The sequence below is a fragment of the Methylobacillus caricis genome, assembly GCF_020532705.1.
Lineage (GTDB): Bacteria > Pseudomonadota > Gammaproteobacteria > Burkholderiales > Methylophilaceae > Methylobacillus > Methylobacillus caricis.
Genome location: NZ_JAJAVD010000001.1, coordinates 1 through 113907, shown reverse-complemented (window position 1 = coordinate 113907; position 113907 = coordinate 1). Strand labels below are relative to the sequence as shown.

124 protein-coding genes are annotated in these 113907 nt (G+C 51.9%); 52 read left to right on the top strand and 72 right to left on the bottom strand.

Annotated features, from left to right (window positions below):
• The first annotated feature begins 60 nt into the window (after positions 1 to 60).
• Positions 61 to 1041, top strand: a complete 981-nt coding sequence (locus tag LG200_RS00615) for an AraC-like ligand-binding domain-containing protein (RefSeq protein WP_226755670.1) — start codon at positions 61 to 63, stop codon at positions 1039 to 1041.
• Positions 1042 to 1047: 6 nt separating this feature from the next.
• Here LG200_RS00615 and LG200_RS00610 read toward each other — a convergent pair whose 3' ends face one another.
• Entirely contained in the window at positions 1048 to 1284 is a 237-nt protein-coding gene (locus LG200_RS00610; RefSeq protein WP_226755669.1) for a DUF2798 domain-containing protein, read from the bottom strand.
• 49 nt (positions 1285 to 1333) lie between these two features.
• The gene (locus LG200_RS00605) at positions 1334 to 2077 is read right to left on the bottom strand and encodes an SDR family oxidoreductase (protein WP_226755668.1); all 744 of its coding nucleotides are present in this window, start codon (positions 2075 to 2077) and stop codon (positions 1334 to 1336) included.
• A 132-nt stretch (positions 2078 to 2209) separates the two neighbouring features.
• On the opposite strand from LG200_RS00605, the gene LG200_RS00600 reads away from it, so the two are divergent.
• Positions 2210 to 2830, top strand: coding sequence for a TetR/AcrR family transcriptional regulator (locus LG200_RS00600; protein WP_226755667.1), 621 nt, complete (start codon positions 2210 to 2212; stop codon positions 2828 to 2830).
• 33 nt (positions 2831 to 2863) lie between these two features.
• Here LG200_RS00600 and LG200_RS00595 read toward each other — a convergent pair whose 3' ends face one another.
• Entirely contained in the window at positions 2864 to 4783 is a 1920-nt protein-coding gene (locus tag LG200_RS00595; RefSeq protein WP_226757264.1) for a peptidase U32 family protein, read from the bottom strand.
• A 175-nt stretch (positions 4784 to 4958) separates the two neighbouring features.
• On the opposite strand from LG200_RS00595, the gene LG200_RS00590 reads away from it, so the two are divergent.
• A complete protein-coding gene (locus LG200_RS00590) occupies positions 4959 to 5165 on the top strand; it encodes a hypothetical protein (RefSeq protein ID WP_226755666.1) in 207 nt (68 codons plus the stop codon).
• An 11-nt stretch (positions 5166 to 5176) separates the two neighbouring features.
• On the opposite strand, the gene LG200_RS00585 is transcribed toward LG200_RS00590, so the two are convergent.
• From LG200_RS00585 to LG200_RS00560, 6 genes are all read right to left on the bottom strand, one after another.
• Entirely contained in the window at positions 5177 to 6397 is a 1221-nt protein-coding gene (locus LG200_RS00585; protein ID WP_226755665.1) for a hypothetical protein, read from the bottom strand.
• Positions 6398 to 6635: 238 nt separating this feature from the next.
• The gene (locus LG200_RS00580; protein WP_226755664.1) at positions 6636 to 7430 is read right to left on the bottom strand and encodes a transglutaminase family protein; all 795 of its coding nucleotides are present in this window, start codon (positions 7428 to 7430) and stop codon (positions 6636 to 6638) included.
• A 29-nt stretch (positions 7431 to 7459) separates the two neighbouring features.
• Positions 7460 to 8410: an alpha-E domain-containing protein gene (locus tag LG200_RS00575; RefSeq protein ID WP_226755663.1), complete on the bottom strand. Its 951-nt coding sequence runs from the start codon at positions 8408 to 8410 to the stop codon at positions 7460 to 7462.
• 4 nt (positions 8411 to 8414) lie between these two features.
• Positions 8415 to 9836 carry a circularly permuted type 2 ATP-grasp protein gene (locus LG200_RS00570; protein ID WP_226755662.1) on the bottom strand — a complete coding sequence of 474 codons (1422 nt, stop codon included), beginning with the start codon at positions 9834 to 9836 and terminating at the stop codon, positions 8415 to 8417.
• 143 nt (positions 9837 to 9979) lie between these two features.
• A complete protein-coding gene (locus LG200_RS00565) occupies positions 9980 to 11659 on the bottom strand; it encodes an ABC1 kinase family protein (protein ID WP_226755661.1) in 1680 nt (559 codons plus the stop codon).
• A 29-nt stretch (positions 11660 to 11688) separates the two neighbouring features.
• A complete protein-coding gene (locus LG200_RS00560) occupies positions 11689 to 12024 on the bottom strand; it encodes a hypothetical protein (protein ID WP_226755660.1) in 336 nt (111 codons plus the stop codon).
• Between the two features lie 134 nt (positions 12025 to 12158).
• Here LG200_RS00560 and LG200_RS00555 point away from each other — a divergent pair, with 134 nt between their 5' ends.
• Positions 12159 to 12704 carry a C40 family peptidase gene (locus LG200_RS00555; RefSeq protein ID WP_226755659.1) on the top strand — a complete coding sequence of 182 codons (546 nt, stop codon included), beginning with the start codon at positions 12159 to 12161 and terminating at the stop codon, positions 12702 to 12704.
• 49 nt (positions 12705 to 12753) lie between these two features.
• On the opposite strand, the gene LG200_RS00550 is transcribed toward LG200_RS00555, so the two are convergent.
• From LG200_RS00550 to LG200_RS00530, 5 genes are all read right to left on the bottom strand, one after another.
• Positions 12754 to 13656 (bottom strand): ZIP family metal transporter, encoded by a 903-nt coding sequence (locus tag LG200_RS00550; protein ID WP_226755658.1) that lies wholly within the window; start codon positions 13654 to 13656, stop codon positions 12754 to 12756.
• A gap of 27 nt (positions 13657 to 13683) precedes the next feature.
• Entirely contained in the window at positions 13684 to 14295 is a 612-nt protein-coding gene (locus LG200_RS00545; protein ID WP_226755657.1) for a superoxide dismutase, read from the bottom strand.
• A 104-nt stretch (positions 14296 to 14399) separates the two neighbouring features.
• Entirely contained in the window at positions 14400 to 14846 is a 447-nt protein-coding gene (locus LG200_RS00540) for a hypothetical protein (protein WP_226755656.1), read from the bottom strand.
• 184 nt (positions 14847 to 15030) lie between these two features.
• Complete coding sequence (locus LG200_RS00535) at positions 15031 to 15816, bottom strand: EAL domain-containing protein (RefSeq protein ID WP_226755655.1); 786 nt, start codon at positions 15814 to 15816, stop codon at positions 15031 to 15033.
• 102 nt (positions 15817 to 15918) lie between these two features.
• On the bottom strand, positions 15919 to 16206 hold the full coding sequence (locus tag LG200_RS00530; protein ID WP_226755654.1) for a SelT/SelW/SelH family protein: 288 nt from the start codon (positions 16204 to 16206) through the stop codon (positions 15919 to 15921).
• A gap of 195 nt (positions 16207 to 16401) precedes the next feature.
• Between LG200_RS00530 and LG200_RS00525 the strand changes: the two genes are divergently transcribed.
• The 4 genes from LG200_RS00525 (at position 16402) to LG200_RS00510 (ending at position 21135) form a co-directional block, all read left to right on the top strand.
• A complete protein-coding gene (locus LG200_RS00525; protein ID WP_226755653.1) occupies positions 16402 to 17829 on the top strand; it encodes a S41 family peptidase in 1428 nt (475 codons plus the stop codon).
• A 74-nt stretch (positions 17830 to 17903) separates the two neighbouring features.
• The gene (gene coq7, locus LG200_RS00520; RefSeq protein WP_226755652.1) at positions 17904 to 18506 is read left to right on the top strand and encodes a 2-polyprenyl-3-methyl-6-methoxy-1,4-benzoquinone monooxygenase; all 603 of its coding nucleotides are present in this window, start codon (positions 17904 to 17906) and stop codon (positions 18504 to 18506) included.
• Entirely contained in the window at positions 18503 to 18814 is a 312-nt protein-coding gene (locus LG200_RS00515; RefSeq protein WP_226755651.1) for a DUF2322 family protein, read from the top strand. The genes coq7 and LG200_RS00515 overlap by 4 nt, the downstream gene beginning before the upstream one ends.
• A 209-nt stretch (positions 18815 to 19023) precedes the next feature.
• Positions 19024 to 21135, top strand: coding sequence for a TonB-dependent siderophore receptor (locus tag LG200_RS00510; protein WP_226755650.1), 2112 nt, complete (start codon positions 19024 to 19026; stop codon positions 21133 to 21135).
• Between the two features lie 53 nt (positions 21136 to 21188).
• Here the strand turns inward: LG200_RS00510 and LG200_RS00505 are convergent, their stop codons facing one another.
• From LG200_RS00505 to pdxR, 8 genes are all read right to left on the bottom strand, one after another.
• Positions 21189 to 21566 carry a VOC family protein gene (locus tag LG200_RS00505; protein WP_226757263.1) on the bottom strand — a complete coding sequence of 126 codons (378 nt, stop codon included), beginning with the start codon at positions 21564 to 21566 and terminating at the stop codon, positions 21189 to 21191.
• Between the two features lie 14 nt (positions 21567 to 21580).
• On the bottom strand, positions 21581 to 22003 hold the full coding sequence (locus LG200_RS00500) for an OsmC family protein (RefSeq protein ID WP_226755649.1): 423 nt from the start codon (positions 22001 to 22003) through the stop codon (positions 21581 to 21583).
• A gap of 85 nt (positions 22004 to 22088) precedes the next feature.
• Positions 22089 to 22547: an FKBP-type peptidyl-prolyl cis-trans isomerase gene (locus LG200_RS00495; RefSeq protein ID WP_226755648.1), complete on the bottom strand. Its 459-nt coding sequence runs from the start codon at positions 22545 to 22547 to the stop codon at positions 22089 to 22091.
• A 110-nt stretch (positions 22548 to 22657) separates the two neighbouring features.
• On the bottom strand, positions 22658 to 24070 hold the full coding sequence (gene dacB / locus LG200_RS00490) for a D-alanyl-D-alanine carboxypeptidase/D-alanyl-D-alanine endopeptidase (RefSeq protein ID WP_226755647.1): 1413 nt from the start codon (positions 24068 to 24070) through the stop codon (positions 22658 to 22660).
• Entirely contained in the window at positions 24067 to 25380 is a 1314-nt protein-coding gene (gene bioA / locus LG200_RS00485) for an adenosylmethionine--8-amino-7-oxononanoate transaminase (protein WP_226755646.1), read from the bottom strand. The genes dacB and bioA overlap by 4 nt, the downstream gene beginning before the upstream one ends.
• Positions 25380 to 25925 (bottom strand): hypothetical protein, encoded by a 546-nt coding sequence (locus LG200_RS00480; RefSeq protein ID WP_226755645.1) that lies wholly within the window; start codon positions 25923 to 25925, stop codon positions 25380 to 25382. Before LG200_RS00480 ends, bioA begins: the two co-directional genes overlap by 1 nt.
• 250 nt (positions 25926 to 26175) lie before the next feature.
• A complete protein-coding gene (locus tag LG200_RS00475) occupies positions 26176 to 26964 on the bottom strand; it encodes an SDR family NAD(P)-dependent oxidoreductase (protein WP_226755644.1) in 789 nt (262 codons plus the stop codon).
• Positions 26965 to 27136: 172 nt separating this feature from the next.
• A complete protein-coding gene (gene pdxR / locus LG200_RS00470) occupies positions 27137 to 28609 on the bottom strand; it encodes a MocR-like pyridoxine biosynthesis transcription factor PdxR (protein WP_226755643.1) in 1473 nt (490 codons plus the stop codon).
• A 114-nt stretch (positions 28610 to 28723) separates the two neighbouring features.
• On the opposite strand from pdxR, the gene LG200_RS00465 reads away from it, so the two are divergent.
• The 5 genes from LG200_RS00465 to LG200_RS00445 all read left to right on the top strand — a co-directional run bounded on the left by LG200_RS00465 (position 28724) and on the right by LG200_RS00445 (position 32940).
• A complete protein-coding gene (locus tag LG200_RS00465; protein ID WP_226755642.1) occupies positions 28724 to 29164 on the top strand; it encodes a carboxymuconolactone decarboxylase family protein in 441 nt (146 codons plus the stop codon).
• Between the two features lie 10 nt (positions 29165 to 29174).
• Positions 29175 to 29618 carry a GNAT family N-acetyltransferase gene (locus tag LG200_RS00460; RefSeq protein WP_226755641.1) on the top strand — a complete coding sequence of 148 codons (444 nt, stop codon included), beginning with the start codon at positions 29175 to 29177 and terminating at the stop codon, positions 29616 to 29618.
• A complete protein-coding gene (locus tag LG200_RS00455) occupies positions 29619 to 30221 on the top strand; it encodes an FMN-dependent NADH-azoreductase (RefSeq protein ID WP_226755640.1) in 603 nt (200 codons plus the stop codon).
• 514 nt (positions 30222 to 30735) lie between these two features.
• Entirely contained in the window at positions 30736 to 31626 is an 891-nt protein-coding gene (locus LG200_RS00450; RefSeq protein WP_226755639.1) for a LysR family transcriptional regulator, read from the top strand.
• Between the two features lie 831 nt (positions 31627 to 32457).
• Complete coding sequence (locus LG200_RS00445; RefSeq protein ID WP_226755638.1) at positions 32458 to 32940, top strand: cupin domain-containing protein; 483 nt, start codon at positions 32458 to 32460, stop codon at positions 32938 to 32940.
• 84 nt (positions 32941 to 33024) lie between these two features.
• On the opposite strand, the gene LG200_RS00440 is transcribed toward LG200_RS00445, so the two are convergent.
• A complete protein-coding gene (locus LG200_RS00440; protein WP_226755637.1) occupies positions 33025 to 33639 on the bottom strand; it encodes a hypothetical protein in 615 nt (204 codons plus the stop codon).
• A gap of 320 nt (positions 33640 to 33959) precedes the next feature.
• Here LG200_RS00440 and LG200_RS00435 point away from each other — a divergent pair, with 320 nt between their 5' ends.
• Positions 33960 to 34724, top strand: a complete 765-nt coding sequence (locus tag LG200_RS00435; protein WP_226755636.1) for an SDR family NAD(P)-dependent oxidoreductase — start codon at positions 33960 to 33962, stop codon at positions 34722 to 34724.
• Positions 34725 to 34881: 157 nt separating this feature from the next.
• Here the strand turns inward: LG200_RS00435 and LG200_RS00430 are convergent, their stop codons facing one another.
• On the bottom strand, positions 34882 to 35355 hold the full coding sequence (locus LG200_RS00430) for a hypothetical protein (RefSeq protein ID WP_226755635.1): 474 nt from the start codon (positions 35353 to 35355) through the stop codon (positions 34882 to 34884).
• On the opposite strand from LG200_RS00430, the gene LG200_RS00425 reads away from it, so the two are divergent.
• Both LG200_RS00425 and LG200_RS00420 read left to right on the top strand, forming a co-directional pair.
• Positions 35354 to 36781: an SDR family oxidoreductase gene (locus tag LG200_RS00425; RefSeq protein ID WP_226755634.1), complete on the top strand. Its 1428-nt coding sequence runs from the start codon at positions 35354 to 35356 to the stop codon at positions 36779 to 36781. The two genes, LG200_RS00430 and LG200_RS00425, sit on opposite strands and share 2 nt — an antisense overlap.
• A complete protein-coding gene (locus tag LG200_RS00420) occupies positions 36762 to 37226 on the top strand; it encodes a DUF2269 family protein (RefSeq protein ID WP_226755633.1) in 465 nt (154 codons plus the stop codon). Before LG200_RS00425 ends, LG200_RS00420 begins: the two co-directional genes overlap by 20 nt.
• Before the next feature lie 116 nt (positions 37227 to 37342).
• Here the strand turns inward: LG200_RS00420 and LG200_RS00415 are convergent, their stop codons facing one another.
• The 6 genes from LG200_RS00415 to LG200_RS00395 all read right to left on the bottom strand — a co-directional run bounded on the left by LG200_RS00415 (position 37343) and on the right by LG200_RS00395 (position 42002).
• Positions 37343 to 37813: a DUF2231 domain-containing protein gene (locus tag LG200_RS00415; protein ID WP_226755632.1), complete on the bottom strand. Its 471-nt coding sequence runs from the start codon at positions 37811 to 37813 to the stop codon at positions 37343 to 37345.
• Positions 37814 to 38245: 432 nt separating this feature from the next.
• Positions 38246 to 38578 carry an outer membrane protein assembly factor BamB family protein gene (locus LG200_RS14100; RefSeq protein ID WP_319004521.1) on the bottom strand — a complete coding sequence of 111 codons (333 nt, stop codon included), beginning with the start codon at positions 38576 to 38578 and terminating at the stop codon, positions 38246 to 38248.
• A complete protein-coding gene (locus LG200_RS00410; RefSeq protein WP_319004520.1) occupies positions 38571 to 40004 on the bottom strand; it encodes a pyrroloquinoline quinone-dependent dehydrogenase in 1434 nt (477 codons plus the stop codon). Before LG200_RS00410 ends, LG200_RS14100 begins: the two co-directional genes overlap by 8 nt.
• 14 nt (positions 40005 to 40018) lie before the next feature.
• Entirely contained in the window at positions 40019 to 40561 is a 543-nt protein-coding gene (locus LG200_RS00405; RefSeq protein WP_226755631.1) for a TetR/AcrR family transcriptional regulator, read from the bottom strand.
• A 13-nt stretch (positions 40562 to 40574) separates the two neighbouring features.
• Entirely contained in the window at positions 40575 to 41366 is a 792-nt protein-coding gene (locus LG200_RS00400) for a hypothetical protein (RefSeq protein ID WP_226755630.1), read from the bottom strand.
• 111 nt (positions 41367 to 41477) lie between these two features.
• Positions 41478 to 42002 carry a DUF2380 domain-containing protein gene (locus tag LG200_RS00395; RefSeq protein ID WP_226755629.1) on the bottom strand — a complete coding sequence of 175 codons (525 nt, stop codon included), beginning with the start codon at positions 42000 to 42002 and terminating at the stop codon, positions 41478 to 41480.
• 426 nt (positions 42003 to 42428) lie between these two features.
• On the opposite strand from LG200_RS00395, the gene groES reads away from it, so the two are divergent.
• From groES to uvrD, 3 genes are all read left to right on the top strand, one after another.
• Positions 42429 to 42719 carry a co-chaperone GroES gene (groES, locus tag LG200_RS00390; RefSeq protein ID WP_226755628.1) on the top strand — a complete coding sequence of 97 codons (291 nt, stop codon included), beginning with the start codon at positions 42429 to 42431 and terminating at the stop codon, positions 42717 to 42719.
• Between the two features lie 43 nt (positions 42720 to 42762).
• A complete protein-coding gene (gene groL, locus LG200_RS00385; RefSeq protein WP_226755627.1) occupies positions 42763 to 44400 on the top strand; it encodes a chaperonin GroEL in 1638 nt (545 codons plus the stop codon).
• A gap of 551 nt (positions 44401 to 44951) precedes the next feature.
• Positions 44952 to 47141: a DNA helicase II gene (uvrD, locus tag LG200_RS00380; RefSeq protein ID WP_226755626.1), complete on the top strand. Its 2190-nt coding sequence runs from the start codon at positions 44952 to 44954 to the stop codon at positions 47139 to 47141.
• Here the strand turns inward: uvrD and LG200_RS00375 are convergent.
• The 4 genes from LG200_RS00375 to LG200_RS00360 all read right to left on the bottom strand — a co-directional run bounded on the left by LG200_RS00375 (position 47136) and on the right by LG200_RS00360 (position 50192).
• Positions 47136 to 47927 (bottom strand): BPSS1780 family membrane protein, encoded by a 792-nt coding sequence (locus LG200_RS00375; RefSeq protein ID WP_226755625.1) that lies wholly within the window; start codon positions 47925 to 47927, stop codon positions 47136 to 47138. The genes uvrD and LG200_RS00375 overlap by 6 nt on opposite strands.
• A 35-nt stretch (positions 47928 to 47962) precedes the next feature.
• The gene (gene thrB / locus LG200_RS00370; protein WP_226755624.1) at positions 47963 to 48913 is read right to left on the bottom strand and encodes a homoserine kinase; all 951 of its coding nucleotides are present in this window, start codon (positions 48911 to 48913) and stop codon (positions 47963 to 47965) included.
• Positions 48914 to 48990: 77 nt separating this feature from the next.
• A complete protein-coding gene (locus LG200_RS00365) occupies positions 48991 to 49413 on the bottom strand; it encodes a DUF2782 domain-containing protein (protein WP_319004518.1) in 423 nt (140 codons plus the stop codon).
• Positions 49414 to 49460: 47 nt separating this feature from the next.
• Positions 49461 to 50192 (bottom strand): LOG family protein, encoded by a 732-nt coding sequence (locus LG200_RS00360; protein ID WP_226755623.1) that lies wholly within the window; start codon positions 50190 to 50192, stop codon positions 49461 to 49463.
• A gap of 18 nt (positions 50193 to 50210) precedes the next feature.
• Between LG200_RS00360 and polA the strand changes: the two genes are divergently transcribed.
• Positions 50211 to 52967: a DNA polymerase I gene (gene polA / locus LG200_RS00355; RefSeq protein ID WP_226755622.1), complete on the top strand. Its 2757-nt coding sequence runs from the start codon at positions 50211 to 50213 to the stop codon at positions 52965 to 52967.
• A gap of 25 nt (positions 52968 to 52992) precedes the next feature.
• On the opposite strand, the gene LG200_RS00350 is transcribed toward polA, so the two are convergent.
• Positions 52993 to 53205, bottom strand: coding sequence for a (2Fe-2S)-binding protein (locus LG200_RS00350; protein ID WP_226755621.1), 213 nt, complete (start codon positions 53203 to 53205; stop codon positions 52993 to 52995).
• A gap of 146 nt (positions 53206 to 53351) precedes the next feature.
• Here LG200_RS00350 and LG200_RS00345 point away from each other — a divergent pair, with 146 nt between their 5' ends.
• The 10 genes from LG200_RS00345 to LG200_RS00300 all read left to right on the top strand — a co-directional run bounded on the left by LG200_RS00345 (position 53352) and on the right by LG200_RS00300 (position 62979).
• On the top strand, positions 53352 to 54116 hold the full coding sequence (locus tag LG200_RS00345; RefSeq protein ID WP_226755620.1) for a competence/damage-inducible protein A: 765 nt from the start codon (positions 53352 to 53354) through the stop codon (positions 54114 to 54116).
• A 2-nt stretch (positions 54117 to 54118) separates the two neighbouring features.
• Positions 54119 to 54388: a YkgJ family cysteine cluster protein gene (locus LG200_RS00340; RefSeq protein WP_226755619.1), complete on the top strand. Its 270-nt coding sequence runs from the start codon at positions 54119 to 54121 to the stop codon at positions 54386 to 54388.
• 124 nt (positions 54389 to 54512) lie between these two features.
• Complete coding sequence (locus LG200_RS00335; RefSeq protein ID WP_226755618.1) at positions 54513 to 55271, top strand: DUF72 domain-containing protein; 759 nt, start codon at positions 54513 to 54515, stop codon at positions 55269 to 55271.
• Positions 55272 to 55649: 378 nt separating this feature from the next.
• Positions 55650 to 56684: a tRNA dihydrouridine synthase DusB gene (gene dusB, locus LG200_RS00330; protein ID WP_226755617.1), complete on the top strand. Its 1035-nt coding sequence runs from the start codon at positions 55650 to 55652 to the stop codon at positions 56682 to 56684.
• Entirely contained in the window at positions 56684 to 56917 is a 234-nt protein-coding gene (locus tag LG200_RS00325) for a Fis family transcriptional regulator (RefSeq protein ID WP_226755616.1), read from the top strand. Before dusB ends, LG200_RS00325 begins: the two co-directional genes overlap by 1 nt.
• A 22-nt stretch (positions 56918 to 56939) precedes the next feature.
• Positions 56940 to 58526: a bifunctional phosphoribosylaminoimidazolecarboxamide formyltransferase/IMP cyclohydrolase gene (purH, locus tag LG200_RS00320; RefSeq protein ID WP_226755615.1), complete on the top strand. Its 1587-nt coding sequence runs from the start codon at positions 56940 to 56942 to the stop codon at positions 58524 to 58526.
• Between the two features lie 196 nt (positions 58527 to 58722).
• Positions 58723 to 59991 carry a phosphoribosylamine--glycine ligase gene (gene purD, locus LG200_RS00315; protein ID WP_226755614.1) on the top strand — a complete coding sequence of 423 codons (1269 nt, stop codon included), beginning with the start codon at positions 58723 to 58725 and terminating at the stop codon, positions 59989 to 59991.
• Positions 59992 to 60001: 10 nt separating this feature from the next.
• Entirely contained in the window at positions 60002 to 60547 is a 546-nt protein-coding gene (locus LG200_RS00310; protein WP_226755613.1) for an L-threonylcarbamoyladenylate synthase, read from the top strand.
• A 30-nt stretch (positions 60548 to 60577) separates the two neighbouring features.
• The gene (gene hemF, locus LG200_RS00305) at positions 60578 to 61492 is read left to right on the top strand and encodes an oxygen-dependent coproporphyrinogen oxidase (RefSeq protein WP_226755612.1); all 915 of its coding nucleotides are present in this window, start codon (positions 60578 to 60580) and stop codon (positions 61490 to 61492) included.
• A gap of 83 nt (positions 61493 to 61575) precedes the next feature.
• Positions 61576 to 62979: an APC family permease gene (locus LG200_RS00300; RefSeq protein ID WP_226755611.1), complete on the top strand. Its 1404-nt coding sequence runs from the start codon at positions 61576 to 61578 to the stop codon at positions 62977 to 62979.
• 635 nt (positions 62980 to 63614) lie between these two features.
• Here the strand turns inward: LG200_RS00300 and LG200_RS00295 are convergent.
• The 3 genes from LG200_RS00295 to ilvD form a co-directional block, all read right to left on the bottom strand.
• Positions 63615 to 63941, bottom strand: a complete 327-nt coding sequence (locus tag LG200_RS00295) for a c-type cytochrome (protein ID WP_226755610.1) — start codon at positions 63939 to 63941, stop codon at positions 63615 to 63617.
• A gap of 151 nt (positions 63942 to 64092) precedes the next feature.
• Entirely contained in the window at positions 64093 to 65004 is a 912-nt protein-coding gene (locus LG200_RS00290) for a D-hexose-6-phosphate mutarotase (protein WP_226755609.1), read from the bottom strand.
• A 35-nt stretch (positions 65005 to 65039) separates the two neighbouring features.
• Complete coding sequence (gene ilvD / locus LG200_RS00285) at positions 65040 to 66890, bottom strand: dihydroxy-acid dehydratase (protein WP_226755608.1); 1851 nt, start codon at positions 66888 to 66890, stop codon at positions 65040 to 65042.
• 60 nt (positions 66891 to 66950) lie between these two features.
• Here ilvD and lgt point away from each other — a divergent pair, with 60 nt between their 5' ends.
• The 4 genes from lgt to LG200_RS00265 all read left to right on the top strand — a co-directional run bounded on the left by lgt (position 66951) and on the right by LG200_RS00265 (position 72099).
• Complete coding sequence (lgt, locus tag LG200_RS00280; RefSeq protein WP_226755607.1) at positions 66951 to 67745, top strand: prolipoprotein diacylglyceryl transferase; 795 nt, start codon at positions 66951 to 66953, stop codon at positions 67743 to 67745.
• 213 nt (positions 67746 to 67958) lie between these two features.
• Positions 67959 to 70283, top strand: a complete 2325-nt coding sequence (locus LG200_RS00275) for an FdhF/YdeP family oxidoreductase (RefSeq protein ID WP_226755606.1) — start codon at positions 67959 to 67961, stop codon at positions 70281 to 70283.
• On the top strand, positions 70273 to 70578 hold the full coding sequence (locus LG200_RS00270) for a hypothetical protein (protein WP_226755605.1): 306 nt from the start codon (positions 70273 to 70275) through the stop codon (positions 70576 to 70578). The genes LG200_RS00275 and LG200_RS00270 overlap by 11 nt, the downstream gene beginning before the upstream one ends.
• A gap of 84 nt (positions 70579 to 70662) precedes the next feature.
• Positions 70663 to 72099, top strand: coding sequence for an aminotransferase-like domain-containing protein (locus LG200_RS00265; RefSeq protein ID WP_226755604.1), 1437 nt, complete (start codon positions 70663 to 70665; stop codon positions 72097 to 72099).
• 48 nt (positions 72100 to 72147) lie between these two features.
• Here LG200_RS00265 and LG200_RS00260 read toward each other — a convergent pair whose 3' ends face one another.
• Both LG200_RS00260 and LG200_RS00255 read right to left on the bottom strand, forming a co-directional pair.
• On the bottom strand, positions 72148 to 72339 hold the full coding sequence (locus LG200_RS00260) for a YbdD/YjiX family protein (protein WP_226755603.1): 192 nt from the start codon (positions 72337 to 72339) through the stop codon (positions 72148 to 72150).
• Positions 72339 to 74408: a carbon starvation CstA family protein gene (locus tag LG200_RS00255; RefSeq protein ID WP_226755602.1), complete on the bottom strand. Its 2070-nt coding sequence runs from the start codon at positions 74406 to 74408 to the stop codon at positions 72339 to 72341. Before LG200_RS00255 ends, LG200_RS00260 begins: the two co-directional genes overlap by 1 nt.
• Before the next feature lie 164 nt (positions 74409 to 74572).
• Here LG200_RS00255 and LG200_RS00250 point away from each other — a divergent pair, with 164 nt between their 5' ends.
• The 14 genes from LG200_RS00250 to LG200_RS00185 all read left to right on the top strand — a co-directional run bounded on the left by LG200_RS00250 (position 74573) and on the right by LG200_RS00185 (position 94274).
• Positions 74573 to 74881, top strand: coding sequence for a hypothetical protein (locus LG200_RS00250; protein ID WP_226755601.1), 309 nt, complete (start codon positions 74573 to 74575; stop codon positions 74879 to 74881).
• A gap of 80 nt (positions 74882 to 74961) precedes the next feature.
• On the top strand, positions 74962 to 76815 hold the full coding sequence (locus tag LG200_RS00245) for an ABC transporter transmembrane domain-containing protein (RefSeq protein WP_226757261.1): 1854 nt from the start codon (positions 74962 to 74964) through the stop codon (positions 76813 to 76815).
• A 161-nt stretch (positions 76816 to 76976) separates the two neighbouring features.
• Positions 76977 to 77540 (top strand): ANTAR domain-containing response regulator, encoded by a 564-nt coding sequence (locus tag LG200_RS00240; protein WP_319004517.1) that lies wholly within the window; start codon positions 76977 to 76979, stop codon positions 77538 to 77540.
• A gap of 168 nt (positions 77541 to 77708) precedes the next feature.
• Positions 77709 to 79001, top strand: a complete 1293-nt coding sequence (locus LG200_RS00235; RefSeq protein ID WP_226755599.1) for a CmpA/NrtA family ABC transporter substrate-binding protein — start codon at positions 77709 to 77711, stop codon at positions 78999 to 79001.
• Between the two features lie 76 nt (positions 79002 to 79077).
• Complete coding sequence (ntrB, locus tag LG200_RS00230; protein WP_226755598.1) at positions 79078 to 79968, top strand: nitrate ABC transporter permease; 891 nt, start codon at positions 79078 to 79080, stop codon at positions 79966 to 79968.
• A 9-nt stretch (positions 79969 to 79977) separates the two neighbouring features.
• Complete coding sequence (locus tag LG200_RS00225; RefSeq protein WP_226755597.1) at positions 79978 to 80784, top strand: ABC transporter ATP-binding protein; 807 nt, start codon at positions 79978 to 79980, stop codon at positions 80782 to 80784.
• Positions 80785 to 80877: 93 nt separating this feature from the next.
• Positions 80878 to 82296 carry an alginate export family protein gene (locus tag LG200_RS00220; RefSeq protein WP_226755596.1) on the top strand — a complete coding sequence of 473 codons (1419 nt, stop codon included), beginning with the start codon at positions 80878 to 80880 and terminating at the stop codon, positions 82294 to 82296.
• A gap of 77 nt (positions 82297 to 82373) precedes the next feature.
• Positions 82374 to 83126 (top strand): uroporphyrinogen-III C-methyltransferase, encoded by a 753-nt coding sequence (gene cobA / locus LG200_RS00215; RefSeq protein ID WP_226755595.1) that lies wholly within the window; start codon positions 82374 to 82376, stop codon positions 83124 to 83126.
• Between the two features lie 166 nt (positions 83127 to 83292).
• Entirely contained in the window at positions 83293 to 84504 is a 1212-nt protein-coding gene (locus LG200_RS00210) for a nitrate/nitrite transporter (protein ID WP_226755594.1), read from the top strand.
• An 8-nt stretch (positions 84505 to 84512) separates the two neighbouring features.
• A complete protein-coding gene (locus LG200_RS00205; protein WP_226755593.1) occupies positions 84513 to 86207 on the top strand; it encodes a bifunctional protein-serine/threonine kinase/phosphatase in 1695 nt (564 codons plus the stop codon).
• A 487-nt stretch (positions 86208 to 86694) separates the two neighbouring features.
• Entirely contained in the window at positions 86695 to 89259 is a 2565-nt protein-coding gene (gene nirB, locus LG200_RS00200; RefSeq protein ID WP_226755592.1) for a nitrite reductase large subunit NirB, read from the top strand.
• 16 nt (positions 89260 to 89275) lie between these two features.
• The gene (nirD, locus tag LG200_RS00195) at positions 89276 to 89677 is read left to right on the top strand and encodes a nitrite reductase small subunit NirD (protein ID WP_226755591.1); all 402 of its coding nucleotides are present in this window, start codon (positions 89276 to 89278) and stop codon (positions 89675 to 89677) included.
• A 19-nt stretch (positions 89678 to 89696) separates the two neighbouring features.
• Positions 89697 to 93872 carry a sulfite reductase subunit alpha gene (locus tag LG200_RS00190; RefSeq protein ID WP_226755590.1) on the top strand — a complete coding sequence of 1392 codons (4176 nt, stop codon included), beginning with the start codon at positions 89697 to 89699 and terminating at the stop codon, positions 93870 to 93872.
• Positions 93873 to 93986: 114 nt separating this feature from the next.
• Positions 93987 to 94274, top strand: coding sequence for a hypothetical protein (locus LG200_RS00185; protein ID WP_226755589.1), 288 nt, complete (start codon positions 93987 to 93989; stop codon positions 94272 to 94274).
• A 49-nt stretch (positions 94275 to 94323) separates the two neighbouring features.
• Here the strand turns inward: LG200_RS00185 and radC are convergent, their stop codons facing one another.
• Positions 94324 to 94998 (bottom strand): RadC family protein, encoded by a 675-nt coding sequence (radC, locus tag LG200_RS00180; protein ID WP_226755588.1) that lies wholly within the window; start codon positions 94996 to 94998, stop codon positions 94324 to 94326.
• 71 nt (positions 94999 to 95069) lie between these two features.
• Between radC and coaBC the strand changes: the two genes are divergently transcribed.
• The 4 genes from coaBC to rpmG all read left to right on the top strand — a co-directional run bounded on the left by coaBC (position 95070) and on the right by rpmG (position 97216).
• Positions 95070 to 96278, top strand: coding sequence for a bifunctional phosphopantothenoylcysteine decarboxylase/phosphopantothenate--cysteine ligase CoaBC (gene coaBC / locus LG200_RS00175; RefSeq protein WP_226755587.1), 1209 nt, complete (start codon positions 95070 to 95072; stop codon positions 96276 to 96278).
• A complete protein-coding gene (dut, locus tag LG200_RS00170; RefSeq protein ID WP_226755586.1) occupies positions 96275 to 96727 on the top strand; it encodes a dUTP diphosphatase in 453 nt (150 codons plus the stop codon). The genes coaBC and dut overlap by 4 nt, the downstream gene beginning before the upstream one ends.
• An 86-nt stretch (positions 96728 to 96813) precedes the next feature.
• Complete coding sequence (rpmB, locus tag LG200_RS00165; RefSeq protein WP_226755585.1) at positions 96814 to 97050, top strand: 50S ribosomal protein L28; 237 nt, start codon at positions 96814 to 96816, stop codon at positions 97048 to 97050.
• A gap of 10 nt (positions 97051 to 97060) precedes the next feature.
• Positions 97061 to 97216, top strand: a complete 156-nt coding sequence (gene rpmG, locus LG200_RS00160; protein WP_067267382.1) for a 50S ribosomal protein L33 — start codon at positions 97061 to 97063, stop codon at positions 97214 to 97216.
• A gap of 101 nt (positions 97217 to 97317) precedes the next feature.
• Here the strand turns inward: rpmG and LG200_RS00155 are convergent, their stop codons facing one another.
• The 31 genes from LG200_RS00155 to LG200_RS00005 all read right to left on the bottom strand — a co-directional run.
• Positions 97318 to 98637, bottom strand: a complete 1320-nt coding sequence (locus LG200_RS00155) for a mechanosensitive ion channel family protein (protein ID WP_226755584.1) — start codon at positions 98635 to 98637, stop codon at positions 97318 to 97320.
• Positions 98634 to 100073, bottom strand: a complete 1440-nt coding sequence (gene mgtE, locus LG200_RS00150; RefSeq protein ID WP_226755583.1) for a magnesium transporter — start codon at positions 100071 to 100073, stop codon at positions 98634 to 98636. The genes LG200_RS00155 and mgtE overlap by 4 nt, the downstream gene beginning before the upstream one ends.
• A 322-nt stretch (positions 100074 to 100395) precedes the next feature.
• Entirely contained in the window at positions 100396 to 100791 is a 396-nt protein-coding gene (rplQ, locus tag LG200_RS00145) for a 50S ribosomal protein L17 (RefSeq protein ID WP_226755582.1), read from the bottom strand.
• Positions 100792 to 100801: 10 nt separating this feature from the next.
• Positions 100802 to 101788: a DNA-directed RNA polymerase subunit alpha gene (locus LG200_RS00140; RefSeq protein ID WP_226755581.1), complete on the bottom strand. Its 987-nt coding sequence runs from the start codon at positions 101786 to 101788 to the stop codon at positions 100802 to 100804.
• An 84-nt stretch (positions 101789 to 101872) separates the two neighbouring features.
• Entirely contained in the window at positions 101873 to 102262 is a 390-nt protein-coding gene (rpsK, locus tag LG200_RS00135) for a 30S ribosomal protein S11 (protein ID WP_011478671.1), read from the bottom strand.
• Between the two features lie 13 nt (positions 102263 to 102275).
• Complete coding sequence (rpsM, locus tag LG200_RS00130) at positions 102276 to 102638, bottom strand: 30S ribosomal protein S13 (RefSeq protein ID WP_226755580.1); 363 nt, start codon at positions 102636 to 102638, stop codon at positions 102276 to 102278.
• Between the two features lie 132 nt (positions 102639 to 102770).
• Positions 102771 to 102884 (bottom strand): 50S ribosomal protein L36, encoded by a 114-nt coding sequence (gene rpmJ / locus LG200_RS00125; protein ID WP_081620790.1) that lies wholly within the window; start codon positions 102882 to 102884, stop codon positions 102771 to 102773.
• A 22-nt stretch (positions 102885 to 102906) separates the two neighbouring features.
• Positions 102907 to 103125, bottom strand: a complete 219-nt coding sequence (gene infA / locus LG200_RS00120) for a translation initiation factor IF-1 (protein ID WP_011478668.1) — start codon at positions 103123 to 103125, stop codon at positions 102907 to 102909.
• Between the two features lie 8 nt (positions 103126 to 103133).
• Positions 103134 to 104420, bottom strand: coding sequence for a preprotein translocase subunit SecY (gene secY, locus LG200_RS00115; RefSeq protein ID WP_264193822.1), 1287 nt, complete (start codon positions 104418 to 104420; stop codon positions 103134 to 103136).
• 43 nt (positions 104421 to 104463) lie between these two features.
• Positions 104464 to 104898 carry a 50S ribosomal protein L15 gene (gene rplO / locus LG200_RS00110; RefSeq protein WP_226755578.1) on the bottom strand — a complete coding sequence of 145 codons (435 nt, stop codon included), beginning with the start codon at positions 104896 to 104898 and terminating at the stop codon, positions 104464 to 104466.
• Positions 104898 to 105095: a 50S ribosomal protein L30 gene (gene rpmD, locus LG200_RS00105; RefSeq protein ID WP_226757260.1), complete on the bottom strand. Its 198-nt coding sequence runs from the start codon at positions 105093 to 105095 to the stop codon at positions 104898 to 104900. The genes rplO and rpmD overlap by 1 nt, the downstream gene beginning before the upstream one ends.
• Before the next feature lie 2 nt (positions 105096 to 105097).
• On the bottom strand, positions 105098 to 105607 hold the full coding sequence (rpsE, locus tag LG200_RS00100) for a 30S ribosomal protein S5 (protein WP_089375849.1): 510 nt from the start codon (positions 105605 to 105607) through the stop codon (positions 105098 to 105100).
• A 15-nt stretch (positions 105608 to 105622) separates the two neighbouring features.
• On the bottom strand, positions 105623 to 105976 hold the full coding sequence (gene rplR / locus LG200_RS00095; RefSeq protein ID WP_226755577.1) for a 50S ribosomal protein L18: 354 nt from the start codon (positions 105974 to 105976) through the stop codon (positions 105623 to 105625).
• A gap of 9 nt (positions 105977 to 105985) precedes the next feature.
• On the bottom strand, positions 105986 to 106519 hold the full coding sequence (gene rplF / locus LG200_RS00090) for a 50S ribosomal protein L6 (protein ID WP_226755576.1): 534 nt from the start codon (positions 106517 to 106519) through the stop codon (positions 105986 to 105988).
• Positions 106520 to 106529: 10 nt separating this feature from the next.
• Entirely contained in the window at positions 106530 to 106925 is a 396-nt protein-coding gene (gene rpsH / locus LG200_RS00085) for a 30S ribosomal protein S8 (RefSeq protein WP_226755575.1), read from the bottom strand.
• 14 nt (positions 106926 to 106939) lie between these two features.
• The gene (rpsN, locus tag LG200_RS00080; protein ID WP_226755574.1) at positions 106940 to 107245 is read right to left on the bottom strand and encodes a 30S ribosomal protein S14; all 306 of its coding nucleotides are present in this window, start codon (positions 107243 to 107245) and stop codon (positions 106940 to 106942) included.
• A 2-nt stretch (positions 107246 to 107247) separates the two neighbouring features.
• A complete protein-coding gene (rplE, locus tag LG200_RS00075; protein ID WP_226755573.1) occupies positions 107248 to 107787 on the bottom strand; it encodes a 50S ribosomal protein L5 in 540 nt (179 codons plus the stop codon).
• A gap of 9 nt (positions 107788 to 107796) precedes the next feature.
• On the bottom strand, positions 107797 to 108114 hold the full coding sequence (gene rplX / locus LG200_RS00070) for a 50S ribosomal protein L24 (RefSeq protein WP_226755572.1): 318 nt from the start codon (positions 108112 to 108114) through the stop codon (positions 107797 to 107799).
• 11 nt (positions 108115 to 108125) lie between these two features.
• Positions 108126 to 108494: a 50S ribosomal protein L14 gene (rplN, locus tag LG200_RS00065; RefSeq protein ID WP_226755571.1), complete on the bottom strand. Its 369-nt coding sequence runs from the start codon at positions 108492 to 108494 to the stop codon at positions 108126 to 108128.
• Between the two features lie 162 nt (positions 108495 to 108656).
• Positions 108657 to 108929, bottom strand: coding sequence for a 30S ribosomal protein S17 (rpsQ, locus tag LG200_RS00060; RefSeq protein ID WP_226755570.1), 273 nt, complete (start codon positions 108927 to 108929; stop codon positions 108657 to 108659).
• An 11-nt stretch (positions 108930 to 108940) separates the two neighbouring features.
• The gene (gene rpmC / locus LG200_RS00055) at positions 108941 to 109150 is read right to left on the bottom strand and encodes a 50S ribosomal protein L29 (RefSeq protein ID WP_226755569.1); all 210 of its coding nucleotides are present in this window, start codon (positions 109148 to 109150) and stop codon (positions 108941 to 108943) included.
• Between the two features lie 2 nt (positions 109151 to 109152).
• Positions 109153 to 109569, bottom strand: coding sequence for a 50S ribosomal protein L16 (rplP, locus tag LG200_RS00050; protein ID WP_226755568.1), 417 nt, complete (start codon positions 109567 to 109569; stop codon positions 109153 to 109155).
• Positions 109553 to 110263: a 30S ribosomal protein S3 gene (gene rpsC / locus LG200_RS00045; RefSeq protein ID WP_226755567.1), complete on the bottom strand. Its 711-nt coding sequence runs from the start codon at positions 110261 to 110263 to the stop codon at positions 109553 to 109555. Before rpsC ends, rplP begins: the two co-directional genes overlap by 17 nt.
• A gap of 10 nt (positions 110264 to 110273) precedes the next feature.
• Positions 110274 to 110603, bottom strand: a complete 330-nt coding sequence (gene rplV / locus LG200_RS00040) for a 50S ribosomal protein L22 (protein ID WP_226755566.1) — start codon at positions 110601 to 110603, stop codon at positions 110274 to 110276.
• A 10-nt stretch (positions 110604 to 110613) separates the two neighbouring features.
• On the bottom strand, positions 110614 to 110889 hold the full coding sequence (rpsS, locus tag LG200_RS00035) for a 30S ribosomal protein S19 (RefSeq protein ID WP_226755565.1): 276 nt from the start codon (positions 110887 to 110889) through the stop codon (positions 110614 to 110616).
• A 5-nt stretch (positions 110890 to 110894) separates the two neighbouring features.
• Positions 110895 to 111728 carry a 50S ribosomal protein L2 gene (gene rplB / locus LG200_RS00030; RefSeq protein ID WP_226755564.1) on the bottom strand — a complete coding sequence of 278 codons (834 nt, stop codon included), beginning with the start codon at positions 111726 to 111728 and terminating at the stop codon, positions 110895 to 110897.
• Between the two features lie 8 nt (positions 111729 to 111736).
• Positions 111737 to 112045, bottom strand: coding sequence for a 50S ribosomal protein L23 (gene rplW, locus LG200_RS00025; protein ID WP_226755563.1), 309 nt, complete (start codon positions 112043 to 112045; stop codon positions 111737 to 111739).
• Complete coding sequence (gene rplD / locus LG200_RS00020) at positions 112042 to 112668, bottom strand: 50S ribosomal protein L4 (protein ID WP_226755562.1); 627 nt, start codon at positions 112666 to 112668, stop codon at positions 112042 to 112044. The genes rplW and rplD overlap by 4 nt, the downstream gene beginning before the upstream one ends.
• The gene (rplC, locus tag LG200_RS00015) at positions 112668 to 113312 is read right to left on the bottom strand and encodes a 50S ribosomal protein L3 (RefSeq protein WP_226755561.1); all 645 of its coding nucleotides are present in this window, start codon (positions 113310 to 113312) and stop codon (positions 112668 to 112670) included. The genes rplD and rplC overlap by 1 nt, the downstream gene beginning before the upstream one ends.
• Positions 113313 to 113409: 97 nt before the next feature.
• The gene (gene rpsJ / locus LG200_RS00010) at positions 113410 to 113718 is read right to left on the bottom strand and encodes a 30S ribosomal protein S10 (protein ID WP_011478646.1); all 309 of its coding nucleotides are present in this window, start codon (positions 113716 to 113718) and stop codon (positions 113410 to 113412) included.
• A gap of 79 nt (positions 113719 to 113797) precedes the next feature.
• Positions 113798 to 113907 (bottom strand): EF-Tu C-terminal domain-related protein (locus LG200_RS00005; RefSeq protein ID WP_449812121.1); only part of this gene is annotated, 110 nt, incomplete at its 5' end.

Here is a 113907-nt window from a genome sequence, read left to right as displayed (position 1 = left end):
ACCTTGTCTCGCACTTTCAATAATATTCAATCCATATCATCCACCCTGTCGGGAACGCGTATGGATACAGCGACAAGAGGCCGCGCTATTGACCACGGCCTGCACCTCTCTACCGAGCGTTACGCTCCGGGCCAGCGCCATGAATGGCTGCGCAACGTCATTGGCAAGGAGTACGCACACGTCACGATTAGCGTGCCAAAGACAACACCCCTGTTTAACGAAATGAATATCTACCCATGGCAGGACATGAGGCTTTCCAGCATCAAATCCAATAGCATTACTATCCATCGAAAACCTGGCGAATGTCATAGCGTTAGCCAGGATGCCTACTTTGCGGTCATTCTGCTCTCAGGCAAGTACCTGCTGGAACAGAACGGGCGAGAAGTCTTCCTAAAGCCCGGTGAAATGACGCTTTATGACGCCACCCGCCCGCACCGCATCTATTGTCCCGAGCCTTTTTCCAAGCTGATCGTGTCCATTCCGCGCGCGCAATTACGCCATCGCCTGGCAGGAGTGGAACACTGCACTGCACGACAGATCAGCAATCAGCACGGGGCCTGTGCCATTACCTCCGACTTTATCCAGTCTGCCGCCAGGCACGTCAACGAATTGAGCATGGAAGCATTTGCAGGCATGGCAAGCCAGGCCCTGGACCTGTTGGCATTGTCGATTGCAGAAGTGCGTCCGGGAAATTACAGCCTGTCACGCAGCCGTTCACTTTCACTTTATAGAGTGAAGGAATTGATAAACGGGCTCTTAGCAGACGCCACGCTGGATACCAGCGCAATCGCCAATGCCAGCGGGTTGAGCCCACGTTATATCAACAGCCTGTTCGAGGATGAAAATACATCTCTCATGCGCCATGTCTGGCAACGCCGCCTGGAAAAATGCAAACAGGATATGCTGAACCCTGCCCAGCGCGGGCACAGCATTTCCGAAATTGCCCTGCGCTGGGGATTCAATGACCTCGCTCATTTTAGCCGTGCCTTCAAGAAACAGTTTGGCCTTGCGCCACGTGAATATCGGCAATCAGGCAATTGACAAGCCTCAATCGTTTTCCACGACCAGGTTGAGCAATTTATTCACCATGGGTGCAATCAATAAAATCGCTACAAACACTACAGGCCATGCAATCGAAAAGGCTTTGGCCCATTGTTCAAGGAAGACACGGGAAGGTACATGCCGACTGAATAAAATAATGCAAGAAACGATCATTGAAGTGCTGGCGGACATCACCAGGGCAAACATGATTTTTCTGTATTTTCTTGAAAGTTTCCGCGCCATGTTCAGTGCCACATTTTTTTGAAATCAAGGGAGTGATGAACCAATCGCCTTACCAGGGCAAGGCATCATTCTCGTGGAAGAAACCACCACTCTCCCCATCTTGATTCAGCGTTGCCAGGCGTACGCTGGTTTTGCTGCTGTCTTCAACCTCCATGGGCGCATGCTCACCCCCGAGCTGGGTTTTGACCCAGCCAGGATGGGCTGCGTTGATCTTGATATTGGTATTCTTCAACTCGTGTGCCAGATGCACGGTATAGGCATTGAGCGCGGTTTTTGAGGCATTGTAGGCAAAACCCTTGGCCGGCTCTATAGGAGAATCCGCCATGCTGTGAAGTGTCAGTGACGCAAGAATACTTGAAAGATTGACGATGCGCCCAGCAGAAGCCAGCTTGATCAATGGCAGCAATTTCTGCGTCAACTCAATCACGGCAAAGAGATTTATTTCAAAGGTTTCATGCAATACCGTGCTACTGACCGTGCTGCTATTGTTTACTCCAATCAGATTTTCTTTAAGCACGCCGGCATTGTTGACCAGAATATCGAGTTTGCCGAAATGCTGTTTGATATATTCTGCAACCAGCCCTGCCGTCTCCGGCTTAGCCGCATCATAATGAACGACTGCCGCATCAATGCCCAACCCCTGCAACTTGTTGGCAGCCTCCTGGCCGCTCTCTATATCCCTCACCCCAAGAATCACTGTAATTCCCTGCAAGCCAAGATCCTTGGCTGTTTCATATCCTATGCCGCGATTTGCGCCAGTGATTAATGCGACTTTTCCATTAGCTGCTGCCATGATGATTTCCTTTTATTTAATTAATATACCAAACGGTAAATTAATATTAATTCCCATCCTATTTTCCTGTCAACATATTTTTTACCAAGTGGTATAATAATATCCAAATATTAGAAACGAGCCATGAATATCATGAGTGAAATCAAGAGGGGCCGGGGCCGCCCAAGCAAGTTTGATCCGGAAACATCACTGCAAATCGCCATGCACCTGTTCTGGTCACATGGCTATGAAGGCACTTCCATGGCAGAGCTCACAGAAGCCATGAACATCAATAAACCCAGCCTTTACGGTGCTTTCGGCAGCAAGGAGAATCTGTTTCGCAAAGCGATCGAGCAATATATGGCAGGGCCGATCGCCTTTGTCGGTGAGGCCCTTTCTGAGAAAACTGCTTATGAGGTCGTAGAAAAACTGCTATTGAATACCGCCACTTTCCTGACCGATCCAGCCAATCCAAAAGGCTGCATGGTGCTCATGGGAACATTGAGCTGCGGCAAGGAAGCAGAAGCCATCAAGCAGGAAATGATTACGCGCAGGCAAGCATATGAGATGGCATTGAAACAGCGGTTTATCCTGGCGCAGGCACAAGGCGACCTGCCAAAGGACGCAGCCCCAGAGACGCTTGCCAAATATGTGGTCACCATCCACCAGGGCATGACTGTGCAAGCAGTGAATGGCGCCAGCCATGCAGAACTGGAAGCGTTGGCCAAATTGGTGTTACAGAACTGGCCTGCCCCTGGTAATCAGGCTAAATAATGATATAGGCGGCGGAGCTGGATAATGTCCACTCTACTGCGGGCGCCTGGCAAAAAATTGCACGGGTTGCGGCGGTGCCATTTGCAGCACGTTCTTGCGCACCTTGCCCATCACATGCATCTCGCAACGCTTGCAGTCAAACTTGAGGCTGATCCTGTCTTTGCCGCTGACCAAAGTCATGGATTCTGCGGTAATGGTGCCCTGCACGCCGATCACGCCCTTGGCTTCCTTCGGACACATGGCAAAGCTGTAGCGCAGGCAGTGCTTGGTGATCATGACCGGCACTTCGCCCAGCTCTTCATTGGCTTCATACGCAGCCGCAACGGCCTGGACGCCATGTTTTTCATAAAAAGCACGTGCCTGTTTGTTATAGACATTGGATAAATAACTCAAGGTATCCTGCGGATACTGTGCAGGCGGCTTCACAGGCGTACCCGGTTGAGGACGCTGGTACCCAAGCAGGCGCGTCGCTTCCAGTTGTTCCATGGCATCACGGCGCAACTGGTTGACGATGGAGGCAGGGATGAACCATGGCTGGCTCAGCTGCAAGCTGATATTTGCAGCAGAAAAGTCCGTATTGCCGAGCTTGCCCAGGTTTTCATGCAGGCTGGCTTCTGCCTTTTCCTGGTTTTGCGCTGGCTGCTTTTCCGTTTCGCATTGCGCATGTGCCATAAAACCATCTTCATCGGATACCGTAAGGGCGAAGCCTTCATGGGTTTCCTGCAACACCAGCTCCACTGAAATCTTTCGTACAGCGGAATCCTTTTCCAGCAAGCGCATGAAAGCATGGTCGCGGTTGCGGTAAACCTTCATGTTGCGGCGCATGTCCGGCGGCATTTCATTGGGATATAGACGGTTAGCCTGCACGGTGTTGATGCGCATGCCTACCAGCTCCTTGTGCACATCAAAGAAGCAGACGCCGTCGCCGTTATGCAGCTCCAGCGATGTCTCAACTTCAAAATAATCCTTGCCCACCTTGGTCACCCGGCCAATTTCCTCGCCTGAGAATTTTGGCGTATCAAATGCACCAACATCTTCACCCCTGCCATGCACGAAGTATTCAGTGGTACTGCGGTTAAAGGTTTTTTCCGGTTGCGGCGTAAAGCTGAAAATGGGACGGCCGGAAGAAGCTCGCCGGTACCCCGGGGTGTCCTCAAGAATTTCATCCAGGAGCTGGCGATAGTGGGCAGTTGCATTCTTGACGTAAGCCAGGTCCTTGTAGCGACCCTCGATCTTGAACGCACTGACCCCGGCATCCACCAGCGCGCGAAGGTTGGCGCTCTGGTCATTATCCTTCATGGACAGGAGATGTTTATCCTTGGCCAGGATACGGCCCTGGCTGTCTTCCAGCGTGTAGGGCAGGCGGCATTCCTGCGAACACTCACCGCGGTTGGCACTGCGTCCGGTGTGCGCATGGCTGATATAGCACTGGCCGCTGAAGGCGACACAAAGCGCGCCGTGGATAAAGAACTCCAGGTTGCAACTGGTCGCGTCCGCCACTTTCCTGATGGTGTTGAGGTCCATCTCGCGCGCCAGGACGATCTGGGTAAAACCTACCTGGTCGAGAAACACGGCTTTTTCCACAGTACGGATATCGGTCTGGGTGCTGGCATGCAGCTGTATGGGTGGAATATCCATTTGCAGCAGGCCCATGTCCTGCACGATCAAGGCGTCTACCCCCGCATCATAAAGTCGCCAGGCCATGGCGCACGCGCCTTCAAGCTCGTTGTCATGAAAAATGGTGTTGAAGGCGACGAAGACTTCCGCATGAAAGCGATGAGCATGCTGCACCAGCCTGGCAATATCTTCCAGGGAGTTTTCTGCCTTGGCGCGTGCGCCAAATGCCGGGCCGCCGATATAAACGGCATCGGCTCCATGGTTGATTGCGGCAATGCCGTAATCAGCATTCCTGGCTGGAGCAAGCAATTCAAGATGGCGACGGCTCTGGGTCATATCACTAAATGACGGCGGCATCAAAAGCCGTCATTCCATTCAAAAACAAAAGGATGCGCAATATACCACAATCATGCAAGGGGTAGATGCAGGATTCAGGGCCTATCAACCAGTTTGCCAACAAGGGCGGCAGCTTGCGGTATCATGCCAAAATAACATTCAAGGGAGCCTCCCAATGCGCGCCACCGCCATCCGCAACATCTGCTTCGCCATCTGTATCCTGTGCATCCTTGGCAGCCTGCTGCTCGGGATCGCCATGATCTGGGACTGGGTCAAGGATTCTGACTTCATCCACAAGAGCTTCATGACACTGGGCGCCTTGTTTCTGGCCTCGCTGCTTACCCTTTCAGTTGCCAAGAAGCTGGGCGTGAAAGACGAATAAATTGCAAAAGCTCAAGAGGCTGCCAGCCTGACACCCTCTTCGCGCCCTGCAGCCTCGGTCAGCATGGCGACGTTATCTCTGGTGAAGAATCCCTGGAAATCGCCAAAACGCTGCACATATTCAATAATCAGCGAGGAATGCTCCGACGCATTGGAGAATATCTGTTTCAAGCCTTCTTCGCGCGAACCTATTACGTCCAGCAGAAAACCCTGGCCCTGCGCTGCAATCGCATTGACGACAAACTCAATGTTTTCAAACCCCTCACGCTCTCCATCCCGCACGGCTATCGCCAGGTGGTGCAAGCGCGGACCGTAATTGCGCACAAATGTCTCTGTAGGGGATGGCAATTGCTCCAGGTGATTGACGAAATAAGGTGTGTTGTTGGCAGTGAACACCTTGGCCGGGCTCTTGGATTCTGCCAGGCCGTGCGCGCTCTTGGTGACGTTGGTTGAGGAGTTCTGGTTGAAGATATTGTAAGCGCCCCAGAAGTAATAGCTGGACCAGGACAGGTATTCAAGGATCGCCACTTCGCGGTTCTGGCTGTATACCCGGGTGGCAAGGTGGTCTATGGGCAAAAGCAAATCGCCGATGCGCAGCTTGTCCTGCATATTCTTGGCAGCTTCATACGCCAGCTGCACTTCAGAATCTATACGGCTGACGCCCAATGCGTAAACGCGCATTTCATCCGCGGCACGTTCCAGGTAAGCCACGATATTGTGAGTGTAAGGTGAAGGCTTGCTCACTGCCAGGTTACCGGGCAGCTCCAACTTGCGGATTTCATCCTGGGAGAAAAAGCGGAACTCCCGCTCCTGTTGCAGCTTGACCACGTCATGCAGGTCATCCACCCGGATGATTTCCCCCATGTAGCGACTGTTGGGCTTCTTGGCACCTACAGGATAAATCTCGTTGAGACTGCGGAAAATACCACGCAGGTTGGGATCCTTGACTTCGCGTACCAAAATATCAGGCGATTCGAGGCCTATCCTCAATATATGCGTCCAGTGTGATTCACTCTCCAGCGTCACCAGATAATGGTAAGCCGTCATCAAACAGAGCTCGGCAATGTATTTCACCGAATGGCCTGGATCTACCGTAATCATCAATGCATCAATTTCATGCACCATGCTCGTCAGACCCAAAGAATCGCGTTCTTCCAGCAGCTTGACCAGGTATTCTTCAAAAAATGGGGAGTTTTCCTTATCCCCATGGCGTGGAAACTGCAATGAGTTCATGTTTTCTCCTGAAATAATGGCTTCACTTCTTGTTACCCACAGGCTGGAATGACAAGAAGTGGGAGTAACACACGGGATGGCCATTCTGAACTGGGCTCAGCAGCTCCAACATCACCAGAGACTTAAACCAACACAGAGCTAAGCAGAAAACGTGGCTGCCAAGGCATATCCACGCAGACAGTACACATCATTACGGCAAGCGGATGCAACGCCGCCAGCTGCGTTTTCTGCTTTGCGATCACTGTTGGGATTGCATTTGGTTGACGTGCACCCCTACCGTCATCGTCTCCAATCCCCCACCCACCCGCATCCCGCTGACCGGGCAAGCGTCGCGATAATCCAGGCCGGTAGCCAGCCGCACATGGACGCCATTGGTACGGCAACGGTTGGACACATCGAAACTGGCCCAGCCTGTGTCTTTGATCCAGACGTCTGCCCAGGCATGGCTTTCCATCAAGCTGCCATCATTGGTAAACAGGTAGCCGCTGACATAACGTGCGGGCATGCCCAGGTAACGGCAGCAAGCAATAAAAATATGCGCATGGTCCTGGCAAACCCCGTTGCCGGTCTTGAATGCATCAATCGCGGTGGTATCCACCGCGGTGGCGCCCTTGTTGTAGGGCACACGGTCAACAATCGCATGCATCATTTTATCCAGCATCAGCTCATCCAGGCTGGTGCTGCCAAATTGCTGTGCAAACTTGCGCAGGCTTGCATCAGTTTCTGTCAGACCGGTTGTGCGCAGATAAATTTCACGCGGCAATGCATCAAAGGCTGGCGGAATATCCAGCCCCGTTTCCACTTCGCCAATCGCCAGGATATTGATTTCCTCATGCGGCGTATCGAGCACCAGGATATGCGCGGTATTGCCATAGGTATCATCATGTCGCTGCAAATGACCATTGACCCTGATCTCCCACCGCCGCACACGCTGGCCGAAGCCATCCTGTGGCGTCAAACGCAATTGCTGGATGGTGTAGTTGACGATATCCGTGTAGAGATAATGGGTTCTATGGTGAATATTGAGCTGCATGATAAGGCTCCGTTTCTTGTGCCATGAGGCTATGCACCGATAGGCGCATTAAGGAAAGTGCGCTGGATCTCAGCGCCCAGGTTGTTGTTGGACTCGATGAAGTCCGACAGGAATTCGTGCAGGCCGTCCTGAAATATGTCATTCATGCGGCCATAGCGCAGGCGTGCATGCAGCTCTCCAGCCAATCGCCGGCATTCGCTGCTGTGCCGGCCGTCAAGCTGGTCCAGAATGGGGGTGATCTCGGAAAAGCAGGCATGCAATGAGCGCGGCATATCCTCACGCAATACCAGCAGCTCAGCCACGCGCCATGGCTCTATGGCATCGTTGAACACTTTTTGGTAAGCCTGGAAAGCCGAGACTGATCGTAGTACAGCACTCCACTCATAGTAGTCCACTGCACCGCCCACCTCTTCATCATCCGGTAACAATAAATGATATTTCACATCAAGCAGGCGTGCCGTATTGTCAGCACGCTCGATAAAGGTCCCAAGGCGCAGGAACCGGAAGGCATCGTCCCGCAGCATGGTGCCAAAACTGACCCCACGAAACAGGTGTGAACGCGCTTTCACCCAGTCGCAGAATTCGCCCAGGCCTTTCTGCATGAGGTCCATTCCGACAAACTGGCTGAACTCCAGCCACAAGGCATTGATGTTCTCCCAGGTTTCGGCCGACAGGGTAACGCGCACCGCGCGTGCATTTTCGCGCGCGCTGCGCAGGGCACAATAGATGCTGGAAGGATGCTGCGTATCCATGGACATATAGCGCACGACTCCGGCTGCCGTAACTTCGCCGTAGTCCTGTCGGTACGCATCCAGCCCGCCCGCAATCTGCAATGCAGGCTCCCACAGGTCAGCCTCGTTCTGTGCAGCATTGGGCACCAGCGACATGTTGTAGGTCACATCCAGCACACGCGCCATATTTTCGGCACGTTCAATATAACGGGCCATCCAATACAAATGATCTGCGGTTCTACTCAGCATGGCATCAATCTTTCAAAATCCAGGTGTCCTTGGTACCACCACCCTGCGAGGAGTTGACTACCAGTGATCCTTCGCGCAAGGCCACGCGGCACAATGCCCCAGGCACCAATGTGACACTCTTTCCTGACAGCACGAAAGGCCGCAAATCCACATGGCGGGGCGCCACACCCTTCTCAACCAGTGTTGGACAGGTAGATAACGCCAGGGTTGGCTGGGCAATGTAATTCGATGGATTGGATATGATGCGCAGGCGGAACTCCTCCAACTCCTGCCTGCTTGCGGCGGGGCCCACCAACATGCCATAACCGCCTGAGCCCTGTACCTCCTTCACCACCAGCTCTGACAGATGGTCCAGTACATATTTGAGATCGTCTTCCTTGCTCAGCTGGTAAGTCGGTACGTTGGACAGTATGGGCTCCTCACCAAGATAAAAGCGGATCATCTCCGGAACATAGATGTAGGTATCCTTATCATCAGCTACCCCTGTGCCTACGGCATTCGCCAGGGCTACCCCGCCATTGCGATAGACGGACAGCAGGCCAGGGACCCCCAGCATACTGTCAGGGCGGAAACTGAGAGGATCGATAAAATCATCATCTATGCGCCTGTAGATCACATCGACCCGCTTGGGGCCTTCGGTGGTGCGCATGTACACAGCATTGTTGCGTACAAACAGGTCCTGCCCTTCCACCAGCTCTATCCCCATCTGCTGGGCGATAAAGGCATGCTCGAAATAAGCGCTGTTATATGCACCAGGTGTCAGCAAGACCACGGTTGGCTCCTGCACCCCAGCCTGGGCCACGGCGCGCAGGTTGTTCAGCAGCACCTGAGGGTAATGTTCTACTGGTTCAATCTGGTAACTGCGGAACAATTCAGGAAACAGGCGCATCATCATCTTGCGGTTTTCCAGCATGTAGGAAACCCCTGAAGGGGTGCGCAGATTGTCTTCCAGCACATGGAAATCGTTCTCGCCGGTACGTACCAGATCTATGCCTGCCACGTGGGCATAGATGCCTTTAGGCACGTCTACACCGAACATTTCCGGACGGTATTGTGAATTGGCAAGTATCTTAGGGGGGACAATACCGGCCTTGATGATTGCCTGGTCATGATAAATATCATGCAGGAACATATTGAGTGCCTTGACGCGCTGGATTGCGCCCTGGGACAAACGATCCCACTCCCTTGCCGAAAGCAGGCGAGGCACCACGTCGAACGGAATCAGCCGCTCAGAGCCAGCATCTTCACCATACACGTTAAAGGTAATACCTACTCGGCGGAACAACAGTTCAGCTTCTTGCCGCTTGCTTTCAAGCTGATGGTGCGGCACATTGCTCAACCAGGCAGCGTAGCCGGCATAAATCGACCTTACCGCTTCATCTTGTAAGTACATCTCATCAAAAGGTTTTTTAGCAGCGGTATCCATGTGATGACTATCGCAAGGGGCATGCCAGACAAAAAAACTTTAAGATTCATGGTGTTAAAAAAAACACCAGCACTAAATGGCAAAAAACGCACCATAATGAGGCAATACCAAAAAGATAGGGCCCCGAGATAGGGCCCCTTGGTTTAATCCTTACCGGATCGCCAGATGGAAATCATCAGCATGATGCCGATCACAAACGCAAGGAAAAAGCCGAGAAAGCCAAATGCGGGCAGGCCGAATAATTCCGGGCCGCCACGCACAGTCATGACAATGGATGATCCAATGATCAGCGAAGCCGTAATCAACGCCATGGTCAGCCGGTTGGTACTGTGGTCAAGCTGGTGACCGAAATGGTCCAGTCGCTTCAAGTCCAGGTTGAGCTTCAGCCTGCCGCGACCGGCCTCTTTCAGGACTTGCGAAATATCGCCGGGCAGTTCGCTCATCGCCCCCACCGCCTTGCCGAATCCACGACTCCCCTTACGCCATAATGTCTTTGGCATGTAGCGATCAATAATGATCCTTTTCACGAATGGGGTCAGGTGACTCACAATCTGGAAATCAGGATCCAACTGTCGCCCCAGGCCTTCCAGGGTAATCAGTGCCTTGAATAGCATGGTCAGGTCAGGTGGTACAGATAACTGGTTCTCCCGCATGATGGTGGTAAGGTCATTCAACAACACGCCAAAACTGATGTGTTTGAGCGGCGCGTTATCATAAGTGCAGATAAATTCATCCACATCCGCACCCAACTTGGCTTCATCCACCACTACATTGCCAGCCCAGGTAATCAGTATGTCACGCAAGGTATCGATATCCCGCGATACCAATGCCGCCAGCAAATCTGCAATCTCATTCCTGCGATCTACACTGATACGGCCCACCATGCCACAATCAATCACGGAAATCTTGTTGTCAGGCAGAAAGAAGATATTCCCTGGATGCGGGTCGGCATGGAAAAAACCATCAATCAACACCATCTTCATGACAGCATCTGCCCCTCGCGCAGCCAGCAATGGTAAATCCATGCCTGCCAGCCGCGCCTGCACCAGATCATTCCCGGGGATACCGTTGATCTTTTCCATGACCAGCACACCATCGCTGGTGTAATCCCAGTAGATACGGGCAAAGCTGGTGGTCTGGTCATTGAGGAAATTGCGCGCAAAACGTTCGGTATTGCGGCCTTCTAGGGCAAGATCCAATTCCCGCTTGAGCGACTTGGAAAACTGCTCGACAATTTCTAATGGATTGAAGCGCCGTGCCTCTTCCACTTCAGCTTCTATCAACTTGGCAATATGCGCCAGCAACCTGAGGTCGGCATCAATATTTTCGCGTATCCCGGGACGACGCAATTTGAGGATAACCGGTGTCCCATCCTGCAACTTGGCCTGGTAGACCTGGGCAATGGACGCGCCCGCTACCGGCGTGGTCTCGAAATCCCGGAACACCTCAAAAGGTGATTTGCCCAGGGCAGCCTCCAGGTCCGGCAACATTTCCTCAAACGGCACAGGAGGTACCTGATCCTGCAATTTGGACAGCTCAGTGATCCAGTTGGGAGGGAAAATATCCGGACGGGTTGCCAGCACCTGTCCCATTTTCACAAAGGTCGGCCCCAGTTCCTGTAACGCCAAACGTGCCCGTACTTCTGACGGAAGCGCCATCACTTCGCGTGAAGTTTCTGAATTCAGCGCATTTCCGGCACGCCTTATCCAACTACGCTTTCCCAACCGTTCTGCAATATCCCCCCAGCCGTAATACATCAGAATACGGGCAATGGCGCGCAAACGCCTGAAATCTCGCATGACAGAAATGGTTTCACGCAGCATAAATAATTCCGGGGAAAAAAGGGGTTATATCACTCATCCTGATCAAGGCGCTGGGCGCGATGCTCAATGCGCCGGGCCATATCCATCAGCTTATGGCTGGCAGCATGTGCCACCCTTGCGCTGACATGCTTGACAGCACGTTTGCCGGCATTCTTGATCCGGCTACCAGTGTCGTGAGCCCGTATTGCCAAGGACTCAGCCACCAATCGCGCTCGCTCGCGCGAACTCAGTTTAAAATGGTTGGCGTACTCTGCCAGCGTCTGCTCCAACTCTGCAGGAGTAAGGTGGTGCAGCAGTTCTCGTCGCTTGGCATCCTCTACTGATGCCCTGACTCTATGAATCAGTGGAAAAGTGCTTTCGCTCATAATTTCTGGCCTTGATCCAGCATTGACAAGGCCATTCTACACCATCGTGCATTCGCTTCCAGAAGCAACTCTAGGGACAGCAAATTACAATAAAAGGTTTACAAGAGTATTTTTCCCCTTTTAGAATGGGGCCGATGATTAAACCTCATATCTTGATCGCTGCCATGTTTTTGCTTGGAGCCCAACATGCAATTGCTGGGGATTCAGCCTATTCCTGGCAGCCTCAGCAGCAAAATGCTGGAGAATCAGGAAAGCCCGGCTGGTCGGATATTGCACAAGAAGTCTTGATGAATGCACTTAGCCTGACCGGGATCAAATACACTTACGGTGGAAAATCTCCGGAAACGGGTTTTGATTGCAGTGGTTTTGTGCGGTATGTATTCCAGCAGTCCGCCAGCATGACACTGCCTCATGGCGCCAAGGCCATTAGTCGGATGGGCCAGACCGTTTCACCCGATCAATTGCAACCAGGCGACCTAGTCTTTTTCAATACACTGAAATCCGCATTTTCCCACGTAGGCATTTACCTGGGAGACAACAAGTTCATCCACGCCCCTAGCTCGGGCGGCGGTATCCAGGTAGTGAATATGAAAGACAGCTACTGGTCCAAACGCTTTAATGGCGCGCGCCGGATTGATAGTGATGATAAAAGCGCGGCCAGCAGTCTCAGTAGCCAGTAAAGACTGATCCGATCAGTGCCGGCCGTGCAAACGGCTTTTCATATACATCTCAAGCCAGCGCAGTATCCAGCATCATCATCAAGACAAATCCGATAATCAGACCGCTGGTCGCAAATACTTCATGCCCTTTACGATGTGACTCAGGAATGATTTCATGACTGACCACAAACAGCATGGCACCAGCCGCAAAACCCAACCCCCATGGCAACAAGGCTGCAGAGGAACTGACGATGGCAGCGCCAAGGACGGCACCCACCGGCTCCACCAACCCACTTCCCATACCAATCAGGATGGCTGTCTTGCGTGAATAGCCCACAACAGCCAGCGCCATGGCGACGACAAATCCCTCAGGTATATCCTGGATGGCAATTCCTGTAGCCAACGCACTGCCACGCACAACATCCCCACCAGCAAAGCCCACGCCTATGGCAAGGCCTTCCGGTACATTGTGCAGGGCAATGGCAAACACAAATAGCCAAGTACGCTTGAGCGCCAGCGAGCTTTGTCCTTCCACCCCTTTGATGAAATGCTCATGCGGTACCCAGCGCTCCAGCGCCAGCAATAAGGCAGCGCCAAGGATGATACTGGCACCCACAATAGAGGCAGCTCCCCAGGCTGAAGTGCCCTGGTTCTGCGCAGCCTCTATCCCAGGCACAATCAGTGAAAAAGCACTGGCCGCCAGCATGACACCGGCACCAAATCCGAACAGGGTATCCATGATACGTTCTGGCAACTGCTTCCAGAACAATATGGGTACTACTCCGGCGGCCGTGGCAAATGCAGCGGCAGATCCGCCCAAAAAGGCGTCCCGCACCTGGGGCATAGCCCAGGCAGCCTTGCCCCAATCCCCCAACAATTGCACAGCCGCAATCAGGAAAATAACGCTGGCGATGGCAATGCCCCAAAGCCAGGAACGATGACGACTGCTTGCAATCAGGAAGGGGAAATTCATATTGGGGTCTTGAATGGATTACTCAAATCAGGCAATAGCAGCCTGGTAGCGACGAGCAACCTCGCTCCAATCGATCACGTTAAAGAAAGCACCAATATATTCGGGACGGCGGTTCTGATAACGCAGGTAATAGGCATGCTCCCAGACATCCAGGCCTAGAATAGGTGTGTTGCCAGTAGATAACGGGCTATCCTGATTGCCACTACTTTCCACCACCAGCTTTTTCTCGGGTGTGACAGACAGCCATGCCCAGCCACTACCGAAACGTGTCAAAGCCGCCTTTGTAAACGCTTCCTTGAACACGTCAAAACTACCGATATCGGACTTGATCGCTTCAGCCAAGGCACCAGTGGGCTCACCACCACCGTTAGGAGATATCACTTTCCAGAACAGGCTGTGGTTGGCATGGCCACCACCATTATTGCGTACCACACCGCGCAAGTTTTCAGGCAATGAATCAAGCTTGGCTAGCAATGTCTCGACCGGCTCATTGGCATAACTGCTGCCTTCAAGCGCAGCATTTACATTGTTGATATAGGTTTGATGGTGTTTGGTATGGTGGATTTCCATGGTCTGAGCATCAATATGAGGCTCCAGTGCGTCGTAAGCATAATCAAGGGGGGGTAGCGTATAAGCCATTGTTAAACTCCTTTGGATTTTATTAAGTGGAATAGCCAGAATGAATCAGCACAGGCAATCTTATGCTTTTTTATGCATAAAATCACACCCTGGCATGAGATTTTTTAGTGTAGTGGCCGTTCTTGCTGCATACAAAACTGGCCACATGCCTGCAAAGTTTTCGCCACCAAGGGGTGTTGACTATATAGATTGGTAAAGTTCAGTAATTCTGTGTAGGTGCGCTGGCCATGGCGCTGTGCTGCCATCCGCAGCTCACAGGCCATACTGGCATCGGCACAAATTCTGGAAAGACAACGGTGCGCCTCGCACAAGCGGCAAGCTGCTGCGTTGATATCTCCCTGGCGCGCATGCACATTGGCAAGGTTGTGATGAGAAACGACATAAGCAGCCAATACTGTATCCACAGGCAATTCCTGCGTATCAGCCTGCACACATTGTTTTAGCAGATATTGCGCCTGCTTTAACGCACTATGGTACTGTTGCAATGCAGCAAGGTCTTCATTCCGTGAGAATGCCTGATTTCCTTCCCTAATGGACCGTTCCCACGCCAAGACACTATCTGGCTCAGGTACTGCGGAATCCGCAGAAGAAGCAGGCTGATGGAAATCTCTAGGAGCACCCATTATTTACAAGTGAATAACAACAATGAGAATAATTATTGTTTATTTGCGAAAACAATACAACACTCCCCATAAAAATGTGATGCCTGATCATCTGGGGCCTATCGTCGCTTGACTAACGCACCTGCAGATCTTGCCTAGCAAACAGACTGCCCTGAACACAGTCCACACCCATGCGTCTTGCCCAGTCAAAAGAAGCACAAGTATCCACCTCGCTCATCACTGTCTGCACACCAATTTTGCGTGCTGCACTGATCAACCAGTCAACCGTTGCCTGTGCAGCTTTTATATCCAAGGCACGCAAGGCCATACTACTGAACTTGATGATGCTTGCGTCCATGAATGCACTCAGAGAAAACATGCCCCAACTGATTCCCACATCCTCCAGCGCTACGGATGTTCCGCATTGCTGCAACATGGAAATCATGCGTTGTGCACGATAAGTATCTGCCACGCTCTTGTTATCCACAATATTGACGATCAATTCACGTTCAGACCACGCATGTTCCTTGAACAACGCCAGAAAAGGATTATGCATGTCACTTCCTCCCAGGAAGAAACTATCAATATCCAGGTCCATCATGAGCCAGCCAGTTCCAGGAAATTGAGAAACCTGTAGCTTCTTCATCTCCAGCTCAATATAAAAGAGCAGCAAAGGATTTTTCTGCAGGCTTGCAAACATCTTGCCTGCATCAATCGGGTGATAATCAGGAGTCCAGAACCTGGATGAAGCCTGGTAACCCAGCAGCTCTCCTGATTGCACTTCTACTATAGGTTGGTAATGCGCGCCGAAGCGGCGCCCTAGTATCACATCCAGCAATTCACTCGGCTGCAGATCCGCGGGCTCAACCTCATGTCCCAACATCAAGGCGCCGATTTCAGAACGGTTAAACGCATTCATTGAACAATCCTCCAGTCATTTCCTGTAGGATTCATAATAAATGATAATAATTTACATTTAAAGGAATATTTCTGACTATTTTAGTCGGATATTAAGACTGGCTCATTTACGGTCGCTATGGCCGAGGTCACGTTCCGGATCTATTCGGTCACGGACCAGTTGCTTAAGCTCCTTGGATTCAGGAAATCGCCCATGTTCCTTGCGTGAAAACAGTAGCTCTTTATTAAACCTGACTTCAAAAATACCGCCTGTCCCTGGAACCAGACTCACTCGGCCAATGTCTGATTCAAAAGTTGTGAGCAATTCCTGCGCCATCCAGGCAGCACGTAACAACCATCGGCATTGCGTACAGTATTCGATTTCCAGTTCCGGTAAACCAGTAACGCTCATTGACAGTACTCCGTTTGTAAAATTTGAAAAATAAGCTTGAGAGACATTGAAAAGTAAAAAATGACTGTGCGATACTCTTCAACTCTTTGCAATGACAATACAAATAGCGGAAAATGAATATTATTGTTGTTTCATATTCCATACACCGTATTTAATGTTTAATCCCTGAATTTCCATTAAGGAATTGTTCTACATATGCGCCCAAAATTAAAGAAGATCGGCTTGATCGTCGCAGGCCCGCTGCTTGGTGTAATGCTGAGCCTGAGCTACTCCGCGATTGCCGACAAGGAAACCAAACAGCAGCTCCCACTGGATGACCTGCGCACATTTGCCGAAGTATTCGGCAAAATCAAGAGCGACTATGTAGAACCTGTAGAAGACAAGAAACTTCTGACCGAAGCCATTAATGGCATGCTCTCGGGCCTGGACCCTCACTCGGCCTATCTGGATGCAGATGCATTCAAGGATCTTCAAGCAGGGACTCAAGGTGAATTTGGCGGTCTTGGAATTGAAGTCGGCATGGAAGATGGCTTCGTCAAGGTTGTTTCACCGATTGAAGATACACCTGCATACAAAGCTGGCTTAAAGAGCGGCGACTTGATCATGAAACTGGATGATACCCCAGTAAAAGGCATGAGCCTGAATGATGCAGTCAAGCGTATGCGCGGCAAGCCTGATACCAAGATCACGTTACTGGTATTGCGCAAAGGTGAAGCCAAGCCGTTGACCTTTGTACTGACGCGTGCGGTCATTAAAACGCAAAGTGTCAAATTCAAGCTTTCCGAACCCGGTTATCCCTATATTCGCGTGACACAGTTCCAGGAACATACAGGTGAAGATCTGGCAAAAGCTTTAAAAACCCTGCGTGACCAGAACAAAGAACCGTTCAAGGGTGTCATCCTGGACCTGCGTAACAATCCGGGCGGCCTGCTAAATGCAGGTGTGGGCGTTGCTGCAGCCTTCCTGCCAAAAGGCGAACTGGTGGTCTACACTGAAGGTCGGGGCGAAGAGGCCAAGATGCGTCTCACTGCAACTCCCGAGAATTATGTCCGTGGCGGCGCACGCGCTGATTACCTGCGTGACTTGCCTGCCGATCTCAAGACACTGCCAATGATCGTACTGGTCAATGGCGGCTCCGCATCTGCATCTGAGATTGTCGCTGGCGCCCTGCAGGACCACAAACGTGCCATCATTATGGGTACACAAAGCTTTGGCAAGGGGTCGGTACAAACTATCCTGCCCATGAATAATGGCACCGCAATCAAGCTAACGACTGCGCGTTACTTCACGCCCAAGGGCCGCTCTATCCAGGCCAAGGGTATCGTGCCTGACATTCTGGTAGAAGAGGCAATCGTCAACTCACCAGAACATGCTGCCATGCTGCGTGAAGCTGACCTCACGCGCCACTTGAGCAACCCCAAGGATGGCGAAGAGAAGCCTATCATCCAGCCTGCGCCTGAAGAAAAGGACAACAAGCAGGAAACCCCTGCCACTCCTGAAGGCGAGCAGAAGGATAAGGCTGCAGAACCTACAGGCCCAATTGAGCCTGGTTCCAAGACTGACTATCAATTCAATCAGGCGCTGAACCTGCTTAAGGGTATACAGATTCTGCAACGCAAATAAGTAACATCCAGCCGCCCATCTTGACTGATGGGCGGCTTTCTTTTTTTCAGACAGCCCATCCAGAACGTCATCGCATGCTAGACCGCTTTATCACGGAGTTCGACAAAGGATTGAGAACCTTGCTGGCACCAGCACAGGACAGCCGTCCATATCCCGGCAATACAATTGAAGAGCAGCTCAGCGACGCAAAAGTGAAACGCCATAGTGCTGCCCTTATGCGCATCAACTACAGCGGCCAAGTATGTGCACAGGCACTCTACAGCGGTCAATTCATCAGCGCACGCAATCCTGATACGGCGGCCAATGAGGAAACCGGGCACCTCGCCTGGTGTGAGAAACGCTTCAAGGAATTGGGCAGCCATACCAGCGTGTTAAATCCATTTCTTTACGTCAGTTCCTTCAGCTTTGGTTTGCTGGCTGGCAGCTTAGGGAACAAATGGAACCTGGGCTTTCTTGCCGAAACTAAAAAACAGGCAGGCAAGCATCTGGATGAACACCTGGAAAAATTATCCGGGCAAGACCTGAAGAGCCGGGCCATTCTTAAGAAAATGCAAGCAGACGAAGCTACATATGCCAACAACGCGATTGCTCAGGGAGCTGCTGAACTGCCGCTCCCGGTCAGAACGGCGATGCGACTATTTTCAAAAATCATGACAACAACTACTTATTACCTATGACAAAATTCAACGACAACCTTGCGGCCCTTGCAATAGCAGACAACATCCAGAAAATTGAACTGTTGGATGGCAGTGGCAACCTAACCGGCATTATTGAGAATAAACCTGGCAGTCAGGGCTCTATCCGCGTATACCACCATCTCTTCAAGAAATACGACAGCATCAATGTAGAAGCGGCTAAAGATGGCCTCGCCATTTATGCAGAACACACGGCTGATGCAGAGCAAAACCCGGGCAAGCACCCAAATATTGACCGGCTCTTTGAAATCATCAAACGTAATAGCCCGCTCACCGTACGCATCATCTAAGACATAAATACCGCAAGGATGTCGTGCTTTACACCGTGTGTTGCATTAATACAACACACGGGCAAAAGAGAAAACGTTTCAGGATCATTCAATTAGAGGTTATATGATGTTAATAAATGTAAATTATTAATATTTCCATTAACTCCGATTTCACTCAATAACAATAATTATTATCATTTCCCTCATTTAATTCATCAGGGAAATGAAATATGAGTAAGTCTCTCGAACGCATGGCGGGTACGTTAGCCATGCTATGCTTATCAGGCAGCAATATTGCCTTGGCAGCAGATACCTTGCCCGAAATCCAAGTCAAGGCTGAGAACGGAACGGAGCCCAAAGCCTCCGAAACCACCAAGTCCTATACCGTCAAATCCAGTGAAACTGCCACCCGGCTTAATACTTCGCTTAAGGAAACTCCACAGTCCATCTCCGTCATCACCCGTCAATTGATCGACGACTTCAAACTGACATCCATCAATGACGTGCTCGATATGAGCACTGGCATCAAAGTGGAACGTGCCGAAACTGATCGCACCTACTACACAGCCCGCGGCTCGGATATCACCAACTTCCAGATTGACGGTCTAGGCGTGCCATTCCCGGACGGCTTGTTGATTGGTGATATCGATACTGCCGTCTACGATAGGATAGAGGTACTGCGAGGTGCTACTGGCTTGCTTTCCGGTACCGGCAACCCTTCTGCAACCATCAACTTCATCCGTAAACGCCCGACCGCCGACTTCCAGGCTAAGGTAGATCTCACTGTAGGCTCATGGGATAAGCGCCGCATTGACGCCGACCTATCAGGCCCGCTCAATGCTGCAGGCAATGTACGCGCACGCCTGGTACTGTCCAACCAGAACCGTCATTCCTACCTGGACCGCTACAGCCAGGAGCGCAATGTCGCTTATGGCATCATTGAAGCCGATATCACAGATAACACCACGGTAGCCCTAGGGCACACCTACCAGCAGAATGACACCAACAGCCCGATGTGGGGTTCACTGCCGCTGCTGTACTCGGACAATACCCGCCGTCATTATTCGCGCTCAGCTTCCACCTCGCCGGATTGGAGTTATTGGAATACCACAAACAACATTACTTTCGCCGAACTGACCCACCTGTTCAACAATGGCTGGAAGTTGAAGACACAGCTGACCCGCAAGGAAATGACTGGGAACGCCAAGCTGCTGTATGTTTACATGAACGAAGACCGGGTCACCGGCACCGGCCTGATAGGCTGGCCCGGCGCCTATCGCGATTCCTATAAGGAGCTGATCGCCGACGTCTATGCCTCAGGTCCCTTCACCTTGGGCGGACGCGAGCACGAACTGGTCATCGGCAGCAACTGGTCGCGCTCCACCTACGACGAGCATGAAAAAGCAGCCTATTACGGAACAACCGACCTCACTAGCTTCGACAGTATTGGGGATTTGCCGCAGCCGGCCTGGATTCCCGGCGATTTTGGCAGTTTTGACATCAAGCGCCTGAATAGCTATGCCGCCGTCAAATTTAACCTCAGTGACCGCTGGAAGCTCACCAGCGGGGCCAACTTGCTGAGTTACGAATACACCGGCATCAGCTACGGCGAAGAACGAGAAACCAAGGCGCATGACAAGGTCACGCCCTACCTTGGCGCCGTGTTCAACCTCAATGACCAGCACTCGCTCTACGCCAGCTATACCGGCATTTATAATCCGCAAACCAAGCTGGACCGCACCTTCACCCCGCTCGCACCATTGCAAGGCAAGAATTACGAGATAGGGATCAAGAGTGAGCTGCTGCAACACCTTAATACGTCATTCTCTATATTCAGGAATGAACAGGAGAACCTGGGCCAACAAGCAGGTGCTGTAGGATCGCGCACCATATATGAAGGCATTGATGCAACCACCAAGGGATATGAATTTGACATCTCTGGCGAAGTCAGTGAACGCCTGAAGCTCAGTGGTGGCTATACCCGCCTGATGAGCGTCAAGGGCAAGGATGACCAGAACGTCAAACCCTATACCCCAAGGCAATTGCTCAAACTGACTGCGACCTATCAAGTGCCCTATATCGAAAAACTTAAAGTCGGGGCCAGCATCAACTGGCAAGATGAAACGCATGTGGATATCGACAATGTGCGTGTGAGGCAAGATAGTTACGCTCTCGTCAACCTTATGGCAAATTACGAGATTGACCAGCACTGGAATGCAGCAGTCAATGTCTACAACCTGACAGATGAGAAATACCTCACCAGTTTGATGTGGGCGAATGGCGGACAAAGTTACTATGGCGCCCCGATGAATGCCAGCGCCACCCTGACCTGGAAGTATTAATCCAGCTAGATTTGCTATAACAAAAAGCCCCGCGATGCGGGGCTTTTTTATTTCTAGAGCCTGCCGGAAATCGGCGGGTGGTAGATGATCTGTACGTGAGTACCGGCTGGATCAGCGCAATAGAAGCTTCTTGCCCCATCGCGATGGGTTTTGGGAGGCATGAGTATCTTGACGCCGTTGGCAACAAAATGCGCATGCCACTCATCCACCAGCTCAATATGGCTGATAATGAAACCGATGTGATCGAGACGTTGCTTGCCATCCACAGCTTCGCTGCTGCGGTGCAATGCGAGATTGTCATTGCCTGAAGTCAGGTAATAGTTATCGGGGTCAGGCTGCCACTCAACCTGCATGCCTAGGATATCGACATAGAAATGCAAACACGCTTCGATATCCTGCACGAACAGGGCCACATGGCGCAGCCCTTGCATGCCCTGTGGCCGATTCAAATCTCGGTCTCCCGGATTTCAAAATCATGCGTCACCTCGGCAGCTTTGCCCAGCATGATGGATGCCGAACAATATTTTTCTGCAGAAAGCTTCACTGCACGCTCAACCTGGGCAGGATTCAATCCCTTGCCAGTCACGACAAAATGCACGTGTATCTTGGTGAATACTTTGGGAATTTCATCCGCACGCTCTGCCTGGATTTCAGCCACGCAATCGCGAATTGGCTGGCGTGACTTCTTGAGTATGGTGACCACGTCGAACGAAGTACAAGCCCCCATGCCGATCAACAGCATTTCCATCGGACGCATGCCCAGGTTGCGCCCACCTGCTTCTGGCGCGCCATCCAACACAACCGCATGGCCGGTTTCGGACTCGCCCATGAAACAGACATTTTCAATCCACTTGACACGTGCTTTCATTTTTAGCTCTTAACGAAGGGAAGCATTAATATCATTGCAAAACCCTTCAACAAGCCCCGCATTAAAGGATTTTGCATATACCCGGTTATTTGATGCCCAGCAGTTCCACATCAAAAACCAGTGTGGCATTTGGAGGGATCACACCGCCAGCGCCACGGGCACCATAGCCATAGTCAGGCGGGATAACCAGCGTGCGCTTGCCACCTACCTTCATGCCGGCAAAGCCTTCATCCCAACCGCGAATGACCTGGCCACCGCCAAGATAGAATACAAATGGCTCACGGCGGTCCAGCGAACTGTCGAACTTTTCGCCCTTGCCGTCAGGCTTGCTGGGATCATAAAGCCAGCCTGTGTAATGTACCGTGACATTCAGGCCAGCCTCGGCTTCACGGCCTTCGCCTACCTGGGTATCAATTTTCTGCAATTCTGTTACGTTGGCACTCATTACGGTTTTTTCCTTGTCATTGGTGGTATCGGCTGAACAGCCGGTTACAGCAAGCATGGCAAGCACAAAAGCACTGGCCAGCATGGAGATTGGTCTCATCAAAAAAACTCCGGTAGCTGGTTAAAAACTGCAGCGTTCAATCACACTACATGAGGTATCTATCATACTAGATTCTTTTTAACGATGCGCCTGCCAGCCTTTCCCACCTGTCAGGGCTGCTGCTGGTAAACCCAGTCTATCAATGCATCTTGTGCCACACGTGAAGCACCGGCCTTGGGGTCATTCACCATGATGACGGCCACCCAGCGCCGGCCCCTGCGGTCATGTACATATCCTGCCAGCGCACTGACGCCAGTGAGCGTACCTGTTTTCAGGTGGGCATTGCCACGTGCCGGACTATTGCGTAAACGGCTGGCCATGGTCCCATCCACCGAGGGGATGGGCAGAGCCGACAGATATTCCGGCATGACTGGGCTGGCATAGGCCGCCAGCAACATCTCCCCCATATGCTGGGCGCTGATTTGTTCATTGCGTGACAAGCCGGAACCATTCTCAAGCACCAGTTCGGGAAAACGCAAGCCTTTGCTGGCAAGCCAGGCCTGGATGACATGGATGCTGTCGGCCTCCATCACGGGAGTAGCCCTGCGTTCAGCCCCTATCGTCAGGAACAATTGCCTGACCATCAGGTTATTGCTGTATTTGTTGATGGTGCGAACGATCTCAGCCAATGGCAGCGAATCATGGGTCATCAGGTAGCTGGCATTTTCCGGCAGGTTGGCATAGCGCCAGCTACCATTGAACTTGCCGCCTGCTTCCTGCCAGCTGCTGCGGAACAGGTTAAAGGCGTACGGACCATCTTCCAGCACGCTCAATTCAACAGTTTTCTCACGGCAAGCAGCCGGGTACTCCCCATTGAATTTGACTTCAACCAAGTTATCCTGTGGCTGAACCTCAAAATTCAGCTGGCTTTTCCAGTCACCGCATTCCCCCTTGGTAAGTTTGACCTGGTTAATGATCCTGATCTCAGGCAAGTCAGGGTCAGCCTGAATCATCAATTGCTTGTTATCCAGAAAAAAATGGAAAGAAGTCGACTTGATATTGACCGGGAAACCATTGGGGGCAGCGTTATAGGGTGAATGGGGCTTGTCATCGAAGGCTGCGGCATCATGGTATTTACTGGCGAAATACTGGGTATCTATCAGCAAGTCGCCGCGGATTTCATCCACCCCTGATATACGCAAATCTTCCAGCATGCTGCGCATATCTGCGGCCATCAAGTAGGGGTCGCCATTGCCCTTGATAATCAGATTGCCGTCCAGCACACCGTTTTCCAGCACGCCATCATGATAAATCTCCGTATGCCAGCGATAAGCCGGGCCTAACAGCTCAAGGCCAGCGTAGGTAGTCACCAGTTTCATGGTCGAGGCTGTTTTCATCGCACGCCCAGCCTGATGGCTGATCAATGGGCGGGGCTGATCCACTGCCTGCACAAATACAGCGACATTGTCCTGCGAGATGCCGTTTTTCTTGAGTATGTCACTGACCGCCGCTGGCAATTCTGCGTGGGCATGATTGGCAAGCACCGCAAGCCACATCAACAAAATAATGAAGCGCCACTTCATGCTGTCTCCTTATGCAGGATTTCCAGAGTTTGCGTCACCATCCAGTCCATTTCATCTTCGTTGATCACGTAAGGCGGCATGAAATAGACCGTGCTACCCGATGGCCTGAGCAACAAGCCACGCTGCAGGGCTTCGCGGTAAAAGTTTTTCTGGAAACCGGGATTTTCCGTTTGAACATCAAACGCCCATATCATGCCGGTATTGCGGAGATGGCGAACCGGCAGTTCATTGATCGCTTGCAAGCGTTGATTGATGTAGGCAGCCTTGGTGCGATTTACCGCCAGCACATTGTCCTGCTCAAAAATAGCCAGGGTAGCGAGCGCAGCGCTGCAGGCCAATGCATTGCCGGTATAGCTGTGGGAATGCAAGAACCCTCGTGCCACGCTATCGTCATAAAATGCAGCATAAATCTCATCTGTGGTCTGCACTACGGAAAGTGGCAAATATCCCCCGGTGATCCCCTTGGATAAACAGATAAAATCAGGCCTGACACCAGCCTGCTCCACCGCAAACATAGTGCCAGTCCGGCCAAACCCTACTGCAATTTCATCTGCGACAAGATGGATGTCATAACGGGTGCAGATGTCCCGGATGCGCTCCAGATAAGCTGGATGATACATTGCCATGCCGGTAGCGCATTGTATTAAGGGCTCAAGGATAAAAGCGGCAATTTCAGTGTGGTGGTTGGCAATATGGGTTTCTGCGGCAGAGGCACATCGCAGCGCATACTGCTCGGCTGTTTCACCAGCCTCTGCCTGGCGCCAATCCGGGGAAGGCATCTGGGTGCTGGCACGGAGCAGACTGGCATACGTATCCTTGAACAAGGCCACATCCGTCACCGATAGCGACCCCAGCGTCTCGCCGTGATATCCGTTCTGCAAACTGATAAATTGGGTCTTGCCTGGCTTGCCGCTATTGCGCCAGTATTGAAAGCTCATCTTGAGCGCAATTTCGGTGGCTGAAGCTCCGTCAGAAGCATAAAAACTGTGGCCGAGTCCTGTCAATGCCGAAAGCTTTTCTGATAACTCCACCACAGGTGCGTGGGTGAAACCAGCCAGAATGACGTGCTCAAGCCGGTCCAGTTGTTGCCTGATTGCATCCTTGATTCTGGGGTTGTTATGGCCAAACAGGTTCACCCACCAGGAACTGACGCCATCCAGGTACCGCTTGCCGTCAAAATCCTCAAGCCAGACACCATCACCACTGCGTATCGGCACCAACGGCATTGTTTCATGCTGCTTCATCTGCGTGCAGGGATGCCACACACTGCGGCGACTGCGCTCCAGCAGCGCCTGATTATTCAAAATCATTAATGCAGCACGTGCTGTGTTGCCTCATCTGTCAGCACTATCCTGTCTGTGGAAAGCCCCAAATCCCATGCGGCCTCCTGTGTTGCCAGCTGCAGCATGCCACTGATGGCATGGTTCAGCTCATCGGTAAGCGCAATGCTATATACCTCTCCCGCCTGGCTATGCAACTCCAGCATGGACTCCATATGATCAATATTGACCAGCTTGCAATCCGTCACTAGCACAGGAGGATTTGCCTCGGCAATTTTCCTGTCCTGATAGGCCCCGGAAAAATTGATCCCCTGCATCAAGGACAGGCTATCAGCCTCCTGATTGAAACGTTCCAGCAATTCCTCAGCAGTGACTGCCATCACATCATGCATGGGCATGGGTGAAAGCTCGCTATCCTGCAACAGCCCCCACAACACCCGTACAATGCGCCGAGTCAGCCATGCATTCAGCTCACTGTCATCAGCCAGGCTGACTTTGAGCAACATACGGTCCTGCGGGCCGCTGTAGCTGAGGTGAAGCTGTTGAATCGCCATATCTGCGAACTCATCCGACATTCAAATTATTCCTACATCAAAACAAGTTGAGGATTATAAGGCTTTAATGGTATTTGTCCTTGTTCCATACCAACATTAATCATATGTTTGGCAAGAGGTAAAAATAGGGGTTATGCCTGCTCGCTGCAGTTTGCAGCGAGCAGATGAAGAAACTGGTCAAAAATCCAGGCTTGCAGCCAGCCAATAATAGCTTAGGCCAAATGTTCGACACGAAATACTTGGCCAACAAAACACCATGCCTATAGCAACATCAGATAACGCCGCGCAACAAACCGCCCTCCGCACGTATCGCAGCCCCATTGATCACGGATGCACGCTCACTACAGACAAAAGCAACAACATTGCCGATTTCAACAGGGTCTATCAAGCGGCCAATCAATGAAGTCGGGCGATTTTCAGCCAGGAATTTACGTTCCGCATCTTCTATGCTCAAGTCGGGATAAACATCCTGCATGAACTTCTGCACATTCTCGGTCCTGGTAGGGCCTGGCAATACAGAATTGACCGTGACACGCGTGTTCTTGGTCAACTCAGCCAGCGAGCGGGAAATACTGAGCTGCATGGTCTTGGTCGCACTGTAATGCGCCATCTCCGGCGCAGCCATCACACCTGACTCGCTGGAAATAAACACCACCCTGCCCTCGCCTTTTGCCAGCATGGGCGCCAGGTAATGTCTTGCCAGGCGCACGCCGCTCATGATGTTGACTTCAAAAAGGTGCTGCCAATCTGCATCCGTCTCGTCAAAGAATCCGACTGCTTCATAAATCCCCAGATTATTTACCAGGATATCCACTTCCGCCAATGCCTTGATTGTAGTTTCACAACCTTCCCGCGTACCGTTATCGCTCACAAGCGGAATCAGATCAGCATCAGGGTGTGACCCTAAAATGCTTTCTATCGCCTTGTCTACATTCGCCTGGGTTCGGCCGTTAATCACGACCCTGGCGTTTTCCGCAGCCAGGACCCTGGCAATTTCCAATCCTATGCCGCCCGATGATGCCGTGACCAATGCCAGTTTGTTTTCCAGATCCAGTTTCATGCCATATGCTCCAATTGAATAAGTTTCCTGTACAAGTATGCAGCTATCTGACCAGACATAAAAGCTATTGACGCGCATCGATGTAACTCAGCATTATAAGAAGCAACCTGGCATACCATGAAGCCAGCTACGATTAGCCCAGCTCGAACGTTCGCATGGAACGCTGGACAACCTATATCTCCAGAATTTCCCTTACCCTCGCCATGCCTTCCCATATGGCCTCAGGAGTAAACGACGAGAAGCCCATTACCAATCCGTTTGCAGGTTTTGTAGCAATCCCGTAGAAAGAAAGCGGCCGGGCCTGTACTCCTCCTAATTTCAATTGGTCAGAGACCAGAGCGTCATCCATCCCGCTGGGCAACAACACACAGGCATCCAACCCGGTTGTGATTGGATTGATGTAAAAAGACTCACCAAGCTGTGCCTTGCATGCTGTTTCAAACGCCTGGGCTCTTTCCTGGTAGATCATCTTCATCCGTCTCAAATGCCGTGCGTAGTGACCATCAGCAATAAACTCACTCAGAACTTTCTGAGTATGGAGCCCAAGATAGCGGCATGTCAGGCTCATCGCGGAAACAAATGGATCTGTTAACCAATCCGGCAATACCACGTAGGCAAGCCGAATACCTGGATATAGCAACTTGCTGAAGGTTCCCATATAAATGACCCTTCCCGTTGAATCCAGGCTCTTTATCGGGGCTAATGGTATGCCATCAAAACGAAACTCACTGTCATAGTCATCCTCGATAATCGTGGCTTGCCCCTGATTGGCCCAGGCCAATAATTCCAGCCTGCGCTCCAAGGACAATGTGACCCCGATGGGGCACTGGTGCGCTGCAGTGATGTAGGCCATCTTGGCATTAGGTGCCGTCTGCAGCGCAACATCCACCCTGATCCCGGCTGCATCGATAGGCACAGGCACCACATGGGCACCGTTATTCGCAAAAACCATGTTGGCACCAGGATATCCAGGATCCTCCATCCATACCTTGTCGCCTTCATCCAGCAGCAGGCGTGTACACAGATCAAGCGCCTGTTGCGCACTGCCCACGATCGCAACTTGCCTGGGCAGGCAATGTATCCGCTGTGAAAATCGCAAATGATCAGCAATTGATGTCCGGAGGGGAAGGTATCCACCAGGATCCATGTCACCCATATCCCTGACTCTGATCGCATTAGCGCGTTTGGACCCGATTTGATTCCATATCTTTAATGGAAAGTGCTCAAAGTCTGGCTGGTTTGGCTTAAACGGTATTGCGGCAGTCGCGCCTCTATCATGATAAAACGGGCTTTGGAGGAACACTTTCCCTCGTCCTGAGAGGGCTCCGTGCACGGATGGTGAAGTTGGCGTGGCAACAGCCGGCCTGACTGAAAGGTTATGAGGCAGCGTTTTTGTTACGAACGTACCTTTGCCGGTGTATGAGCATAGATAACCCTCAGCGATCAATTGCTCATATGCCGTCACTACAGACCCTCGGGAAACGCGGTATTGCAATGCAAGATCCCGCGTAGTGGGAAGCCGGATATCCGGCTTCAGCCTGCCACTCAAAACAGCCGCCCGGATCTCAGAATATATCCAGTCATGGATCGACAACTGAGCCGGTTTGGGTTTGATGGCGAGTTCAATGTGCTCCGCTTGCCTCATTGGTGCCTCTATTCAAATTGGTCTAATCATTTTTTCATTTATTGGTATTTTTGTTAATCCATTTAGTGATTAAAAATAGCCTCACTTGATTAATCACTTGAAAAGGAAAATGAAATGACCAAGAGATTCGATTATGACCAGGATGGATATAAAGCCATGTTTGGTGTGCATCAATACGTGCAGGGATGCGGATTGGACCACGGACTGTTAGAGCTGATCAGGCTGCGTGTGTCACAAATCAATGGCTGCGCTTTTTGTATCAATATGCATGTGCCATTAGCCCAAAAAGGCGGGATCACCGACAACAAGATTCACTTGGTGGCGGCCTGGAAAGAAGCTGGCGTGTTCTCGGAGAGAGAGCGTGCCGCCCTTGCATGGGCAGAGGCCGTCACCTTGTTGCGTGACGCCGAAGTACCTGACCCCGTATATACGCTGGTACAAGATCAATTCAGTAAAAAGGAATTAGCAGACCTGACATTGGCAGTCGTGGAAATCAACGCATGGAACAGGTTGATGGTGGCATCAAGGATTCCACCTGAACTCAAGCAAGCCTGAGGAAAATACCATGCCCGGCCTGGAAGAAATTATTCCCGTCACAAAAGAAGCAGACATCCGTTCGGCCTTTGATCTTATGCGCCACCTGAGGGCACATTTGACAGATCCTGATGTATTTTTCAATCAGGTCATGCGGCAATTCGAATCTGGTTATCGCCTGGCAGGATTGCGCAAAGCTGATCAATGGCTTGGGCTTGTTGGATTCAGGGTCACCGAGAACCTGTTATACGGAAGGTTTGTTTACGTTGATGACTTAATTGTCCACCCAGGCTCACAGAATCAAGGCATAGGCAGAAAACTCATTGAGACCTGCAGAAACCAAGCCATTCAACTGGGTTGCGCAAACCTGGTACTGGACACGGGGCTGCATATGGCCTACGCGCAAAGGTTCTATTTCAGGCAGGGCTTGCTTGCGGAAGGCCTGCATTTCGTTGAACAACTTCAGGAGAGCTAAATGAGCAAAGTCTTAGTGTTGACCTGCAGCCCTCATGGGCAAGCCAGTTCAGGTTGGCCAGTGGTCGAATCATTGCTGGATAAAATCAGGGATGATGATCAGGAGGCAAGGATAGTATATCGCTCCCTTTCTGCACCAGGATTCTCTTTTCCTCCAGCGGCTTATGCCAGTGCCGTATTAAGTGGAGCACCTGCCACCGCCCCAGAGTTTGCAGTTTCAGAAACCTTGATCAGCGAGCTTGAAACCGCCGATATGTTAGTCATTTCGACACCTATGCATAACTTCACGGTGCCCGCATCTTTAAAGGCCTGGATTGACTATGTCCTGAGAATTCACAGAACATTTACCCCCACTCCTTCCGGCAAGGTCGGGAACCTTGGTGATATCCCTACATTTGTCATAGTGTCGTCAGGCGGGTTCCATCATGGTGTTCGGGCAAACCAGCCGGATTTCCTGAGCCCATATTTAAGCTTTGCGCTGGAAACCATTGGTATCATGTCAATCCAATACATCTATCTCCAAGGCCTTGCATATGGGAAAGAGTCAGTTGAGGCCGCTATCGATTCCGGGAACGAGAAAATCAGGAAACTCTTGCTACGCTAATATCAACTCTGCAGGCAGGCGCGCAGAAGTACATGCCAAAGCTGAACACAACATGAGCAATCAGGCTTTTGAAGCTTGCAGTTGCCAACAACCACAGCAGGTAAAACGGTCGGGGCGGCAACCATTCAGCCCCTTAAATTCCATACCACGCCATATACAAATCCTGTGAGGTAATGCGTTATCCACCTGATCAACAGATCGATAGCCAATGCTGCTTGCATGACGGATATCACGACTGCTGTCCCGGGTGATTATTCGAATAGGCCTGACTTGTCATCCCCCACTCATTCACTTGTTTCGGTTTTTCCCGCTTCAGGCTAGGGAAACCTATTCCATGAGTGCCTCGGCTTAGGCCCTATCTATTATTCACTTTTGCATTCAGACCGTAATAGAGAAAAAATCATCAACTAAACAATGGGCAGCACATAAGGGCGCCCTTACCAAACCTGTACCCATACTTAATATTTATGAAATAATTATTAAAATGTTATTAATATAAATTTATTAAATATAAATGGATATCAACCTCCTCAACACATTTATTGAAATTACCCGCACAGGGAGTTTCATTAATGCAGCAAAGAAGCTCAATCTCACTCAGACTGCCATCACCATCCGCATCAAAAATCTTGAGGAGCTGCTTGGATGCCAGCTTTTTGTCCGCAATAAAAGCGGGGCAAAACTTACTGAATATGGGCATAGGTTTGTCAGTTATGCGAGCCAGATTATTCAAACCTGGGAGTCCGCCAGAAGGGATCTTCCTTTTCCCGAAGGAGTCAGCGGGGTACTCACGGTAGGCGGGGAGCTAAGCTTATGGAACCCATTACTGCAATCATGGGTGTCGCAGCTAAATCTTGATTTTCCTCAACTGTTCATCCGTTGCGTGGTAGGGGAATCCAAAACCCTGCATGCCCAAATGATTTCTGGCGTTATCAATGCAGCCCTGGTGCATCAGCCTGATTATTGGCCAGGTATGCAAGTGACCGAAATACTGGAAGAAAAACTTGTATGCATACGATCAAAACTTAAATCTGACCCGTACATCTTTGTGGATTGGGGGGATGATTTCCGTGTACAACACGACACGGCCTTGTCAGGCCGTTTCAAGCCAGGCATGTCGATGAACTTGGGGCCTTTAGCGCTTTTTCACATTCTGGAGCATGGAGGCAGCGGCTACTTCAGGACCAGGGTAGTGCAGAAGTACCTGGATGAGGGATTGTTTGAGATTGTTCCCCAAACACCAGAGTTCTCCCACCCTGTGTATCTGGTATATCCAAATGAAGTACAAAATCCCAGTTTCGACCGATACATTGAAACATTGAAAACTGTTGCAAAACAATCTTCCAACTGGGCTCAACATACTGAGTTTGTATTTCCCGATTCAATTTATATGAATAAAAAATAACTTAAATAACCTTAAATTTCATTATTCATTAATTATTTTCTTTCTCATAATGTGGAGTATGCATATCCACTAAGTGAGAAAAATGACCACGATAGTAATTAATCCAGTATCCCAAAAACGATCCGCACAAATTTTCAACGCTGGCTCTGTGATTGCAATGCTGTGCATGCCCCTATTTCCGATCTTTTTCGTATGGATAGGCATCTCCATCTTTGTCTACTCTGCCAATATCCAGCATCCCAATGTGAAAGTTAGGAAATATACCCAATATGCTGGATACCGATTTTACGGCATTTCCGGTGCGCTTCTTGCCTCCATGATCTTTGCCGGCATATTGATACCCTTGGCAGGGGGCTCCTTACATTTGCTGCTCCTATTATGGTCGATCGGGATAATTGTAGTTGTACCTGCAGGGGTTTATTCAATGTTGAAGGCAAAGCGCGAAAACTGGCAGGATTTCAAATGCAACCTAAGTGAATGACATGGTGATGCCCACGGTTTTTCGGTTCAAGCGGATATCCTGCGGGCATTTTCAGGAGCAGTTCGCAGCCAATAGGGCTCGGTCTCCTGGTGCAAACCGATAATGGGCTCATCCTGTGCTAGGTCTTGAATGAAAGCAAGATGCAGGAAGCCTGCATAAAAAAGCCACAATCCAAGCAAGCAGTAAAAATTTTCATGAGGTAATAACCCTTATTTTCATTAGCCCTTTTTCATTGTCCTGGTGTAGGCTCGAATAGAAAATATCTTCATCATCCCTTCTTCACCCATGAAGCTGTATAGAGATGCCTTCAGCCAGGGTATAAATAAAATTAACTATATGGAGAAGAAACGATGAGGAAAATTCTTGCCACCGTGTGTTTAGCAATCGCCTCAATGAGTGCGCATGCTGGTGATCAGATTGAAAGAATGTCCGCAGATAAAATGCAGTCATTCCGGCCAAGCCAAATCAATTGGAAGGATGAACCAATTTTGCCCAAGGGGGCCAAGAGTGCGTTATTGCTGGGAGACCCTTCCAAACCAGGGGTTTTCATAGCCTGGCTCAAATTCCCGGCCAATTACCCTATCCCGGCCCATACACATCCATTTACCGAAGTCATTACAGTACTTAAGGGGAAGCTGGGTAACGGAATGGGTGAAACCCTGGACAAGAAAAAGGGCGAAACCTTGAAAGTAGGCGAAAGTTTTGTGCTTCCAGCAGGTCACGCGCACTATGTATGGACAGAGAACGAAGAAACCATTGTGGAATTAATCGCTACAGGCCCTTGGGATATCAGTTATACAAATCCCAAAGACGACCCGCGGAAAAAGAAATAATTGCTCATCTTTAAATTGTGAAGGTGCCCCATGGTTGTGACCATGGGGTTTATTGTCTTAAACAACAGGAACTGGCCCTTCTGATCAGTTTAACCTTCTCCCTTTGATATACCCCTCAACCAGAAATCCGCACAAGTGCGGAGTACGTTTGTAACCCGCACTTTCATTACAATATTCTTGTGCCTTTATCCTGCCCAATCTCTGATAGTGGACTTGCCTCGCCATCTCCGCAAATTGATATTGGTCCATTGTGATCAAATCGGCATTTTGCAAGATCTTGCCATCATAAAATACCTTCATCCCCAGGGATGATCCTGTAAAGCTATCCCCTTTGCCGGAGGGCACCTGCACCATGAAGGCGATCTCAGCAAACTGCTTCCCCTTACCGGCCCGCCTTAGATTTCTTGAAATATGCAGGGCTTCCATGAAAAAGTCATCAAACCAGCCGGCACTCGAGTTGGCATTTTTGTTGAGGTAAGCAATCTCAATCCGATCTGATATTTCATGAACTTCGGTAACATTGGGAGAAATAAATTGAATGCGCTGCATTAAGGTGCCGTTCTGGGGCATTTCCTGTTCATTAAAAAATACATAAGCAAGAACCAAGAAAACCAGAAAAGCCAATCCGCCCCCAACCATAATGCTACGAGTTGTGAATGGCGTTCCATACATTTTAAAGGGTGAGAGAGAGGGCTTCATTAAGGTCTACGCTGAAAAATCCAAATGTAAATTCTACCCGAGTGAGCCACCTTGAGTGCAGCATCTTGAATTTATGCCACCAACTCAGTTTGTACGCACCCATACAAAACCAACGTCTGGAATTCTCAGCCTGAACAGGCATGGAGGGCTTAATAACAATAGAACTGTGAGCTAGCAAACATGCGTGTTTCCAATACTCAATTCTTTTAATTTCCTAGAAAAGCCGTATATCCACACTCCTACAAAAGTTTAATCCTTCTCTGACATCTGTAAATTTGTTTATTTGGCACAGTTCAGGAATCAAAAGCCAGGATGCCAAGATGAATCGATTTGAAAATAAAGTTGTAATTGTTACTGGTGCTGGATCCGGGATCGGCGCGGCAACGGCAAAACGATTTTCCAGTGAAGGCGCCATTGTTATATTAGCTGGCAAGACCTTGTCAAAGTTGGAAACAATTGCAAACTCCCTTCCTTCAGAAAAAACGGCCGTCAAGGAGACTGATGTTTCATTGCATCATGAAGTAAAAGCGCTCATTGCCTATGTCATTGACAGCTTCGGTCAGCTCGACATCCTGGTCAACAACGCCGGTATATTTGCTGAAGGTGATGTGACAAAAGTAAGCGTGGAAGACTGGGTACGTGTTCAGGAAACAAATGTAAACGGGATATTTTACGGCGCGCGGGAAGCCATCCCTCACTTAGCAAAAACGAAAGGTTGTATTGTCAATACGGCCTCTGTTTCCGGTCTAGGAGGTGATTGGGAAATGAGTGCATACAATACGTCAAAGGGAGCAGTAGTAAATCTGACAAGAGTTCTGGCTATGGACTTCGCCCAGAAAGGGATACGAGTAAATTCAGTATGTCCCAGCTTTACCTTCACGAATATGACTGCAGACATGGCTCAGGATCAAGAGCTTCTAAATAAATTTTATGAACGTATCCCTCTGGGCCGCGGGGCGCAGCCTGAAGAAATAGCGGCAGCAATAGCATTTCTGGCCAGCGCCGATGCCTCATTTATTACTGGCGTGAATTTACCGGTAGATGGCGGCCTGACTGCCTCAAACGGACAGCCTCCCGGAGGTTGAAAGCAGCTGGCTGAAGGCTTATTGAATTTTTGCGATAGGGAACCTACCTGATGACGTAGCAGTAGCGCATGTCTGGGGGCGGTTCAGGCTTTAACCACGGTTGTTTGCGATGGCTTTGGCAAAAAACATTCAAAGGGCAAATCAATATTCACTGTGTTCAAGGAGTATGAATGGGAGCTTCTCTCCTGCTAATTTTCTGCCATGCAAGCCCAAGTGCAAAAGCACCATAAACGGCAACCAAAGCCTTATTCGAAAGGCGTTTTTCAAATCCAGGCTTAAAACGAGAAGGAGTAATTTGAAAATCCACGATGCAAGCCAACAAAGAAATAATTGCGGCATCTCGATAAAGCTTTAAAGCGCTTTCCTCAAACCGCTGTTTGGTAGCCTGCTCGTAGATTAAGGCCCAGAAAACTGCCGAAGCATGATGAATACCATAGCCGAGAAGGGTGTGCCGGATATCCATCTCATCATGTTTGAATGCATCATCCCCCCATACCCAATGACTGATTGCATTGAAAGGAGCGGCGTATGATTTATTTTCAACTCTTCCACATAATGCCAGCGCTACCCCTGAAATTATGCTGGCATAATTCCCTGAGTCTAAACCCCGTTTCCACAATTGGCCTGGCATGACGAATCTCCGGATTTTGTTATTAAGGATCACTGCCCGCTTAGCTGGTACTTTACATAGGGCCTTTAAACGACAGACAAGTTCCGCCACCCATCAAACTGCTGATGAACCATTATTGAACGAGTATTCATCCATGAGAATCCTTGTGCTTGGCGCAAATGGGTTCCTTGGACAAAGGTTACTCAAGGCTCTATTTGAATCAGGCCACAGCGTCATTGCAGGTGTAGGGGTTTTACCTTCATTCAGGCAAGACGGGGTGAGATACGTAGAAATTGATTTTGCCCAATTCCTATCCGCTGAAAACTGGATACCAGAGCTGGAAGATGTAGATGTTGTGATTAATACCGTAGGTCTGTTACGAGAAAGCAAACACAGTACTTTTGACATCGTTCATGAGCAGGCTCCAGCCGCTTTGTTTCACGCCTGTCAGGAAGTTGGCGTAAAGCTGGTCATCCATGTATCTGCCTTGGGGGCAGATAAAGAAGCAGCAAGTAGCTATCATCTTAGCAAGAGAACCGCAGACGATATGCTACGGGCATTGGATATTCCTGCATTTATTTTGCAACCATCCCTCATTTTCGGGCCTGAAGGCGCAAGCACACAATGGTTCACTATGCTTTCCAGCTTGCCGTTGCTCATTTTGCCACAACGAGGCAATCAATTAGTGCAGCCAATTCATGTTGATGATGTCACAAGCCTGGTGCAGGCGCTGGTGCCTCTAAAGCCGGCAGGCGTCATCACTTTACCTGTAGCAGGCCCGGAGAAGATTACATTGCAAGAATACCTTGCAAGTTTGCGCAAGCAAATGGGGCTGGGGTCGCAAAAAGTATTTGGGCTGAATCATGCACTCTCCCATTTATTAGCCAAAATAGGCGATAGGGTTGAAAGGAGTTTTATTACTTCTGAAACACTGAATATGCTAGAGCGCAGCAATACTGCTGATATTAAGGATTTAAGTTTCTTCCTTGGCAAGGAGCCACGAGGAATCAAGGACTTTATTACTCCTTTTGAAGCTCACTATTTACGCAACATCGCATTGTTAGCCTGGCTGTTGCCCTTAATGAGGCTTTCTATCGCAGTGGTCTGGATAGTGACTGGCATCTTATCGCTAGGTGTATTTCCTGTACAAGACAGCTATGCCCTGTTGGCAGAACTCGGATTGACTGGATTACCAGCTGCTATTGCGCTATATGGTGGAGCCATCCTGGATATTGGACTTGGCCTCGCCACGTTGCTGCTCCGTAAGCGCAAGGTATTATGGATAATGCAGATTGGCGTCATTCTGGGATATACCCTTTTATTAAGTTGGTACATCCCAGGGTTCTGGCTTCATCCATTTGGCCCCCTCTTAAAAAATATCCCCATGATGGTATCGATATATTTCTTGCTGCAAATGGAACGCCCTTATGGAATATCTCCTCGTTAAGTGGCTGCATATACTTTCTTCCACAATTCTGTTTGGTACAGGCATAGGTTCGGCTTTCTATATGCTGGCTACAATCCTTCGCAAGGAAACAAGGCCTATTGCCAGTGTTACTAGCCTAGTCGTGCTTGCAGACTGGGTTTTTACCACCCCCGCAATTATTGTTCAGCCTCTGACCGGTTTTTATTTGATTTATCTGGCCGGCTATGAGTTATCGCAGGGGTGGATCATATGGTCTATAGTTTTGTATTTCCTGGCTGGCGCATGTTGGCTACCTGTGGTCTGGCTGCAAATCCGTATGCAAAAAATGTCGAAGGATGCAGTAGAAAAAGTCCATCCTTTGCCAGCGCTTTTCTGGATTTATTTTCGATATTGGATTTTGCTTGGTATACCTGCATTCATGGCACTGGTGCTTGTCTTTTACCTTATGGTGGCAAAACCCATTTGAATACTTAGCCCCTTTATCCCTCTAAATATTCTTGCCCCCCAAAAAAATGAGCCTCGTTTGAGGCTCATTTTATCTTTATAAAGTTTGATTGACATCAATCCTGTGGTTGACCGCCTCTATTGGCGACCAATGTTTTCTGATACGCCTATGCCATGCCGGAAAACCAACTCCCCTCCCAGCCAGCCTGAGATTCCCAATAACACGGCAGTCACCCCAGAAACGATTAATCCCTGGGAGATTATTACTGTGTAATCATCAAGCCTTAAAATGATGTTGTAAGCGGTCAGTCCCAGAACAACCAAGTTAACTATTCCATGCGCCCATCCAATGGTCAGGTTCCGGGCACGTTTGCTCCCACTAAACTCCCAAATGCCAGCTGCACCTGCTAGTACCCCACTGCCCAGCCCCGCGATCAATAGCCAAAACGAGGCTTGAGCCCAGAATAAGTCCTCTATGAGGATATAGGCAATATCACTTAATAAAGCCCCAATCAAAAAACCAATTGGCAAAGAAACCAGCATGGGATGAATGGGATGGCGTTTAATGGCTGCAGTGGTACCACTGCCTGTTGAATAATGGGGGTCCATCACTTTCTCCTTTAATTATCATCTTGAAATCATGGAAATTTTGGATACAGATGGAAGTTACTCTATCGATGAGAACTTAATGGAAAGGAAAAGTCTGAATTTGATGCCAGAGAACTGCTTACAATGATCTGCTGATTTGAATTAATTTAATTGAAATTTAAAAGTACGTTTTGGGGTTCTCACAACACTATAGATTAAATCATTCAGCTATTCGATTAGTGAAGCGATCCAGAAATGGGCGACAAGGAATGTTATGTCAACAGTCATGGCAAGGCCTGGATTAAACCTGTATGAACCTGAGCTTGGATTGCAAATTAAATGCAAGCAATAGCCATTGTTGTTTGCGGCTTAACTCCAAATTCCGCTTAATTTTTGCGATGAATTCCAGATTTAGCTGGAAATAATCTGTTTAGCATGCACCTGTATTTGCTGCTATTGAAGTTTATAAACCTTGAATTCGTCGCCAGTTTTAAACCCAAAGATTTGATTCCCACCTGCAGCCACACCCACATACTGGACCCCATCAATTTGATAGGTAATAGGTGGTGCATTAACTCCTGATTCCAGCTTGTCACTCCATAAGACTTTGCCGGTAATTGCGCTGTAAGCATTAAAATGACCATGCCCTTCACCCATAAAAAGGACTTCACCGGCTGTAGCCAGAATGCCACCGACCAAAGGGTCATCAGTTCTAAGTTGCCATTTCATTTTTCCGGATACTAAATCTATCGCAGATAAGATGCCCCAACGCGGTTTGTCAGCCATTGGTTCCATTGAGGTGTACTTGATTGGAGGGTTGCCATTGACCCCGGGTATCTCTTGCTTGAGAATACTTCACAGGCCAGTGAATGGCGGGGACGTAGGCTGTCATCTTGGAGGTGTCCACCGAGGTTGGAGTCCAATTAATACCCCCTAAGACTCCTGGCCATATCACCTGCCCATCAAGGGTGGGGGTAGCAAAGATATTGTGATGCTCGACAAATTCATCAGACTTCAGCAGCAGTTTACCTGTGAGTCGGTCATGGATGTAATACCATCCAGTCTTGGCCGCTTGCCCCACTGCAGGGATCACTTTTCCATTTTGCGGATAATCAAACAATACAGCGGGACTGGAAACATCATAGCCCCATTGATCATGAGGTACTTGCTGGTAATGCCACCTGATCTTGCCCGTAGCGAGGTCAAGGCAAACCAGGGACACAGTGTATAAATTGTCACCAGGCCGGGAAGTGCCATCCATCTGGGGTGAAGGATTGCCAGTACCAAAAAATAAAAGCCCGCGTGTTGTATCTATTGCAGGCGTTGTCCAAGCTGATCCGCCCCCAAATTTGGCCGCATCAGGATATTTGGCAAGATCGGCTTTTTCTTTTGCGATGTCTCTATGCAATGGCACCCCGTCAGGAGTGCTTTCACGGAATTCACCTTCCCAGTGCGTAGGTGCAATGGTGTCGAATTGCCAGATTCTATTGCCGTTATTTATGTCGTACGCTGCCAGAAAGCCTGGCCGACCATAATTTCCGGCGATACCAACCACGGCTCCAAGCGGTTTATCTTCGCGGTCAGAATCCAAGTGTAAGCCGTAGCCAACACCTGTAACGCCAATCAGCACTTTGCCCTGATACACAACCGGAGCCATGGCAATACCCACACCGGACTGACCGGAGACGCCTGCATTCTTGAAAGCTTCTGAGCCTTTAAGAGATACCGATGATTCTCCTTTGGCGCTTTCGCTGCTCGCTACTTGTACATCCCACACTACTTTGCCTGTCTTGGCATCCAATGCGATCAGCCTGGCATCAACCGTCCCAATGAAGACCTTGCCCTCAGATACTGCGACTCCTCTATTGCCCGGGCCACAGCATAAGGGGTAATCCTTGATGCGCTGATGGTTGTAACGCCAGAGCTCTTTGCCTGTGACGGCATCCAGGGCGACGACATGATTGAAGGGAAGTGAAAGGTAGATCGTGCGATCCACCATGATAGGGCTAGCTTGGAATGTGGCTTTGACCCCACTCTTATAAGACCATGCCTTGCTCAGCTTGTTGACGTTTGAGCTATTAATTTGCTTGAGTGGGGAGAAGCGTTGATTGGTGTAGTCCAGGCCGTAAGTCGGCCACTCGACATCACTGCCCATCACTATGACGGAAGTAATGGCTAAATATGCAGCCAACAGTGCTTGGGGCAGTCTCATCAACACTCCTTCGATTAAGTAGCGGAATTGATCAGCGTCTTTACCAACGACTTGGCGTGGCCAATGGATTCACTGCCCTGCTGATCTCTCTCAGTAATGGATGCACCTTCAACGACCAGGGCGAGCTGCAATGCCAAGGCATCAGCTTGCTTGATCTTCGCCTTGTTCGCCAACTCGGTAAGCTGATCGCGCAATTGTCTCGAAAACTCCTTGGAAATCTGATTGACTGGGTTGTCAGACTGGGGAAATTCGACGCCAGCATTGATTGAAGCAAAACCCTTGAAATCCTTATCACCAATCACATCCAAGAGCGCAATCACAAGAGCCTCTAGTTCAGCCAAGGCATTTTCTTGTTGGGGCGCGTCGGCTAACTTCTTCCACAGTTTTGAATCCTGCTCCCGCAAGTACTCGATGATGAGCAGTTCCTTGGACTTGAAGTATTTGTACAAGGTAACTTTTGCCACTTGTGCCTGGGCGGCAATGTTATCGACACTTGTCGAATTGAAGCCCTGTCGAGAAAAGAGATCCCCTGCGGCTTGCAGAATATAATCACGCATTCTTGCTGACATCTTACACACCCATTCCTAATATTATTTTCTGCTTGTTTTGGGTCTTGGAATAACATTCCCAAGCACGATTTTGCTCATACCATGTCAAAAACGCCGCTAATCTCTGGCTGTCCAGTTCAGGGTTATTGGATAGCCTAGCCTGAACAACATTCATATACGCCGGTAACTGATCCTTGGGGATGCTGAAAAAGTTGGGGGCTGGGCAAGTGCCAGACTCCATGCTCTTTTTGAGCGCGAATGCTTTGAGAAGCAGCTCTGGTTCAATGGTAGTGATTATTGCGGCCTGCTGATACCCACCGTCATGCTGCGCATACCGGACTTGCGTGGACGAGGCGGATGGCCAGAAATGTACCGCCAATATACTCATGATCGCCATAGAGGCGGCATATCCGCTTATCTTGATGGTTTTCTCCAATCGTATTATGAGGCGAGGCTTTGCCTGTGACAGTACAGCCCGGGCAGCTTGCTGCGCTGAGATTAATGCACCCATGCCTGGGTTACGCAGTTCTTCAGCGATCCCTCCTTGCAAGAGAATCATCATCTGGGTAACAACACTGGAAGGGTTTCTGAGCCTGGCCTCGGTAGCCAAGCTTAATAAATGCGCGGTAAGCGCTGGGCAAGTCCGAACTAATGGTTGCCCATTTGAGTAATCCTTGACGATACCTGCACGGATACCTGGCGCATTTAACCAAGTGTTCAACAAAGAATACAAGGAAAGGAGTTTGTCACTGGGCTTTTTGCCAGCTCCCTCAATCAAATGAATCAACCATGAACTATTCAGCAATTCCATCATGTAACCTTTTACATACTATACCGTTCATTCTTACACATCTGCATTTCCAATGCGATGGATATTTTTCTATTGAATTCATGTCCATAGCCTTTGTTTAGCAACAATCCTACTCTATGGTTTTTCAGCGTTATGAAGAACATCCACCCGCTCCTTCACGACTTGCGCAAGCTTTTCAGCTGTACGAACCGTCGTATTTCGATCACTCCATGAACTCTCAAGCTGTGCTGCCTTGGACATGACAACAGACCTTTTTTTGACATCGACGATAATCATGCGTGGATAGACAAAGAGGTAAGTAGGCTTCAATGCCACTCCAATAACCAGGTAATCAGCCCCAGTATCTTTGTTCAAGTCAATGGCAGTCTCAATGTTGTCGTAGAGATAAGTGGGAGAGTGCTTCTCAACCTCTGATTTAACATCAGGGCCTTGCGGCACCACATTGACTCCATTGCTCTTGAGGTTTTCCAGGAATTTGGTAGATAACAATTCAATCCGCTGCAGTTCTTCGGGAGCATTTGGTAGATTGGTCATGTCATTAAGCTCGAATGCCATCACCACTACTTTGGGGGATTCTTCAGCTACAGCATTTACCATCGTACAGACCATCAAGATGCCCATTATTTTATTAATCATCATCCGCATATCACTTCTCCATAGTATTACTAGACACACTATACTAAACTGTTTAGTACATTTATGTACCATATAGTACGCTTTCTATAATGATTTGCAACCCGGACTTTATGGAATATAGGGTAGCCTACGTACCCATCGTGATTGCGGGGCTGCTACTCATCACAGGAATAAAGCAGCTGACAAGGTGCTCATGTGGAATACTGCGTACTACAACTGCGACATCCCCCACCGAATCTAGAGTTAGATTGCAGGAATCTGGATTTAAGTTGCAAACGACAAAAATTTTTCTCCCCTTGCACTTGAAAAACCCATGTGTCGCCCCTATCATTAGCACTCAATAGGGAAGAGTGCTAATGTTCATTCGCCCTAGCAATTGAATCCGTAACAAAATCAATGTTAATTCAAGCTTTTTAGGAGAGCACACTCATGGCAATTCGCCCATTGCAAGACCGCGTTATTGTTAAACGCCTGGAAGAAGAACGTAAGACCGCCTCTGGTATCGTGATTCCCGACTCTGCCACTGAAAAGCCTGACCAAGGTGAGGTTATCGCTGTTGGCCCAGGTAAAAAAGATGACAACGGCAAGGCGATCGCACTGGATGTCAAGGTAGGCGACAAGGTTCTGTTCGGCAAGTACGCAGGCCAGGCTGTCAAGATCAATGGTGATGAAGTGCTGGTCCTGCGCGAGGATGACATCCTTGGCGTAGTAGAAGCGTAATCCGCATTTCAACTATCCGATAAAGATTCAACAGGAGATATAAATGGCTGCAAAACAAGTTATTTTCGGTGATGAAGCACGTGCCAAGATCGTTAACGGCGTTAACATTCTGGCAAATGCAGTGAAAGTTACCCTGGGTCCCAAGGGCCGCAACGTTGTGCTTGAGCGTTCTTTTGGCTCCCCAACTGTAACCAAGGACGGTGTGTCCGTTGCCAAAGAAATTGAACTGAGCGACAAGCTGGAAAACATGGGCGCTCAACTGGTGAAGGAAGTTGCTTCCAGAACCAATGACAATGCTGGCGATGGCACAACTACTGCAACCGTGCTGGCTCAAGCTATCGTTCGCGAAGGCTTCAAGTATGTGGCTGCCGGTTTCAACCCAACTGACCTCAAGCGTGGTATCGACAAGGCTGTTGCCACTATCGTTGAAGAGATCAAGAGCATCTCCAAGCCAACAACCACTAGTAAGGAAATTGCCCAAGTAGGTTCTATTTCCGCCAACTCTGACCTGGATATTGGTCAGATCATTGCTGACGCGATGGACAAGGTCGGCAAGGAAGGCGTCATCACCGTTGAAGACGGCTCTGGCCTGGAGAATGAACTGGACGTGGTGGAAGGTATGCAGTTTGACCGTGGCTACCTCTCCCCTTACTTCATCAACAATCCAGATCGTCAGATCGCCCTGCTGGAAAATCCTTTTGTTCTGCTGTATGACAAGAAAATTTCCAACATCCGTGACCTGTTGCCAACATTGGAGCAAGTTGCCAAGGCTGGCCGTCCTCTGCTGATCATTGCAGAAGATGTTGAAGGTGAAGCGCTGGCTACACTGGTAGTGAACAACATCCGCGGTATCCTGAAGACTGTGGCTGTTAAGGCTCCTGGCTTTGGTGATCGTCGTAAGGCAATGCTGGAAGACATCGCTATCCTGACTGGCGGCAATGTGATTGCTGAAGAAGTTGGCCTGAGCCTGGAAAAGGTTACCCTGGAAGATCTGGGTCAAGCCAAGCGCGTAGAAATCGGCAAGGAAAACACTACTATCATTGATGGCGCTGGTACCGAAAGCAATATCAAGGTACGTATTGAGCAAATCAAGAAGCAGATCGAAGAAGCTTCCAGCGATTATGACCGTGAAAAACTGCAAGAGCGCGTAGCCAAGCTGGCTGGTGGTGTTGCTGTGATCAAGGTCGGTGCTGCCACTGAAACCGAAATGAAGGAAAAGAAGGCTCGCGTGGAAGATGCTCTGCACGCTACCCGTGCTGCGGTTGAAGAAGGTATCGTTCCTGGCGGTGGCGTAGCGCTGCTGCGTGCTCGTGCTTCCATCAAGGAACTGAAAGGCGACAACGCTGATCAAGACGCTGGTATCAAGATCGTGCTTCGCGCGATTGAGGAACCATTGCGCCAGATCGTTGCTAACGCTGGTGATGAGCCATCTGTTGTGGTTAACAAGGTACTGGAAGGTACTGGCAACTATGGTTACAACGCTTCCAACGGCACTTATGGTGACCTGGTTGAACTCGGCGTTCTGGATCCAGCCAAGGTAACGCGTTCTGCTCTGCAAAATGCAGCTTCCGTAGCATCACTTATCCTGACTACTGATGCTCTGGTAGCTGAACTGCCTAAGGAAGAAGCACCAGCAATGCCTCACCACGACGGTGGCGGCATGGGTGGCATGGGTTTCTAAACTAGGCCCATCGAGTGGATACAGGCGTGAGACTGTATCCATTGCAGATAGCAATAAAAAGCCCCGGATTCCGGGGCTTTTTATTTGTCATCATTTTGCCAGAAACATTTCGAAAGCCTATGTGACTATTGCAAGCTATTCGCAAAATTGTCACAACATTCCGCGAGGATATTAGTTAAATATAATATTTACCAAAATCCACAATTTTAAGCATATACTGCGAATAATTAGCATTTTCAGACAGCCAAAGACCGGTTGTTTTTTCGTGCATAATCAATAGACAAAAAAAACCCCGATTAAAGGGGAGTAAAATCGGGGTTAAGTGAGCCTCATCAGATAAGGCTTCCCGCTCAGGGAGGAAAGCGGGAGACGATTGCGTCGTCTGGAAATTAGGACCGGGCCTTTCAGCAATTAGTTCACTGAATGTGCACTTTTTACATCTGCTTACAAACCGCACCAAAAGTGCCCATAATCCATCAATTCACGATTTCGGCTATTAGATAGCTGTCACAATCCGGCAAAGGTTCTCCTTCGTCGCTGCACCTGCGATAATGCAGGCTATGATGAATCCGATATCTTCCGCTTCACTTCTTGACGGCCTTAATGACAAACAGCTGGAGGCGGTCACGCTTCCCCATCAATCAGCACTGATCCTGGCCGGTGCCGGTAGTGGCAAGACCCGCGTCCTCACAACGCGTATTGCCTGGCTGATCCAGACAGGGCAAGTATCTCCCCATGGCCTGTTGGCAGTGACTTTCACCAATAAGGCAGCCAAGGAAATGTTGACCAGGCTGACCTCGATGCTGCCAATTAACGTTCGCGGCATGTGGGCAGGCACTTTCCACGGACTTTGCAACCGCCTGCTGCGTGCGCACCATAGGGAAGCTCTACTGCCGGCCACTTTTCAGATTCTGGATACCGCTGACCAATTGTCCTCCATCAAGCGCCTGATGAAGGTAATGAATGTGGATGATGAAAAGTTTCCGCCCAAGCAAGTGATGGGTTATATCAACAGCTGCAAGGAAGAAGGCCTGCGCGCCCATGCCGTGGATGCCTACGATACGCACTCCCAGCGTATGCGAGAGATATTTGAAGAATACGACAAGCAGTGCCAGCGTGAAGGCGTAGTGGATTTTGCAGAGCTGCTGTTGCGCTGCTATGAATTGCTGAGCCGTAATGCCAATATTCGCGAACACTACCAGCATCGCTTCAAGTACATCCTGGTGGATGAGTTCCAGGATACCAACCGCTTGCAATATCTGTGGCTGAAATTACTCGCTGGCACGGATAACTGCATTTTTGCGGTAGGTGACGATGATCAATCCATTTATGCATTCCGTGGAGCTCGCGTGGGCAATATGCGCGACTTTGAGCAGGATTTTGCGGTACAGAATATCGTCAAGCTGGAACAGAACTACCGCTCTCACAGCAATATCCTGGATGCAGCCAATGCCATCATCACACATAACCGCAACCGTCTCGGCAAGAACCTGTGGACAGCCGCTGGCAAGGGTGAGCCCATACGCATCTATGAAGCTTATAACGACATCGATGAAGCCAATTTCATCGTGGATGAAATCAAGTCACTACATGCAGAGGGCACAAACTTAAGCCAGATCGCCATGCTGTATCGCTCCAATGCGCAGTCACGGGTATTGGAACATGCCCTCTTTTCCTCCGGCCTGCCTTACCGTGTTTATGGCGGCCTGCGCTTTTTCGAACGTGCAGAAATCAAGCACTCACTCGCCTACCTGCGCCTGATTGCCAGCGCAGATGATGATACTGCCCTGCTGCGTGTCATCAACTTTCCTACCCGCGGCATAGGGGCACGCAGCCTGGAACAGCTGCAGGAAATTGCCAGGCAGAATGACAGCAGCCTGTGGCAGGCGGCAATCAGCAAGGTCGGCAATGGCAGGCCAGGACGAGGGCTTGAAGGTTTTGTCGCGCTGATCAAGCAGATGCAGGAAGAAGCCATTGGCCTGACGCTGGCTGAGCAAGTGGAATTAGCTTCCACGCTATCCGGCCTGCGCGACCACTATGCAAATGACAAGGAAGGCGAGGACCGCCTTGCCAACCTGGATGAACTGGTGAATGCAGCGATTGCCTTCACCAACCAGGAAATCGGCATGCAGGTAGATGAAAATGGCGAGGTTGCACAATCATTACTGGCACAATTCCTCACCCACGCCAGCCTGGAAGCAGGTGAACACCAGGCGGACGCTGGTCGTGATGCATTACAACTGATGACAGTCCATGCGGCCAAGGGCCTGGAGTTCAAAACGGTTTTCATCAGCGGGCTGGAAGAAGGTTTGTTCCCGCATGAGCAAAGCAGCTATGAAGCCAATGGCCTGGAAGAAGAACGGCGCCTGATGTATGTGGCAGTGACCCGTGCACGCCAACGCCTTTACATCAGTTTTGCACAAAGCCGCATGTTGCACGGCCAGGTGCGCTATGGCATCCCCTCCCGCTTCCTGGATGAAATTCCCGAAGAGCTGCTCAAGCGTCTTAACACCCAATCCAGCAAGGCAGCAGCTTATACTTCCGCCCCAGTAGCGCCCGCTATTAGCCAAAAAAACGCCATGCCCTGGAAAATAGGCCAGGCAGTGGCCCATAGCAAATTTGGCCAGGGCGTAGTGGTGAACTATGAAGGCAATATAAATGACCTGCGAGTACAGGTAAATTTCGGCCGCGAAGGCCTGAAATGGCTGGCGTTGGAGTACGCCAAGCTGGAAACGTTATAAAGACTCCAATTCAGGTGCCGCAGGTTGCGGCATCTTGAAGATGTCCCGGTTGCTGACATATTGAAAAGCGAGCATGAGCGCACTGGCAAACAGCATGCAGGCGAATACCAACACCAGCATGAGCAGCCCGCCCACTGCCTTGGAAGCAGCAGACAAGACGCCCACCAGGATGCCAGCCATGGTCATGCTCAACATGATAATCAAAGTGACCCCGAGCCATGTCAACAACAATGGCAGAAAATACTGGATAAATGCCGCCAGGCTGGACTTGATGGCCCGCACTACAGAATATTGCTGAAACGATACCAGTGCCGGCGCAAACCAGATCACCAGCACCAGGGGAAGCAGCAGCAACATCAGCTTGATGATGACAGGGGTTGATTGTTCAAGCACTTCTTCAGGGCTGGCATCCTGCTTAGCCAGTTCAGCCAGTTTGACACTATCCTCTACCGTCAATAAGTTGATGAGCAATACATATACGACGCAGATCGCCCCCAAACTCAAAAGCTTGGGAAAATGCGGCTTGATTTCATTCAGGAGGTCACCGAGATCTGAATCACGCCCCTGGTCTGCATCCCGGTAAAACCCTACAGCAAGTGCAAGGAAAGCAGGCAGCAACAGGAAGGAAACAAACTTGAGGCCAAGCAGGCCGGGTAACATGGCGAAGAAAAAGACGTGAGCCAAACCCAATAGCATCCACTTGCCCGGCGTCTTGCGGAACAAGGCAATAATGTCGCGTATCCAGGCCAAGGCCTGATTGCTGCTGGATGGTGGTTTGACTTGCATGTTCAACGGTTGGGACCCTTTAGTTAGAACTTCAATCAGACCCAGGTCTGGCTGATAATCGCCGCCTGGTTGATTGAGTTGCGCAGGATGCGCTCAAAATATTGTGGATCCTTGGCATGCGTCAGCTCACCTGCCTGGGGGAAATGCAGATCATGCAGGCGTGAAAGCCAGAAACGGGTTGCGGCTACACGCAACATGCCAGGCCAGGCTGCATGTTCAGCCTCGGTCAATGGCCTAACTGCATGATAGGCCTTCAGCAAGGCGGACAAGCGCGCTGCATCCAGTACACCAAGCTCAGTGACACACCAGTCATTCACGGCAATCGCAATGTCATACAACAAGACATCATTGCAGGCATAGTAAAAATCAATCAGCCCACCCAGCTTGTCGCCATCCATCAGCACATTATCACGGAACAGGTCGTCATGAATGACACCTTGCGGCAAATCTGCCGTATTGAAACTACGCTCAAAAGCCAGCTGTTTCTCCAGCATCTGCCGGTTTTCTTCATCCAGTAACGGAGCCACTTTTGCTGCCGTAGCCGCACGCCAGTCAGCACAGCGCAGATTACGCATCTCTGCGTCGAAAGACGCACCCGCCAGATGCATCTGCGCAAGCACCTTGCCGATCTCTGCACAATGCACTGGGGTGGGATGCTCCACAGACTTGCCAGCAAGACAGCTTACCAGGGCAGCTGGTTTGCCGTTCAACTCACCCAATGCCTGCCCAAGGTTGTTTCTCACCGGGTGCGGACAGGGAATGCCACGCTCTGCCAGATGCGTCATGAGGTCAATGAAATAAGGCAACTCTTCTGCCGTATGCTCCTCGAACAGAGTCAATACATAGCGACCTGTAGCTGTAGTCACAAAATAATTGGTATTGGTAATGCCGGATGCAATACCTTGCAAGTCCAGCAGGTCGCCCAGGGAATATGCCTTAAGCCATTGCTGCATCTGCTCGAAAGTAACGGTAGTGAATACGGACATAAAACTTTTTTCAGAAACCTGCTATATAAATGTTTAAAGAGGGCAACCAGGCCCTCTTTATCAAATCAGCGAAACTATCAGAAACGGAACAACACCCACTTCGGGATGCTCATCGGTCGTGCCACATCATCAGTACGTGACCAGCCGGCATCCTGGTCATCCTTGGTCAGATAGTAAGGCACCCCATGCGCAGGCGTGACTTTCATCATGTAGAGTTCGCCATTGATACGGTATTCCTCAATCGTATCTTCACCCTTCTTGGTGATGGTCACTTCTGGCTCAGGCGTATCGCCTTCCATGCCTGCCGGCGGTGGGGGCGCTTCCGGCAATGGTTCCAGATTGTCAGGAATGGGGGCAGCAGAGGCCATCATCGGCAGCAGGAATGCCAACACCAGTAAATTACGATAGATACGCATGATGACCTCGGAGATTTTATATTGCCGTAATTCTATCAAATAGCGCAGGTCCCACAAAGGCATCATGTTGCCGATACGCAACATAATACGCAGATATCCTGCAAAATTTCTTTTCCTTGCCGCAAACCAGCTCAGAGATAAAACTGCATGATCTGCTGTTCTGCGGGTGAAGGCTCAAATCCGCGGGTTTCATAATGCTTGAAGATGGCCTCGACCACCTCTTTGGGATCATCTATCACCTGCATCAATTCCATATCTTCCGGTGAGGCCATCCCCTGCGCAATGATGGTGTCGCGAAACCATGCAAGCATGCCGCGCCAGAATGGCTCATGGACAAGGATAATGGGAATCCTGCGTGTCTTGGCAGTCTGGATGAGTGTCAGCGCCTCCATCAATTCATCCAGTGTGCCAAAACCACCAGGCATCACCACATACGCTGAGGCATATTTAACAAACATGACCTTGCGCATGAAAAAATGCTGGAAATTCTGGCTGATATCCTGAAACGGATTGCCCTTCTGCTCATGCGGCAACTCGATATTGAGGCCTATGCTAGGCGACTTGCCATGAAAAGCACCCTTGTTGGCAGCTTCCATGATGCCAGGCCCGCCGCCGGAGATTACGCTGAAACCAGCGTCAGACAACTGGCGTGCGATTTCCTCGGTCAATTTGTAATAGGGATGGTCAGGCTTGGTGCGCGCGCTGCCGAAGATGGAGACCGCAGGCGTAATTTCCTTCATACGCTCGGTCGCCTCGACGAATTCTGCCATAATCTCGAAAGCTCGCCATGATTCACGCGCCGAGTACTTTTTATTCGGTAATTCGGGATCAAGAATCTTGGGAAGTTTTTTTGCAGCTGACATAAGGTTCCACACTCAAAAATGAAAACATTGTTATTAGTGGACGGTTCGTCCTACCTCTATCGCGCCTTCCATGCCATGCCAGACCTGCGTAACAAGGCTGGAGAACCCACTGGCGCCATTCAGGGCGTACTCAATATGCTGCGCCGGCTGCATAAAGACTATCCAGCCGATTATAGCGCTTGTGTGTTTGATGCCAAAGGCAAAACCTTCCGCGACGACATCTACCCGGAATACAAGGCCAACCGTGCTTCAATGCCGGATGATCTACGGCTGCAAATAGAACCCCTGCACAGCGCCATTCAAGCGATGGGCTGGCCACTCATCATAGAGGATGGCGTGGAAGCCGACGACGTGATCGGCGCGCTGGCGAAACAGGCCGCGAGTGAAGGGATGCGCGTGATCATCTCTACTGGCGACAAGGATATTTCGCAACTGGTCAACACACACATCACCGTGGTCAACACCATGCGCGATGCCTTCAGGAAAACCGACGAGGTACTCGATGAAGCGGGTGTGGAAGCCAAATTCGGCATCCCTCCCAGCCTGATGGTGGATTACCTGATCCTCATAGGCGACAGCTCGGACAATGTGCCCGGCGTTGAGAAAGTCGGCCCCAAAACCGCCGTCAAATGGCTGAAGCAATATGGTTCGCTGGAAAACATCGTGGCCAATGCCGACAAAATCAACGGCGTGGTCGGCGAAAACCTGCGCAAGGCCCTGCCCTGGCTGCCCACGGCACGCGAACTGATCACTATCCGCTGTGATGTCGGCATCCAGGAAAGCCTGAGCGACCTTGCGCCACGCCCGCAGGATAAAGCCAAACTGGTCGAACTGTTTGATCGCTTCGAATTCAAGACGCTGCGCCGAGAACTGGATATAGCAACACCGGCAATCCCAAGCGACTCCAGTGCAATACCTTTGCCAACCGACGGTATGCCTGCCGACCTGTTTGCTGCATCTAATGCTGGCACACGCAACTTCGAGACCATATTGACTGAAGCAGCACTGCAAGGCTGGCTGGATAAAATCAGCAGCGCGCCGCTAGTAAGTTTTGATACTGAAACCACTTCACTGGACCCGCTCAACGCAAAACTGGTCGGCATGTCATTCTCGGTCACAGCGGGCGAAGCAGCTTACCTGCCACTGACACATGATTACCCCGGTGCGCCCGACCAGTTGCCGTTTGCAGCCACCCTGGCGCGTATCAAGCCTCTTCTGGAAAATCCCGCCATCAAGAAAGTCGGGCAAAACCTCAAGTACGACAAGCATGTGCTGGCCAACCACGGTATCCCGCTCAATGGCATTGCGCACGATACCCTGCTGCAATCCTATGTGCTGGAAAGCCACCGCACCCATGGCATGGATGATCTTGCCATGCGCCACCTTGATGTCCAGACCATCACTTATGAAGAAATCGCTGGCAAGGGAGCCAAGCAGGTTCCGTTCAGCCAGGTAGCCTTGGAGCAAGCCTCAGACTATGCTGCCGAGGATGCAGATATCACGCTGCAACTGCATGAGGCCCTATACCCGCAGATTGCAAGCGACGAAAAACTGAAATACGTCTACAGCCAGATTGAAATGCCCGTGCTGGATATCCTATACACCATAGAACGTAACGGAGTCCTCATAGACCAGACGATGCTGCAGGCTCAAAGCCACGAGCTTGGCCAGAAACTGGTAGCGCTGGAACAGCAGGCTTATGAACTGGCAGGCCAGCCTTTCAACCTCGGCTCACCCAAGCAATTGCAGGAAATCCTGTTTGGCAAGCTGGGCATCAAACCATTGAAGAAAACGCCTAGCGGCGCGCCCTCCACCGATGAGGACGTACTGCAGGAGCTGGCCCTGGACTACCCACTACCCAAGGTGCTGCTGGAATACCGCGGTCTTGCCAAGCTGAAGTCCACCTATACCGACAAGCTGCCGCGCATGATCAACCCCAACACCGGGCGGGTGCATACCAGCTATAGCCAAGCCGTCGCCATTACCGGGCGCCTGGCAAGCTCAGACCCCAACCTGCAGAACATTCCCGTACGTACGGCCGAAGGCCGGCGCATTCGCGAGGCCTTTATCGCGCAAGCTGGCCACAGGATCATATCAGCTGACTATTCGCAAATTGAGCTGCGCATCATGGCACACCTCTCACAAGATGAAGGCCTGCTAAGTGCCTTTGCCAAGGGCGAAGACATCCATCGCGCGACCGCTGCCGAAATTTTCGGTGTGGAACGCGATGCAGTCACCAGCGAACAACGGCGCTACGCCAAGGTCATCAATTTTGGCCTGATTTATGGCATGAGCGCTTTTGGCCTGGCACAAAACCTGAATATAGAACGTGGCGCGGCACAAAGTTATATAGACCGCTACTTTGCACGTTACCCCAGCGTGAAGGAATATATGCAGAGTACACGCGAAACTGCCAAGGAGAAGGGATATGTGGAGACCCTGTTTGGCCGCCGGTTATGGGTGCCAGAGATCAACAGCCCCAACGGCATGCGCCGTGCAGGAGCGGAACGTGCCGCGATCAATGCGCCTATGCAAGGCACTGCCGCCGACCTGATCAAGCTCGCCATGATTGCCGTCCAAGACTGGCTGGAAACCGAGAAACTTGCCACCAAGCTCATCATGCAAGTGCATGATGAACTAGTGCTGGAATTGCCTGAAAGGGAACTGGAACTGGTGAGGGAAAAACTGCCACAACTTATGCAGGGGGTCGCAAAACTGGATGTACCATTACTGGTAGAAGTGGGCATAGGGGCAAACTGGGAAACCGCGCATTAAAGCCATTCATTAACCTGGTGGCACGCTAGCGATGGGGCTTGATGCCTTGCTGTTCAAGCTCTTGGAGATAATACTCGATCTCCCACTCGCAGCCGCCGCACCCGGTAAGGGCGCCGGTCATGTCGGCAATGCCACGGATGTCCATGCCCTGCATATATAAAGCACGGATTTTGCTGCGCCTGACACCGCTACAGAAACACAGCACTTCATCATCTGGATTGTCGTTTTTACTGCTCATGTGTGCACTTCAATAAAATAAAACTGCTGTCTATTTTAGCGCCGCTTCACTCATTCGACGGCAGAAACTTGGCTATCATTGAGGGATCTTCAGTAAATTGCCTCCGGCGCAGTTAACACTTTTAGAGAATATTTCTATACCGCATCATGACCACTACCCAACAGCCTCGCTTTGGCGCCATCATCATTGGCGATGAAATCCTCTCCGGCAAACGTCAGGACAGGCATCTCGCCAAGGTCATTTCCTTGCTCTCCGCACATGGGCTCAGCTTATCCTGGGCAGAATACCTGGGTGATGATCGTGCCCAGATTGCCACAACGCTCAAACGTACCTTGCAAAGCAACGATATTGTATTCAGCTTTGGCGGGATAGGAGCAACGCCAGATGACCAGACGCGCCAGGCTGCTGCTGAAGCGGCTGGCTTGCCTATAGAAAGACATGCAGGCGCAGTTGCTGAAATTGAAGCGCGCTTTGGTGAGGCCGCTTATCCCAAACGGGTGCTGATGGCAGATTTTCCACACGGTGCCAGGCTGATTCCCAACCCGGTCAACCGGGTACCCGGCTTTTCGCTCGGACATCACTATTTCATGCCGGGTTTTCCCGAAATGGCATGGCCCATGACCGAATGGATATTAATTACACACTATCACCATCTGTTTCATCAGCAGCCTGTAACCGAATCGTCCATCCTGGTCATGGATGCAGGCGAAAGCCAATTACTCGACCTCATGAACCATATCACGGCGACCTACCCGGGTCTCAAGCTGTTCAGCCTGCCACGCCTCGATAGTCGCCGTACCATAGAGCTGGGCGTCAAGGGAGATATAGACACAGTGGCAAGCGCCATGCAGCACATCCAGGCTGCGATCAGTGCCGCGGGCTTTCCCTGGCAACCATTGGCAACGGAATAGTCATGGAATGCCGTCCATCCTGCGGTGCCTGCTGCACCGCCCCCTCCATCAGCAGCCCCATTCCCGGCATGCCCCATGGAAAAAAGGCCGGGGAACGCTGCATGCAGCTCGATGACCGCAACCGTTGCCAGATTTTTGGCAGGCCGGAGCGCCCGCAAGTCTGCTCATCACTCCAGCCTAGCCGGGAAATGTGCGGGGATAACGACCGGCATGCTTTCACCTGGCTCATCCAACTGGAACAATTAACCGCGCCGCAGGATATCAAGCGGTAGATTGACAGCCTATTTACCCTCTGCCTCTAATAGAATGGGCATTCTGTTAAAGCGGTCGATTTAACTATTGCAGTTGCACAAACCCGGCTGGGATAATCCAGACAGGTCAACAAGGCATAGAGTGATGAATACGAAAACCTGGCCCACCCTTGATCATCCGGCACTTCGAGTTGGTTGTGCAGGCTGGGGCATCCCGCCCCAACACGCCGCATTATTTCCGCCAGACGGCAGTCATCTTGAGCGCTATGCACGCCTGTTCGGCACGGTTGAGATCAACTCATCCTTTTACCGCCCGCACCAGCATAAAACCTATGCACGCTGGGCTGCTACGGTGCCAGAAAGCTTCCGTTTCTGGGTCAAAATATCAGGGGAGATAACACATAAACACCGTCTGGCAGGCTGCAGCATTGCCTTGCTGCGCTTTCTGGAAGAGATTTCCGGGCTTGACAGCAAACTGGGCGGCATCTTGATCCAGCTGCCGCCAAGCCTGCAGTTGGACCCGGTAACCGCCCATAGCTTTTTCACGCTGCTGCGCCAGCATTACTCGGGCGCTGCGGCCTGCGAACCTCGCCATGCCAGCTGGTTTTCCATGGCCGGCGAGAATTTGCTGAAAGACTTCAAGCTGGCGCGGGTTGCAGCAGACCCAGCCAGGTTTCCCACGGCAGGTGTGCCCGGAGGCTGGAACGGGTTTTGTTACTACCGGCTGCATGGAACACCGCAAATCTATTACTCATCCTACTCGCCAGAATACTTGGAACAACTTTCCATCACCTTGCAAAACTCCAGCAGTCCAGCATGGTGCATTTTTGATAACACGGCACGTGGCGCCGCCGCTGCCAATGCTATTGCTGTCATAAACAGGATACGGCTCACGGCACCATGACAGGGCTTGTCTGTCATTCAAGTCTTGTCTGTCATTCAAGTTAAGAGTCTGCCTAGCCCCCACCAAACACACTGCCACATGGCCGGGCCAATAGATCAACAGGGCGCTATCTGGCTTCGCATACCAGAACGAGAGTATGTGACAATGAAGTAATCCCGCAAAATAATAGGATATTTTCCCGATCACCACTGCACACACGGCAAGAAACAACCTGACATCAATCAATACACTTAGCTTAGCTACTTAAAGTAAAACGTCGCTTATGACTGAATTATTAGGCAATTTCACAGGGGCGCCAAATCAATATGTGCTTTGTTCTACTCCGGTTTGCATATAAAATGGGCAGCTTTTCCATGCCATGGATACGGTTATATTAACGTGCAGATCGGTTCCTACAAGCTGAAAAACAATCTGGTTGTTGCTCCTATGGCGGGTGTGACGGACAGGCCTTTCCGCGTTCTGTGCAAGAAGATGGGCGCAGGCCTGGCCGTGAGCGAGATGGTGACATCCAACTCCCTTCTCTATGGCAGCGCCAAGACACTGCGCCGCGCCAACCATGAAGGTGAAGTGGACCCGATCTCGGTGCAGATTGCTGGCGCCGACCCCAAGATGATGGCCGAAGCCGCCAGGCACAATGTGGATAATGGTGCACAGATCATCGATATCAACATGGGTTGCCCCGCCAAGAAGATCTGTAATGTGATGGCAGGCTCTGCCTTGCTCAAGGACGAACCGCTGGTTTCGCAAATCCTGAAAGCTGTGGTCAACGCCGTGGATGTGCCGGTCACCCTGAAAATCCGTACTGGCTGGGACAAGAACAACCGCAATGCGGTGGCCGTAGCCAAAATGGCAGAAGACATCGGCATACAGGCACTGGCCATGCATGGACGTACCCGCGCCTGTCTATACATGGGCGATGCAGAGTACGACACCATTGCTACCGTCAAGCAGGCCATCAAGATTCCACTGATCGCCAACGGTGACATCACCACGCCGGAAAAAGCCAGGTTTGTACTGGACTACACCAAGGCGGATGCGGTGATGATAGGCCGTGCAGCTCAAGGCCGCCCCTGGATTTTCCGCGAAATCGAGCATTTCCTTGCCACGGGCGAGCATCTGCCTGCTCCAGAAGTCAATGAAATCCACCAGGTCATGCTGGAACATATTCATGACCTCTACGAATTTTATGGCGAACTCACAGGCATGCGCGTGGCACGCAAGCATATTTCCTGGTACACCAAGGGCCTGGTCGGTTCCGCCAACTTCAGGCACCACATGAACCAGCTACAGACCGTGGAAGAACAGTTGCAATCCATCCATGACTTCTTTGGCGAGCTGAAGCAACGTAACGAACGCCTGCAATACGAAGCTGAAACACCCACGGCATCGGATGACGAGGCACTGGCAGCATAATGAGTAGCCAGGATCTCGCCAGCTGTGTACGTGCAGCCCTTGATGAATATTTCAAGGACCTGGACGGACAGCCGCCACACGCCGTATACGACATGGTACTGCAATGCATGGAAAAACCCCTGCTTGAATATGTACTCAACCGTGCTGGCGGCAATCAAAGCAAGGCTGCGGATATCCTTGGCTTGAACCGCAATACCTTGCGCAAAAAACTGCAACAGCACAACCTTCAATAACCTCTTCTTCGAAGTTTTCAATATGGCAGTCATCAAACGAGCACTTATCAGCGTTTCTGATAAAAACGGCATTCTTGAATTTGCGAAGTCACTGACAGCATTCAACGTGGAAATCCTTTCCACCGGCGGTACCGCCAAGCTGTTCCGCGACCATGGCATCCCGGTTACTGAAGTCAGTGACTACACTGGCTTCCCGGAAATGCTGGATGGCCGGGTCAAGACCCTGCACCCGAAAATCCACGGCGGCCTGCTGGGCAGGCGCGAGTTACCGGAACACATTGCAGCCATGCGGGCAGCAGATATCCAGAATATCGATATGCTGGTGGTGAATCTCTACCCTTTCGAAGCCACCGTTGCCAAGGCTGATTGCACGCTGGAAGACGCGATTGAAAACATCGACATTGGTGGACCGGCCATGGTGCGCTCCGCTGCCAAGAACTGGCAGGATGTGGTGGTGCTGACCGATGCTTCCCAATATGATGGCGTACTGGCTGAAATGAAAAGTACTGGCGGTGCCACCAGCCAAGCCACGCGCTTTGCGCTGTCTGTTGCGGCATTCAACCGCATCAGCAACTATGACGGCGCCATCAGCGATTACCTCTCCTCATTCAATGCGGATGGCAGCCGCAATGAATTCCCCGGCCAGGTCAATGGCCGACTGGTCAAGGTACAGGACTTGCGCTATGGCGAGAACCCACACCAGAAGGCCGCGTTCTATCGGGACCTTTATCCAGCGCCAGGTTCACTGGTCACTGCCCAGCAACTGCAAGGCAAGGAACTTTCCTATAACAACATCGCGGATGCCGATGCTGCCTGGGAATGCGTCAAGAGTTTCGACAGCACTGCCTGCGTGATCGTGAAACACGCGAATCCATGCGGGGTCGCTGTTGGCACCACACCACTGGAAGCCTATGACAAGGCTTTCAAGACCGATACCACCTCTGCCTTTGGCGGCATTATTGCGTTCAACCATACCGTGGACCAGGCAACGGCAGAGGCTGTTTCCAAGCAGTTCGTGGAAGTGCTGATTGCGCCTGGCTATACCGAGGAAGCTTTGGCACTGTTCAAGGCCAAGGCCAATGTGCGCGTGCTGAAGATCGCCCTGCCCGCTGGTGGCGACAGCGCCTGGAGCCGCGGCCGCAATTCGCATGACACCAAGCGCGTGGGCTCAGGCCTGCTGATCCAGACGGCGGACAACCTGGAAATCAGTGTGGACGACATCAAGGTGGTGACCAAGAAACAACCCACTCCCGAACAACTGGAAGACCTGTTGTTTGCCTGGCGTGTTGCCAAATATGTCAAATCCAATGCCATTGTATTTTGTGGCAATGGCATGACGCTGGGCGTAGGTGCAGGCCAGATGAGCCGTGTAGACAGCACCAGGATCGCAGCGATCAAGGCACAGAATGCTGGATTATCCCTGCAAGGCTCTGCGGTAGCTTCCGATGCCTTCTTCCCGTTCCGCGATGGCGTGGATGTGCTGGCGGCAGCAGGTGCCACCTGCGTAATCCAGCCAGGCGGCAGCATCCGTGATGATGAGGTGATCGCGGCGGCAGACGAGCATGGATTGGTAATGGTATTGACCGGCGTACGTCACTTCCGCCACTAATAATAAATATCAACACAGGCTCTGTTAGCGTCATTGCGGCTCCTTGCCGTAATTAATGTGTAGTGTTTGCGCTGCCTCGCTCTCAAGTCTGTTGAATTTAATGGATTAAGCAAAATCCATGATTTCCAAGCAGATAAACCGCGTGACGCGGTTAAAATAGAGCGTCACTGGTCAGCTGTAAAATTAAAGGGTAATTATGAAAGTTCTAGTCATCGGCGGCGGCGGGCGTGAGCACGCACTTGCATGGAAACTCGCCCAGAGTGAGCGTATCAGCCGCGTATTTGTGGCACCAGGCAACGCCGGCACTGCGCTGGATCCAGACATGATGAATGTCCCTATTACCAAGGTACAGGAGCTGGTTGAGTTCGCCGAGAAAGAGCAGATCGGACTTACCATCGTTGGTCCTGAAGCCCCATTATCCCAGGGCGTGGTAGACGCATTCCGTGCAGCCGACTTGAAAATCTTTGGCCCGACCCAGGCAGCTGCCCAACTGGAAAGCTCCAAGGATTTTGCCAAGGCCTTCATGATCCGGCATAACATCCCTACCGCAGCCTACGCCACCTTTACTGATGCCGTTGCTGCGCATGATTACGTCAGGCAGCAAGGCGCGCCTATCGTGATCAAGGCTGATGGCCTGGCTGCGGGTAAAGGCGTAGTTGTGGCCATGGATGAAAACGAGGCTCATGCCGCGATTGACGCCATGCTCGCAGACAATAAACTGGGTGCCGCAGGCGCACGCGTTGTCATTGAGGAGTTCCTGACCGGCGAAGAAGCCAGCTTCATTGTGATGGTGGATGGCAAGAACATCCTGCCTCTGGCCACCAGCCAGGATCACAAACGCCTGCTGGATGGCGACCAAGGCCCAAACACTGGTGGTATGGGAGCTTACTCCCCAGCGCCAGTCGTCACTCCGGACATTCATGCCAAGGCCATGCGGGAAATTATTGCACCTACCGTGGCAGGCATGGCAAAAGACGGTATTCCCTACACCGGTTTTCTTTACGCCGGCCTCATGATTTCCCCTGATGGCAACGTGAAGACCCTGGAATTCAACTGCCGCATGGGCGACCCTGAAACCCAGCCTATCATGCTGCGCCTCAAGAGCGACCTGGTCACCCTGGCAGAGCATGCCGTCAATGGCACATTGAATGAAGTCCAGGCAGAGTGGGATCGTCGCAGCGCATTGGGTGTGGTGCTGGCTTCTGCCAATTACCCTGAAACACCAAGGCTGAGTGATGAAATCACCGGATTGCCCAAGGATCTGGAAGATGCCCATGTGTTCCATGCCGGCACTGCCATGAAGGATGGCAAGGTGGTGACCAGTGGTGGGCGCGTACTATGCGTAGCCGCACTGGGGGAAACCGTGAAGTACGCACAGTCCCAAGCCTACAAGATTGCAGATGACATCAGCTTCGATGGCATGCAACTGCGCCGCGACATCGGCTACCGCGCCATCAAGTCCTAAGCCAGGCGCCATGACAACGGCACGCGCACTACAGCATTTCCTGCGTAGCGGCGGTGTCATTGCCTATCCTACCGAGTCCTGCTTTGGACTCGGTTGTGACCCCACCAACCCTCTGGCGATCAGGCGCCTGTTACGCATCAAGGGGCGCCCCCAGCGCAAAGGCCTGATCGTGGTCGCCAATCAATTCTCACAATTGAGACGGTTGATCTCCCCTGTCACACCAGAACAAAAGCGACGCATGTTCGAGCGCTGGCCAGGCCCGCATACCTGGCTGGCGCCCGCAGCAAAACGCTGCCCAGCATTGTTGCGGGGCAGGCATAGTTCCTTGGCGGTGCGTGTCACTGCCAACCCATTCGCGGCACAACTCTGCCGCAAAGCTGGCATGGCACTGGTTTCCACCAGCGCCAACCACAATGGCCGGGTTCCGGCCAAAACCACTCGCGACTGTTATCGCCTGTTCGGGCACAGTGTCAAGGTGTTACCAGGCAAGACAGGCGGCGCGAGCAAACCTTCGACCATACAGGACCTGCTGACGGGCAAGATACTGCGTCCTTAAGCCGAGATCCGGTTCCACCAGGAGAGCTTCATGAATTCAAATGCAATCTTCGACTACCTTCAAGGCCTGCAATCCCGCATCGTAGAATCGATCGAGCTGGTTGACGGCAAGCGCTTTCTGCACGATAGCTGGCAGCGAGCGGAAGGCGGAGGCGGCACCTCCTGCATGCTGGAAGAAGGCAATGTGTTTGAACGTGCAGGAATAGGCTTTTCCCACGTGCTGGGCAACAAGCTGCCCCCTTCCGCCAGCTTGGCCCATCCAGAAGCTGCTGGCAGGAGCTGGCAGGCCATGGGCGTGTCGCTGGTGTTCCATCCACGGAATCCCTACGTTCCCACTGTCCATATGAATGTACGCTTCTTTGTGGCAGAGAAAGCTGGTGAGGAACCGATCTGGTGGTTTGGCGGAGGCATGGACCTGACGCCTTACTACGGATTTGAAGAGGACGCGGTGCATTTCCACCGCACCTGCCGTGATGCCCTGCATCCGTTCGGCCACCATTACTATCCTCAATTCAAGAAGGAATGTGACGAATATTTCTACCTCAAGCACCGCCAGGAACCACGTGGCATAGGCGGTATCTTCTTTGACGACTTCAACGGACTGGGCCTGGAGCAGAGCTTTGCCCTGCAGCGCAGCGTGGGTGATGCCTTTATCAACGCCTATCTGCCCATCGTGCAACGCCGCAAGGATACGCCTTATGGCGAACGCGAGCGCGATTTCCAGGCATATAGACGTGGCCGCTATGTCGAGTTCAACCTGGTCTACGACCGTGGGACCTTGTTTGGCCTGCAATCCAATGGCCGTACCGAGTCCATCCTGCTTTCCATGCCGCCTGTCGTCAAGTGGCGCTATGACTGGAAGCCGGAAGCCGGCTCTGCCGAAGCCAGGCTTTACAGCGACTTCATCACCGGCCGCGACTGGCTGACAGACAAACAATCGGTTTGATCAGGCAAAAGCTATGGCGGGCAGATCACACTAAAGCTTTGGGCATAATTCGTGCATACTAAAAAAACCAACAGGGAGAACACATGTTTGCACAACTGTTTCGCACCAAACCGGTAGAGATAGGCCGCCACAGCGGCCTGAAAAAATGCCTGAGTGCATTCGACCTAGCATTGCTGGGCATAGGTTGCGCGATTGGCACCGGCATATTTGTACTGACCGGCATCGCAGCGGCCAATTACTCAGGCCCGGCGGTAGTACTTTCCTTCATCCTTGCAGGCCTGGCAGCAGGGTTTGCCGGCTTTGCCTATGCAGAGCTGGCAGCCTCGATAGGCGGTTCAGGCAGTGCTTATGGGTATACCTATGTGGCATTCGGCGAGTTCTTTGCCTGGGTCATCGGCTGGATCCTCCTGTTGGAATATGGGGTTGGCGCCGCAGCCGTTGCCAATGGCTGGTCAGGCTATTTCATCAATACCCTGGCCAATTTCAATCTGCATATTCCCGATGTCTGGACCAAGTCCCCCGGCCAGGGAGGCATCATCAATCTTCCGGCATTCGGCATTATCTGGCTATTGACCATCATCCTCATCAGCGGGGTCAAGCAAAGCTCGCAAGTGAACAACATCATGGTGGCAATCAAGCTGGGTACGATTGCCATTTTTCTCGCCATTGCAATTGGCCATATCAATACAGATAACTGGCAACCTTTCATGCCTTACGGCTGGTTCCAACCGCAGGAAAACGGCAACAACATCGGCATCCTGGCCGGCGCATCCCTGGTGTTTTTTGCCTACTTTGGCTTTGATGCAGTTTCCACCGCGGCCGACGAAGCCAAGAACCCGCAACGCGACCTGCCCATCGGCCTGATTGCTGCACTACTCTTCTGTACCCTGATCTATATCCTGGTCTCGGGCGTACTCACGGGTGTCGTGCACTACACCGATCTCAATGTGTCTTCGCCGGTGGCTTATGCATTGAGCAAACTGGGCTACTCATGGTCGTCCACCCTCGTCGCCACCGGTGTCCTGGCCGGCCTCATTACCGTCTTACTGGTCCTGCTCTATGGCCTTACCCGTATCCTGTATGCCATGAGCCGCGATGGACTGATTCCAGCTGCCTTCTCCAAGATTGATCCGGACCGCCAGACTCCCACGCGCCTCATTCTGTTCTGCGGTGCCATCATCTCGGTGGTCGCTGGTTTTTTCTCTCTGGGCACACTAGCCGAGACCGTCAACATTGGTACCCTGGCCAGTTTTGTCATGGTCTGCTTTGGCGTCATTATCTTGCGCATCCGCCAGCCTGACCTGCACCGTCCATTCAAGAACCGCTGGAATCCGTTGATTCCTGTACTGGGCATCATCTCATGCAGTGCGCTCATGGCTTTCCTGCCCGCAGAGACCTGGCATCGCTTCATCATCTGGGTCATTGTCGGCATCGCGGTTTATTTCCTCTATTCCATGCATCACAGCAAACTCAGACAACCACGATAATCACAACACTTATACAAGAAGCACCGCCCGGCGTAATACCGCGATGGACTTTTGCAGGCAATGTGCAGTGGGGATCATTTCAGCATATGACAGCTGATCAACTCAGGATCGACCTGGATGAAAAATTGATGGGACAAAAGTCGACCGCACACTGATTGGCCAACATTTCCTGAAAGGTATAGGAGCAATCACACTGAAGTGGTCGCTTGAGGCACGACCCACATGTCGGTGATGCCAGCTTTACAACCGTTAATTGTTAATTCGTCTATTGACGGATTCATTAGAGAGAGTGCCGTCGAATTAAACTGTGGCCGCCCCGGATCAACTCGGTAAGCCCTAATGTCCAGAAGGAGTCCCGGCATGTGTATGGTAGTGATGTTCCAGCACTGGACCTGTGCCTGGTGAGAAGGCGGCACTTAACCTATAGAAAAAGCGTGGAGGGTCATCAGACCGATCAAACACTATCGTGTTTGGTAACACAAACAATAAAGCTGGTATATCAAAAACATGATTTGACGCATGCCAGCTTCGATCAATCAGTTGCTAGTTGGTAAATTAAAGTGCCCAGCGACTACCAATACGATCGGTTCCAATACAAGCTAAGCCATCAGGCTGGTTTATCACAGTCATTGCGATTACAAAGTCAGTATCCACTGCACTATGGTCTTAATATCATCATCACTGATCTGCGGACTGTTCGGAGGCATTGGTATTGGCCCCCATACTCCCTTGCCTCCGGCCTTGACCTTGGCAATCAACTTGGCCTCTGCAGTGCTTTCACCCCGGTACTTGGCAGCCACATCTCGATAGGCCGGCCCTATCACCTTGTTAGCTACCGTATGGCAAGCCAGGCATCCGCTTTTCTGTGCCAGTGCCTCAGCCACCTTGGCATCGGCAGCCGAAGCCTGCCCAGCAATAGTAAGCCCTAACACCACGCCCAGGATACGCATTACCAATTTCATATATTTCTCCTTGGCTTGTCACTGTTGTTCATGCTGAATAAACGGTAAGAACGTCTCAGGCAGATCAACGTTGACTTGCACATCAAACGTAGCACACAAATACAACCTCATGAAGCAGCAGCTCTGACAGCCAGTCAAATACCCCCTGGCCTTAGAGCGCCTCTGTGCTGTACTGCACACTGAGCACATGCGTTGCACCAGGCGCTACAGTCACAGCATTTTCCCTGACGTTGGAAGATTCGACGCAGACCATCTGTCTCCAGCCAGAATGGCTGCCAAGATCTCCAATTTCCGCCGCCTTGCGCTCCCATGGGGTCCACACCACGGTAGAATGGCTTCCGGATTTTTCAATGATGATCTTGCGCCTCAAACCTGGATCTTCAACTACACATGTGGATTCAGTATTCAGATAAACCCTATCGACTTCATCACTGAAGCTGATGTCGCCCAGCTGGCGCTTGAGCACATAATCCTCAACCTTGTCCTCATACTCAGTATGGTCCAGGCCAGTAATTTTCACTACCTCGATGTCGCTGACCTGGAAATAGGTGTGCAAAGCCTCACCGATCGCAAATGGCACATCACCATTATTGGTAGTAGCAAGCTCCATTTTCAATACAGGACCGATATTGATCGTCAATATGAGATCGCACAAATAGGGCCACTGCTTTTCAACCTGCCTGCTCTCTGCCAGTCGCAGCAACAAGCTGGTCGTATTGTTGTCCTCCACTCTGGCATCCACCATCTCCCACGGCACCACACGGGCAAAACCATGGGGACACAATGTTTCATCTGTGGGATGCGGGCCAAACCATGGCCAGCATACAGGCACCCCGCCACGGATCGAACGCCCGGAAACAAATCTTGCCTGGTCGGACAACCACAAGACAGGGGCTTCGGCATGACGAGGATTCCACTGCATGACATGGCCACCCTGCAAGGCCACCTTGGCAGTGGCATGTGGATTTTCAATGTCTAGTGTTACCAGTCCATTCAGGTCTGAAGAGAATTGGATTTTATGCCCGACCCCGTACCGGGCATTCAATTCATATATTGATTGCATAAGCTCTTATTAATTAAATTAATGAATTCTTATTATTATTTTTCGATCTGGCTGACGTCGCGCACCGCTCCTTTGGCGGCAGAAGTGCTCATGGCAGCATAAGCGCGCAAGGCTGGAGACACCACGCGCTGGCGATTCACAGGCTTCCATGCATCCTTGCCGCGGGCTTCCATTGCAGCACGGCGATGTGCCAGCACTTCATCAGTGACAGCCAGATGTATCTTCCGGTTCGGAATATCGATCTCCACTGTGTCATTTTCTTCCACAAGGCCAATGGCACCGCCTTCGGCAGCTTCGGGTGAAGCATGGCCAATACTGAGGCCGGAAGTGCCACCAGAGAAACGACCATCGGTCAGCAATGCGCATGCCTTGCCCAGTCCCTTGGACTTGAGGTAGCTCGTAGGATAAAGCATTTCCTGCATGCCAGGACCGCCTCGCGGACCTTCATAACGAATAATGACAATATCCCCTGCCACGATCTTATCCGCGAGAATGCCCTCCACTGCAGCATCCTGGCTTTCAAAGATACGTGCGCGCCCAGTGAACTTGAGTATGCTGTCATCCACACCTGCGGTCTTGACGATGCAGCCATCTTGAGCAATGTTGCCATAAAGCACAGCCAGGCCGCCATCTTGCGAATAAGCATGCTCTTTATCGCGGATGCAACCCTCGGCACGATCAGTATCAAGCCCAGGCCAGAGCATGGACTGGCTGAATGCAATCGTGGTTGAAATACCGCCAGGAGCTGCACGGAAGAACTTTTTCACCTCCTCGTCCTCGGTGGTGGTGATGTCCCATTTATCCAGCGCGTCACCCAGTGTTGGGCTGTGCACGGTAGGACTGCTTCTGTGGATGAGTCCAGCGCGGCTCAATTCGCTCAATATCCCCATGACACCACCAGCACGGTGAACATCCTCCATGTGATACTTGGCGGTGGCGGGTGCCACCTTGCAAACACAAGGTACGCCGCGGGAAATCCGATCGATATCTGCCATGGTGAAATCCACCTGGGCTTCATGCGCCGCTGCCAGCAAGTGCAGCACAGTATTGGTAGAACCACCCATGGCCACATCCAGGCTCATGGCATTCTCGAATGCATGCAGGTTGGCAATATTGCGTGGCAGCACGCTTTCATCATCCTGCTCGTAATAACGCTTGGTGATTTCCACGATCAGGCGGCCAGCCTTGAGAAACAGTTCCTTACGTGCTGCATGGGTTGCCAATGTGGAACCATTGCCAGGCAGGCTCAGGCCCAAGGCCTCGGTCAGGCAGTTCATCGAGTTGGCAGTAAACATGCCAGAGCAGGAACCGCAGGTTGGGCAAGCAGAACGCTCTATCGCTTCAGACTCTTCATCAGACACATTGCTATCTGCAGCAGCCACCATGGCATCCACCAGATCCAGCTTGTGAATATTGCCTTGCCAGTTGACCTTGCCTGCTTCCATGGGGCCGCCAGACACGAAGACCACGGGGATATTCAGCCGCAGGGCAGCCATCAGCATGCCGGGGGTGATCTTGTCGCAGTTGGAAATACACACCAATGCATCCGCACAGTGAGCATTCACCATATATTCCACGCTGTCGGCAATGAGGTCACGGCTGGGCAGGCTATAGAGCATGCCGCTATGGCCCATGGCGATGCCGTCATCCACGGCAATCGTATTGAACTCCTTGGCAACCCCTCCGGCACGCTCAATTTCACGTGCCACCATTTGTCCCAAGTCCTTCAAATGCACATGGCCCGGCACAAACTGGGTAAATGAGTTAGCGATGGCAATAATTGGCTTGCTGAAGTCATCTTCCTTCATCCCAGTGGCGCGCCAGAGCGCGCGTGCGCCTGCCATGTTGCGGCCATGGGTGGAGGTTCTGGATCGATATTGAGGCATAAAAACCCTAAACTGAACGTATAATTACCAGATTTTACTCCAATCTAAGGGTCAATCCCAATGCTTGTTCATCCGCAATTTGATCCGGTGGCCATCCACCTGGGGCCTTTAGGCATTCACTGGTATGGCCTCATGTACCTCACCGGCTTCCTGGCTTTCCTCTGGCTGGGCCGCTGGCGCATTGCCCACCAGGAATGGTGGGGCTGGTCTCCCAAGATGCTGGATGATGCACTGTTCTACGGTGCCTTGGGCGTGATCATAGGTGGCAGGGTTGGCTATGCCTTGTTTTATCAGCATGACTACTATCTGCAACACCCTCTTGAGATCTTGTTCCTCTGGCAGGGCGGCATGTCCTTCCATGGCGGCTTCATAGGCGTATTAGTCGCCATGTTGATCTTTGCTAAAAGGCGCCAGCTCACTTTCTTCGGCATCATGGATTTTGTAGCGCCACTGGTTCCTGTAGGTCTGGGAGCAGGCCGCATGGGAAACTTCATCAACGGCGAGTTATGGGGCCGCCCCAGCGATGGGCCTTGGGCCATGGTGTTCCCTCAGGTGGACAATATTGCGCGTCACCCTTCTCAGCTTTATGAATTCCTGCTGGAGGGCATTGTGCTGTTCATCCTGCTGTGGTGGTATTCCAGCAAGCCGCGTGCAAGGGGTACAGTTTCTGCATTATTCCTCATTGGTTACGGCAGCTTCCGCTTCCTGGTCGAGTTTACACGCCAGCCTGACGATTTCCTTGGTTTGCTCTCGCTGGGCTTGAGTATGGGGCAGTGGCTGAGTTTACCCATGATCATCGCCGGCATCTGGCTGTTTATTGCAAGCAGTCGCAAGCCCTCCACCAGCCAGGCTTGAACCTGGCAACTCCTAGTCAGTAAAGTCACGGTATACCCCTTTAAATTTGGGGTATACACGATGATTAAGTCCCAAACTGTACTCTAAAAATATCCTCGCTTCTGTATCTGGTTTACACCAATCCCTGCCCTTACCATGTACTAATCACAAATTGTCTTTCACTGGCGTGATTGTCCATCACAGCGCGCCAAACATTCAGGATTAGCAAGGACCATGTCGGAACATCAAGGCTCGATCAAACCCTATCACCATCCCGCAGCAGGCTGGGGCGCACTGAAACAAGTGGCTGCCCAGCTGGCGCTACAGAAGATTCCGGTCAAGGGCATCGTCACGCTTCTATCACAAAACCAGCCCGATGGTTTTGACTGCCCAGGTTGTGCCTGGCCAGACAAGGAGCACACATCGACGTTTGAGTTTTGCGAAAATGGTGTCAAGGCTGTAGCGGCAGAAGCAACTGCCAAACGCGTTCCTCCTGCCTTCTTTGCCAAACATACTGTCACTGAACTGATGGAGTGGAGCGATTTTGCACTGGAAGGCGAAGGCCGCCTGACCCACCCCATGCGCTACAACAGCGTTACCGATAAATATGAAGAAGTCACCTGGGACCAGGCATTTGACCTGATCGCCCAGCATCTCAATGCATTGGACCATCCCGACCAGGCGGCATTCTATACCTCAGGCCGCGCCAGCAACGAAGCGGCTTTTCTCTACCAATTGTTTGGCCGCGAGTTCGGCACCAACAATTTTCCGGACTGCTCCAACCTCTGCCACGAGTCCACCAGCATGGCATTGCCCCCTACCGTAGGCATAGGCAAGGGTTCGGTCACCTTGCACGACTTTGAACATGCAGACACCCTGCTGATTTTTGGCCAGAACCCTGCGACCAACCATCCGCGCATGCTGGGTGAGTTGCGTGAAGCTGCCAAGCGCGGTGCCCGCATCGTGGCCATCAACCCCTTGAAGGAACGCGGCCTGGAACGCTTTGCAGATCCGCAAAGCCCACTGGACATGCTGTCATTCAAGGGTTCGAAGATCAGCGACATGTTCATCCAACCCAAGCTAGGTGGCGACTTGGCCCTCATCAAGGGGATGATCAAGTTTGTCATCCAATGGGATGATGAAGCCATCAAGAATGGCGCCGAGCGCGTGGTGGATATGGAATTTATCCAGCAGCACACCAACGGCTTCGAGCAGATTGCCGAAGACGCACGCAATGAAAGCTGGGACGCCATCCTGGAAGAATCCGGCGTATCAATGGCGCAGATTGAGCAAATCTCGCGCATTTATGTCGCCGGCAACCGAGTCATCTCGACCTGGGGCATGGGAATCACCCAGCACAAGCACGGCGTTGCCACCATCAAGACACTGGTCAACCTGATGCTGTTGCGCGGCAATATCGGCAAAGAAGGTGCAGGCCTATGCCCAGTGCGTGGTCACAGCAATGTGCAAGGCAACCGTACCGTGGGCATTTACGAAAAGATGCCGGAGAAATTCCTCTCCAGCCTGGAGCAAGTATTTGATATCAAGGTGCCCAAAGCCCCTGGTTACGATGCCGTCGCTGCCATCCAAGCCATGATAGACGGCAAGGTAAAGGTGTTTTTCGGCCTGGGCGGCAATTTCTCCATCGCCACACCTGATACAGACCGCACCTGGGATGGCCTGCGCAGCTGCACGCTAACTGCCCACGTGACTACAAAACTCAACCGCAGCCACCTGGTACACGGCACCGAAGCCCTGATACTGCCTTGCCTGGGACGTACCGAAATCGACACCCAGGAAACCGGCCCACAAGGCGTGACCGTTGAAGACTCCATGAGCATGGTGCATATCTCGTATGGCATGAACAAGCCTGCCTCCATGCACCTGCTGTCAGAGCCTGCCATCGTGGCCCGTCTGGCACATGCCACACTCAAGAACAGCAAGACACCATGGCTGGAATACATCAAGGATTACAGCAAGATTCGTGATGTCATTGAGCAGACAATGCCTGAGGCATTCAAGGATTACAACGAACGCATCAAGCAGCCAGGCGGATTCCGTATGCCAGTGCCCTCCAGTCATCGTATCTGGTTGACCCCATCTGGCAAAGCCGAATTCACCGTGCAGGAAATACCGCGCAACTCGCCTATCCACCAGGCACGCGAGAAGTTTGGCGACAAGCTGTTTGTACTCATGACCACACGTTCGCACGACCAGTACAACACCACCATCTATGGCATGGATGACCGTTACCGCGGTGTATTCGGCCAGCGCCGCGTGGTGTTCATGAATCCTGAGGATATCAAGCGCATGGGACTCAAGGCTGGTGACTGGATCAACCTGGTCAGTGTCTGGCAGGATGGCATTACCCGCCGCGCCGATAACTTCCTGGTAGTGTCCTATGACATTCCGCAAGGTTGCCTCAGCGGTTACTATCCTGAAACCAACAACTTGGTGCCGCTGGAAAGCGTGGCAGATGACTCGCATACCCCGACTTCGAAATCGATCCCGGTGATTATCGAGAAAGTGGCAGAAAAGCAGGTGCCCCGTGCTGCTTGATAATGCCCATTACCAAGAAGCGGATTTCCAACCTGAAACCAGCGGGCTGGATAGCAGCGCTGTCCTGATGCTTGGCATTCTGGAGTTGCTGCATGCCGAGCATGATCGGGGACGCACAGTGATGTCACTGGCTGTAATCTGCAAACGCCTGGGGTTGCGCATGAGCACCTTGCAACGCCTGATGACTGCTCTCGGCGAACAGGACCTGGTCACCGTCAGTACTGAAAAAGAACGCCTGGTAGCCGCCCTGACCCCCAGTGGACAAGAAATTTCCAGTGCCCTGCAAACGCAGTAATTAGAGCACAGCTTCCCGCGCCGCATGGCGGCTGGAGTACAATGGCATTCGTTCAGAACAAGTGATTGCGATTGCCCGGCCACCATGAAGCTTTACGTCTCGTTTGCTGCACGCATCCGTGCGATGATAGATGAAGGCGTATTGCGCCCTGGCGATAAAATCTTTTCCGTACGCCAGGCCAGCCAGAAATATTCGCTCAGCATCAGCACTGTATTGCGCGCCTATCTGCTGCTGGAACAAGAAGGCGTCATCAGCAGCCACCCGCAATCCGGTTACTACGTAACCCCCAGGAAGCGGTTGCAGAAACGCGGATCCCCGCTGGCCAAGGATATCAATCTATCCGAGGTAGATGCCAGCAACCTGGTGCTCACCACGCTGAAATCCATACGCGAGTTTGGTACTGTACCTCTGGGCTCGCCCTTCCCTGATCCGCAGCTGTTCCCACTCAAGAAAATCCACCAATATGAAAAAGCCCTGACCGGCGATGAAGGCGAATGGGGCGTCCTGAGCGACTTGCCGCCGGGTAATGAAATGCTGCGCCAGCAGATTGCCAGGCGCTACCTGGAAAACGGCATGGACATCTCGCCCGATGATATCGTGATCACCCATGGCGCCACTGAGGCCATCACGCTCTGCCTGCAGGCAGTAGCAAAAGCTGGCGACACCATTGCACTGGAAGCCCCGGGCTACTATGCGCTGGCGCATACTGTGGAGCGGCTGGGGATGAAAGTCGCCGAACTGCGCACCGATCCGCACTCAGGCATTGATCTCGATGCATTGCGCGCCACCGCCGATAACGTTCGCATTGCCGCGGTGATTCTCACCACCAATTTCCAGAATCCTCTGGGTTTTGTGATGCCGGACGAGAAAAAACAGGCATTGGTGAAGTTCCTGGCGGAACAGAAAATTCCGCTGATAGAAGATGACGTCTATCAGGAGCTGTATTTCTGCGAAAAAGCGCCAAAACCAGCCAAGGCTTTCGATCAGTACGGCCTGGTACTACATTGCTCTTCTTTTTCCAAATCCCTGGCACCAGGCTACCGTGTAGGCTGGACCGTCGCCGGACGCTATCGCGAGGTAGTGGAAAGATTGATGTTCCTCAATAGTCTTTCCCTACCTTCCGCTCCCCAGATCGCCATTGCCAAGTTCATGCAGCGTGACAGCTATGAGCAACACCTCAAACAGTTGCGCCACACCTTGCGTTCGCAATATATATTGATCCGCAACGTGATAGAGGAAAGCTTTCCACCAGGCACCATTCTCTCGATACCCAGGGGCGGCTATGTGATCTGGATACAGTTGCCGCAAGGAATAGATGCGCTGAAGCTTTACCGACAAGCCATTGATAATGGAATCACCGTGGCACCGGGCACCATATTTTCGCGTAAAAAAGACTTAACAAACTTTATACGCCTCAACTTCAGCCATTTATGGACACTCGCCATTGAACAAGCCGTACGCGACGTAGGTGCGATGGTCGTGAAGCTGTGTGACGAATCACGCGAAGGAGGAGTGATATAAAAGGATTAATCCCTGTATTCCCCTGCACAAGTTCAGCAGTTCAACATATCAGCAGCACCGCTTGACCCCATTCCATTTTTCCTCCTGCCAGGCCCGAAAGAACTCCTCGCGCGACAATGGTGGCTCGGCATGCCCATGACGTACATACAAACCCAGATAACGCTCATAGGCATCGTCGCCCGACAGCGTACGCAATAGCTGCCAGGCTCGTCCCAGGAGTTTTCTGATCTGGCGAACCATTAGTCGCGCACCCATGCCTGGTCAAGCTGGGTGGTGGTATGCAGCGCCTCGGTGCTGGGAAGTACCGGCTTGCCAGCCAGATAACGATAACTCACCCGCAGCATATCCAGTATCACTATCCATAGCACTGCCACAAAAAATAATGTCAGCCATGCATCCAATTGCTGATTGAATATGAGCTGCGGCGCCACTGCAGCTTTTTCCGGCGACAGCAAGCCAGCCGCCAGCTTATCCGCCATGTCATTGGCCGCAGCGATAAAACCTACCCGCACATCGGGACTGGTGATCTTTTCCCAGGCCGCCGTGGTGGTAATCAGCACCAGCCAGGCCAATGGCACAGCAGTCACCCATGCATGCCTGAGGCGCCCGGACTTGATGAGGATGCCGGTAGCCACCGACAGCGCAATGGCCGCGAGCATCTGGTTGGAAATACCGAATAGCGGCCAGAGGATATTGACTCCCCCATTGGGGTCTATCACCCCGATATAAAGGAAATAACCCCAGCCTGCCACCACAATGGCACTGGTCAGCAACACGGAGGGATACCAGGAAGTCTGCCCCAGCTTGGGCCAGAAATTCCCCAGCATATCCTGCAACATGAAGCGCCCCACGCGGGTACCCGCATCCAGCGTGGTCAGGATGAAGATCGCCTCGAACATGATGGCAAAGTGATACCACAATGCCAGCATGCTCTGGCCGAATGCACTGCCAAAGATGCTGGCCATGCCGACTGCCAGTGACGGCGCACCACCCGTACGGGCAAACAACGTGGATTCGCCCATGTCTCGCGCCAATATCTCCATCTGTTCCACTGTGACGGGGAATCCCCAGGCAGAAATAGTAGCCACCGCATCGGCAGCCTCTTTGCCCACCACTCCTGCCGGGCTGTTGATCGCAAAGAATATACCGGGCTCAAGTACCGTTGCAGCAATCATCGCCATAATCGCCACAAATGATTCCAGCAACATTGCACCATAACCTATCATGCGGATATCACCTTCATTGGCCAATAACTTGGGCGAGGTGCCGGAAGCAATCAGCGCATGGAAACCGGAAATGGCACCGCACGCGATGGTGATGAAGACAAACGGGAACAGCGTGCCGCCAAAGATCGGGCCGGTGCCGTCGATAAACTGGGTCAGCGCAGGCATCTTGACTTCAGGCTGCAGGAAAATAATAGCAAGCGCCAGAAGGGAGATCGTCCCCAGTTTCATAAAGGTGGAAAGATAATCGCGAGGTGCCAGCAATAACCAGACCGGCAGGATGGCTGCGGCAAACCCATAGGCAATCACCCACCATGCCAGTGTCAGGCCTTCATGATCAAAAATCACGCGCAGGCTGGCATGATGGTCTATCCAGCCACCGCCAAACACTGAGAGCAATAACAGGATCACCCCCAGCACCGAAGCCTCCAGCACACGACCAGGGCGGAAGTGACGCATATAAAGACCGACAATCATCGCAATCGGAATGGTAGCCGCCACGGTCGAAGTCGCCCAGGGGCTGTGCTTCATGGCATTGACAACCACCAGGCCCAGCACCGCAATCAGAATCACCATGATGGTAAACGTGCCGATCAGGGCTGCCGCACCGCCTATCGGGCCTAGTTCGTCCCGCGCCATCTGGCCCAGGCTACGGCCATCGCGACGGGTAGACAGGAACAGGGTGACCATGTCCTGCACAGCCCCGCCCAGCACGGCCCCGACCAATATCCACAAAGTGCCTGGCAGGTAACCGAATTGCGCTGCCAGCGTAGGCCCGACCAGCGGCCCAGGGCCTGCAATGGCGGCAAAATGATGCCCGAATACCACCCATTTATTGGTGGGCACATAATCCCTGCCATTATCCAGCCGCTCAGCTGGTGTCGCCCGGCTGGGGTCCACCACCAGCACTTTGGCTGCGATCCAGGCTGCATAAAAACGATAGGCAATGGCAAAAACGCAGACAGCTGCAGCAATGAACCATAATGCATTGATGCTTTCACCACGATGAAGCGCAATACCGCCAACGGCACCAGCTCCAATCAACGCAATCGACAACCAGACCAGATAACTCAAGGTTTTATTCATTTTGGATTTATGATGACAAATCAGGAATGTCCGCAAGTATAAAACTAAAGTGAATGGTATGCTTTAATTGACCAATTTCTGGCATCGGAACAATTATTGCTAGATACTCCGGTGCAATAGCTCTATTTGCATACAGACCAAATCAAAAATAGTGAGAGATAAGCATGAAATTAACCTGTTTAAGTTTGCTGGCCTGCTTGGCAGTCGCATTGCCAGCCTGGGCTGATCCCGCCGAGGGCAAGAGTATAGAAACCACTACTGCCGATGGCGACAAGATCCTGCTGCACCCGAATGGCAAATGGGAATATATCGATACGGTCAAAAAGGCCGAGGCAGAAAAAGTAGCCAAACAATATCCTGAAAACCAGGGTTGCCCACGCGGCACCCAGGGCGGTGTGTTTGGCATTGGCCGCTGCATACCGCCGGGCGACAAGGACTTCAACCGTGGTTCCATCAGTGGCAAGGGCCGATAAATTAATCCCTTGTGACTAAACTTTGTTTTGATCCGCTTGCCAAAGCTGGATCGAAGCAAAGTCCAGAAACCGAGGTTGCCCTGCAAGCCCCACCTTCCCCGCCAAAACGCCTGTTATTACTGAGCGAGCTTTGGCCGTTGCTGCGCCCTTACCGCTGGCAGATCCTGCTGGCCTTCGTACTGCTCAGCCTGGCATCTGCCACCCTGCTGTTGGTGCCCCTGGCATTTCGCGACCTCATAGACTTTGGTTTCGGCCAGCCTGCAGCAGAAAAAACAGGGACACTGACGACTAGCACCAATCTGAACAGCCACTTTCTCATCCTGTTCGGCCTGGCCGGGTTCTGGGCACTCATGGTTGCCAGCCGCTATTACACTGTTTCCTGGGTAGGTGAGCGTGTCACTGCGGATATGCGCAGCGCAGTTTATCAGCGGGTGCTTACTCAATCCCCGCAGTTCTTTGAAACCCTGCAAACCGGCGAGGTGCTTTCGCGCCTGACCGGGGATACCACTTTAATCCAGACGGTAGTTGGCAGCTCTGCATCCATGGGCTTGCGCAGCCTGTTCCAGTTCACAGGCGGCATGGTGATGCTGGCTATCACCAGCTTTTACCTGTTCTCGCTCAATCTGGGATTGATGCTGCTGTTGATCCTGCCCATCATGCTGATTGGCCGTTCGGTCAAACGACTTTCGCGTGAATCCCAGGATAGAATCGCCGACAGCTCGGCCATGGCAGGTGAAATCCTCAATGCCATGCCCACCGTGCAATCCTATACCCAGGAACATCGAGAGATTGCACGTTTCCGCCAGAGCATAGACATCAGCTTCAGCACAGCCATCCGTCGGGTACGCGTACGCGCCGCGATGACGGCTGTAATCATTGCCGCCATTAGCGGCGCGATTATTTTTGTACTCTGGATAGGGGCACGCCAAGTTGGCAGCGGTGAAATGACCGGTGGGCAACTCGCCTCCTTCATTCTCTATGCCGTCATGGTGGCAGGCAGCGTCAGCACCATGGCCGAAGTGTGGGGCGACATCATGCGCGCAGCAGGCGCCACAGAGCGCTTGCTGGAACTTTTACACGCAGAATCTGCCATCAATGAGCCAGAACATCCCCTGACCCCAACTCCGCAGGAACAGGCGTCCATCAGTTTCGAGGAAGTAAGCTTTTACTATCCTTCCAGGCCTTTGCAGCCTTCAATTGATCATATTTCCCTATTGATCCCGGCAGGTGAAACCGTCGCATTGGTGGGCCCGTCGGGCGCGGGCAAAACTACCCTGTTCCAACTCCTGCTGCGCTTTTATGACATCAGCCTCGGCCATATCCGCATCAACGACCAGGACATCCGCGAGCTCAGCCTGCAGCAACTGCGGAGCATGATTGCCATTGTGCCGCAGGACCCGGTGATTTTCTCGGCCAATGCCATGGAGAACATCCGCTACGGGAGACCCTATGCCACTGATGCAGAAGTGAAGATGGCTGCCAGGTCAGCGCTGGCGGATGAGTTTATTGAAAAGCTGCCACAAGGTTATGACACTTTCCTCGGGGAGCGAGGCACCCGGATTTCAGGCGGGCAGCGCCAACGCATTGCCATTGCCCGCGCCATCCTCAAGAATGCCCCCATTCTATTGCTGGATGAAGCCACCAGCGCGCTGGATGCAGAGTCCGAAATCCTGGTGCAACAAGGCCTCAATACTGCCATGCAGGGCCGCACTACCCTGATCATTGCCCACCGCCTTGCCACCGTGCAAAGCGCCGATCGTATTATCGTCATGGAAGAAGGCCGCATCGTCGAGATTGGCAGTCCAGCCGAGCTGCGCCACCAAGGGGGCCTCTATACCCGTTTGGCCAACCTGCAATTTTCCATGGAGCCTGCCCACGATAAAACATCCATCCCTGCACTCAAAACTGACATCGTCACAACAAACGCTCATTAATGGTGCATCACTGAGTTTATATTTCTGATAGCTTTCCCTATTCCCCATTTCTTATCCCCTTTGAACAGTAAAGGTTTCTTCAATACTTTAATTTTTTGGCACATCTATTGCTTATCAGATGGCAAGTTAAGCATCAATTTGAGTCAGCAATGCTCCGGGTCATGCTAGTCGATAATCACTTGGAGCGTACAGCTCCGCTGAAGCAGTCTCTCACCGAGGCTGGATATGAGGTAATTGCACATCTTAACGATACGGTGAATCTTGACGATGCCGTCAAGCGGCTGCAACCCGACCTGGTGATTATCGATATAGATTCACCCAGCCGGGATACCCTGGAACACCTGATTGTGATGAACCAGAGCGCGCCACGCCCTATCGTGATGTTTACCCACGATGGCGATACTGAAAAGATTCGGGCGGCAACACGGGCTGGCGTCAGTGCCTATGTGGTTGGTGGCATCAGCAATGAGCGCCTGAAACCAGTGATGGATGCTGCGATTGCCAGGTTTGAAGAGTTCAAGGCATTGCGGGCTGAACTGGACAGCGCAAACACCAAGCTCAGCGAACGCAAGGTGGTTGAAAAAGCCAAGGGCATACTCATGAAACAGCGCGGCATCACCGAAGATGAAGCCTATAGCATGTTACGCAATATGGCGATGAAACAGAATATACGGTTGGCCACACTGGCCGAACAAGTAATACAGGCAGCAAAATTGCTGTTGTAATCATTGAATACCACGCGGCTTTCCAATGGCGGAAAATCGCATGAAATAGAAATGAAAGGCCAATGTTGGCCCACCGGACAAAGGCGTCCTTGCTTGATGAGATCGATCTCGTCAGCAGGACGCCTTTTTTATTGCATGAAAAATTGATTATCCATTTGGGGAAACACGATGAGCATTGAAGCAAAAAGCCACTCCGGCAGCACCCAGGACACCAATGCAGTCAACACCAAGCGCCGCAATTTTTTCCGCGCCAGCGCCAGCGTCATGTGGGCATCCACCATGCTGGGCATCGTACCGGAGAAAATCAGCAACAGCGCCTGGGCTGCAGGAACAGATGCGCCCGAGATCACCGAGGTCAAGATCGGCTTCATCCCGCTGACTGACTGTGCTCCTATCGTGGTGGCAGCCCAGATGGGCTTCGACAAGAAATATGGCATCAAAATCACGCCTTCCAAGGAAGCTTCCTGGGCTGGCGTACGCGACAAAGTGGTCAATGGCGAGCTGCATGCAGCCCATATCCTCTACGGCATGGTGTATGGCGTACAGATGGGGGTTGGCGGCCAGCAGAAGGACATGGCGGTGCTAATGACGCTGAATAATAATGGCCAGGGCATCACATTAGCCAACCAGCTCAAGGACAAGGGCGTCACCAGCGGTCCTGCCTTGAAACGCTTGCTGGACAATGAAAATCGCGATTTCACCTTTGCCCAGACCTTTCCCACCGGCACTCATGCCATGTGGCTGTATTACTGGCTGGCTACTTACGGCATTCACCCGTTCAAGGACGCAAAAACCATCGTCGTGCCTCCCCCGCAAATGGTGGCTAACATGCGTATCGGCAACATGGACGGCTACTGTGTAGGCGAACCATGGAATGCCCGCGCTATTTACGACAAGGTCGGCTTCACCGCCGCCACTAGCCAGGATATCTGGGCTGATCATCCGGAAAAGGTGCTGGGTACCACCGCCGAGTTTGTCGCCAAGTACCCGAATACCGCCCTGGCCATGACGAAGGCGATTCTGGAAGCCTGCCGCTACATTGACGCCACCGCCAACCGTTCGGCTGTTGCCAAGCTGATTGCTGGCAAGGCCTATGTCAATGCGCCGGAAGAAGTCATCGAAGGCCGCTTCCTCGGCCATTACGACAATGGTATCGGCAAGAAGTGGGAAGACCCCAACTACATGAAGTTTTTCAACGATGGCAAGGTGACCTTCCCTTACCTCTCGGACGGCATGTGGTTCCTCACTCAGCACAAGCGCTGGGGCATGCTGAAGACCGATCCGGATTACCTGGCGATTGCCAAGAAGGTCAACCGTATCGACATTTACACCGAAGCCGCCAAGGCCATGGGCATTTCGGTACCGAGTGACCCCATGCGCAGCAGCAAGCTGATAGACGGCGTAGTGTGGGACGGCAAGGACCCGAAAGCCTATGCCAACGGCTTCAAGATCAAGGCCTGATTGATCAGCGGCGGCCCAGGGCTCAGCAGCCCGCTCATGGCCGCCATCCAAGAGCTGCGATGCGGGGTGAATCATTATGAGTGCAATCGGTATCAGCAAGGAAGACATCAAGACCATCATGAACAGTGAACAAACCACCGCCCAACCAGGCGCCGCTCCCAAACTGGTTACGGCAGCCCGTCCTAGCGCAGTGGCGTTAAAAACACGTATATTTTTCCAGTGGCTGCTGCCACCAATGTTCGGCTTGCTGTTGCTGGGCGCCATCTGGACACTGATATCGCACCAGTCGCCCAACTTGCCTGGTCCGGTATCCACCTGGCACTCGGCGGTAGAGCTGTTCAGCGATCCGTTTTACAACAACAGTCCCAACGACCAAGGCATAGGCTGGAATATCGCCGCTTCACTTGAGCGCGTGGGGATGGGATTTGGACTGGCAGCACTGATCGGCATTCCGCTGGGATTCATCATCGGCCGCTTCCAGTTCATGTCACGCATGGCCGCGCCCATCATCGGCCTTCTGCGCCCGGTATCGCCCTTGGCCTGGCTGCCAATAGGCCTATTGGTATTCAAGGCTGCTGATCCTGCCGCCATCTGGGTGATTTTCATCTCCGCCATTTGGCCCATGATCATCAATACTGCCGTCGGTGTGAGCAAGGTACCCCAGGATTACATGAACGTGGCCAAAGTGCTCAACCTGTCCGAATGGAAAATCGTCACCAAAATACTGTTTCCCTTCGTATTGCCCTACATGATGACCGGCGTACGCCTATCCATCGGTGTCGCCTGGCTGGTGATCGTGGCGGCCGAAATGCTGACCGGCGGTGTCGGCATTGGGTTCTGGGTCTGGGATGAGTGGAACAACCTGAATGTGGAACACATCATCATCGCCATCTTCGTAGTCGGCATTGTCGGCCTGCTGCTGGAACTTGCACTCACCTCACTCGCCCGCCAATTCAGCTACGAATAAGGACCCATCATGGAAAAAATCCTGCAAGAAAAGTATGTCCAGCTGGAAAACGTGAACATGACCTTCTTCACTAAAAAGGGTACGTTTGAAGCGCTGAAAAATGTGAACTTCAGCATCCAAGAAGGCGAATTCATCTCCATTATCGGCCACTCCGGCTGCGGCAAATCCACCGTGCTCAACCTGATCGCAGGCCTCTTGCAACCAACCAGCGGTAACCTGTTCTGTGCCGGCCGAGAAATTGCCGGGCCTGGTCCCGAGCGCGCCGTGGTGTTCCAGAACCATTCGCTGCTGCCATGGCTCACCTGCAGTGAAAACGTCTACTTGGCGGTCGAGCGTGTCTTCAGCGCCAGCGAAACCAAGATCCAGCTGAAAAAGCGTACGCAGGCTGCCATAGAGCTGGTCGGCCTGGCCCATGCCGCCGACAAGCGGCCCAACGAAATATCCGGCGGCATGAAGCAGCGTGTGGGCATCGCCCGTGCATTGGCGATGGAACCCAAGGTACTGCTGCTGGATGAACCATTTGGCGCGCTGGATGCCTTGACCCGCGCTCATTTGCAGGACGAATTGATGGCGATCATGGCCAAGTCCGGCTGCACTGCCGTCATGGTAACGCACGATGTGGACGAAGCTGTGTTGCTGTCAGACCGCATTGTCATGATGACCAACGGCCCAGCCGCAACCATTGGTGAAATGCTGGATGTAGAACTGGCACGCCCTCGCGAGCGGTTGGAGCTGGCAGAAGACAGCCACTATAACCATCTGCGTAGCGAAGTGCTGAAGTTTTTGTATGAACGGCATGCCAGAAAGGCGGCTTGAGCAAAACGGTTGATTTAGCAGGAAAAGGTGGCCCGTCGGTCAGGACGGGCCGGTACAACACGTTACCCCTCATCAGAAAAAAAGGAGCAACACATGCAAAGTAATTCGAGATTCACCCTGCGTCAAGTCTGTTGCAGCAGCCTGCTCGGGCTGGCTATCGCCTCCATCTCCATGGCTCATGCAGAAGAGGCATTGCCCGAATACACCTTCATGGATGCCATCAAAGCCGGGAAGAACCTCACCAGCTTCCGCCTGCGTTATGAAAACGTGGAACAGGATGGCAATGCACCAACCGGCCGGCCGCTGGAAGATGCCAACGGCCTCACCCTGCGCAGCCTGGTCGGCTGGCAGACCGCGCCTTTTCACAACTTCAGCTTTACCGGCCAGATCATTGATGTCAGCAAGTTCCAGGACAATTTCAATGACAGCACCAACGGCAGCCTGATCAACAGTGTTTCCAACCAGCCGGACAGACTGGATTATGCCAAGATCGTGGATCCGGACTACACCGGGATCAACCAGTTGTTTGTGGACTGGACCGGCATCAAGAACAATCGCCTGCGTCTGGGCCGTCAGCAGATCAACCTCGACAATGTGCGCTTTATCGGCGATATCGCGTTCCGCCAGGTCATGCAGGTATTTGATGGCGTCACCCTGCTCAACAAATCATTGCCGGACACGGAAATCTACTTGGGGCACATTGAGCGCGTACAGCAAATCACTACCAAACTACGCTCTGATGGCGCACTGGAAATCGTCAACGCCAAATACCGTATTTCACCGACCGAATCCCTCGTGGGCTATGGTTATTTGTCCAGCTTTGACGACCTGGGGTATGGCCGGGCCTGGTTTGGTAACGCCGCCGCTGATGGCGGCATTGCAGCAGGCAAGAACGGCAACCTTAACCAGGATGCCGACCAGGGCAACAAGATTCTGGGCGTGCGCCTGGATGGCGTGCATCCTTTCACGCCCGACTGGAAAGGCCTTTACACCGCCGAATACGCCAAGCAGACAGATTACCGGGGAGGCGATTCGCGCATTGATGCACACTACTACAAACTGGGCGGTGGCGCGTCTTACGGCAACCTCTCCCTGCGGGCAGACCAGGAATTGCTTTCAAGCAACAACGGCCAGTATGCCTTCCAGACGCCGTTTGGCACCAACCACCTGTTCCAGGGCTGGGTGGACAAGTTCCTGACCACACCGGTGGAAGGCCTCAAGGACACCTTTGTGACTGCGACCTACAAATGGGGTGACTTCCTGTTCTTTGCCGACTACCACGTACTCAAGTCGGATGAGAGCTTCAATGCGGTTGGTGGAGGGCTTGGCGACAAGTATGGCAAGGAATGGAATGCCGCCGTGACCTACAACGTTAACCCTCACCTGATGACCAAGCTGGAATACGGCAAGTTTACCGAAAGCGATCATTACACCTTGCTGCCAGGCAGTAACGCAGCAGGCCGTATCCGCGACACGGAAAAGGTCTGGTTAACCTTGCTGTACACATTCTGATCATACATTCCCAGGAGCTCAAACCATGCAATACAGCATTCTCACCTCGCTCACATTGACAGAAATGGCAGCCTGACATGGCCGGAAAAGTATATTTGATAGGGGCAGGTCCTGGCGACCCCGACCTGATTACACTCAAAGCCGCCAAGGCCTTGCAGACGGCAGATGTAATATTGCTGGATGATCTTGTTAGCCGCGATATCCTGCAACATGCACCGCAAGCCCGGGCGATTGAAGTGGGCAAACGTGGCGGATGCAAGTCTACGCCGCAACACTTCATCAACCGCATGATGATTGCACTGGCCGAACAAGGCCAGACCGTGATCCGTCTCAAGGGTGGCGATCCATTCCTGTTTGGCCGCGGAGGCGAGGAAATGCTGGAGCTGCGTAGCGCTGGCATCGAGGTGGAAGTCATTCCCGGCGTCACCAGCGGTATTGCCGTACCCGCTGCGATCGGCATCCCGGTAACGCACCGCGCCTATGCACATGGCGTGAGCTTTGTCACTGGCCACCTGCAGGATGGTGAAAGCGGACAGAACTGGAAAGCCCTGGCGGAAAGCGGCACTACCCTGGTGATATATATGGGCATGAAGCATTTATCCGCCATCACGCGAGAACTCCTGGCAACCGGCATGTCTCCCGACACGCCGGCTGCTGCCATCCAGAATGGCTCGCTTCCCCAACAGCAGCATGTCACCAGCACATTGTCATTACTGACTACGGCAGTACAACAAGCTGGCATGGGCAGTCCGGCCATCATTGTCATCGGCGATGTGGTGCGCCTGGCTCATGGCCAGAGTCTTTTGCGATCAGTCTCGATCGCAGCGTAAGTTAAGAATTGGAAAAGATCATGAAAAAACTCATCGCTATCAAGATCATGGCCCCATGGGCCAAGCATATACAGTAACCCAATGAACGCGAGGCCATCACGGCGCAATGATTCGCACGGGCCGCTGTCGGCCCACGCCATCAAAATCACTTATCCAGGGATATATCATGCAAAAAAGCTTCTGGCAGGCAGGCCACAAACCAACGCTGTTCTCTGCCTTTCTTTACTTCGATCTCAGCTTCATGGTCTGGGTACTGCTCGGTCCGCTGGCGGTGCAGATCGCTGGCGACCTGCACCTCACTTCTGCCCAAAAGGGCATGATGGTGGCCACCCCGGTGCTGACCGGTGCCCTGCTGCGCTTGGTCATGGGTGTACTGGTTGACCAGATCCAGCCGAAAAAAGCCGGGCTGATCGGCCAACTGGTCGTGCTGGCAGCCCTGGCGGTCGCCTGGCTCAATGGCATCCACTCCTATCAGCAGGCCTTGCTGCTGGGCGTATTTCTCGGCTTTGCCGGGGCTTCATTCGCAGTGGCATTGCCGCTGGCTTCACGCTGGTATCCGCCTGAACATCAAGGCACAGCACTCGGAATTGCCGGTGCAGGCAATTCCGGCACGGCACTGGCGGCCCTGTTTGCGCCTGGACTGGCACTGGCCTTTGGCTGGAACAATGTATTCGGCCTGGCACTAATCCCGCTTGGCGTGGCTCTGGTCGTTTATGTACTATTCGCCAAGGATGCGCCCAACCCACCAGCTGGCAAGTCATTGAGCCAATATCTGGCCGTATTGCAAGACAAGGATGCCTGGTGGTTCATGTTCTTTTACAGCGTCACCTTCGGCGGCTTCGTCGGCCTGGCCTCCTCGCTCACCATCTATTTCAATGACCAGTACGGCCTGGATCCTGTGCACGCAGGATATTTCACCGCTGCCTGCGTCTTTGCCGGATCATTCGTGCGGCCGATAGGCGGCAACCTGGCCGACCGCATCGGCGGTATCCGCACGCTCAGCATCATGTATGTCCTGGCGGCATCGTTCCTGTTCATCCTCAGCTTCGGCCTCAGCCAGCAACTGGCAGGCCTGGCCATTGTGGTCTTCGCGATGATCTCGCTGGGCATGGGCAATGGAGCAGTCTTTCAACTGGTGCCGCAACGCTTCCGCAAGGAAATCGGTGTCATGACCGGCCTGATCGGCATGGCGGGCGGTATCGGCGGCTTCTACCTTGCTTCCAGCATGGGCTACTCCAAGCAAGTCACAGGCAATTACCAGGTCGGCCTGGTGATGTTTGCCGGCCTGGCTGTGATTGCCTTGATCGGCCTTACCCTGGTCAAGAAGCGCTGGCGCACTACCTGGGGTTCCGCCGCCATCACCAGTGCACGCATTTAGGAAGCAGCATGGCCCTGGAATTCACCACTGGCTCAAGCTCGGTCACCGGGCAGCGTGAACGCAACGAGGATTTTGCGGGTATCGTCACGCCGACCGGAGGCACGCTCAAGCTCAAAGGCGCGATTTTCGCCGTGGCCGATGGCGTGAGTGGCAATGCCGGCGGGCGCGAAGCCGCAGAGATGACAGTGCGCAGCCTGTTGACCGACTACTATGCCACGCCAGATACCTGGGAAATCCCTGCAGCGCTGGACAAAGTACTCAATGCCGCCAACCGCTGGGTGCTGGCGCAGGGCATGCAGCATCGTGAAATGGCAGGCATGGCCACCACGCTCACCCTACTGGTGCTGCGTGGCCAGCGTTATTACTCAGCCCACGTCGGGGACAGCAGGCTGTATCGCCTGCGTGCGGGCCAGCTGGAATGCCTCACTACCGATCATGTCTGGGATAGGCCCGATATGCGCCATGTTCTCAAGCGCGCCATCGGGCTTGACCAGCAACTGACTGTGGATTACGCAGATGGACAATTACAGGCAGGTGACCGCTATGCATTGATGAGTGATGGTGTCTGGTCTGCATTGACAGATGCCAGGATGCAGCAGTTGATGCAACAATATGCCCCACCGCAGGCCCTGGCCGACATGCTCACGCGCGAAGCCCTGCAGGCGGGCGGCAGCGACAATGCCAGCGCCGTTATTGTGCATGTGGAAAGTATTGGTGAGGACACACTGACTGACTTCCTCGCTGAAAGCCGCCAGCTCCGGCCACCAGCCAAGCTCAGGGTTGGGGATACGGTAGACCAGTTCGAGGTCATGGAAATCCTGCATCAATCCCGTGCCAGCCTGGTGTACAAAGTGCGCCACACCCAAAGCCAGCAGTTATGGGTATTGAAAACCCTGCAACCACTGCTGGCAGACGATGCCCCGAGCTGCTCGGCCCTGCTCAATGAAGAGTGGCTTGCCAAACGCATCACCTCGCAATACCTGCCACAGGTGCTGCCGCTGGATGCAGACAAGCGCGGCTACCTCTATTACGTCATGAGCTGGCATGAAGGCGCCACACTGCAACAACGCCTGCAGCACGGCCACCATTTCACCACCGCCGGCATTGCCCGCATCGGCCAGGAAATGCTGCGCGGACTCGGGGCCTTGCACCGGATGCATGTGCTGCATCGTGATATCAAGCCTGCCAACCTGCATATGGGCAAGGATGGACATTTGCGCATCCTCGACCTGGGAGTAGCCTCCAGCGGGCACATCCCAAGCCAGGAATCGATGCCAAACCCAGGCACCCCAAGCTTCATGGCGCCAGAGCTGTTTGAGCATGCCGAAGCCAGCGTCCAGAGCGACCTCTACGCCGCAGGCGTCACGCTCTATCACCTGCTCACGCGTAAATATCCTTATGGCGAAATCGAACCATTCCAGCATCCCCGCTTTGGCGAACCGGTGCCACCCACACGTTACCGTCCCGATATTCCGGGATGGCTGGAAAACATCATCCTTAAGGCAATAGCGCGTAACCCGGCATCACGCTTTGAGACCGCGGAAGAAATGCTGCTGGCGCTGGAGCTGGGTGAAACCCGCCCCATCCTGCCCATGCAGCGCACACCATTACTTTCCCGTGCTGGACTGCATCAGTGGCAATGGCTGGCAGTATGTTCCCTGCTGATCAACCTAGTATTGATTTACTTGTTGTTCATTTCCTGAATGGTTCGCCAGACAATTTTTAGGGCGCTTGAGTATCTTAAAAATCACTGCAAAGCATCTGCCGAATGCCATAAGACCTGCACAACATTGAGTACATTTCTTACTATTGCACTAACTTTGCGCATCAGAACCTTTTTGGTGCAACAAGACATTGCCTGCATCCACATGCACCACTCTGCAACAACGCCAGGATTATCTGCCTCGGCTGAAAATGCCTTGCAAAGACCCATGAACGGAAAATCCATAAAATTGGTACGGACATTGCTTTATAAGAATTGAACCTCGTCCTGTAGCGGCGGGCAGATTTTTTAACATGGGGGTTTTCCCGACTGGAAATCCTCTTGTGGACAACGGCGTCCATTGTTTGTTTAGCACTGCCAAGGGCAGTGGCTGGGCAAGTGATGGGCGCCGTTTTGCGTTTATGGCTTACGAACTGAAAACATGACCGTCCTGGGACATGGCTTTCAATTGCATGGGAAACACGAAGATGAATGAACACACTCGCATACTGGTAGTTGGCAACGGCATGGTTGGACACTACTTTGTCCAGGAACTGGTCAAGCGCCACCCTGACCTGGCCGCCGCCAAGCTGGAAGTAACGGTGCTGGGCGAAGAGCCCCGCCCGGCCTATGACCGTGTGCACCTCTCCAGCTTCTTCTCCGGCAGCACCGCAGAAGATCTATCACTGGTAGAGCCAGGCTTTTATGACAAACCCGGCCTGACATTGCGCCTCAATGCCAGGGCCAGCAGCATAGACCGTATCAAGCATACAGTGACGCTCAGCGACGGCACCAGCCTGCCCTATGACAAATTGGTTCTGGCCACAGGCTCCGTGCCCTTCGTCCCCGGTGTGATTGGGCGTGACCGTGAAAATTGTTTTGTTTACCGCACCATTGAGGATTTGGAAGCCATGACGGCCGCAGGCATCCAGGCCAAAAGCGGCGTGGTGGTCGGCGGCGGGCTACTGGGCCTGGAATGCGCCAAAGCTTTGCGCGACATGGGCTTGGACACCCATGTGGTGGAATTTGCCCCACGCCTGATGGCGGTGCAGGTGGATGAAGCAGGCGGTCAGGTTTTGCGCAGCAAAATCGAGAGCCTGGGCGTGCATGTGCACACCAGCCGCAATACCACCGCCATTGTCGACGGTGCCACCGCACGCCACCGCATGGTGTTCTTCGACGAAACCTGGCTGGAAACCGATATGATCGTCTTTTCCGCCGGCATCCGCCCGCGCGACGAACTGGCGCGCGAATCCGGCCTGGCGATAGGTGCACGTGGCGGCATCGCCATTGATGATTTCTCTCGTTCCAGCGACCACGATATTTATGCGATTGGTGAATGTGCCAGCTGGAATGACGAGATGTTCGGCCTGGTTGCCCCTGGCTATGACATGGCCCGCATTGCATGCGCCCATCTGTTCGATGACCACTCCACCACCTTCCAAGGCGCGGACATGAGCACCAAGCTCAAGCTCATGGGCGTGGATGTGGCCAGCGTGGGGGATGCCCATGGCAAGACGCACGGCTGCCGCAGCTTTCATTATCTCGATGAGCTGCGCCAGATATACAAGAAGATTGTCGTCAGCGAAGACGGCAAGACTCTGCTGGGTGCGGTGCTGATCGGCAATGCCGATGAATTCGGCACATTGCAGCAAATGGCGCTCAATGCCATGCCGCTGCCGGAAAATCCCGAATTCCTGATCCTGCCGGCCAGCGACGGCAAGGAAAAACCCGGACTGGGCGTGGATGCCCTGCCCGACAGCGCCGTGCTGTGCTCCTGCAATAATGTCAGCAAGGGTGCGATAGGCGAAGCTGTCGCCGCCGGGGCCTGCAGCATAGGCGAGATCAAGGCCTGCACTAAGGCAGGCACTGCCTGCGGTGGCTGCGTGCCCTTGGTAACGCAGGTAATGAAGGCCGAGATGCGCAAGCACGGCATGGCCGTCAACAATCACTTGTGCGAGCACTTCCCCTACTCACGACAGGAGCTTTACCACATCGTACGCGTCGAGCAGATCAGGACATTCGATGAATTATTGGCCAAGCACGGCAAGGGCCTGGGTTGCGACATCTGCAAACCCACGGCCGCCAGCGTGCTGGCTTCCTGCTGGAACGACTTTATCCTCAAGAAGGACCTGGCCTCGCTGCAGGATTCCAACGACTATTTCCTCGGCAATATCCAGAAGGACGGCAGCTATTCGGTCGTGCCGCGCATGCCCGGCGGCGAGGTCACGCCCGATGGCCTAATCGCCATCGGCAATATCGCCAAGAAATACGGCCTCTATACCAAGGTGACCGGCGGCGCGCGCGTGGACATGTTCGGCGCCCGCGTGGAGCAGTTGCCCAATATCTGGGAAGAATTGATCGCCGCCGGCTTTGAATCCGGCCATGCCTACGGCAAGTCGCTACGCACGGTGAAAAGCTGCGTGGGCTCGACCTGGTGCCGCTATGGCGTGGACGATAGCGTGGGCTTGGCGGTAGAGCTGGAGAACCGCTATAAGGGCCTGCGTGCGCCGCACAAGATCAAGTTCGGCGTTTCGGGTTGCACGCGCGAATGCGCCGAGGCTCAGGGCAAGGATGTTGGTGTCATCGCCACCGAGAATGGCTGGAATCTCTATGTATGCGGCAATGGCGGCATGAAGCCACGCCATGCGGAACTGCTGGCGAGCGACCTCAGCAAGGAAGACCTGATCCGCATGATAGACCGCTTCCTGATGTTCTATATCCGCACTGCCGACCGCCTGCAACGCACCAGCACCTGGCGCGACAACCTGGAAGGCGGACTGGATTACCTCAAGGACGTGGTCATCAATGACTATTTGGATCTGGGTGCAGAACTGGAAGCGCAAATGCAGCATGTCGTGGACAACTATCAGGACGAATGGAAAACCGCCGTGACCGATCCTGAAGTCCGCAAGCGTTTCCGCAGCTTCGTCAACAGCATGACAGGCGATACCAACATCATGTTTGTGAAAGAGCGCGAGCAGATGCGTCCCGCCACGCCGGAAGAAAAGCAGCAGGCAAAAACCATCCCAATCCTGGCACTAGTCGAGTAACAAACGGAGTAGAACCATGAATCAATTACAACAAACCGCAACCTCACCGACTGCAGGCAACCCACCCATGTCCGTGCCCGCAGAGCAAGCAGGCACCTGGCAGGCTGTCTGCTCGCTGGAGGACATCTGGCCCAATACTGGCGTATGCGCCCTGATAAATGGGCGACAAATTGCGATTTTCCGCATGAAGAGCGATGTGTTATATGCCATCGATAACCATGACCCACACAGCGGTGCCAACGTACTTTCGCGCGGCATTGTTGGCGACCTTGGCGGCGAGCCGGTGGTGGCATCGCCCATCTACAAGCACCACTACCAGCTACGCACCGGTGAGTGCGTGGAAGATGCAAGCACACAGTTGAATACCTATCCGGTGCAGTTGCGTGACGGCATGGTGTGGGTAAAAACCACAGCGTAGCCAGCATCCGGTGACCGCCATGACAAAAGTGAAATCAGTCTGCCCCTACTGCGGAGTTGGGTGTGGCATTGTCATGGAAGTCCAGGACAACCGCGTAATCAAAGTGACTGGGGACAAGGAACACCCCACCAATTTTGGCCGCCTGTGCACAAAGGGCAATACCTGCACCCAGGCATTGGCCAACTCTGGGAGGCTGGAGCATGCCTATATGCGCCATCAACGTCATGAAGAACCAGGCCGTACCGGCATTGATATCGCAATCAAGGAGTCTGCCCGCCGCCTGCGCGCCATCATAGACGAGCATGGCCCCGATGCCGTGGCGCTCTATGTCTCGGGGCAGATGTCGATCGAGTCGCAATACCTCGCCAACAAACTGATCAAGGGCTACATCGGCAGCAATAATATCGAATCCAACTCCAGGCTGTGCATGGCAAGCGCTGGAAGTGGGTACAAACTTTCATTGGGTGCCGATGGTCCGCCTGGTTCTTATCAGGACTTCGACCAAGCCGACCTGTTCTTCGTCATCGGCGCCAATATGGCGGACTGCCATCCTATCCTGTTCCTGCGCTTGATGGACAGGGTCAAGGCTGGCGCCAAGCTAATTGTGGTCGACCCACGCCGCAATACCACCGCAGACAAAGCCCATCTGTTCATGCAGATCAGGCCAGGCACCGATATGGCATTGCTCAATGGTCTTTTGCATTTGCTGCACAAGAATGGTCATACCGACCCTGACTTCATTGCCAGCTTCACCGAAGGCTGGAAAGTCATGCCGGAATTTCTGGAAGATTACACACCTGAGAAAGCGTCGGAGATCACGGGTATTGCGGAAGCCGATATTCGCCAGGCTGCTGAATGGATAGGCAATGCAAAAAACTGGATGAGCTGCTGGACCATGGGCCTGAACCAAAGCACTCACGGTACCTGGCACACCAATGCCCTCTGCAACCTGCACCTGGCCACGGGCACAATATGCCGCCCGGGCAGCGGACCGTTTTCGCTGACAGGCCAACCCAATGCCATGGGCGGCCGTGAAATGGGCTATATGGGGCCAGGCCTGCCTGGGCAACGCTCTGTGTTGGTTGAAGAGGACCGGGCATTCATCGAAAATCTATGGGGTATCCCGGCAGGTACATTGCATACCCGCTCAGCAGGCGGCACTGTCGCCATGTTCGAGCAAATGGCCGCTGGCAAGATCAAAGCGTGCTGGATCATCTGCACCAACCCGGTCGCCAGTGTTGCCAACCGCCAGAATGTCATTGCCGGGCTGCAAAAAGCCGAACTGGTCATCACCCAAGATGCCTTTCTCGATACCGAGACCAACCGCTACGCCGACATTCTATTGCCCGGTGCCTTATGGGCGGAGGCCGAAGGGGTCATGATCAACTCCGAACGTAACATGACACTGATGCAGCAAGCAGTGAGTCCACCCGGAGAAGCCATGGCAGACTGGGAGATCATCGCCCGGGTTGCCTGTGAAATGGGTTATGCGGATGGATTCAGCTATGCCTCGGCAGATGAAGTATTCAATGAAATCCGCCGTGCCTCGAACAGCAAGACTGGATACGATATCCGCGGCACCAGCCACGAGCGCCTGCGCGAAACCCCGCTGCAGTGGCCTTGCCCGCCCGAGAGTACCCAGGATCGTCATCCTATCCGCTATATCAATGACGGCATCAGCCAAAAGCACAAGGTCAATGCGGATGGCAGCAGTCCATTGATTGCCTTCGCCACGGAAAGCGGCAGGGGGATATTTTTTGCACGTCCCTATCTACCTCCTGCAGAAATGCCGGACCAGGACTTTCCTATCGTGCTCAATACCGGGCGCCTGCAGCATCAATGGCACACGATGACCAAGACCGGCAAGATCCCGACCCTGAACAAGCTCAATCCCGGCCCATTCATCGAGATCAACCCCGAGGATGCTGCCGCACTGGAGATTAAGGATAAGAACCGCGTGGAAATCCGCTCACGCCGAGGTCGTGCCATCCTGCCTGCCATCGTGACCGATCGCGTATTGCCGGGCAACTGTTTTGCGCCATTCCACTGGAATGATGTCTTTGGTGACGACCTGGCGATCAATGCCGTCACCAGCGATGCCATCGATCCTTTATCACAACAGCCCGAATTCAAGTTCAGCGCCGTTGCCCTTGCCAAAATCGAAGAGCAGGCAACGCCCACATCGACCAACAGTAAGCGCAACGACGCGCCTGCCAGCACCAGCATAAGTGCAAATGCAAACAATACGAAGGAAATTGCCATGAAGGATATTGATGCCCTGGCTCAATTGCTGGGCCTGAATGCCTCTCCCGACATCAAACTGGAACCGGAGGAACAACTCTACCTGCAAGGCTATATCACCGGCCTGCGCAGCGAATCCTCCCGCCAGAGTGGAGGTGTACCCACCATTCCAGGCACCGCGCCATTGCATCCGGAAAAGAGGACACTGGTTAACGGTATACTGGCCGGCCTGTTTGCCAGGACCTGGATTACACCATCCGGCGAACCCGGTCAGCAATCAACGGACGGCCAAAGTGCACCCAGCCCGAGCATCCATATTCTCTGGGCCTCCCAGACCGGCAATGCAGAAACCTTTGCAGGAGAATGTGTGGAACATTTGCAGGCAGCAGGCTGGCAAACCATGCTCAGCAGCATGGATGATGTAAAACCTGCCGATCTGGCAAAGGCATCCCATATGCTTTTGCTGGCCAGTACCTTTGGTGACGGCGACCCACCCGACAATGGTGGCCAATTCTGGTCTGCCCTGCAGGCTGAGGATGTGCCTGAATTATCCGCATTGCATTATGCAGTGCTGGCCTTTGGTGATTCCAACTATGACCAGTTCTGCGGCTTCGGACGCAACCTTGATGCGCGCTTGGCTGCGTTGGGCGCTACCCGGATTACCGAACGTGCAGACTGCGAACCGGAATATGCAGAAACAGCGCGCCCATGGCTAAACAAGGTAATCGCAGCACTCAGCAGCCAGAAGGCCACGGTCAAGCAAGCTGAACTAGTCTTGGCGGACGGTAACGATATTGATGACAAGGAAGCTACTGCTACAAAGGTCCCCGCAGGTTATACACGCCAGCATCCACTGCAATCCAGGCTTGTGGTCAATCAACGCCTGAATGCAGAGGGTTCGGACAAGGAAGTAAGACAGTTTGCATTCGACCTCAGCAACAGTAACTTCACCTATGAAGCAGGCGATGCACTCGGCGTCTGGCCCGTCAACAGCCCGGAACTAGTGGGAGAAATGCTGACAGCCCTGAATCTGTCCCCATCCACCAAGGTCCACGTTAAAGATCATGGCGAGATCACGCTGGTAGAAGCCTTGTCGCATCATTACGAAATCACCCGCATCACTCCAGAGCTACTGCAGTTCGTCAGCACTCAATCAGGAAGCCAAGAATTGTTGAGCCTGCTTGATGATGCGCATAAAGCCGAACTCAAGCAATGGCTTTGGGGCAAACAGATTATTGACCTGTTGCATGCCTACCCGGTCAAGAAGGTAGAAGCCAATGCATGGTTACCGGTATTGAAACGCTTACAGCCACGCCTTTACTCCATTTCATCCAGCCCCAGACATTCTCCAGATCAAGTCCACCTGACAGTCTCAGTTGTACGTTACGGCACCAAACAAGCACCTCGCGGTGGTGTTTGTTCCACCTTTCTTGCGGATCGTGCAGCCAACAGCGATGTCCCGATTTTCCTGCAGAAGTCCGCACATTTCCGTCCACCCAGACAGCCGGACACATCCTTGATCATGGTCGGCCCAGGCACGGGCATCGCGCCATTCCGCGCCTTCATGCAGGAGCGCCAGGCCACTGGGGCAACTGGCAAGAATTGGCTTTTCTTCGGCGAGCAGCATGCAGATACTGATTTTTACTACCGCGAAGAGCTGGAGGCCATGCAGCAGGCAGGTTACCTGCATCGCCTCGATACTGCATTCTCTCGGGATCAGCAAGAAAAAATCTATGTCCAGCACCGCATGCTGGAACAAGGGGCCGAACTGTGGCAATGGCTGGAACAGGGTGCATATTTCTGCGTATGCGGTGATGCAAGCCGGATGGCAAAAGATGTGGATGCTGCCCTCAAGCAGATCGTCCAAACGCATGGCAACATGAATGCAGAGGCTGCTGCCCAGTATGTCGCCAAGATGGCACAAGACAAACGTTATGTGCGGGATGTGTATTAAACCCCGCCTGATTCCACACGCGCCTCACAGGAACCATCCTTACAATATGCATGTCACTCTATGATAATGGCACAATTGCGCCTTATAAAAATCAGAACGTCTGGAGATCATGACATGAAACAGTTTGTTTTCGCTGCCATTCTAGGCAGTGTATTGGCATCGCCAGTTTGGGCCGACAATGTGGAAACCTCGCAACATGCCACTACAGTGGAAGGGGAACGCATCATCCTGAATGCAGATGGCAGCTGGAAGTATGCAGATGAACCGCGCCCAGCAGAAGCCGCTGCCGCTACTCGCAAGGATTGTCCGCCCGGATCGCAAGGTGGCTGGTTTGGCACCCGCTGCATTCCGCCTGGCGACAAGGACTTTAACCGCGGCTCACTCAGTGGCAAGGGCAGATAACAGCAGCATTTGGTCTTGGCAAACAGCTGCCATCAATCAATCCTGCTATTTACAGTAACCCACGCTCTGCAAACGATACCGTGACATTACCCGCCACGACAAAGTGGTCCAACACCCGCACGTCCATCAGTTCCAGTGCTTTCTTGAGCGCCATGGTCAATGCTTGGTCTGCCTGACTGGGTTCGGCCACGCCAGAAGGATGATTGTGGGCAAAAATGACAGCAGCCGCATTATGGTGCAGACTACGCTTCACCACCTCACGTGGATAGACGCTGGTCTGCGTCAGTGTGCCGGCAAACAGCTCCTCATAGGCCAGCACCCGGTTCTGCGCATCAAGAAACAATACAATAAACACCTCGCGCGGCAAGGCACCGATCTTGAGACTGAGATAATGCCTCACCTGCTGCGGAGAATTCAGCACATCCCGTACCTGCATTTCTTCAGCCAATGCACGGCGGCTCATCTCGAAGATCGCCTGCAACTGTACAAACTTGCTGGTGCCCATGCCGTGCACATCACAAATTTCCTGCAAGCTGGCAGCAAAAATACCGTTCAAGCTGGAAAATCGTCCAAGTAAGTCCCGAGCTAGGTCAACTGCACTTTTTCCAGCCACCCCAGTGCGCAGAAAAATTGCCAGCAACTCAGCGTCTGAAAGTGCAGCTGCGCCATTTGCCAGCAGTTTCTCCCGCGGTCTCTCCCCTTCTGGCCAATCAGTAATCGCCACAGTTCAGCCTTTCATATAAAATCGAATGAATTCATATAGCTGTTTTATTGAGTCTATTTACATATCTCTTGATGAGCCATTATTCCATAAAAAAGCTGTTGCTCGGCATCACAGGCGGCATTGCGGCCTACAAGGCGGCTGAACTCGTCCGGCTGTTGGTAAAACAGGGCATAGAGGTGCAGGTTGTCATGACTGAAGCCGCCACCCAGTTTGTCACCCCGCTGACATTCCAGGCATTGTCCGGCAAACCCGTCTACACCGGCTTATGGGACGCAGGCTCCAGCAAGGGCATGGCGCATATCGATTTGTCACGCGAAGTGGATGCAATCCTCATTGCACCTGCCAGTGCCGACTTTATTGCCAAGCTCGTCCATGGCGCAGCCGATGACCTGCTTTCCACACTCTGCCTGGCCCGGGACTGCAAATTGATGGTCGCACCGGCAATGAACCAGCAGATGTGGAACAACCCTGCCACCCGCCGCAATATCAAACAACTGCACCATGATGGCATCGATGTACTTGGCCCTGCCAGTGGTGATCAGGCCTGTGGAGAGACCGGCATGGGACGCATGCTGGAGCCTGAGGAAATTGTGGAACAACTCCTCGCCCGCACTCAACCCAAGCTGCTTGCAGGCAAACGCATACTGATTACGGCAGGGCCCACCATTGAGCCGATAGATCCAATACGGGCGATCACCAATCATAGTTCAGGCAAAATGGGTTATAGCATTGCGCGCGCTGCCAGCGAAATGGGGGCGATAGTGACGCTGGTCAGTGGGCCGGTGGCATTGGCAACTCCGGCCAAGGTCAACACCATTGCAGTCACCACGGCAGCGGAGATGCTGCAAGCTGTTGAATCCAATATCAGTGGACAGGACGTTTTTATCTCCGTGGCAGCCGTCGCCGACTACAAACCGCAGCATGTCAGTGCACACAAGATCAAGAAAAGCGATGCTACACTCACACTCCAGCTGCAACCCAATCAAGACATACTCGCCACCATAGCTGCCAGGCCGGATGCGCCTTTCTGCGTTGGCTTTGCAGCCGAGAGCGAGAAGCTGCTGGAATACGCTGAACAAAAACGCCGCAATAAAAAACTGCCGCTCATAGCGGCCAATATCGCCACTGATGCCATGGGCAAGGATGCCAGCAGCCTGATATTACTGGACGACCATGGCTCGCATCCATTGCCGCAGGCCCCCAAGCTGGAACTTGCACGCGGATTGCTGCAACATATTGCCGCTATGCTGGATAACACCAACAAGAAAGAATCTTCATGAGCATTAATATAGACGTCAAAATTCTCGACAGCAGACTGCAGCATATGCTGCCCGCCTACGCCACCCCGGGCTCGGCAGGATTGGACCTGCGCGCCTGTATCGAACATACACAAAGCCTGCACCCAGGCGACACCATCATGATTCCAACTGGCATGGCCATTCACCTGGCCGACCCGAATTATGCCGCGCTCATACTGCCACGCTCAGGCCTGGGTCATAAACACGGTATCGTGCTGGGCAACCTGGTCGGCCTGATAGATTCAGATTACCAGGGTCAATTACTTGTTTCCTGCTGGAACCGCGGCAAGGAAAGCTTCATGCTTAACCCCATGGAACGCATTGCCCAGCTAGTCATTGTGCCTGTGGTGCAGGCCAGCTTTAATATCGTTGATGAGTTTGTCGCCAGCGAACGCGGCGAAGGCGGATTTGGCAGCACGGGAAAACACTGACGATACAGTGAAAAATCTTTGAATTTACTTGAAAGTCACTTCCTTTTCATGGTATAAATGCGGTCTTTCGAATTTCGGAGTCAACCATGGCACGCGTATGTCAGGTAACCGGCAAAAAGCCGATGGTTGGGAATAATGTTTCCCACGCAAACAACAAGACCAAGCGTCGTTTCCTTCCTAACCTGCAAAACCGCAAGTTCTGGGTCGAGAGCGAAAACCGCTGGGTAAGCCTACGTATCACCAATGCTGCATTGCGCACTATCGACAAGAACGGTATCGACTCTGTTCTGGCTGATCTGCGCGCCAGCGGCGAAAAGATCTAAGGACTCAATCATGCGTGAAAAAATCAAACTGGAATCCAGCGCTGGTACAGGTCATTTCTACACAACGACCAAGAACAAGCGCACCATGCCTGAAAAGATGGAGATCAAGAAGTTTGATCCTGTTGTCCGCAAGCATGTCCTGTACAAGGAAACCAAGCTGAAATAATTTCAGCCTGTTTAAAAAAGCCCGCAGATGCGGGCTTTTTTATTGCCTGGGATATTCATTATTCCGCAAACATGATCCACTTTGCCTGATTAACCATGTTATCAGGCGCCAGACGATTCTCCGCTTGATGCGGGCTTGGACGCGTCCTGCGACACACCATGGTCGTATAGGTGGACTTCTCGCTGTGGGTAAGGAATGGTTATGCCTCGCTCCTTGAACTCTTCCCATAGAGCAAGATATACATCTGAAGGGATACTGCCCGCGCCGTTTTCCGGATCAGGCACCCACATGGTCAAATTCAGGTCAATACCGCTTTCTCCAAAGCCTACCAGCTTTGCATCAGGAGCAGGATCAACCATTACGCGCTTCTGGCGCTTGGCCACCTCCACCATCAGTGCCAGAGCCGCCCTGAGATCAGTATCATAACCCACTTGGATAGGCAGCTTGATTGGTACCCGGCGGCGTATGGCTGTATGGTTGACCACAGCACTGGTAATCAAAGTCTCATTAGGGATGATGACATCGGTACCATCCAGTTGACGCAGTACCATATAGCGCGAGCGTAGTTCCTGCACTATGCCGTAATAGGAGCCGATCGTGACAATATCTCCTAGGCTCATGGACTCATCAAGCAGGATGATAAAACCACTGACATAGTTACTGGCGATCTTCTGCAAGCCAAAGCCCAGACCTACCCCCAGGGCACCGCCAAATACCGACAACAGGGTGATATCCAGCCCTACAGCTGACAGTGCCATCAATACAGCAAAGAATATGAAGGCAATGCGTATAACCTTGTTGATCACTACCCGCATATTGATATTGATATTGGTCGCCTGCATCAACCTGTTCTCGACCAGGCGGCTTAGCCACAAGGCAATGAAAACCGTCACCAGGACAGTCAGCAAGCCCTGTATCACCAACAACAGGCTGACAGGACTCTTGCCTACAGTAAAGTGGACGCTGTCCAGCGCTTCCAGAATCTCCGGCAGCAAACCGGTGACATGCAATACCAGAATCAGCCATACCGTGGTTGAAAATATGCTTTCAGTCGTGCGCAACCAACCGCTGGGAGAGAATACATAACGTAGCACATAGACAGCCAGCCGTATCACGGCCATGGCAATCAAAAGATAGGAAGCAAGCTTCAGCAGGTTGGTGTTATACCAGTGATTGATGACCAGTTGTCCGAACCAGACCATCAGCAAGGATGAAATAGGGAACAGGATACGCGTAATTCCATCAATCGCTGCCTGATGCACATTGACAGCCCGCTTTGCCAGGCGCGCACGTTGCAGGCCATTAATGGACCAAGCAATCAGCAGGCTGGTGATAATAATACCGACCTGCCATAGCACGGCAGCGGATGAGAAATCCGTGACAAGATCTTGCCACACGGTATAAAGCGCATTGTTGTTCATAGCAGGAATATGGTTGCAAGTCCAAGAAAGATAAAGAAACCACCGCTGTCAGTCACCGCAGTGATCAGCACACTGGAGCCTACAGCTGGATCACGGTTGAACCGTGTCGCCATGATCAAGGGAATCATCACCCCCATGACTGCAGCAAGCAACAGATTCAACGTCATCGCAGCTGTCATTACCAGGCCCAGTGAGATGTTTCCATAGAGCCAATAGGCAATAACACCTAGCACGCTACCCCAGATCAAGCCATTGAGCAGCCCTACACCACACTCCTTGATCAACATGGACTTGGTGTTATAAGTGGAAATCTGACCCAATGCCAGGCCACGCACTATCATGGTAGTTGTCTGGTTACCCGAATTGCCGCCTATGCCTGCAACGATGGGCATCAAGGCTGCCAGGGCAACAATTTTCTCGATCGATCCTTCAAACAGGCCTATTACGCGTGAAGCCACAAAGGCCGTCACCAGGTTGATCGCCAGCCAAGTCCAGCGGTTCTGCACCGACTTCCAGACAGAGGAGAAAATATCCTCCTCTTCCCGCAAACCGGCCATGGAAAGCATATCGCTTTCAGCCTCTTCACGGATGTAATCCATCACCGTATCCACGGTCAAGCGTCCCACCAGGCGATTATTCTCATCCACCACAGGCGCAGTCACCAAGTCATACCGCTCAAAAGCCTTGGCAGCTTCATCGGCCTTGTCTTCAGGGTGAAATACCACGGCATCGTCCGCCATGATCTCAGCCACGCCAGAATCCAGATCGTTGACCACCATCCTCTTCAGTGGCAAGACCCCCTGCAGAATGTCATTCCGGTCCACGACAAACAGCTTATCAGTATGATCAGGCAAGCTGCCTATGCGGCGCAAATAGCGCAAAGCCACTTCCAAGGTGATATCTTCACGGATAGTGACAATATCGAAGTCCATCAGGGCACCAACCGCATCATCCTGGTAACCCAGGGCAGACTGCAACCGCTCACGGTTACGGCTGTCCAGGCTCTCCAATAGCTCCTGCAATACGTCCTTGGGCAGGTCAGGCGCCAGATCTGCCAATTCGTCAGTGTCGAGCTGCTCGGCCGCAGCCAGCAGCTCATCGCTATCCATGTCCGCAATCAGCGTCTGGCGTACCGCATCAGACACTTCCAGCAGGATCTCACCGTCACGTTCAGCCTTGACCAGATCCCAGACATCCAGACGTTGCTCCAGCGGAAGCGCTTCCAGGATATAGGCAACGTCAGCAGGATGCAGTGCATCCAGTTTTTTCTGCAATTCAGCCAGGTTCTGCCTATGCACCAGCGTCTGCACCAGTTCCTGCTTGGGCATTTCCTGTTTATGCAGCAGATCCTCAACCAGCTTGTGCTTGTTGAGGAGAGTAATTACCTGTTGCAGACTTTCCTGCAAACTTTCCTTAGATTCCTGAATATCCGCCATATGCTCTCGCAGACCTATGCAAATTTTATTAAGGAATTACCGGCCTGGACCAGTCCCCGTGTTCAGAGCAACAAGAAAATTATATATTCAGCAACCGTACAGTTTTACCAAATATTAAGTTATTTCTTTAAGTATTATGATTTAAGGCCAGGATTTTTAATCAATCCTGAATGACATTCTGATGATATATACAATACTGGCATGCTCACAAAAAAAACATACCGAACTCTGACGAGCAAGCAGCAAACCAGGGTCATACAAGCAATAAAAGCAAAAAAGCCGGTACTTGACCGGCTTTTTTATCAGTAGCAGAGGTGACTACTTATTCAGCAGTCACAACTTCTGCGTCAACTGCCAGCTCTGGACGATCAACCAACTCGACCAATGCCATAGGCGCATTATCACCAACACGGAAACCACACTTCAGGATGCGCAGGTAACCACCATTACGTGTCTGGTAACGTGGACCCAGGTCACTGAAAAGCTTGCCCACGATTTCACGGTCACGCAGACGGTTGAAAGCCAGGCGGCGGTTAGCCAGAGTAGCTTCCTTGCCCAAAGTGATCAAAGGCTCTGCTACACGACGCAGTTCCTTTGCCTTAGGCAAAGTAGTCTTGATGATCTCATGACGAAGCAAAGAGTTAGCCATATTACGCAACATAGCCTGACGATGGCTGCTGGTGCGGTTTAATTTACGATTGCTGTTGCGATGACGCATAGTGATTCCCTCACACCTTTTCCAAGCCAGCTGGTGGCCAGTTTTCCAGTTTCATGCCTAATGTCAGGCCCTTAGAGGCCAGTACATCCTTAATCTCATTCAAAGATTTACGGCCCAGATTTGGCGCTTTCAACAGCTCATTTTCAGTACGCTGAATCAGGTCACCAATGTAATAAATATTTTCCGCCTTCAAGCAATTAGCAGAACGCACAGTCAGCTCAAGATCATCTACCGGACGCAACAGGATAGGATCAACTTGAGGAGCATGCTTGACTTCCACTTCAGAAGGAGCACCTTCCAGGTCTGCAAATACAGACAACTGACCCATCAGAATGCGGGCAGCATCACGGATTGCCTGCTCAGGCTCAACTACTCCGTTAGTTTCCACATCCATAATCAGCTTATCCAGGTCGGTACGCTGCTCAACACGCGCACTTTCAACATGGTAGCTTACCTTGCTGATAGGGCTGAAAGAAGCATCTACCTGGATGAAACCCAGAATACGGTCTTCATCTTCGCCCTTCTGGCGAGCAGGTACCGGCTGATAACCTCGTCCCATCTCAACCTTGACTTCAAGATTGATCTTGCCGCCCTTGGTCAAGTGAGCAATCACGTGATCAGGATTTGCAATTTCAGCATCATGCCCTGTTTCAAAATCCCCGGCAGTCACTACACCTTCCACCGACTTGTTCAAAGTCAGCGTGGTTTCGCTCTTGCTGTTCAGCTTTAGTGCAACACCTTTGAGGTTCAGCAGGATATCAACTACGTCTTCCTGCACGCCATCAAGCGTAGAGTATTCATGCACTACACCATCAATCTTGACTTCGGTAATTGCAAAGCCAGGAATAGATGAAAGCAATACACGACGCAAGGCATTACCCAGCGTATAACCAAAACCACGTTCCATAGGCTCAAGCGTCACACGTGCACGCACGGGCGAAATCACTTCAACATCAACAACACGTGGCTTCAAATATTCAGTCGGACTGTTTTGCATAGCTATCCTTACGGTCCTCGATTTCTTCAAATAAAATCAACCACGACAAAAAAGATTCATCGTGGTCGCGACCATGTATCTAATTTAGATACGGCGTTTCTTGGGTGGACGGCAACCGTTATGCGGAACCGGAGTCACGTCAGAAATACTGGTGATCTTGAAACCAACAGCATTCAGAGCACGAACTGCAGATTCACGGCCAGGGCCAGGGCCCTTGATGCGTACTTCAAGATTCTTCACACCGCACTCCTGAGCCGCCTTTCCTGCTGCTTCAGCAGCAACCTGTGCAGCAAAAGGAGTACTCTTACGAGATCCCTTAAAACCAGCACCACCGGATGTTGCCCAAGACAATGCGTTACCCTGGCGGTCAGTAATCGTAATGATCGTGTTGTTAAAAGAAGCGTGCACGTGAGCGATGCCCTCGGCAATATTCTTTTTGACTTTCTTGCGTACGCGTACGTTAGCTTTAGCCATTATTTGCTATTCCTTACTTGGATGCCTTGATAGGCTTAATTGGACCCTTGCGAGTGCGCGCATTGGTCTTAGTGCGCTGACCACGAACTGGCAGCCCGCGACGATGGCGGATACCACGGTAGCAACCCAGATCCATCAAACGCTTGATGTTCATAGTCACTTCACGACGCAGATCACCTTCCACCTGCAACTTGGCGACTTCATCGCGCAGCTTCTCGACTTCAGCGTCATTCAGATCCTTGATCTTCGCTGTTGCCAAAACGCCTGCAGCCAGACAGATTTGTTTTGCCGTATTACGACCCACACCGTAAATCGAAGTCAATGCGATATCGGTATGTTTATGATTTGGGATATTTACCCCTGCTATACGAGCCATGTAGCTACTCCAAAATAATGGCGCATCGTTTAATCAAATCGCCAAAAAAGCCCAAAATTTTAACAGCTTGGCTAGCTTTTAACAAATAGATTAAAAAAACTAGCCCCATTTATTACAAACTTGCGTACCGAATTAACCTTGGCGTTGCTTATGACGTGGGTCAGTGCAAATAATACGCACCACACCACGGCGGCGAACCACCTTGCAATTACGGCACAACGTCTTTACTGATGCACGAACTCTCATCTCTCACCTCTTCGCTAGAATCTTACTTGGCGCGGAAAATAATCCGCGCACGCGATAAATCATAAGGGGTCATCTCTACGGTAACCTTGTCACCTGGCAGGATACGGATATAGTGCATACGCATCTTGCCTGAAATATAGCCTAGTACCACATGGCCATTTTCTAGCTTGACCCTGAATGTTGCATTTGGAAGGTTCTCAAGAACCTCGCCCTGCATCTCGATACGATCTTCTTTTGCCATACTACTGATTACCTCGGGAGACCCGCACCACCTTTAAAGTTAGCCTTTTTCAGCAGACCTTCATACTGATGAGACATCAGGTGGGATTGAACCTGGGCCATAAAGTCCATGGTTACAACCACGATAATCAGCAAGGAAGTACCACCAAAATAGAACGGAACATTAAACTTAAGAATCAAGAACTCAGGCAATAAGCACACTGCAGTGATATAGAGGGCACCAGCCAGGGTCAAACGCCCCATGATGCGATCAATATACTTGGCAGTTTGATCACCAGGGCGGATCCCAGGAACAAATGCACCACTCTTTTTCAGGTTATCCGCTGTTTCCTTGGGATTGAAAACCAATGCCGTATAAAAGAAACAGAAGAAAATAATCGCTGTAGCAAAGAAAATAATGTACAGAGGCTGACCTGGGGATAAGGTAGAACCTATATCCTTCAACCAAGACATACTTTCATGGCTACCAAACCAGCCAGCCATTGTCGCCGGGAACAATATTATGCTCGAGGCAAAAATTGGAGGAATCACACCAGCCATATTCAACTTCAGTGGCAAGTGACTAGTCTGGCCACCAAATACCTTACGTCCAACCTGGCGCTTAGCATAATTGACAGTGATCTTGCGCTGGCCACGTTCCACGAACACAACAAATGCTGTGACAAGGATTGCGGCAACAAACAAGAACAGTACCAATGGTATTGAGAATGCACCTGTACGTGCCAATTCAAGCGTACCGCCAATCGCATGTGGCAAGCCAGCAACGATACCTGCAAAGATGATAATGGAAATACCATTTCCAATACCGCGCTCGGTAATCTGCTCACCCAACCACATCAGGAACATGGTACCACCCACAAGGGTAATCACTGTGGTAAAGCGGAACATGAGGCCTGGATCTAACACAAGACCGGCTTGACCTTCTAGCGCGATGGCAATTCCCAGCGCCTGAAAAGTTGCCAGAAACACTGTGCCGTATCTGGTGTACTTGGTAATAGTGCGGCGACCGCTCTCACCTTCTTTTTTCAACTGCTCCATCTGCGGGGATACCACAGTAAGAAGCTGCATGATGATGGAAGCCGAGATATACGGCATGATACCCAGGGCAAAAATCGTAAAACGTTCCAGGGCACCGCCCGAGAACATATTAAACATGCCCAGAATACCACCGCTCTGTGATTCAAACAGGCGGGCAAGCACATCCGGATCGATACCAGGAACCGGAATGTGCGCACCTAGACGGAAAACGATTAAAGCACCCAGCACGAACAGCAAACGGCCCTTGAGCTCACTCATTTTCCCTACCGCACCAAAAATACTATCGTTAGCCACGTATCGATTACTCTACGATTTTACCGCCAGCTGCTTCAACAGCAGCACGTGCACCCTTGCTCAGCAACAAGCCTTGCAAAGTCACAGCACGACTGATTTCACCAGACAAGTAAACCTTGACTGAGCGAGCAGTTGCAGAAATTACGTTAGCTTGTTTCAACGCCAGCAAATCAATTACTTCAGCTTCAATCTTACCCAGCTCGCTTGTACGAACATGAGCAGTATCAGCCTTGGTAAGGGAGTTGAAACCACGCTTTGGCAGACGACGTTGCAAAGGCATTTGACCGCCTTCGAAGCCTACCTTGTGGAAGCCACCAGTACGTGACTTTTGACCCTTGTGACCACGACCGGCAGTCTTACCGAGGCCAGAGCCAATACCACGACCAACACGACGCTTGGCGTGCTTAGCGCCCTCTGCAGGCTTAATGGAGTTCAGTTTCATTATGCTTCTACCTTTAACAGATAGCTCACCGCATTGATCATGCCGCGATTAGCTGGAGTGTCCTGCACTTCAACTGTCTGGTGCAAACGGCGCAGACCAAGGCCTGCTACACATGCACGGTGAGACTGGATTCTACCGATGGTGCTTTTGACCAAGGTTACCTTGATCAAGTCTGTTGCTTTTTTTGCCTTAGCCATCATTAACCTCTGATTTCTTCAACGCTCTTGCCGCGCTTGGCAGCAACTTCAGCTGGAGTATTCATGGATTGCAGGCCATTCAAAGTTGCACGTACCACATTGTACGGATTGGTAGAACCGATACATTTGGCCAGCACATTCGTCACACCCATTACTTCAAAGATAGCGCGCATTGCACCGCCGGCAATAATACCGGTACCTTCGGAAGCTGGCTGGATGAATACCTTGGCAGCACCATGGACACCAGTCACTGCGTGATAAAGCGTACCATTATTCAGGCTTACCTTGATCATGCCACGACGTGCTTCGTCCATTGCCTTTTGCACGGCAACTGGCACTTCACGCGCCTTGCCCTTGCCCATACCTACACCGCCGTCACCGTCACCAACGACTGACAGTGCGGCAAAACTCATGATACGGCCACCCTTCACCACTTTGGTGACACGATTGACGCCGATCATTTTCTCGCGCAAACCATCGGTTTGCTGCTGTTCAATTTCAACTTTTGCCATCATCAACCCCGTCTATTAGAAGGACAAGCCGTTTTCACGCGCAGCATCTGCCAACGCCTTGATACGACCGTGGTATTTGTAGCCGGAACGATCAAAAGCAACGGTTGTTACACCAGCAGCCTTGGCCTTTTCAGCAATACGTTTACCAATAACTGTGGCAGCAGCAATGTTGCCACCATTCTTGATATCCTTACGTACTTCTGCCTCAAGGGTTGAAGCACTGGCAAGAACCTTGTCACCAGTAGGAGCAATGATCTGAGCATAGATATGCCCATTGCTACGATGTACGCTCAAACGTGTGACTTTCAACTCAGCGATCTTGGCACGAGTTTTACGTGCACGACGCAGGCGTGAATTTTCAATATTCATGGCTAAACCTTACTTCTTCTTGGTTTCTTTGATAATCACCACTTCATCGGAGTAACGCACACCCTTGCCCTTATAAGGCTCTGGTGAACGATACGCACGAATCTGCGCGGCAACCTGACCAACCACTTGCTTATCTGGACCTGTAAGCACGATTTCAGTAGGCGTTGGTGTCTGAACAGTTACACCTTCTGGCATCTTGTGATTAACCGGATGGGAAAAGCCCAAATCAAGATTCAACGTAGTACCTTGAGCCTGAGCCTTGTAGCCCACACCAACCAGGTTCAACTTACGTGTAAAACCTTGAGAAACACCAGTAACCATATTAAAAACCAGGGAGCGCAATGTACCGGACATGGCACGAGCATGCTGACTGTTTTTAGCAACTGCAAAAGTAATGTTGTCGCCATCACGCTGCACATCGACATCGCCGGTCAAAGGCAGTGAAAGCTTGCCCAAAGGACCGCTAACAGCAATATTGCCGGCATTCAGAACAACTTCAACCTTGGCAGGGATAGCGACTGGGTTTTTAGCTACACGAGACATATTTTTCCCCTTAAGCCACTACGCACAGCACTTCGCCACCGATACCGGCGTCACGTGCTTTACGATCAGTCATTACACCTTTGGATGTGGAAACAATCGTCACACCCAAACCATTCATCACAACAGGAATATCCTGGTTACCACGATAGATGCGCAAACCTGGACGGCTTACACGCTCAATCTTCTCGATAACTGGACGACCAGCATAGTACTTCAGGCTGATATTCAGTTGTGGCTTACCGTCTACTTCTTGCACACCGAAATCATCGATATAACCTTCATCCTTCAGAACACTAGCAATAGCGCCCTTCAGTTTGGAAGAAGGCATAGAAACGACAGGCTTGTTGGTGCGCTGCGCATTACGGATGCGCGTCAGCATATCGGCAATCGGATCACTCATACTCATACTAAATTCCTCCGTTACCAGCTAGCCTTGGTGACACCTGGCACTTCGCCACGCATCATCAACTCGCGCAACTTGCCGCGCGCAATGCCAAATTTACTAAACACACCACGTGGACGACCAGTCAGCGCACAACGATTACGCAGACGCACTGGACTTGAGTTACGTGGCAGACTTTGCAGCTTGTTGCGAGCAGCACGGCGATCTTCAACTGATGCATTTACATCATTTGCAGCCGCAGTCAACTCAGCACGCTTGGCTTCATATTTCTTTACTGTATCGCGACGTTTTTGTTCGCGTTCAATCAAGCAGGTTTTTGCCATGATTAGTTCCTAAAAGGGAAGCTGAATGCGGAGAGGAGCGCACGCGCCTCTTCATCAGTCTTTGCAGTTGTAGTGATGGTGATATTCATCCCGCGCAACGCATCAATCTTGTCGTATTCAATTTCAGGGAAAATAATCTGTTCACGAACACCGAGGTTGTAGTTGCCACGACCATCGAAGGACTTGGCAGAAATACCGCGGAAGTCACGAATACGAGGAATCGCCACAGTAATCAGGCGATCCAGGAATTCATACATATGTTCACGACGCAAGGTCACCTTGCAACCAACAGGATAGCCATCACGGATCTTGAAACCAGCGATGGACTTCTTAGCCTTGGTCACAACAGGCTTCTGACCAGCAATCTTTTCCAGATCACCAACTGCATTTTCCATGATCTTCTTGTCTGCAACCGCTTCACCAACACCCATATTGATGCTGATTTTTTCAATGCGCGGCACTTCCATCACAGACTTGTAACCAAACTGCTCAGTCAGCTGTGCAACCACGGTGTCTTTGTAAAAATCTTTTAAACGAGCCATGATTTACCCTTATGCGTCTACAACTTCGCCGCTGGACTTGAATACACGGACCTTACGACCATCGTCCAATGTTTTGAAGCCAACACGGTCACCCTTCTGGGTGGCACGATTAAACAAAGCAACATTAGAGATGTCTACTGGCATCTCCTTACTGATGATGCCGCCAGTTACACCGCGCATTGGGTTTGGCTTGGCGTGCTTCTTCACAATGTTGATACCTTCGACCAGAACATGGCCGGACTCCAGCACGCGCAGAACTGTACCGCGCTTGCCCTTGTCTTTTCCTGTATTCAGAACGACTTCGTCGCCCTTACGAATCTTACTCATCCAGCAACTCCTTATAGAACTTCGGGTGCCAGAGAAACGATCTTCATGAAACGCTCGCCACGCAGCTCACGTGTCACCGGCCCGAAAATACGGGTACCAATCGGTTCCAGCTTGTTGTTCAACAATACCGCAGCATTGGTGTCGAACTTGACCAGGGAACCGTCAGGACGACGAACACCCTTGGCTGTACGAACAACAACCGCGCTATAGACCTCGCCTTTTTTGACGCGACCACGTGGCGCCGCATCCTTGATACTGACCTTGATGATGTCACCAATACCAGCATAACGACGCTTAGAACCACCCAACACCTTGATGCACATTACAGAACGCGCACCAGTGTTATCGGCAACTTCCAGCCGAGACTGCATTTGAATCATGAGAATAATCTCCAACTTAATCCGTTAAACCAACACCGGCCGCTTGTCAAAATCGGCCGACAGCACCACGGTCAGTATTGGGGCGCCAGCTTGTTGGGCGCCGAAAAGTCCGACATTATATATTGCTCCCCGAAACTATTGCAAGCAGGGGAGCAATATTTATTACACAATACGTGCTTTTTCTACAATTTTGCTAACACGCCAGGTTTTAGTCTTGGAAAGCGGACGGCTTTCCTCGATTACAACCAGATCACCTTCTTTGCACTCGTTGTTTTCATCGTGTGCGTGGAACTTGTTGGAACGACGTACCACTTTACCGATCAAGGGATGCTTAACCTTGCGCTCAACCAGCACAGTAACCGTCTTGTCCATCTTGTCGCTAACGACACGACCGCTCAGAGTGCGGACAAGTTTTTCAGTTTGAATTTCGCTCATAATGACTCCGCTTAAGCTTGACTTGCATTAGCCGATTTGGCTTTTTCAGCAAGCACAGAACGAACGCGAGCAATATCACGGCGAACTTTGCCTACCTGGTCAACTTTGTTCAGCTGTTGAGTTGCAAGCTGCATACGCAGAGAAAATTGTGCACGGCGCAATTCAATCAGCTCATTGTTCAGCTCTTCAACAGTTTTGTTTCTCAATTCGGATGCTTTCATGCTCAGCTCCCAATATGACGAGTGATGAAGGTAGTCTCGATTGGCAGCTTGGCAGCAGCCAATCGGAACGCTTCACGCGCCAGCTCTTCGCTAACGCCGTCCATTTCATACAGCATTTTACCTGGCTGGATCTGGGCAATGTAGTACTCGGTACTACCCTTACCATTACCCATACGCACTTCAGCTGGCTTCTTAGAAATCGGCTGATCCGGGAAAATGCGAATCCAAACGCGGCCACCACGCTTGATATGACGGGTCATCACTCGACGAGCCGCTTCAATCTGACGCGCAGTCAAGCGACCACGACCAACTGCCTTAAGACCGAACTCGCCAAAGCTTACCTTGTTACCGGTAGTTGCGATGCCCTTGTTACGGCCTTTCTGCATCTTACGGAATTTTTGTCTAGCTGGTTGCAGCATTTTTCGCCCCCGACTTTCTTACTTTCTTTTCTGGTTCAGCAGGTGCGGCTACCTGTTCAGCCTTGTTGCCGAACACTTCACCCTTGAACACCCAAACCTTGATACCAATGATACCGTAGGTAGTTTGCGCTTCTGCCACACCGTAATCGATATCGGCACGCAATGTATGCAAAGGCACACGGCCTTCGCGATACCATTCGGTACGTGCGATTTCAATACCATTCAAACGACCTGAACTCATGATCTTGATACCTTGAGCACCCAGACGCATAGCATTTTGCATTGCACGCTTCATGGCGCGACGGAACATCACGCGCTTTTCAAGCTGTTGCGCAATACTTTCAGCAATCAGTGTCGCATCGATTTCTGGCTTACGTACCTCTTCAATGTTCAGATGAACAGGAACGCCCATCAGACCCTGAAGACTGGAACGCAAAGATTCGATGTCTTCGCCCTTCTTACCAATCACGATACCAGGACGCGCGCTGTAAATAGTGATCTTGGCGTTTTTTGCAGGACGCTCAATCACGATCTTGCTAACAGCAGCATGAGACAGCTTCTTCTTCAGGAACTCACGAACCTTGATATCGCTGTTCAGCATCGCTGGGAAATTTTGACTATTGGCATACCAACGAGAAGACCAGTTTTTCTGGACACTCAGACGGAAACCAAACGGATGAATTTTCTGACCCATAACGATTCCTTTAGTTACCGACCGTCACAGTAATGTGACAAGTTGGTTTGATAATCCGTCCAGCACGACCCTTGGCACGAGCACGAATACGCTTGAGCACGAGACCCTTGTCGACATAAATCGAAGTTACCTTCAACTCGTCGATATCAGCGCCTTCATTATGCTCAGCATTGGCGATCGCAGACTCAACCACCTTCTTGATCACTTCAGCACCTTTTTTAGGTGTGAAAGCCAAAATGTTCAGGGCATTATCAACCTTCTTGCCACGAATCAAATCAGCCACCAAGCGAGCCTTCTGCGGGGACAGATGAACACCTCTTAATACTGCGGATACTTCCATCGTCATTCTCCTACTTCTTGGCCTTTTTATCGGCAGCGTGACCCTTGAACGTACGGGTCAGCGCAAATTCGCCGAGCTTGTGACCTACCATGTTTTCTGAAATCAGCACCGGCACATGTTGCTTACCGTTGTGAACCGCAATGGTCAAACCTATGAAATCAGGCAAAATGGTAGAGCGGCGCGACCAAGTCTTGATCGGCTTTCTATCGCGAGCAGCAGCAGCCACTTCTACTTTTTTTGCCAGATGGCCATCAACAAATGGCCCTTTTTTAATTGAACGTGCCATATTGATTACCTCTTATTCGCAGGACGACGGCTGACGCGCATGTTATCAGTACGCTTGTTGCTACGGGTACGATAACCCTTGGTAGGCGTACCCCATGGACTGACAGGATTCATACCAGCAGCTGTCTTACCTTCACCACCACCGTGTGGATGATCGACCGGGTTCATGACCACACCGCGAACGGTAGGACGAACACCGCGCCAACGCATCGCGCCAGCCTTGCCGATAGAGCGCAATGAATGCTCTTCATTACCTACTTCACCGATGGTTGCCTTGCAGTCAACGTGCACACGGCGAACTTCACCAGAGCGCAGACGCAACTGGGCATAGCTCCCTTCACGCGCCAACAGCTGAACTGAAGTACCAGCAGAACGTGCAACTTGCGCACCCTTACCTGGTTGCAATTCGATGCAATGAATCGTGCTACCAACAGGAATATTGCGCAAAGGCAATGCATTGCCCGCACGGATAGGTGCATCGGAACCACTTACCAATTGCGCACCGGCGGAAACACCGCGCGGCGCAATGATGTAACGACGCTCACCATCGGCATAGCACAACAGTGCAAGATGCGCACTACGATTCGGATCGTATTCCAGACGCTCTACCTTAGCGACGATACCATCCTTATTGCGACGGAAATCAACGATACGGTAGTGCTGCTTATGACCGCCACCTTGGTGACGTGTCGTGATATGACCGTTATTGTTACGGCCAGCATTTTTGCTTTGCTTCTCCAGCAGGGGCGCATAGGGCTTGCCCTTGTGTAGCTCAGGTGTTACCACCTTTACTACGGCGCGCCGGCCTGGGGAAGTCGGCTTGACTTTAATCAGTGCCATAATTTCTCCTATTCGCCCGCTGCGAAGTTGATTTCTTGACCTGGCTTCAGGCTTACATAAGCCTTTTTCCAGTCCTTGCGGCGGCCAAAGTTACGACCAGCGCGCTTGATCTTGCCGCCTACATTGACAACAGTCACAGCATCGACTTCCACCTTGAATACCAACTCAACCGCAGCCTTAATTTCAGGTTTGGTAGCATCAGTACGCACCTTGAATGCGATTTGCTGATGCTTGTCGGCAACACGGGTAGCCTTTTCTGTAATTTGTGGCGCAACAATCACTTGCAACAAACGTTCTTGTGTAGTCAACGCGCTCATGCCAGCATCTCCTCAAGTTTCTTGACCGCACCCTTGGTTGCCAGCACGTTAGGAAAACGCACCAAACTTACAGGATCGATATATTGCGCTTCAATCACGAGCACATGCGGCAGATTGCGAGCGGACAAGTAAAGATTCTCATCGAAACTGTCCACCAAAACCAACAAACCATCGGTATAACCAAAGCTCTTGATCTTCTCGACCAATTGCTTGGTCTTAGGACTATCAACAATAAACTCTTCAACCGCGCTCAAACGCTCTTGACGAACCAGCTCGGACAGAATCGCGCGAACACCAGCACGGTAAGCCTTGCGGTTAACCTTATGGCTGAAATTTTCATCAGGGCTGTTAGGAAAAGCGCGACCACCTCCACGCCAGATTGGACTGGAGCTCATACCAGAACGGGCACGACCCGTACCTTTCTGGTTCCAAGGCTTGTGCGTGGTGTGACTTACATTACCACGGCCCAATTGAGCGCGAGTTGCGGTGCGGGCATTTGCCTGATAGGCAACCACTACCTGATGCACCAGAGCTTCGTTGAATTCACGACCGAAAGTCGCTTCAGAAACAGCCAAACCGGCCTTAGCGGGCTTGCCATTCTTATCAATTAATTTAATTTCCATTATGCCTTCACCTTCACGCTAGGGCGCACGACAACATCGCCGCCTTTAGAGCCAGGAATCGCACCCTTAATCAACAAGAGATTGCGCTCAGCATCCACACGCACTACTTGCAGATTCTGCACGGTAGTCTTAGCTGCACCGAGGTGACCAGGCATACGCTTACCAGGGAAAACACGACCAGGATCCTGCGCCATACCGATAGAGCCTGGCACATTATGGGATCTGGAGTTACCGTGGGAAGCACGGTTAGAACTGAAGTTGTGACGCTTGATGGCGCCAGCAAAACCCTTACCGATGGAGATACCAGTCACATCAACCAGCTGACCTGCCTGAAACAGCTCAACAGTCACTTGACCACCAACAGTGTAGTTCGACAGGACGTCATCCGCGACGGAGAATTCCTTGATGCCGACACCAGCAGATACACCAGCCTTAGCATAGTGACCTGTCAGCGCCTTGCCAATACGACTAGCACGACGTTCGCCGTAAGCAACTTGAAGGCCAGTATAGCCATCGCTTGCGACAGTCTTGATCTGTGTCACACGGTTAGGAACGACTTCCAGCACTGTTACCGGAATGCTTTCGCCTTCTTCGGTAAAAATGCGGGTCATGCCCACCTTGCGACCAATAAGCCCTAAGCTCATGATCGTTTCCTTATAATAATTAAAAAGGCCGATTACAATTGACCGACCCGGTACGCGAAAGGGTCGGATTATATCCGACCCACTTCAAAATTACAACTTACAGCTTGATTTCCACATCAACACCTGCTGGAAGATCCAGCTTCATCAATGCATCAACAGTCTTGTCAGTTGGATCAACAATATCCATCAGGCGTTGATGAGTACGAATTTCGAACTGATCACGTGAAGTCTTGTTAACGTGTGGTGAACGCAGAATATCAAAACGCTCGATACGAGTTGGCAAAGGCACAGGACCCTTGACCACTGCACCGGTACGCTTAGCCGTTTCAACAATCTCAAGAGCGGATTGATCAATCAGGCGATAATCAAATGCCTTGAGGCGGATACGGATTTTTTGAGCTGCCATATAACTTTCCTTAAAGAGCGGTACTTCCAAAGAGCGAAAAGGTCGCAAGCATTAAAGCTTGCGACCTGACGGGATTACTTTATTCAATCACTTTAGCAACGACACCGGCACCCACGGTACGGCCACCTTCACGAATCGCGAAGCGCAGGCCTTCTTCCATGGCGATCGGGGCAATCAGGGCAACAGTGA

Excerpts from the sequence above, each read along its gene's own strand:
- rpsQ (WP_226755570.1), bottom strand. The coding sequence starts at position 108,929 with ATGAGCGAAATTCAAACTGAAAAACTTGTCCGCACTCTGAGCGGTCGT.
- LG200_RS00575 (WP_226755663.1), bottom strand. The coding sequence starts at position 8,410 with ATGCTGAGTAGAACCGCAGATCATTTGTATTGGATGGCCCGTTATATT.
- rplC (WP_226755561.1), bottom strand. The coding sequence starts at position 113,312 with ATGAGCTTAGGGCTTATTGGTCGCAAGGTGGGCATGACCCGCATTTTT.
- LG200_RS00310 (WP_226755613.1), top strand. The coding sequence starts at position 60,002 with ATGACAACGGCACGCGCACTACAGCATTTCCTGCGTAGCGGCGGTGTC.
- infA (WP_011478668.1), bottom strand. The coding sequence starts at position 103,125 with ATGGCAAAAGAAGATCGTATCGAGATGCAGGGCGAGGTTCTTGAGAAC.
- purH (WP_226755615.1), top strand. The coding sequence starts at position 56,940 with ATGGCAGTCATCAAACGAGCACTTATCAGCGTTTCTGATAAAAACGGC.
- LG200_RS00210 (WP_226755594.1), top strand. The coding sequence starts at position 83,293 with ATGCAAAAAAGCTTCTGGCAGGCAGGCCACAAACCAACGCTGTTCTCT.
- rplD (WP_226755562.1), bottom strand. The coding sequence starts at position 112,668 with ATGGAAATTAAATTAATTGATAAGAATGGCAAGCCCGCTAAGGCCGGT.
- LG200_RS00415 (WP_226755632.1), bottom strand. The coding sequence starts at position 37,813 with ATGGACCCCCATTATTCAACAGGCAGTGGTACCACTGCAGCCATTAAA.
- coq7 (WP_226755652.1), top strand. The coding sequence starts at position 17,904 with ATGCTAGACCGCTTTATCACGGAGTTCGACAAAGGATTGAGAACCTTG.
- rpsN (WP_226755574.1), bottom strand. The coding sequence starts at position 107,245 with ATGGCAAAAACCTGCTTGATTGAACGCGAACAAAAACGTCGCGATACA.
- LG200_RS00345 (WP_226755620.1), top strand. The coding sequence starts at position 53,352 with ATGACCACTACCCAACAGCCTCGCTTTGGCGCCATCATCATTGGCGAT.
- rplV (WP_226755566.1), bottom strand. The coding sequence starts at position 110,603 with ATGGAAGTATCCGCAGTATTAAGAGGTGTTCATCTGTCCCCGCAGAAG.
- LG200_RS00605 (WP_226755668.1), bottom strand. The coding sequence starts at position 2,077 with ATGGCAGCAGCTAATGGAAAAGTCGCATTAATCACTGGCGCAAATCGC.
- groES (WP_226755628.1), top strand. The coding sequence starts at position 42,429 with ATGGCAATTCGCCCATTGCAAGACCGCGTTATTGTTAAACGCCTGGAA.
- LG200_RS00365 (WP_319004518.1), bottom strand. The coding sequence starts at position 49,413 with ATGTTGCGTATCGGCAACATGATGCCTTTGTGGGACCTGCGCTATTTG.
- hemF (WP_226755612.1), top strand. The coding sequence starts at position 60,578 with ATGAATTCAAATGCAATCTTCGACTACCTTCAAGGCCTGCAATCCCGC.
- LG200_RS00325 (WP_226755616.1), top strand. The coding sequence starts at position 56,684 with ATGAGTAGCCAGGATCTCGCCAGCTGTGTACGTGCAGCCCTTGATGAA.
- LG200_RS00590 (WP_226755666.1), top strand. The coding sequence starts at position 4,959 with ATGCGCGCCACCGCCATCCGCAACATCTGCTTCGCCATCTGTATCCTG.
- LG200_RS00425 (WP_226755634.1), top strand. The coding sequence starts at position 35,354 with ATGACGAATCTCCGGATTTTGTTATTAAGGATCACTGCCCGCTTAGCT.
- LG200_RS00455 (WP_226755640.1), top strand. The coding sequence starts at position 29,619 with ATGAGCAAAGTCTTAGTGTTGACCTGCAGCCCTCATGGGCAAGCCAGT.
- LG200_RS00475 (WP_226755644.1), bottom strand. The coding sequence starts at position 26,964 with ATGAAACTGGATCTGGAAAACAAACTGGCATTGGTCACGGCATCATCG.
- LG200_RS00220 (WP_226755596.1), top strand. The coding sequence starts at position 80,878 with ATGCAAAGTAATTCGAGATTCACCCTGCGTCAAGTCTGTTGCAGCAGC.
- rpmG (WP_067267382.1), top strand. The coding sequence starts at position 97,061 with ATGCGTGAAAAAATCAAACTGGAATCCAGCGCTGGTACAGGTCATTTC.
- LG200_RS00265 (WP_226755604.1), top strand. The coding sequence starts at position 70,663 with ATGAAGCTTTACGTCTCGTTTGCTGCACGCATCCGTGCGATGATAGAT.
- rpsE (WP_089375849.1), bottom strand. The coding sequence starts at position 105,607 with ATGGCAAAAGTTGAAATTGAACAGCAGCAAACCGATGGTTTGCGCGAG.
- rpmC (WP_226755569.1), bottom strand. The coding sequence starts at position 109,150 with ATGAAAGCATCCGAATTGAGAAACAAAACTGTTGAAGAGCTGAACAAT.
- nirB (WP_226755592.1), top strand. The coding sequence starts at position 86,695 with ATGAATGAACACACTCGCATACTGGTAGTTGGCAACGGCATGGTTGGA.
- LG200_RS00565 (WP_226755661.1), bottom strand. The coding sequence starts at position 11,659 with ATGCTGCGTGAAACCATTTCTGTCATGCGAGATTTCAGGCGTTTGCGC.
- rplW (WP_226755563.1), bottom strand. The coding sequence starts at position 112,045 with ATGAGCGCGTTGACTACACAAGAACGTTTGTTGCAAGTGATTGTTGCG.
- groL (WP_226755627.1), top strand. The coding sequence starts at position 42,763 with ATGGCTGCAAAACAAGTTATTTTCGGTGATGAAGCACGTGCCAAGATC.
- LG200_RS00250 (WP_226755601.1), top strand. The coding sequence starts at position 74,573 with ATGAAATTAACCTGTTTAAGTTTGCTGGCCTGCTTGGCAGTCGCATTG.
- LG200_RS00255 (WP_226755602.1), bottom strand. The coding sequence starts at position 74,408 with ATGAATAAAACCTTGAGTTATCTGGTCTGGTTGTCGATTGCGTTGATT.
- rpsM (WP_226755580.1), bottom strand. The coding sequence starts at position 102,638 with ATGGCTCGTATAGCAGGGGTAAATATCCCAAATCATAAACATACCGAT.
- mgtE (WP_226755583.1), bottom strand. The coding sequence starts at position 100,073 with ATGGCGGATATTCAGGAATCTAAGGAAAGTTTGCAGGAAAGTCTGCAA.
- LG200_RS00480 (WP_226755645.1), bottom strand. The coding sequence starts at position 25,925 with ATGTCGGATGAGTTCGCAGATATGGCGATTCAACAGCTTCACCTCAGC.
- LG200_RS00190 (WP_226755590.1), top strand. The coding sequence starts at position 89,697 with ATGACAAAAGTGAAATCAGTCTGCCCCTACTGCGGAGTTGGGTGTGGC.
- LG200_RS00535 (WP_226755655.1), bottom strand. The coding sequence starts at position 15,816 with ATGAATGCGTTTAACCGTTCTGAAATCGGCGCCTTGATGTTGGGACAT.
- LG200_RS00500 (WP_226755649.1), bottom strand. The coding sequence starts at position 22,003 with ATGAAAGCACGTGTCAAGTGGATTGAAAATGTCTGTTTCATGGGCGAG.
- rpsK (WP_011478671.1), bottom strand. The coding sequence starts at position 102,262 with ATGGCTAAAGCTAACGTACGCGTACGCAAGAAAGTCAAAAAGAATATT.
- LG200_RS00430 (WP_226755635.1), bottom strand. The coding sequence starts at position 35,355 with ATGCCAGGCCAATTGTGGAAACGGGGTTTAGACTCAGGGAATTATGCC.
- secY (WP_264193822.1), bottom strand. The coding sequence starts at position 104,420 with ATGAGTGAGCTCAAGGGCCGTTTGCTGTTCGTGCTGGGTGCTTTAATC.
- LG200_RS00525 (WP_226755653.1), top strand. The coding sequence starts at position 16,402 with ATGCGCCCAAAATTAAAGAAGATCGGCTTGATCGTCGCAGGCCCGCTG.
- LG200_RS00515 (WP_226755651.1), top strand. The coding sequence starts at position 18,503 with ATGACAAAATTCAACGACAACCTTGCGGCCCTTGCAATAGCAGACAAC.
- LG200_RS00615 (WP_226755670.1), top strand. The coding sequence starts at position 61 with ATGGATACAGCGACAAGAGGCCGCGCTATTGACCACGGCCTGCACCTC.
- LG200_RS00300 (WP_226755611.1), top strand. The coding sequence starts at position 61,576 with ATGTTTGCACAACTGTTTCGCACCAAACCGGTAGAGATAGGCCGCCAC.
- LG200_RS00340 (WP_226755619.1), top strand. The coding sequence starts at position 54,119 with ATGGAATGCCGTCCATCCTGCGGTGCCTGCTGCACCGCCCCCTCCATC.
- LG200_RS00240 (WP_319004517.1), top strand. The coding sequence starts at position 76,977 with ATGCTAGTCGATAATCACTTGGAGCGTACAGCTCCGCTGAAGCAGTCT.
- rpsS (WP_226755565.1), bottom strand. The coding sequence starts at position 110,889 with ATGGCACGTTCAATTAAAAAAGGGCCATTTGTTGATGGCCATCTGGCA.
- LG200_RS00235 (WP_226755599.1), top strand. The coding sequence starts at position 77,709 with ATGAGCATTGAAGCAAAAAGCCACTCCGGCAGCACCCAGGACACCAAT.
- LG200_RS00205 (WP_226755593.1), top strand. The coding sequence starts at position 84,513 with ATGGCCCTGGAATTCACCACTGGCTCAAGCTCGGTCACCGGGCAGCGT.
- LG200_RS00405 (WP_226755631.1), bottom strand. The coding sequence starts at position 40,561 with ATGCGTGATTATATTCTGCAAGCCGCAGGGGATCTCTTTTCTCGACAG.
- LG200_RS00225 (WP_226755597.1), top strand. The coding sequence starts at position 79,978 with ATGGAAAAAATCCTGCAAGAAAAGTATGTCCAGCTGGAAAACGTGAAC.
- LG200_RS14100 (WP_319004521.1), bottom strand. The coding sequence starts at position 38,578 with ATGGCTGACAAACCGCGTTGGGGCATCTTATCTGCGATAGATTTAGTA.
- LG200_RS00435 (WP_226755636.1), top strand. The coding sequence starts at position 33,960 with ATGAATCGATTTGAAAATAAAGTTGTAATTGTTACTGGTGCTGGATCC.
- rplR (WP_226755577.1), bottom strand. The coding sequence starts at position 105,976 with ATGAATATTGAAAATTCACGCCTGCGTCGTGCACGTAAAACTCGTGCC.
- LG200_RS00560 (WP_226755660.1), bottom strand. The coding sequence starts at position 12,024 with ATGAGCGAAAGCACTTTTCCACTGATTCATAGAGTCAGGGCATCAGTA.
- pdxR (WP_226755643.1), bottom strand. The coding sequence starts at position 28,609 with ATGAGGCAAGCGGAGCACATTGAACTCGCCATCAAACCCAAACCGGCT.
- rplB (WP_226755564.1), bottom strand. The coding sequence starts at position 111,728 with ATGGCACTGATTAAAGTCAAGCCGACTTCCCCAGGCCGGCGCGCCGTA.
- LG200_RS00275 (WP_226755606.1), top strand. The coding sequence starts at position 67,959 with ATGTCGGAACATCAAGGCTCGATCAAACCCTATCACCATCCCGCAGCA.
- polA (WP_226755622.1), top strand. The coding sequence starts at position 50,211 with ATGAAAACATTGTTATTAGTGGACGGTTCGTCCTACCTCTATCGCGCC.
- rpmB (WP_226755585.1), top strand. The coding sequence starts at position 96,814 with ATGGCACGCGTATGTCAGGTAACCGGCAAAAAGCCGATGGTTGGGAAT.
- rpsH (WP_226755575.1), bottom strand. The coding sequence starts at position 106,925 with ATGAGTATGAGTGATCCGATTGCCGATATGCTGACGCGCATCCGTAAT.
- coaBC (WP_226755587.1), top strand. The coding sequence starts at position 95,070 with ATGAGCCATTATTCCATAAAAAAGCTGTTGCTCGGCATCACAGGCGGC.
- LG200_RS00260 (WP_226755603.1), bottom strand. The coding sequence starts at position 72,339 with ATGGTTCGCCAGATCAGAAAACTCCTGGGACGAGCCTGGCAGCTATTG.
- LG200_RS00545 (WP_226755657.1), bottom strand. The coding sequence starts at position 14,295 with ATGGCTTATACGCTACCCCCCCTTGATTATGCTTACGACGCACTGGAG.
- LG200_RS00610 (WP_226755669.1), bottom strand. The coding sequence starts at position 1,284 with ATGGCGCGGAAACTTTCAAGAAAATACAGAAAAATCATGTTTGCCCTG.
- purD (WP_226755614.1), top strand. The coding sequence starts at position 58,723 with ATGAAAGTTCTAGTCATCGGCGGCGGCGGGCGTGAGCACGCACTTGCA.
- LG200_RS00185 (WP_226755589.1), top strand. The coding sequence starts at position 93,987 with ATGAAACAGTTTGTTTTCGCTGCCATTCTAGGCAGTGTATTGGCATCG.
- thrB (WP_226755624.1), bottom strand. The coding sequence starts at position 48,913 with ATGTCCGTATTCACTACCGTTACTTTCGAGCAGATGCAGCAATGGCTT.
- LG200_RS00460 (WP_226755641.1), top strand. The coding sequence starts at position 29,175 with ATGCCCGGCCTGGAAGAAATTATTCCCGTCACAAAAGAAGCAGACATC.
- rplQ (WP_226755582.1), bottom strand. The coding sequence starts at position 100,791 with ATGCGTCATCGCAACAGCAATCGTAAATTAAACCGCACCAGCAGCCAT.
- LG200_RS00395 (WP_226755629.1), bottom strand. The coding sequence starts at position 42,002 with ATGATGATTAATAAAATAATGGGCATCTTGATGGTCTGTACGATGGTA.
- uvrD (WP_226755626.1), top strand. The coding sequence starts at position 44,952 with ATGCAGGCTATGATGAATCCGATATCTTCCGCTTCACTTCTTGACGGC.
- dacB (WP_226755647.1), bottom strand. The coding sequence starts at position 24,070 with ATGAAGTGGCGCTTCATTATTTTGTTGATGTGGCTTGCGGTGCTTGCC.
- LG200_RS00295 (WP_226755610.1), bottom strand. The coding sequence starts at position 63,941 with ATGAAATTGGTAATGCGTATCCTGGGCGTGGTGTTAGGGCTTACTATT.
- rplE (WP_226755573.1), bottom strand. The coding sequence starts at position 107,787 with ATGGCTCGTTTAAAAGATTTTTACAAAGACACCGTGGTTGCACAGCTG.
- LG200_RS00290 (WP_226755609.1), bottom strand. The coding sequence starts at position 65,004 with ATGCAATCAATATATGAATTGAATGCCCGGTACGGGGTCGGGCATAAA.
- LG200_RS00440 (WP_226755637.1), bottom strand. The coding sequence starts at position 33,639 with ATGAAGCCCTCTCTCTCACCCTTTAAAATGTATGGAACGCCATTCACA.
- LG200_RS00420 (WP_226755633.1), top strand. The coding sequence starts at position 36,762 with ATGGAATATCTCCTCGTTAAGTGGCTGCATATACTTTCTTCCACAATT.
- ntrB (WP_226755598.1), top strand. The coding sequence starts at position 79,078 with ATGAGTGCAATCGGTATCAGCAAGGAAGACATCAAGACCATCATGAAC.
- cobA (WP_226755595.1), top strand. The coding sequence starts at position 82,374 with ATGGCCGGAAAAGTATATTTGATAGGGGCAGGTCCTGGCGACCCCGAC.
- LG200_RS00400 (WP_226755630.1), bottom strand. The coding sequence starts at position 41,366 with ATGATGGAATTGCTGAATAGTTCATGGTTGATTCATTTGATTGAGGGA.
- LG200_RS00530 (WP_226755654.1), bottom strand. The coding sequence starts at position 16,206 with ATGAGCGTTACTGGTTTACCGGAACTGGAAATCGAATACTGTACGCAA.
- rplF (WP_226755576.1), bottom strand. The coding sequence starts at position 106,519 with ATGTCTCGTGTAGCTAAAAACCCAGTCGCTATCCCTGCCAAGGTTGAA.
- LG200_RS00360 (WP_226755623.1), bottom strand. The coding sequence starts at position 50,192 with ATGTCAGCTGCAAAAAAACTTCCCAAGATTCTTGATCCCGAATTACCG.
- LG200_RS00450 (WP_226755639.1), top strand. The coding sequence starts at position 30,736 with ATGGATATCAACCTCCTCAACACATTTATTGAAATTACCCGCACAGGG.
- rplP (WP_226755568.1), bottom strand. The coding sequence starts at position 109,569 with ATGCTGCAACCAGCTAGACAAAAATTCCGTAAGATGCAGAAAGGCCGT.
- rpsJ (WP_011478646.1), bottom strand. The coding sequence starts at position 113,718 with ATGGCAGCTCAAAAAATCCGTATCCGCCTCAAGGCATTTGATTATCGC.
- LG200_RS00595 (WP_226757264.1), bottom strand. The coding sequence starts at position 4,783 with ATGACCCAGAGCCGTCGCCATCTTGAATTGCTTGCTCCAGCCAGGAAT.
- LG200_RS00555 (WP_226755659.1), top strand. The coding sequence starts at position 12,159 with ATGATTAAACCTCATATCTTGATCGCTGCCATGTTTTTGCTTGGAGCC.
- LG200_RS00140 (WP_226755581.1), bottom strand. The coding sequence starts at position 101,788 with ATGCAAAACAGTCCGACTGAATATTTGAAGCCACGTGTTGTTGATGTT.
- LG200_RS00580 (WP_226755664.1), bottom strand. The coding sequence starts at position 7,430 with ATGCAGCTCAATATTCACCATAGAACCCATTATCTCTACACGGATATC.
- LG200_RS00495 (WP_226755648.1), bottom strand. The coding sequence starts at position 22,547 with ATGAGACCAATCTCCATGCTGGCCAGTGCTTTTGTGCTTGCCATGCTT.
- LG200_RS00335 (WP_226755618.1), top strand. The coding sequence starts at position 54,513 with ATGAATACGAAAACCTGGCCCACCCTTGATCATCCGGCACTTCGAGTT.
- lgt (WP_226755607.1), top strand. The coding sequence starts at position 66,951 with ATGCTTGTTCATCCGCAATTTGATCCGGTGGCCATCCACCTGGGGCCT.
- LG200_RS00155 (WP_226755584.1), bottom strand. The coding sequence starts at position 98,637 with ATGAACAACAATGCGCTTTATACCGTGTGGCAAGATCTTGTCACGGAT.
- LG200_RS00375 (WP_226755625.1), bottom strand. The coding sequence starts at position 47,927 with ATGCAAGTCAAACCACCATCCAGCAGCAATCAGGCCTTGGCCTGGATA.
- LG200_RS00465 (WP_226755642.1), top strand. The coding sequence starts at position 28,724 with ATGACCAAGAGATTCGATTATGACCAGGATGGATATAAAGCCATGTTT.
- nirD (WP_226755591.1), top strand. The coding sequence starts at position 89,276 with ATGAATCAATTACAACAAACCGCAACCTCACCGACTGCAGGCAACCCA.
- LG200_RS00550 (WP_226755658.1), bottom strand. The coding sequence starts at position 13,656 with ATGAATTTCCCCTTCCTGATTGCAAGCAGTCGTCATCGTTCCTGGCTT.
- LG200_RS00410 (WP_319004520.1), bottom strand. The coding sequence starts at position 40,004 with ATGAGACTGCCCCAAGCACTGTTGGCTGCATATTTAGCCATTACTTCC.
- LG200_RS00570 (WP_226755662.1), bottom strand. The coding sequence starts at position 9,836 with ATGGATACCGCTGCTAAAAAACCTTTTGATGAGATGTACTTACAAGAT.
- rplN (WP_226755571.1), bottom strand. The coding sequence starts at position 108,494 with ATGATTCAAATGCAGTCTCGGCTGGAAGTTGCCGATAACACTGGTGCG.
- rplO (WP_226755578.1), bottom strand. The coding sequence starts at position 104,898 with ATGAAACTGAACTCCATTAAGCCTGCAGAGGGCGCTAAGCACGCCAAG.
- ilvD (WP_226755608.1), bottom strand. The coding sequence starts at position 66,890 with ATGCCTCAATATCGATCCAGAACCTCCACCCATGGCCGCAACATGGCA.
- LG200_RS00585 (WP_226755665.1), bottom strand. The coding sequence starts at position 6,397 with ATGAACTCATTGCAGTTTCCACGCCATGGGGATAAGGAAAACTCCCCA.
- rplX (WP_226755572.1), bottom strand. The coding sequence starts at position 108,114 with ATGAGTAAGATTCGTAAGGGCGACGAAGTCGTTCTGAATACAGGAAAA.
- bioA (WP_226755646.1), bottom strand. The coding sequence starts at position 25,380 with ATGATTTTGAATAATCAGGCGCTGCTGGAGCGCAGTCGCCGCAGTGTG.
- rpmD (WP_226757260.1), bottom strand. The coding sequence starts at position 105,095 with ATGGCTAAGGCAAAAAAAGCAACAGACTTGATCAAGGTAACCTTGGTC.
- dut (WP_226755586.1), top strand. The coding sequence starts at position 96,275 with ATGAGCATTAATATAGACGTCAAAATTCTCGACAGCAGACTGCAGCAT.
- LG200_RS00350 (WP_226755621.1), bottom strand. The coding sequence starts at position 53,205 with ATGAGCAGTAAAAACGACAATCCAGATGATGAAGTGCTGTGTTTCTGT.
- rpsC (WP_226755567.1), bottom strand. The coding sequence starts at position 110,263 with ATGGGTCAGAAAATTCATCCGTTTGGTTTCCGTCTGAGTGTCCAGAAA.
- LG200_RS00510 (WP_226755650.1), top strand. The coding sequence starts at position 19,024 with ATGAGTAAGTCTCTCGAACGCATGGCGGGTACGTTAGCCATGCTATGC.
- LG200_RS00445 (WP_226755638.1), top strand. The coding sequence starts at position 32,458 with ATGAGGAAAATTCTTGCCACCGTGTGTTTAGCAATCGCCTCAATGAGT.
- rpmJ (WP_081620790.1), bottom strand. The coding sequence starts at position 102,884 with ATGAGAGTTCGTGCATCAGTAAAGACGTTGTGCCGTAATTGCAAGGTG.
- LG200_RS00505 (WP_226757263.1), bottom strand. The coding sequence starts at position 21,566 with ATGCAAGGGCTGCGCCATGTGGCCCTGTTCGTGCAGGATATCGAAGCG.
- LG200_RS00600 (WP_226755667.1), top strand. The coding sequence starts at position 2,210 with ATGAGTGAAATCAAGAGGGGCCGGGGCCGCCCAAGCAAGTTTGATCCG.